Here is a 115,343-nt window from a genome sequence, read left to right as displayed (position 1 = left end):
CTGCCGCAGTTTGCGCGCGAGTATTTGTAAAATATAAGTTACCGGCTTCGGCCACATCATCTGTGTCCAGACCTGTAATTGAAGTAAATTGAGCATTGAGCTGTGCTTGAAGCTTTCCGTAAGCATCAACAATTGAATCGGTTGGTGCAAGAACTGAATTTGTCCCAACAGTGTAACCAGTAAGAGGAGTGCCCATAACATTAGAAGCTGGCACACGCCCACTTGCATCTAGTCTTAATAATTCATTGGCTCCATTTGCCGTATTGATAGCAAGGCCAACATCATTCGTATTTGCCGTAAGTGTAATATCACTTGAACTTGTTAGACCTTTAAAGACTAAGTCTGTTCCTGTCTTTGTTTTATAAAGAGAAGTTCCTCCAGCACTAGATGCAGTATTCACTTCACCAGCACCCGAGATAGCAGCGGCCAAACAACCAGCTCCATCAATACAAATATCATTCGTGGCCGTTACATTGATATTTCCATCTACTGTTAGTTTCTGAGTGGCCGTTGTTCCGATACCAACATTACCTGTAGCATCAGCAGTCACAATCTCTTGCCAATCTTTAAAGTCTCCAGTGTTATCACTGTGACGAATAAAGGCACGTGGGTCCTCAGTGTTATTTGCTTTAATGTGAAGTTGAGCAACAGCACCACTTGCAACACCGCTTTGCATATTAAGTGTCGCCCCACTCTCTCCAGGAGTTGGAGAACCAGTTGTTGAAGTATTGGCACGATATAAACCAGCAGGAAGAGCATTGCTATCAAGAGAGTTTGAGGCCGGTAGACTCAATCCAATATTATTGGCCGAAACAATTCCACTCACCTCTAATTCTGTTGTTGGAGAATTAGTCCCAATCCCCACACTACCTTGGAAGTAGTTCTTATAAGCTGCTCCAACTTGGTAAAGTCCAAAACGATTGGTCACAGTTCCACCTGCTCCACTATCGTTACCAATATGAAGATCATAAGCATTTGTCACTGTACCTGAACGATTATAATTTGTGACCTTGATCCCATATGCATCAGTTGTAACCGGGTTTGCTGTACCATCAAAGCTATGATGTCCGTAAGCAACGTTAGATGCTGTTTGCACAGCTAAAGTTCCATTATCTCCGCTTACACCTGCGTTTCTTAGGGCCTGAGTCAATTGTCCTACTTGCATACCTGAAGAAGTCACTCCGGAATCAATTTGAGTCGTATTAATAACATAAGATCCACGAGAAGAGTAAGCTCCATTCGTATCAATCGAATGAACAGTCTGAGAATAAAGTCCCGACTCATCGACATTTGCGTTATTTGTCAGTGTATCTGTTACATGTAACTTCGTGCGTGGAGAAGCTGTTCCAATCCCCACCATACCTGTTGAATAATAAATATCACTTGCCGACGTTGTCCATTGTGTTGAGTTAGCAGCAATTGAAGTTGCTTGAGAATTAAGTTGTGCTTGCACTTTTCCAAAGGCCTCTAACACAGTATCAGTCGCTGCAACTGTTGAAGCTGCTCCAGTAGAGAAGCCTGTTAGTGCAACATCAATGGCAGGATTATAATTAATAATTGAATCTGCTAACTTATCACCTGCTCCAACTTGAGCAATCTTGCCATTTGTCGTTCCCACGTCAACCGCAAGAGTTCCAGTTGATGTAATCGTTCCACCTGTCAGACCTGTTCCACCAGTAACAGAAGTTACTGCAGCTGCAATGGAAGTAGCATGAGCATCAAGTTGTCCCTGGATTTTTCCAAAGGCCTGCAAAATTGTATCAGTAGCAACAACGCTTGAAGCGGCTCCCGTTGTGTAACCAGTTAAGGCAACATCAAGGGCCGGATTATAGTTAATAATTGAATCAGCTAATTTATCCCCAGCTCCAACTTGAGCAATCTTGCCATTCGTTGTCCCCACATCAACTGCAAGAGTTCCCGAAGAAGTGATCGTTCCACCTGTAAGGCCTGCTCCACCAGTTACTGACGTCACAGTTCCAGCATTTCCAGTTGGCCAAGAAGTTCGACAGTCGGCCCCAATACAAAGCCCTGTCCCTTTAACATAACCTGCTACATCTAATTTTTGAGTTGGTACTAAAACACCAACCCCTACTCGTCCAGCATTAGTTACAGCAAGACTTTCAATATCTGTTCCATCAATATCACTTACAATTCTAAAGCTATGATAGCTATTTGAAACACCTTCAGAAGCAATGAGAAGACCTGCCATATTTGCATAATCTGTAATAGCGGCAACATCAGCATCAGTCGCACCAAAGCGCATTGTGTTGACGTCGTTTGCTCCTCCAGTGATATGTAGCGGTCCTGTTGGAGAATTTGTTCCGATCCCAACATGCCCAGTATTAAAATAAATGTCGAGTCCTGAATCTGTCCATTGAGAAGATGTAATAGCACCTGTTTGAGCTGTTACATAGTTTTTTACTGAATCAACAGAAGGTGCAATTGTTGTCTGCACGCCACTCATATCGTTAATGACTTTTGCATCAGCAATTGCCGTTGCCGTTGTATCAACATAAGTTTTAACAACATTTTCAGTTGCAATAGCAGAAGTCGTTCCGAGAGGGCCAGCACTATTAACAGTTAGACCAACATCACTTGGAGTTGCCCCAGTCTTATCAATCTTAGACCACGCAATTGCTGCACTCGTATTGATATCAGCATCAACAATTAAATTATCTTGAATATCATTTGCTGTTGTTGAAGGTGGTGTTGTATTACCACTCTTCACACGTCCCTGCGCATCCACAACAACAGAATAGTAAGTTGTATTATCAGTCACAAGACTTGGTAATCCTATGACACCCGCATTATTAACAAGAGTTGAATCAACAGCTACTGCTGCGGTTTGATCCACGCATTCAAATTCATTTGATGCATTTACAGAAACAACCTGTCCAGTCGAACAAGCGCCAGTAAAATCAACGCTATCAGGAGTGATCGCATCATTTGCAATAGTCTCGGCAAGGGCCGCGTGGTTGGCATAAACCGCAATTGGAGTTGCTAAGATATTTTGAAAGTCATAGACAACTGGATTTCCCACATCAGTTATATCTGTTACTTGAATAACGAGAGTCTCAGAAGCTGGAATAGCATCAATCACTGCTGCAATACCTGCAAAGTCTAGCTCGACAGTGTAGATTCCATTTGAAAGTGGAACAGCATTGATTGTCTCAGTTCCCCTACTTACTCCAGTAGAGCCGGAATAATAAAGATCAAATTTAAGATCAGGAGTTCCTGTAACCGGTGTGCCATTTGTTTGCACAAGGCGGCCAGAGTAGCCTAGCTTAGTCGTCGACGCAAATATTCCAGTGCTTAAGAATAGACTTAAGCATAGAGCTAAAATAAATGTTAATTTTCGACTAACGTACAACTAACTTCCTCTGTTAATACAGTGGCATATCGACATTTTAGTCCAATTGATTAAATGAAAGAAATTTAATGACTTAGAGAGGAAGAATTTGCGTAAGCTTAAGAAAGCCGCCAATAATTTGAGTTACTTATTGATGTGTTAAAGTATAGAGACCTTGTTTATTTGAGGTAATCCCTTGCTCATTGCTTAGCTGACCTGAATTAGAAGTATTTGGAGTGGCCTGAAAGTGTCCATAACCAACAAAGCCACCGTAAGTTGTGCGAACTCCAGAAATAACAGAAGTTGCTCCCGTCCCCGTAAAGGCAGCAATGGCAAAATCTTTAACAACTACATTTTGCACCTGGCATGAAACGATTCCTAGATTGCGATCTTCGATAACTGTTGCAATAAAGTTATCCCCTATAACAAAATCTGTAATTCCTATTAATTGATCAATCTGTTGGGTTGCAGGATCTAGTCCTGATACATCAACATCTGTCGCAATTGATGAAAAACCTGAAACGTTATAATCATGATAAATCTGATCACATGTCCAGTTAAGGCCAGCTGCTCCAGGATTTGTGCCTTTAAAATTAATCTGATGATAGAAGTAATTTGATTTCCCAAAGTCAGCGGACTGAGTGTAATTCGAGACAGAGTTAAACGTTGTCTGCGCGTAGACCTTTGGAAAGGTCACCATTAAGTCTGGCGGAGTTGAGTCAATATGATAAGTAAACTCGGCCACTTCAGTTGAGCTTGTCGTACTCATCGATTCAGCAAAGTATGATAGGCCATACTCTCCATCCACTGTACCGACAGCAATAGGCCCAGAGTAAATTGTTGGAGATGAGACAGGATCACAAAATCCCCCACCTGATTGTAAACAATATGAAATCCTAGAGTTCTCACTACAAGTGATTGTTACATTAATTGTAGATGAATACATCCCTTCAGCACGATCAACAGAACATGTCACAGGAGTAATCACTGGATCATTTGAGCTTCCGCTTCCACTTGGAGTTGTTGTTGATGATGAATTTGAGTCATCCGAATTTTCAGTTGTTGTCGTCGATGAGCCACTCTTAACACCAAGGTCATCATTTGATATTGAAGCAACGGAATTAGAAGTCGTTGATCCATCACCAGAACCACTATCAGAAGAGAAATTATTTGTCCCAGAGCTATCGCCACCAGGGCCGCCAGCATCTCCACCACTACCAGAAGGGCCAGCATATGAGCCACCAGCAGAAATACTTCCACGGCCACTACCACCACCTAAATTTCCTTCGTAACTTGAGCCATCTAATTGCTGAGCTTCATAGGCAGGGTCTCTCACAACCTTTCCGCCTACATTCACACGTGATTCTTCATTCTTTCTTTTTCGTGTAGGAAATTGTCGACTGATCTCTTCTTCAAATGAAGAAGGTCTACGCTTAGGTCGCCCAAATTCATCGACCTCTTGCCCTTCGATTCTCTCTTGTGCATCAAGAGACTCAGAAAGCATTTTATCTTCTGGAGAAGTTGATGATTCAGGAGCGAGGAAGCTAAAATAAGAAACAACTGCAGCTAAAGCTCCAGCACCAAATATATTTCTTAAAAGTGAGCGAAATTCTGAACTCAAAGTAACACCTTCCCCTACTCTTCTTATCGGTTAATTTTAATATATCTTTAAAAATATCAATAATTGAGTAGGAAAAGGCGCCAATATTAGTAAATAACCAAAATTATTTGCCAAGTATTCGTGTCAGAGCTAAACCAGCTCCGAGTTCGTTAAATGCAGATACTGATAATGCTTTTCATATTGAGTAACAGCATCAGCAACAATTTGTTCTTTTGAATAACCATAGATATCGTACTCTTGTCCCCCACTTAGTAGGAAAACTTCTGCACGATAATACTTCTCTTGGTTACCAGGTAAGAAATCAGGAACTTCAAAGGACCTTAGATAAACCTCATACTTAAAGTCCTCAACTCCTTCCTTTTCAATAACAAGAGAGATTGCATCATCTTTACCATAGCGAATAACCGCTTCTAGTCCATTCTTGATAAACTCTTGCTGTAATTCTTTGAGTCCAGGCTCAACGACATCGGCCAGAAACTCCTCTGCAACTTTGTGCTTAGGATGACTTAAGAGAGCGTTTAAGTGCTCCTTCCAAGTCATACTCGCCTTCTCGTATTGAACAGAGCTTGTATGATTTAGAACCTGATTACGTAAGAGATAATCACTACGTAAGGACTTTATTAAACAATAAACTGCAATTAACAATAAGAAGATCATCGGAAATGCCGAGGCAATCGTCATTGTTTGCAGGGCCTCAAGACCCCCAGAGTGTAGAAGTACAGCTGCGACAACACCTTCTGTTACGGCCCAGAAAACTCTTTGCCAAACAGGCGGCTCTTGCTTCCCACCAGAGGCAAGAGTATCAATAACGAGTGATCCTGAGTCAGATGAACTTACAAAGAAAGTAATAACTAGGATGACTCCTAAGATTGAAAGTGCACTTGAGAATGGAAAGAACTCAAAGAAGCGAAATAGCGCAACAGGAACATTACCTGTAACAGCTGCAACAAATTCCCCCGTTGTATCTTTAAGTGCAATTGAGATCGCAGAGTTTCCAAATACAGTCATCCAAAGGAATGTGAAACCTGCAGGAACAAACAGGACTCCAATCATAAATTCACGAATGGTACGCCCTCTTGAAATACGAGCAATAAACATCCCTACAAATGGTGACCATGAAATCCACCAACCCCAGTATAGTAGTGTCCAACCACCGATCCACTCTTCTTTCTTCTCATAAGCATAAAGATTGAAAGTTTTGTAGATAATGTCTGAAAGGTACGATCCAGTATTTTGAACATATTGTTGAAATAAGTGGACAGTATCTCCTAAGACCATGACTGCAACGAGAAGTAAAACAGCAACTGCAAGATTAATATTTGATAGCTTCTTAATACCACCATCTAATCCCAGAACAACAGAGACTGTTGCCATTGCCGTAATGATTGCAATGAGTCCCACTTGAATCGTTTCTGATTGTGGAATACCGATTAGGTAATGAAGTCCTGCATTTACCTGAGCAACCCCAAAACCTAAAGATGTCGCAACACCAAACATTGTTCCAATTACGGCAAAGGTATCGACGATGTCACCAAGAGGGCCATGAACTTTCTCTCCTAAGATTGGATAGAAGGCCGATCTTGGAAGAAGTGGTAGACCTTTTCGATAACAGAAATAAGCAAGGCAGACGGCCAAAAGAGCATAGGCTCCCCAGGCATGTAGGCCCCAGTGAAAGAAGGTAATTTTCATTGCCTCCCGAGCACTCTCGATAGTCTGCGGGTCCCCTACAGGAGGAGAATTGAAGTGCATGATTGGCTCAGCAACTCCAAAGAAAAGTAGACCAATTCCCATCCCTGCAGAAAAGAGCATGGCAAACCAAGATAAGTTTGTATAGCTAGGCTCTGAGTGATCTGGGCCAAGTTTGATATCACCAAGGCGACTTACCATTAGCCAAAGTGATGTGAATAAAATGATTCCCATTGCTAAAACATAGACCCAACTGGCCTTAGCAATTAACCAAGCTTGTATCCCCTTAAAGAACTGACTTAAATGTCCTGGCCAAAAAGAGCCAACTGCAGTGATTAAGAGAATAAAGAAAGCTGAGGTAAAGAAAACATTTTTGTTGATTGTTGATTCGACGACTTCCGTCGATTTCGATTCTTTATTGATAACAAACTCCCCTTTAATTGGACCCGTACCGGGACCAACACAAAATAACGTATAAAAACCAATGCATTCTTATCGACATCTTGGCCAAGAATTTTAAAGTTAAATTTCTTTGATTTAACTTAACAAATTAATTACTCACACCAATCATGAATCCCACCGTTATAGCTTCTGTTACAACAACGAGGTAAATATGGAAATTACGAAGATAATGACAAAGAAGCCTATTACTATCACAGAAGATAAGACAGTAAAAGACGCTGCGAAGTTAATGTGTGATAAGCGAATTAGTGCGCTACCTGTTCTAAACAAAGATGGTGATGTCGTTGGGATCATTACGGAGTCTGATTTTGTTGGTAAAGAAGTCGAAGTCCCCCACGCTATGGCAAAGCTTAAGCAGGCTTTTGGGCATAACTTAAACTTCACTCAACTTGAAAAGACATACGAGCTTATTAAAGAAGTAAGAGTTGGTGAAGTCATGACAAGAAACGTGAAGTCCCTAACAGAAGAGACTGACCTTGAAGGCTATATACAATTTATGATTGAAAAGCATATTAAGCGAGTACCTGTGATCAAAGATAATAAGCTTGTTGGTATCGTCACTCGAAAAGATATCATTAAGTCATTTCTCTAGACTCAATTTATAGCGATATGGTAAGGTGCTTTCATGTCTCATATTAAGCAAAAGATTTCACTTTTACCGCTATTATTATTTGTCGTTATCTACTTAGGCTCTGGGATCTATTTCCAGATGAAAGGTGTTAAACACGCCTTCTATCAAGTGCCGGCACCGATTGCAATTCTACCAGCAATCCTCCTTGCCTTCTTTATTACAAAAGATACTTTCAATAATAATGTTTCTAAATTTGTAAAAGGAATTGGGCATCCTGATATCATTACCATGTGTCTCATCTATCTTCTTGCTGGAGCATTTTCAACGATTGCAACAGAAACAGGTGGAGTTGATGCTATCGTTAACCTAGGCCTATCAATCATTCCAAACTCCCTCATTCTTCCGGGAGTCTTTGTTATCTCTGCCCTTGTTTCGACGGCCATGGGAACATCAATGGGAACAATCGGTGCGATCGGCCCAATCGCTCTTTCAATGGCAACCAAAACAGATATCAACCTAGGAATCCTAGCAGGGGCCGTGATGTCTGGGGCGATGTTTGGTGATAACCTATCTGTAATCTCTGATACGACCATTGCGGCCACAAGAACACAGGGTTGTAATATGCGAGATAAATTTCAAGAGAACTTTAAAATTGCATCATTTGCGGCCCTGATAGCTATTGTTGTTTACTTCTTTCTTATTTCAGCTCCCAATGTAGCAGTTGAAAAACCAACAAATTTATTTTTAGGTCTACCATACTTCTTCATTCTCTTACTTGCTATCTTAGGAGTGAATGTCTTTGTTGTCTTATCAGGAGGAATTATCCTTGCTGGTATCGTTGCGCTATTTAATGGATTTGATTTCTCGACAATTATAGGGCTGACTTACCGAGGCTTCAGTAATATGCAAGAGATCTTCCTACTCTCCCTTTTAATCGGTGGGCTTAGTGAGTTCATTAGATCAGAAGGTGGACTAGACTATATCTCTCATAAGATTCAAAGACTGATTTCTAAGCTTGCACACTTAAATAAGAATGCTGCTGACCAAATTGGTATTGGACTCTTATCTGCTCTCACAAATATGTGTGTCGCAAATAATACGGTTTCTATTATTATCGTTGGCCCTATTGCAAAGAAGCTTGCTGTGCAGGGAAATATCTCACCTAAGAGAAGTGCTTCTCTCATTGATATTTTTAGCTGTGTAGTTCAAGGCCTACTTCCTTATGGCGCCCAAGCATTGCTTCTGGGTGTGACCTTTAAGATCTCTCCTTGGGAAGTTGTCACAAACTCTTACTACTGTATGATTCTACCGTTTATCGCCCTAGGCTTCATCTTTACAAGACGTTAGACCGTATAATTATTGCGATTTCACCTATTTCCATTGAGATGAGCAGGGATTTTTGTCATAAAGACTCATGCAAAATTCCTTCATTAAGTATTTATTATTTATTTCATTATCAATTCAAGTATATGCACTTAGTGAATATGCCGCTAGTTTTGAGACAGTAAATAGCGCGAAATGTAGCACAAAGGTTCCAAGTAATTGGCAAATCACTCAATATGCAAGGCCTTATCTCAATACAAAAATTGATGAAGCCTATTCACTACTTGTTAAGACTTACGTCTATAATGGTTTAAAAGACAAAGCAGATTTTAAAACTAAAATAGCAGCGGCCAATAAATGTCAGACAAAATCTTGTAAGCTTAAAGAGTTATTTGAAAGTGATGAACTCGTCGAGAAATCAATCTTCTTACTTTTTAAGTACGGCCTTAATACTTCTCCTTATGCAAACAAGGATGCGGCCTTACTTGATTTAGAACAAATGGATGCCATTATCAAAGGTGTAAATCTTCTTCCAACTCACCTTCCAAAGTTATGGGTTAGTAAAAGACTGGTTCGCCATATTAAGAAAGATATCGGTTACGGCCATCGTGGAATGATCTTTGCGAATGCTTCAATTGAACTTTACGCTCCTTGGGATCGCGAGCTTGATGAAGATGGTAAGGCCTACAGCCTCTTTCATGAACTTGGACATAACCTCGCCTACTTCTATAACTTAAACTACTCATCTTTTTGGTGGGATATGTCTGGATGGATCGATCACCCAATGGGCTGGCGCTATAACCGCGATGAAATGGTTTCAAAATACGGGCAAACAAATCCAAGCGAAGATGCAGCAGAAAGTATTGCGGCCTACCGTTTAAACCCGACTCATTTAAAGAAAGTGTCACCAAAGAAGTACGCCTTTATTCGTGACTATATCTTCTTAGGGCAAGAGTATCTAAATGGATCAAGCTGTTCTAATACGCCAGTTAAAAGCTACTTAGAGAAGCTTATTTCAAGCGCTCGTAAAACGTGCAAGAGTAACGATTGTCTTATCACTAATATCAAAACTAAGATAAAAGATGACAATCGCTACCCATTATTTCTAAAGGCGAAGGATGACTTCTTTAAAACTTTCCTAACCAGGTAATTGTCCTCGGTTAAGAGAGATATGAAGATGAAGAACTTCGTTATTGTAACGATTATCCGACTCGTCTGATAAGCGCACAATATCTGAAATTGAATCAATCTGATTTTTGATAAGAGAAAGATATCTTGGGGAGATTCTTCGAATCATCATCTTATTGACGAGATTTTGAAACTTAAAGTTTCGGCCAAACTCCATATCCCAATCGTCAAACTTACCGTAGGCCTTCTTAATCGCCTCACTCTCCTCTTTTGGAAACCTAAACTCAGTTGATCTTGCATAGATCAATCCATCTTGTTCAAAGGCTATCTCGGCCTTGATAAGATCGTTAACAACACTCTTTTTAATGGCATAAGTTTTAAGTTCGCTAATCTTTAAAGCACTTCTTGAAAGAGTCAAAATAAGAAAGAGAAAGTAATGAGACTTCGTTTGAGCAAGTGTATTAATCTGCATGACAGAGAGGTAGCGTTGTCCTTGATTGGCCTTTGCAGCGACTTCTATGACCTTCTCATCACTCTGATTATCCTCTTTAAATAAGTAATCAAAAGAAGAGAATTGATTGCGACAAAAGCTTAAAATAAGAATATTGGCATCCTTCGTCTTAAGACACTTAGCAATTTGATTAACGATGGCAGAAGAAGGAAAAGCATCCCCTTTTTCAATCTTAACGAAATATTGATAATTGCAGTCCAAACCTTTCTTTGCCAGTACTTCATAGAATGATTTCGCACTCTTATAACCGTTTGCCTTTCTAATCTTAACCAAATCTTGACCAAAGTGATCCATAAATCTCCTGACAGGCGACTATCGCCTAATAGAATACTTTTCAATGAATTATCGGAATTATAGAACTCATTCATTAATAAAATTTGGAGATAATAATAAATGAAAAAGCTAATTGCTCTGCTACTAATTTGCCTTACGACTTATGCTGGAAACGGTGTTGAGCGCGGAAGAGTAATCTTAACGGGACAATTTAAAATTCAAAAAGAGATTAGAAATTATCTTTCAAAAGAGTTAACGAAGTGTTCTCTAGGACTTTCTCAAGAGAGATTTGATATCAGAAATATCGCAATTTCTGAGGATCGAGTTGATCAAGGGATCACTGACTACTACTACAAAATTGAACTTACCCACTTAGATAATATTGGAAATAATCTAAATGACATCAAGATTGAAATTGAAGATGCTGATTATAGTAACTGGCGCCGTTACGAAGAGAAGCTATCGATTCAATTGCTATCTGATGTGAAAGGAAATTGTAATCTTTAATTAATAATACACTTACTAACAACGGAGAAAAAAATGAAATTTATTCTAGTAGCACTTATGACTCTTTCGGCATCAGCTTCAATCATCAACTCAACTTTTGAAGCACGTCACAATGACAAAATCGTTGACGCTATCATCAACGAGTGTAACGTAATGAAAGACCTTACTCTTGTTTCAACAGAGAAAGTAAAAGTTGTTGTTGACCAAGGGATCGTAGACTACAAATTCGTATCAACTTTCACAGGAAAGCAAAGATACGATCAAAATATGTTTGATCACTATGAAATTACAGTAGAATCTTGGCTATTTGATGGTTATGACCACACAACTCAAGAAGCTAACTGGTACAATGTAGAATCAGTAAATTGTGAAATGACTGCAGAAATGCAATAAAAAGAAAAAAAAGAAAGGCCTCATTAGAGGCCTTTTTTTATTTTACGCTTTCAAAAGCTTTTAAAATATCTTTTCTTGTAATGATTCCAACTAGCTTATCCCCGTCACATACAGGAATTCTCTTAAGTTGTTTTTTCATCATAAGCTCAACAACAGCAGTTAGAGAGTAATCTGAAGTAACAGTCGTTACATTCTTTGTCATAATCTCAGATAGTGGCTTACTCTTTGCTTTCTTGTAAATATCTTCAACATCACCAAGATTATAATCCATTCCAAATAGTCTCTTGATAGAAGCTAGTGCATGTGGAATCTCAACTTCTCTACCGATAAAGTCAGATTGAGTTACAATTCCAACAAGCTTATCACTGCTATCTAAAATTGGCATAACACTCACACCTAGATCAAGCATCGATTTTGCAGCATCTGCAACAGTTTGAGTATCGCGACAAGTTGTTACATCTTTAGTCATAAATTCAGTTACTTTCATATAAACCTCAATTTTCTATTAATCCCGTCTATTTTAACTTAAACTTGGCCCCTTAGCTATCATTATGAACATGTGCCTAAAACCGACTATAACGATAAAGTACTTAAATCCAATATATATTATGCATCATTTTTGGCCGTTACTTAATTTGACACAAAATTAAGGCCAAATTAAAGTATAGTAATGCTAATTGTTTATATAGTCATCTCGATTGGCGTCTCTTTTCTTTGCTCCATAATGGAAGCTGTCCTGCTCTCCATAACTCCGAGCTTTATTTTGGCCTCCCAGCGCCAAAATCGTAGCTATGCAACGGCACTGAAAAAGTATGCTTCAAATAAAGACGAGTCCATTTCTGCAATCCTTACCCTAAATACATTTGCTCACACCCTTGGTGCTGCTGGTGTTGGGTCTGAGTCCATCCAAATGTTTAAGGACATGGGAATCAGTGGTGCTAATTTAGAGTACTACCTATCAGCTGTTTCCATCATTTTAACTTTGGCAATCCTCTACTTATCAGAAATCATTCCGAAGTCTCTTGGGCATCATTATTGGAAGAGCTTAACTCCTTCCCTATTAAAGATTCTTCCTCCATTGATCTTTATTTTAAAGCCAATCCTCTTTATATCAATGACATTGATGAGGTTATTAAAGACAGAGGCCGAACATAAGATGAGCCGAGAAGAAGTTGAATCAATGATTGAATTAGGTGTTCAAACAAAGGCCCTAGCAAAAGATGAGGGGGAATTCTTAAAAGAGTCTCTCTTGGCATCTCGAAAAGTCATTGAAGAAGTCATGACTCCTGCACGCAAGGTCTTTATGGTACATATCGAGGATACAATTGCCTCTGTCTATGACCTAAAAGCTCCAGTAACACGCATCCCATGTTATGGAGAGAGTGTTAATGAAATTAACGGCTATATCCATAAAGAAGATATTGCAAAATCAATTATTGAAAACAATAAAGACAAAAAGCTTTATGAATTAGATATCATAAGGCCTATTGCTATTGTCAATCGCCAAACCCCACTTCGAAATCTCTTTAAGCGCTTTATTCGAGAAAAGGAACATATCGCCATGGTGAGTGATGACTACGGAACAATTCTAGGAGTGATTACACTTGAAGATATTGTTGAGACATTCTTTGGAATTGAAATTATGGATGAGTTTGATGAAGTTGAAGATCTACAAAGTCAGGCCAAGGATGAGATCTTAGCTGAAGAAAAAAAAAGAGAGCACCTGTAGCACTCTCTTATTAGTTTTTTAATCTTTAAATGTTAATGGCATTTGAAGGTATCTCACGCCATTATCTTGTGGCGCTGGCATATGCCCTCCACGAATATTTACCTGAATACTTGGTAGCAGAAGCTTTGGTGCAGCAAGTGTCTTATCGCGACTTGTGCGAAATTGTACATACTCTTCACGACTCGTATCTGCTCTAAGATGTACATTACTCTTCTTATTCTCACCAATAGTACTCTTGTACTTTAGCTCTCTACCGCCTGGCTGATAGTCATGACCAGTGTAAACATTTGTCTCGTCTGGTAACGTATAAAGCTTCTTTGTAATTGAGTCATAAAGTGCGTTTGCATCTCCACCAGGAAAATCACATCTCCCCGTACCATAATCAGGCATAAAGAGAGCGTCCCCTGTAAAGACATTATTACCAATGATAAATGAAGAACACGCTGGAGTATGCCCAGGAGTGAAGATCGTTTTTACTTCAATTGTTCCGGCCACGAGTGGTTCATCTTCATTTAAAAAAGCATCGAAGTCTTCAAGCTTAATCTCTTTTAAAATATTAAACTTTGCACCAAAAACTTCTTGAACAATTTTAATATTCTCGTTGATCGCAACTTTTACACCAGGAAAGAAGTCCTTAAGTTTTAAGGCCCCTGTTAGGTGGTCAGCGTGTGCGTGAGTTTCTAAAATATAGTGAGGCTTAAGTCCCGCTTCTTTTACAAAGATAGCAACTTTTTCAACTGACTCTGTCGTGATTGTTGATGATGCTTGATCATAATCAAGAACTGGGTCGATAATCACAGCATCCTTTGTCACGTCATCATAGACAACATAAGTTAGTGTGTAAGTTTGCTCATCAAAGAATGTTTTTATATTTAAATTATCCATAATTTCCTCCTATCATAGAGTAAATAAATTTATGAGAAAAGACATTGACCCCCATCAATGTTTAAGAAAAATTAATCCCCTATACTGATTTCAGGAGGAAATATATATGGCATATCTATTAGCACTTATCGCGGGAACAACTCTTGGGCTCTTAGGCGGAGGCGGTTCAATCCTAGTCGTTCCAATCTTAGTTTATATTGTCAAAATCGATCCAAAGATTGCCATTACCATGAGTTTAGCAATTGTCGGCCTAACAGGCTTTATGGGGACACTAAGACATCACAAGAATGGAAATGTTATGGTGAAATTAGCATTTCAATTTGGTGCCATGACAATGCTTTCAACTTATCTTGGAACTTACCTGGCCTCTTTCATTAGTGGACAGGTTCAACTCTATATCTTTGCAGGAATCATGCTCTTGGCCTCGGTTTCGATGCTAAAAAATGGTAAGAATATCAAGGTTAAATCGTCATCAAATCTAACGATTTTTGGGGCTGCGAGTGTTGTCGGGATTGTCACTGGTCTTATTGGAGTTGGTGGCGGATTCCTCATTGTACCAGCACTGGTAAACTTCTTTCATGTCCCAATGAAGAAGGCGATTGGAACTTCCCTGCTAATTATAGCGATTAACTCTCTGATTGGTTTTGTGGGAAATATTATCAACTCACCTAACCTAGAACTTGATTATCAATTTATTGCTATCTTTACAGCTCTGGCCATTGTTGGTTCACAATTTGGTTCGGCCCTGACTCATAAGCTACCACAAGAAAAACTTAAAAAGATTTTTGGTTACTTCTTAATTGTGATGGGAATTTTTATGATTGTTAGAGAAACACTACTCTAATTTCTTCTTTAATTTCTTCAAATACTTTTTCATAAGAACACCGTATAATTTTACCACGACCTCTGGCTTTGCATTAAAGCCAAAGGTCTCTTTAATCATACGACGATCAAAGTCCACCACATACGTAAAGAGAGTTCCATTCTCACCTTCTTTAAACATGCGATTACTTCTTAAGAAATATGGATTTGATCTTACTGTTTCAAATAAAGCCTGATAAGGAGCATTTAATTCAATCAGTTCAGTTGTCGTAATAAAGTGCTTACGAATACCAATCCATGCATCTTCTCTAAAAGTGCTCCCGATTTCAAAAGTACGAGAGTTCGTTGCCATATCATTAACTTCACTACGCCAATGATGATCATTCATTGGGTCGGCCACAAATTCAAAAACTTCTTCAATTGGTGCATCGATTTCGATACTGCCAGTGACTTGGACAGTCTCAATTGCAAAAGTAATATTTGAAATAAGTAGCGTAATTAGAAGTAAAAGATTTTTCATATAAAAATGATGGCAATCTTAATTTGATCTGGCAAGTTTACGTCCAAAATATAAAGTCAATTGGATGATCAAAACACTCAAGAATGCACTCGTTCCAAGTGCTCCACCATAGCCTTTTAGATATGGGACGAGGTATTGAAAGAAAAGAGCAAAGAAAACTGCACCGATGACAATGGTATAATTATGCATCTTTGTAGGACAACTCATTCCCACAAAAGTTGAGCCAAAGAATATCACGGCCATCATTTCATAATTGGGCACTGTAAAATATAAGATCGCATAAGCAACTAAAGTTAAAAGACCGGAAGCTCTAATGGCCCCTATCTTCTTAAAGCGTGATAGGTGAAAAGTTGAAAGTGCACCGATGAGTGAAACTCCAATTGCAGTAATCATATGATACTCCCCTTGATAAAGAAGAATAAGGCAACACTAACAAAGGCAATCGTTCCAAGCTTTCCGCCAAAGCCTTGAAAGATTCTTAATGTATAGAAATATAGAATTGCACCAATAAGAGAGATTCCTAAAATCTCCCAGTAATTTGAGACCAACTCACTAGAGCACATGCCTGCAAAGCTTCCACTATAGACTGCTGCTTGCAGAGTCATTCTCATTGGAATGAGACCAGCGATTAGGCCAACAGTTGCGGAGGCAATGACTGGAGACCAGCTGAATTGTGAATGTAAGATGAAACAAAAAAGGCATCCTAAAAAGAATGCCCCAAATTTGTATAAAAATTGTATTCTCATGCCCCTCTATCTTAGAGCAATGAACTTAGTTTTCCAACACGTAATGGAAAACAAGTGGCGCAACAATCGTTGCATCGGACTCAATAATGAACCTTGGAGTTCTTGAAGATAGTTTCCCCCAAGTGATCTTTTCATTTGGAACAGCTCCTGAATAAGAACCGTAACTTGTTGTCGAGTCAGAGATTTGGCAGAAGTATGACCATAGAGGAACATCGTCTTCCATATCTTGGTTAAGCATTGGAACAACACAAATTGGAAAATCTCCGGCAATACCACCACCAATTTGAAAAAAGCCGATACCACCATCACCACAATTTTCTGGGTACCACTTTGCAAGAAACATCATGTACTCAATTCCGTTTTTGACAAGTGAAGGCTCAAGCTCTCCAGTTAAGCAGTATGAAGCAAAGATATTTGCTGTTGTTGAATCTTCCCAACCTGGAACGATAATAGGAAGGTTCTTTTCACAAGCGGCCATAACCCAAGAGTTTGCCACATCTGTTTCAAATTCTTTTGCAAAGTCTTCACGACGAAGAATACGATAAAGAAATTCGTGAGGAAAGAGTCTCTCCCCTGCTTTGGCAGCATTTGACCACTCTTCAAAGAGATACTTTTGAAGTTTTCTAAAGGCAGTCTCCTCTGGAATACAAGTATCAGTCACACGGTTAAAGCCTTGCTCAAGAAGCTCTTCTTCTTGCTCTGGACTGAGGTCTCTATAATTTGGAATTCGCTTATAGTGGTTATATGCGATGAGATTCATAATATCTTCTTCAAGGTTTGCACCTGTACAAGAAAGAATCTGAACCTTATCCTGACGAATCATTTCAGCAAGTGAAACCCCAAGCTCTGCCGTACTCATGGCACCAGCAAGAGTGATCATCATCTTCTTCCCACTATTTAAATGGTCGACATAGGCCTTCGATGCATCAACAAGTGAAGCGGCATTAAAGTGTCGATAATTGCGACTAAAGAATTGGGCCATTGTACTCATAATAAATCTCCTGACATAGCCAAAATAGAACGAGACTTATTACACCACAATGTAGATCCAAGTCTACATAAATTAGTCAAAAATATTATAATTTGAAGAGTACATGAGCCCGATCACACTAGTGTCTGAAGGACCATCTTGATTCTGGTAATAAAGACCAAAAATAGGGCTGGCCTTTCGGTTAGTTAGCTTAAACCCCATGGATGCCTCGTAGGTACGAGTGATATTTTCAGGTAAGTCTTGCGCCACTCTATTTTCGACTTCACGGTACTGGAGGCCAAATAGAAATGAGTATGTCGTTCCCTTATAGAATTTAGACATCGTATATTCAGGAGTACTCAATCCAAATTTAAGCCATATATCATCTGAAAAGTTATTTCGATTTTGCTCTTGGTTCGGATCAAAAGAAATAATATCTTTAGAAATATCATAGAATATTTCAAATGAAGGCGACCAACTATCTGTAGATAAATAACTGTAGCCAATATTTAATCCCGTATTACTCTTATAACTCGGTTTACTTACAACTCTATTAAATACGGCCGGATCTGCATCAACACGAGAAAAGCTCTCCTGAGTACTTGATGAAGAATACTTGATCCCAGGAAAGAGAACCGAAGCACTCAAAAAGTGCTTCCTTTCGATATAAGATGCACTTAAAAGAGTATTAATAATAATATACTTTGTTCGATCATTTACTGTTTCAAGATATTCGCTACCAGCAATATTCCCATAGAAAGTAGCAAATGTTTTTGAAGATTGAATATCAAGACTACCAGAAAAACCGACGGCGAATTTATCATTTAGCTTCTTTGCTGCGCTAATTCCAAGCACCGTCTCTTCGGCCTGAATATCTGCACTTCCTTTAAATTCATTCGTACTAAAATTGATCGTTCCATTATTTGTTCCACTATAGGTAACAAAATTCGTGAATGTTATGCCAAAGAAGTCCCCTGCAAAACCTGTGAAATAAGGAATGAACTGACTCTCAAAATCGCTACCAGCTGTTCCCTCAACATCAATATCTTGCCTCGAGTACATAAGGCCAAAGTAGATCTTGATTTCATCACGCTTTAGATAGGCCGTGGCAGATGGAAACACCAAGGCAGCACCAATATCACCTGGACGAGATGTCGTATTTCCCAAAAAGCCTGACTCATGGCCAATAGGCAATGCAAATAAACTTAGTGAAAATAGAACTAGGGTTACGATTCGAAATAAAGACATACAGAAAATTAAATCACCCTAAGTAAATAAAGTCTATTCCTATAAAAAAATGAACTTAATTGTTGATATTAACTAATGTTTGATGTATCAAACCATAGTTTCGACAAACAATCATAATTTTAACAAAGGATAAGAATATGTTAAAAAGATCTATCTTACTGATTTCATTAGGTTTAGGCTTAAATACTTCTGCTGCAACAACAGCGCAGTCAGTGATCGAAGGTTACACGAACCTTGTTTACAAGACTTATACAGAGTCTCTTGATAAGGCGATCACTCTTCAAGAAGACGTTGAATTCTTCATCTCCAACCCAGGTGTTATGACACTTGAGATGGCAAGAGAATCTTGGAGACAAGCAAGAGCTCCTTATGGACAATCAGAAGTTTTCAGATTCTACAATGGGCCAATTGATAGTGACGAAGGTCCAGAGGGACTTCTAAACGCATGGCCACTTGATGAAGCCTATATCGACTATGTTGAAGGTGCACCAAACGCAGGTATCGTAAATAACGTTGCTGATTACCCAGTTATCAACAAAGAAGTTCTTTCTTCACTTAATGAACTTAATGGTGAAAAGAATATCTCTACTGGTTACCACGCGATTGAATTCCTACTTTGGGGACAAGATCTTTCAGTTGATGGTGCAGGAGACAGACCTCACACTGATTACGTTATCGGTCTAGGGCAAAACGCTGAGAGACGTGCAGTTTACCTTTCAACAGCAACTGATCTTCTTATCGATCACTTAACTGAGCTTGTTGATGCTTGGGCACCTAATAAGGAAAATTACAGAGCAGCTTTTGAAGCAAAAGACCAAAAAGAAGCGCTTAATAATATTCTTTCAGGAATGATCTATATGTCAGGAGATGAGCTTTCGGGTGAAAGAATGTTTGTTGCTTGGGAAACTCAAGGACAAGAAGATGAGCACTCATGCTTTTCTGATATGACTCACATGGATATTCAGTGGAACTTCTGGGGTGTTGCAAATATTTTAAAAGCAACAGGAATCCTAGGTCTGACAGATAACACAGTTCTTACGACAACAATCGACAACAGAGTTGCAAAGATTAACAAAATGCTTGCAGGCCTTCCTGTACCATTTGATCAAGCAATTCTTGATGAGAATGCAAGGCCAGAAATTCTAGCTTCAATCGAAGAGATGGAACAACTTGCAATCGAGCTTGTTGAAGTTTCTAAAGAATTAGAGACACCTGTACAATGGTAAGAGCTCTTGTTCTCACATTAATTTCAGTATTAAGTTTTAATACATATTCCAGTGAAAAGTTCCCGGCCGGTGCCGGGACTACACTGGACTTTTCCGTAAATGCCTTCTCACACCCGATGAGTGGAACACGTGGCATGCTTAGACGACAGTTCCAAGTTGGAAATAGCTTCTTTAAAGGAGCATGGGTAACATCCCCTTCTTCCACTCCCCTAAGAGATGGATTAGGGCCAATTTTTAATGCGACTTCTTGTACCGCTTGCCACCTACTAGATGGACGCGGACGTGGCCTTCCTGATAGTGACGGCAAAACTGATATCTCCCTACTCTTTCGCCTTAAGAAGGTAGCTGAAAATGGAGAGACTTCACCACACCCAACTTATGGCGATCAATTTCAACCTCATAGTATTGAGGGTGTCCAGGGAGAAGGAGAAGTCTTCGTAAAGTTTGAAACAATTAAGGGAAGCTTTGCCGATGGTGAAGTTTACGAGCTAAAGAAACCAAACTATATCTTTAGAAAACTAGCGTTAGGAAACTTAGGAGACAATACGATTGTCTCACCACGAGTTGGTCCACAAATGATTGGACTCGGACTTCTTGAAAATATTAATGAAGAAGATATTCTTGCAGGAGAAGATCCTGAAGATTTAAATAACGACGGTATTTCAGGCCGTGCAAATTATATCTACTCAGTTATTGAACAAAGACAAACTCTTGGACGCTTTGGTTGGAAAGCTTCTCGTCCAAACCTCTTAGAACAAAATGCTGCCGCATTCAATGGTGATCTAGGAATCACAAGTCCCCTCTTTCCTACAGAAGAATGCACTCTCGTTCAAATTGATTGTTTAGAGAAACAAACGCAGGAAGATATCTCAAGAGAGCTTTTAGATAAGGTAACGCTATACACGCAGTTAATCTCTGTTCCTGCTAGAAGAGACATTAATGATCTGAGTGTTAAGAATGGAAAGAAACTATTTCATCAAATAAGCTGCCAAGCTTGTCATAGGCCAGATTTTACGACAGGTTCAAACTCAAAATATCAGGTCTTAAATAATCAAAAGATTTATCCATATACGGACATGCTCCTACATGACATGGGAGATGAGCTGGCCGATGATACACGCTCTTATGAATTTGAAGGAAAGGCCACAACAAGAGAATGGCGAACACCTCCCCTTTGGGGACTAGGGCTTGTAAAGAGCGTAAATGGCCACACTCGCTTTCTACATGATGGACGTGCACGAAACCTGCAAGAAGCAATCCTATGGCACGGCGGAGAGGCACAAAAGTCCAAGGATGAATTTATTAAGTTAACAAAGAAAGATCGAGACGATCTCATTAAATTTCTTAGGAGCCTATAATGAAGAATTTAATTCTATTAGTAACACTTCTAACTAATCCAGTAAGTGCCCAAATTTGGCCACTACCAACTGGAACAACATATTTCGTTAAGGGAACAGGATACGACTGTGGCGAATTCATCAGACGCTACAAAGTTGAATACACAACAACACCAAAGGTATTCTCTGAGAAAGGAATTAAATTCGATCTCTTAACAGCAGATAGTGACTTAAATGTCTTTTCAATTGAATCCTCTTGGAACACAGAATCTGGTCAAACGTGTCACTTTGGTCTCTTTTTTAATCGTGCAAGAGAGACGAGAACACTTGATCTTGACTATACAAAATCACAAACAAATGGATCACCAGAAGCATGTTTAGAAAATGAAGAGCTATTAAAGAGCAAGCTTCAATCTTCTGCATATGAAGCTTCAAAAAGAGGTATTCGTTATATTGCAGTTGATATCCTAAATGAAGAAAATGAGGTTTGCGATGGTAATCGCGTCAGATTAATTTTTGATCGTCGAGCTCAGTAATATATGTAGTGGCACGCAAGTGCCACTATTCTACTTTAAGTGGAATGGTAAAAACGAAGCGAGTTAAGGACGAACTTTCATCGAGATAGAACTCACCACCATGCTTTTCAATATTATTCTTAGAAATACTTAGGCCAAGTCCTGTTCCTCTATTCTTCTTCTTTGTTGTAAAGAAGGGCTCCATAATCTTGCCACGAATATCTTCAGGAATCCCTCTTCCTGTATCAGTAATAGAAATTTCCACGTAGTCCTGATCATACTTTTTGATAGGAACGGCCTTTAAGTTAATCTTCCTCTCTCCTTTAACATTGATAAGCTCATCAAATGAGTTATTGATTAGATTAAGAAGAACTTGAGCGACTTGAACAATTGAGCCATGAATAATAATTGATTCATCGACATTTATATTGAATTCAATATCATTCTCTTTAAATTTTTCATAACATAGAAATGTCACATCTTCTACGGCCTCAATCAAGTGGAAGTTTGCAAACTTTGACTTATCTCCATCTTTCGCAAGATGTTTTAAACCTTTAATAATTTTCGAAATTCTAAATGTCGTACTTGAAATACGGCCAGCATTCTTGATGATATTATCAGAGCTGGTACGCTGAGAAATTCGATTGGCACTCAAGTCGATAATTGTTAATGGATTATTAATCTCGTGTGCAATACCGCTGGCCATCTCACCAATTGACGCTAAACGAGCAGAGTTAATGATTTGTGACTGCTGCTGCACTAGCTGTACCGTGCGATCATGGACATTACGTTCTAGTTTCTCATTCACTTTAATGAGAGAGTCCTTATAGCTACGCTGCTTCTCAAAGAAGTATAGTAAGATAAAGAAGAAAATACACAAGCAAACAAAGCATGCAAAAACGACTAAAAGTTCCGACTTGTACTCATGATAAAACTGAAAGAAGCTAGAAGAATAACTTATGACCTTAGATCTTTCTGGTAGCTTATTGATATCAATATCATATCTCTTTAGTTGATCTAGATCGAAAACGAGGTCATTAATCGATTCAATAATTAGTGGGATCTCTGATATTTTCTTTTTTCCAGAAAGAAACTCATCTGCCATGCGAGCAATCTCTCTTCCATAGATCGTACCATCAGAAACATTTCCACCGACGATTCCCTTATTTAAAAAGACCTTATTAAAACCATAGATTGGTTGCGCTGAAACTTTACTAAGATTCTTAATATTTTCATCTAACTCAAAATACTTTCCATCTCGATCTCTTGCATAAACTCCAAAGAGAACGATTGAGTCATCTTCAAAGTGCTTGGCCATTTCATAGACTTCTTCCATATTGTAATTTTCAATATAGATTACTTTCTGCTTAAGCTTCATCTTCTCAAATGAAGTTTCAAATTGCTTTTTAAGGTAGCGGCCAGTTGGAGTAAATTGTGTGTTTATCACATAAATCTTTTTGGCCGTAGGGTTGATATCAAGGGCGCCCTTAACAGTGGGAATAACATCAAAAGTTTCAACAACTCCCGTGAAGTTCTTCTCTGTTCGATAGAGATCACGTTTAAACTTATCGTAGCCATTTACACCGCTAAAGATGATAGGAGCATCATTGAAGATTTCTCTTCGATACTTGATTGCAAAGTCGAAGGCATAATCATCAGTTGTTACAATTAAATCAATTTTATGAGAGCTAAATTTTGTCGCATAGAGTTTCGCTAGGATTTCATCATATTCACGCCCAAAGAATCTCTTAGAGTCCATATACTCTGTATAGAACTTCATTGAATAATTACTGCGACGATGCACGTGAAAACGAAAGGAGCTATCAAGTTCTTCAGTCCAAACATTCCCCTTCTCATAAGAGTGCAACATAAGAATTTCAAACGCATCTGATGCTTGAACAAGGGAGCTTAAAAAGAAAAATAAAAATGCAATGGACCGGCCGATGACCTTTAAACTAATCATTATAAATAAATATCACTTATTACTTAGAATGTAATTATTTATTTACGCAGTAGGTAGTTGAATGACAAAGCGAGTATTCGGACATGACTTATCGACAAAGATGCGGCCCTTGTGGTGCTCAATAATATTCTTACAGATACTTAGACCAAGGCCAGTACCTCTTTGATCAACCTTAGTTGTAAAGAATGGCTCCATGATTTTTTCAAAGATCTCTTCAGAGATCCCCTTACCAGAATCCGTAACAGAAATCTCAACGATATCCTTGTCTTTCTTTCCTTCAAGCTTAATCCAGCGTTCTGTGTCACCTTGTACTAATTCATCAAAGGAATTATTTAGGAGATTTAAAACGACCTGAGAGATCTGAACAGGGGCACCGTGAACTTTTAAATTCTCATCAACATCAATTTTGAAGTGAATTTCATTCTCTTTAAACTTCGCCTTACAAATTGAAATAACATCTTCAATAGCGGCCTTAATATTAACAAGCTCGCTTGAAAGGCTAGCGTCTTCCTTGGCCAGCTGTTTAAGCCCCTTAATGATTTTAGAGATACGATCAACTGTAAGTTTGATCTTTTGTGCAGACTTAAGAACGACTTCATTATCGGCCATTTGAACAATTCGATAAGCACTCAAATCAATAATAGTCAGAGGGTTATTAATTTCGTGAGCAATACCACTGGCCATCTCACCTATTGAAGCAAGCTTGGCCGAGTTAATCAATTTCGACTGCTGCTCAATTAACTGTCTTGTTCTCTTTTCGACTCGGTCCTCAAGCTGTTCGTTAATTCGAAGAACGGCCTTCTTGTGCTTCTTTTGTTGTTCAAAATGATAAGCAAGAACCACCAGACTAATAAATAGGCACGCAAATGAAAAAAGAATAAACCAAAATTCAAAGGTATATTCTTCATAAAAACGAAGGAGCTTATTATTGCGATTAATAATCTGAGAACTAACGGGTAGCTTGTGGAAGTCTAGGCCATACTTAACAATTTTTGAGTAATCAAAAATTATCGGAGCATCCACATTTTCAACAATTGGAATAGAATTGATATCCTCACCCGCAATGACTTTATTTGCAATAAGGGCAGCTTCCTTTCCGTATAGCTCACCACTAGTGAAGTAGCCACCAGTCAATCCATATGGAAGATAGTATTTTAAGAAGCCGTAAATAGGAACATTCGAGTACTTTGCTAACTCGCTAAGATTCTTCTCAAAGTCTAGGAAGTTTCCATCACGGTCGCGAGAGAAACCACCATAAAGAGCAAAGGAGCCCTTCTCTAAATTTTCGACTTTTTTATAAAGATCGCTTGCACTGATATCTTCGAGGTATTCAACCTTGTCTTCTAATTTTAATTCAGCAATCGACTTTTGGAATTCTTTCTTTAGGTACTGTCCAGTTGGAGTATGAATAGTATTGATAATATAAAACTTTTTGGCCTTAGAGTGTAAGTCTTTAGAAAGCTCAAGCATTTCTTTGATCTTGAAGCTTTCAACGAGTCCCGTAAAGTTATTCTCATTACGATATTTCTGCTTAAACTCGTTATTATAACCGTTAACTCCAGTGAAAATAATCTGACTATTCTGAAATAGCTTTTCACGATACTTCATCGCAAAGGCAAAAGCGTTATCATCAGAAGTGATAATTAATTTGATATTTCTGTCAGAGTATTTAATCGAAAATAGATTATATAATTTCTCACCATAATCTCGGCCAAAGAAACGCTTAGAATCCATATACTCTGTATAAACATCTAAGTGATTCTTATCACTATGAAGATTCTTCTTAATCGATTGATCAATAAGGTCCGTCCAAATACTATCGCGCGAGTAAGAATGAAGGATAAGAACTTCATATTTATCTAGTGCGATACTTGGAAGCGCCATGACAAAAAGAGTGAATGTGATGAATAATACTCTGGCCCATTTCACTATTTATAATTATCATTTTATCGCTAAAAAGTATTGATAAAATTTATCGATTTAGCAAAAAATCTTCATAATAGCTTGAAATTACTCTAGGGCAGCACGTTAAATCTTACCTCAACTTCATCGTGAACAGTTGCAATCCAAATTGATGGATCTGGGATCTCCAGCTTCTTAAGAGACAGAACAGACTTTCCAGCTAAAGAGGCTTCTCCCTCAGCGCTCACAACTTTTTCGATAAAGAGAACAATTGAGTGCTTCTTATTTCTTACCTCAATACTTCCCTTATTTAACTCGCCGAGTCTTACAGGGCCAGGTATGCGAACAATAAGCTTAGGATATTTTTCTGTCTCAAGAGATTGTTCATACATCTTATCATTACGCGCATCATTATCTGTATCCAATTGCTTGGGATTAATAACGATTGAAATATCTTTGTAATTACCTTTTGCGTCTTTGGAATAAGTTATCTGCGCATCTTTAACGGCCCCTTTAAAATCCGTAGTTATGATACCCGCCTTAGTGGAAGACATATTAAAGAAGATATGATTCTTTGCTTCAAGTGCTTTTTCATAACTATCGTATTTAAGAATTAGCTTTGATTCAGCAAAGAGACTAGTTTGAAGGATTAGTAAAATTGTAAGTAGCTTAAAAAATTTCATCGATACCTCAAGAAAAAATAATTCTAAAGAGACCCTTCATAGGAGTATGAATATTTCCAATAATTCCAATAAAGTTATCTCTTCTTTTTTGACTGTGATTTAAAAACTTCGCAATGATCTCAACTAACCACGAGCGACGAATGAGCCACTGAAACCCAAGATTAAGAAAAGTTTTTTCACGAAAACTTTTCGATTTCTTCTCTGTGTAAATCAATAGAGACTGATTATAATCAAAACATGTGTTAGCGATATTAATACTTTCAAAGAGCATTCGTGCAGTAAGTAGTGCATTAAAGATACCTTCACCTGTAATGGGATCAACGAAGCCAGCGGCATCTCCAATGAGGGCAACATTATTTCCAATAACATCTTTAACATTATGTTCAATAGGATAGCTGGTATGTATTTTTGAATCCTCTGTTAACTCAACACCAAGTTCATTTTTGATTTGGCCAAGATAGTGTTCAAATGTACTTCTCGCATTTCCGTACTTTCTAATCTCTTGGGCCCCACACACGAGGGAGAGATTTAACTCTGTGGACGAAATCGGATCGACACCGATATAGCTTCCTTTATCAAAAATAAACATCTGGCCTTTTCGTGGAGGTGTTTTCTTCGTTTCAAGCCAAGCATGTAAAGCAATGCGTTTTTTTGAATTTGGCAGCTGAAGATTTAGTTCTCGTGCAACAAGAGAGTTTCTTCCATCTGCACCAACTAAGAGTCTTGAGTAAAAGACATCTTGATCAGAAGTTTCAATTCGCCAATAAGTGCCTAAGTACTCCATGCTGACCACGCTCTTGCCTAGAAGAACCTGAGCGCCACTTTCATGTGCAAGATTAATCAAACGCTTATCTAAAACCTGACGATTAACACTGACTCCAAAATTCTTCTGACCATGACTATTTGGAAAAGTTGTATTTACCCTACTTCTCTTTGGAGTGTGAATAATCATTCCATCCAAAGGAAGGAAGTCCTTATAGACAGACTTTAAGTCAAGTTCATCTAATAGCTTTACTCCCTGTGGGCAAAGGTACTCACCGCACACCTTGCGGCCAACTTCCTTGTTTCTTTCTAAGATTAAAACCTTAGAATTATTCTTGGCCATAAGATGACCAAAGAGTGCCCCCGCGGGACCACCGCCAACAATTAGTACATCATAGATATTCATTTCCAATCCTCCATCACCTCTTTTAAAGAGGAGCTACCTAAGTAAAGAGTTGGTAAAACAAAGAGATCAAAAATCATCCCACAGAGTAAAATGAAGGATAAATTCACACCAAACTCCCTAATTGGTAGAAAGTCATAAATTCCAAATAGTAAGAATGCGATAATGAGTGTCAGTGAGCTTGTCAGTATTGGTTTCACGATCGTTTCAACATACGACAAAAAGTCACCTCTTTTTTCATCAAAGAAATGTAATAAGTGAAAGGTGCTATCAACAACAATTCCAAGCCCCACACTATAAGTCATCACTGTTGCAATATTTAGAGACATCCCTGTAAGGTTAAGAAAACCAAGAGACAACCCCAGAGGCATAGTGTTTACAATAATGAAAATCATAAATAGCTTTAGCTGCCTTAAGGAAATAACAGCAATGGCCGCCATGATAAACAAGCTTAAAAGAAAGCTTTTTGAAAGAGTATGAACCATCGCTTTTTGCGAAATCATTAAATTATAATAAAGGCCATCGAGTACATAAGTTTTCTCTCCAAGAATATTTCTTACTTTTTTCAAGAGAGCTTCATATTGATCAACATTCAAAGGAGTCCCTAAAAGAGTAATCTTATAGAATGAATCAATTGGATAAGCTTCTCGAATACCCTCTGCGGCCTTTGAGTAGAGAGTCGCATAGGCAAATTGATTGTCAGGAAGAGAAGAGCGCATACTATAAGCTTGATTGATCTTTCTCACCACATGGTTTCGAGACATTACACTCACCCCAGCAAGAGTCCCCAACTCATCTTCAATATTACTTATCTTTTTTAAATCTTCGTAGCTTAACTCTCCCATTCCAATTTCGAGCAATGGTACTCCACCTGCGATTGGAGAGATTTCATTAAAGCTTCTTGCAATGGCCGTCTCTTTAGGAAAGTACTTCGTCGCATCTGTAATGATATTGATATTCATCGATCCCCATATCCCAATAAATAGAGAGATACTGCAAATAAGAAATAGACTTGCTCCAGACAAGCTACGTTCTGGATACGTTGACAATTTCACACGAGACGCTTCTTCAAGTTTTAAGATTTTCTCTATACTTATTAACCAGAGCATTGAGGCGAATGAAGATAGAAGAATCATAAGACTACTGAGTAGTCCAAAAACTCGAATCACATAGATCTCACTCACGTATAGTGACAAGAAACCGATGAAAGTTGTCACAAGCATAAGAGAAATTGGCTTAATTTTTTTCTTAAGGGCAAGTGATAAGCTTCCCTCTTCTCTCGCTGTAAAATAGATATGCTGACCAAGAGAGAGCACGATTACAAAGGTCATGAGCGGAACAATTGATGTCACCATATTCATCGTTCCAAAATAGAACTTAATTACAGACAGAGAAAAAAGAGCACTAAAAAGACATGGAATAAAAAGCAAGAGCGTCGCTAAGAAATTTCTTATAAACGCCAACAAGAGAATAAATGAAAAGATAAAGAGAATTGGAAATAGCTTTTCTTGCACCAGCGCTGATGACTGATCAAGATGATAATTTGTGTACTCATGGCCGGCACAAAAGAAGCTTTGATTTTCTTCAACTTTTCTAATCACATCTTTAAGCTGACTTTTCTTTCCATTATTAAATATCAGAAAGCCTAGTCGATTAGACGAGATAAGATCAGCATTAGCAGCTGCCCCTTTAATAAGCTCATTATCTAGAATTGTGCGCTCTTTTACGAGATCATGAGGATAAACAAAGTAGCACTCATCATCACATAGCTGCGCCAATTCATTCCCAAACTTCTCAAGCTTTAAATATGCCTCTTCGCTAGGGGCTTCATTTATGTAAACAACAAGAGAGTCAACTTCCGGGTAGTCCTGCTGAAATGCTCTGAATTGATCCATACCCTCATCAGTTAAAAAAATCGACTCAGGATTTTTTTGTTTGATATCCTTGGTATAAAAAAGCATTCCAGCAAAGACGCCGACAAAGGAAATAATAAATAGAGATCTTAGGATCGCTTTTATTATGACCTCCACTCTAGAAGAATACTTTGGGCCATAAAGCCAGGGCCAAATGCTAGCATGTAACCACGCTGTCCATTTTCGATAACCCTTTCTCTCGTAACCTTGTCAAAGATATGAAGAATTGTCGCAGATGACATATTTCCACAATTTTCAAGAACCCATTTAGACTCTGAAATATCTTTGTTGTAATCACCAATATAGTCTTCAACCATTTGAATGATTTTCTTTCCACCTGGGTGAAACATATAATTATCGATATCTTCGATCTTTAGGCCATTACGCTCTAGGAATGGGAGAAAGATATTTTCAAAATTACCCTCAATTGCACTTGGTACATCTTTATCAAGAACAATCTTGAGGCCAGAGTTAATTAACTCAAATCCCATCAGGTACTCACCATGAGAGAAGTTATACATATCGGTATCAATTATATGGGCCCCTTTTCCCTCACCACCTTTTAAAACAGCACAAGCAAAGCCATCAGAAAAGATTGCAGTTGAAACAAGGTTGGCCGCATCCAGGTCATTTAATTGAAATGTGATACTTGGGATTTCCATTGTCAGCACAAGGGCCGTTTTATCTGGATTGGCCTTTAAGAATTCATCAGCATAAATCAGTGCAGAGGTTCCTCCCGCACATCCCATTTCTGTAACAGGCAGACGAACAACGTCCTTTCTTAAACCAAATTCATTGACTAGATATGCATCAACAGATGGAATCATAAATCCTGTACAGCTTGTTGTGATAATATAATCCACTTCACTCGGATCAATATTCGATCTTTCAAAAGTTCGTTTCAATAACCTCTTACCGTACTCAACCATTTTGGCCTTATAGATATTATTCTTCTCTTCAAAGCTGATGTTAGAGAAGACAGTCTCGAGGTCAACAACTGCACTACGTTGATCAATTTTGGAGCCCTTAAATATTTTCAGGGCCTTACGTCTTGTGGTTTCATCAACATCTTTTAGCCATAGGCGCTGTGCTGCTTCAACAATCTCTTCAGTCTTGTACGTGTAATCTGGTTTATAAGTTTCCATGTGAACAATACGTGTCATTTGTTCCTCCTTTCCTAGAGAAAGAATCGTTCAAAATCCTAAATTTTGTAACTGGACGAAAGTCCTAATTCCAAATAAAATGTGTATTATCAGATAGATACAACTCTTATAAGACTAAGGTCCTAGAACTATGCTTAATAAACGTGAACGCCTAATTTCTGGAATACTCTTCCTTCTAATATCCATTTTTCTCATTTTTGATATCTACGAAGACCTCAGCGAAGGCTCGACTTATGAGCATGTTATCGAGGAAGGTATTGTTATGCTCATAGGACTTATCGGAACTACAGTTCTATGGTTCAAGTGGCTATTTACGAAAAAAGAAAACTTAAGAATTAATTCAGATGTTACAAAGCTAAAGTTTGATCTAGAAAACTATAAACAAAAAACCCGTGAATTATCTCGAGGACTTTCAGAGAAAATAAATGATCAGCTAAATGAATGGTCACTAACAAAGTCAGAAAAGGATATCGCCCTACTTCTTCTAAAAGGGCTGGCCATAAAAGAAATAGCTGAAATTAGGTCAACTGCTGAAAAAACAATTAAACAACATTGCTCTAATATCTACAGTAAATCAAACCTAAGTGGACGCAGTGAACTTTCGGCATTCTTTTTAGAGGATATTTTAGTCATCGATGAGGTATAATAGCTTGAATTAGAAACAAAGAGACAATTTTTAATGAAGCTAGAAAGTTTTAAACAAGAACTAACAAAAACAAATAAGATCACAATTATTGGGCCAATGGCCTTAAGCCTCCCTTATATAATTGACTCTCCTATTATCTATGTTGATGGTGGGCTCAACCATAGGCCAAGTGATGATCATCCCTACCTCTCTGTTGGCGATGATGACTCTAATCAAACAAATGATGGCCTTGATATCATTTTAGATGAAAATAAGGACTTCTCCGACCTCACCTTTGCTTTAACACTGGTGCCAGATAATATCACTGAGATTAACTTATTTGGCTTCTTGGGTGGAAGACTCGATCATCAAATGATTACTCTCGGCTCAATTCATCATTTTTTAAAAGAAAGAAAATTACAAACGACATGCAATTTTGAAAGAAAGGTTCTTGCAAGCTCTGGTGGTGACTTCTCTTTTACTCACAATGGTACATTTTCACTTTTAAGCCTTGAGAAACAAGAGCTTAAAATTAGCGGCTCATGTGACTTTCCTCTTAATACGCAAAAGAAAGTAAAAACTCTTAGCTGCCTGACCCTTTCAAATAAGGCTTCAGGTGAAGTACATATTAATTCTGAGCTACCTGTATTTATCTACTTACTAGATTCAGAAACACTAGGCCCTCAAGCCTAGTGTTCCAAAAATTTTAATGTGATGATTTATCCTTTTCATCCGCAAATAATTTTACAAAATTTTCTGTAGCGTCTGAGACTTCAATCTTATGAGACTTCTTCTCTGCACTCTTAGGTAATGCTAAGTAGAGAATACCATCTTGAATTTGGGCCTGAACTTCATTTCGATTGATGAAATGAGGCACTGTTAGACTACGTGAGATACGTCGAGTCTCCCCGCCTCCATCTTCAAATAGAGTTTTGCGTTCGGCCTCAATAGTGACAAGCCCATCATCGACTTGAATATTTAGGTCTTCCTTCTTAACACCAGGCATATCAATACTTAGCAGATAAGCATTATCAGTTTCCTTCATTTCACCAAAGGCATTACTGCTTCCACTTCCTCTGCCCTGCCAAATGTCTTCAAGGCCGGTAATAATATCCCTAAACTCATTATCAAAATTTGCGGAACCAAAAAAGTCTGAATTAAATGCTGAACTTTTTCGGGGAACAATTGAACGTCTAATCATGGGAAACTCCTTTAACTTACGTGTGTGTTGTAGAGAGTACATAACGACGCCAATAGATAAACATCGTCACCTATCTCTTGTTATTAAGATAACGCCATCTTATCATTGTGAATGAGTCGGATAAACTTAAGATATTTTTAAATGCTTCAAATAAGAACTAAAAGATCTCATGACAAAGAGATGTATTGGTGCCTGAGTATAGCAGTAAATATACCAAGGAAGTGATGGCCGAAAATTATTAATTGATACTAGAGTAAATTTTCCATTAGCGACACTTCTAAACTCCAGCCAACCAGTATCTTCAGATGCACTTAAAACTCCTCCAACAATATGAAACTTCGCCCTTCTTAAATTCGACTTATTTTCGATATACCTAAGAATCAGTAGTGGTGTTTTAAATCCAAAAATATTGAAAGTAATAGTTCCCTCTTCTTCATGAACATGAATAATAAATCGAATAAAGCGTGGAAGCCACTTCATATACGTACTCGCAAGCTCTTTCATTTCAAGATGGTTGGGGTTATCAAGGCGTTGAATGGAGCGAACAGTTTTCTCTTCTCTGCGCCTTGCTCTCCGAGGAGCTCTTTTAGTTTTTCTTAAATTAATCAAATTTAACATTTCATCATATGATCGAATTTTGATTAGGTCTCTAATATCATCTTCGATATCAACTTTTGGAAGATGACATTTTAAGCTATCGACTAAAGGAGAAACTAACTCTATTTGTGACTCACCAAAAATAGTCACCCACCACTTTGATAATTTTAAATAATTAATTGGCACAGGAATCATGGGACAAAACTTTCTAAAGCGACGAGAAGTCTTTCTTATCAATTGCTCGTAAGTAACATCCTCGCCGTTAACAATATTAATAATACGATGAAAGAAGTTTTCGTTACCAATCAAATGCGACAGAACTCGCAATAAGTCGTCGATATAGACCAGCTGAGTGCGACTCTTTGTCCACTTAGGTAAAATCATTGCTGGTAAGTTAATAACGAGATTCTTTAAGATCTCAAAAGAAGAGCCCCCGTCTCCTACAATCATACCAGCTCGTAAAATTGTATAAGCAATGCCTGATGACTTAAAGACTTCCTCTACTTCAAGTCGACTTTTTAGGTGTTCACTACTTTCACCTGTCGGAACAAGTCCTCCAAGGTAGATAATATGTTTTACACCATTATGCTGACATGCTTTTGCAAAGTTATCGGCCAAAAGAAGATCTGTATCGCGGAAGTTTCCTTGAAATAATCGTGATGATGGTAGCATTGAATGGACAAGATAAATTGCAATATCAATATCTTTTAAGGCCTCTTTAGTGCTGTGATAAGAAAAGAGGTCTGTTTTTGAAAACTCAATATTCTCATCTGAATAGGACTCACTACGCCCCAGGGCCCTAACTTGATGTTGGCCTTTGATCTTTTGAATGAGGTTGCGACCAATAAAACCATTGGCACCAGCAATTGCTACTTTCATAATAGATAACTTTAATTACTTCTTTCGACGAACGTAGAGAGTTTTTTTGACTCTTGCCACTTGCTTTCCGCCTTTGTCATAAATATAAGTTTCAAAAACAGGATGAACTCTTCTTTCTTCACTGGCCTGCTTTTTTATTCTCTCGACTTCTTCCAGGCTAATTTCAAATTCGGCCTTAACAACACCTTTCCCAGGACTCAAAAAGTCGATCTCTGCAGTCTTGTCCCAAATGATATGATCTTTTCCAAGATGAAAACTTAGTAATAACATATAGAATGGGTCACACATTGAGTATAAGCTGCCCCCAAAGTGAACTCCAACATAATTAGTATTAAGAAATGTTTGTTTCATTTGCACACAGATCTTTGTGCGTTCATCATTGATAGATAAGACCTTAATTCCTGCACCCAGGTAAGGTGGCCAAAACTTAAGTAATTTAATGGCCTTTTCTGGTGGTATTCTTTGCCAAAAGCTCATGGCGAAACCTTTAAGATTCAAATGATTAATAAAGTATTTATTATATCATTGGAAATTTCAAAGTCACGCGAGAGCCACGATTTGGCATATTTTCGATAAATAGAGCAGCACCATGCTTTTTAAGAAAAGAGTGAACGAGCTTTAATCCAATGCCAGTTCCTTTCTCTCCCTTTGTCCCCTGCTTTACATGGAATGTCTGTCCACTTTGAATTCCATCAATAACAATATCAGGAACCCCTTCTCCTTCATCACAAATTTGAATTGCATAGCCATCTGAGACAGCGCCCTTGACAACAATTTTCTTTCCTTCAGGAGAGAATTTAATAGCATTTGAAATAATATTACGAACACAAGTTTCAATCATATTACTATCGTGATTGAAGATATAATCCTCTAAATCAACTTCAATTTCGAGATCCTTGGTTTGAGCTAACTCATAGGCAAACTCAACAGCACTCGTTATCGTATCCTTTATATTGAGCTCTTTTGGAGTATAACCAAGGCTTTCATTACTCGTTAGTGCCCAAGCAAGAAGATCCTTTAAGAGCGAATCTGTTTTCTTCGCCGATTTAATAATGCGGTCTTGGTAAAGTTTAATTCGCTCCACTGACAGCTCTTCATTCCTTTTTGAAACAAGAGACGCTGACGAGAGAATAACTTGTAATGGACTCTTTAAGTCGTGAGCAATCGTTGAAATAACATCGTCTTTTGTTTTATTAAGTTCTTCTAGACGGCGGTTAGAAATATAAAATAGTCTCCATGCTCTGTTAAACATTGATCTAAAGGCAAATAGAACAATATTTAGCGATAAGAGAATAAAGATTTTATAGAAGTGTTTCTTTAGATCAACTGACTCGTTAAGAATAGGAATAATCATAAAGAGAGCAAAAAGAAGTGCACAGTTAACGATAATGCCATTTAGTCTTCCAGGTAGCATGACATAGAATGAAGTGGTCATGATCATAATACCAGCAAGTAGTGTCGTACTAGTTCCCATAATCATAAATGTCATTAGCGCAACAATGACTACGGAAACGAGCTTAATAAAGAATAAGTGTGTTTCAATTTTGTCACTATAATCACTCTTTCTAAAAGCAACGAAGAAGCCAAGCCCATAAGCAACAAGTAGAGATCTAAAGAAAGTCAGAATATTTGGTGATCCAAAAGTATAGGCACGTTGATAGTCAGCAAGTATTCCAGCAAATAAGAGCAGGATACAGCAGACTAAATACGACAAGAGTGTATATGTTCGATCCTTTGGCCAAGACGTTTGAAGATAATTTCTCTCTTCAGTACGCGACTTAAACTCCCCAAAGGAATTGATTAGGGCTTCCAATAGTTAATCCTTTAAATTTTAAATACGTAAACAATTAGTCTTTACTATATTTATCCAAGAGATTCGAGAAAAAAAATTGTGATGTGAAAATTTACAATCTCATAAGGCTTGTAAAAACAAGCACTTAAAAACTAAAACAAGTGATTATTATGTTTTAGCTTTGGACGGCCTAGGGAAATCTTTCAATTTACCATAGTGGCCCATGTGAGCGTGATATTTATAAATATGAACAAAATCACCCCTCTACTTATTACTTTATTTGCCTTAAACACCTCAGCAAGCGACATCAAGTCCAGACTGCTAGACTTTCATCAGATTCAAGAAGAGTTAGAATGTAGTCGTGAATACAAATTCGTTGCTTCAGCATTTAAAGTAAAGAAGAGAGAGTCCATTAGCTGTAGCGATGTTGATTGGGCCGAAAATGCCCTAAGCAAGGTTGCAAATCTAAAGCCTGATGCACCAATGGTTAACTTGGAATTACTTGCTAGGGATAATGGAGCGTCATTTGATATTGGAGAAACAGTACGTATCCCTCTTCATTTAACATTTACCAATCAATGGGGACAAGTCTTTAACTCATATACAATTGGAACTGATGCAATCCTCTACCATGAGTACTCTCATGCCATATTTGGAAAGAGAATTGGGACACAATTCTATCCGAAGCTTAAGGCCTTAGCAGAAAGGCTATCGCGTTTTAAAATTAGCCGCCAAAAAGCATACGCTGAAGGAAACCCAAGAAATGTGGTTGAATACTATACAAAGCAAATCGAGTCCATTGAGGCGAGAATAAAGACTCATAATGAGCTTGAAAAATACCATCTTTCATCTTCATATAACGAACTCTTTGCTGATCTCATGGCCGTTCTTGTGACAAATAACCGCAATGCCATCTTTAATGCTCTCTACTATGACGAGATGACAGACGACGCCTATCAGCTAATTAAGCTCAGGTCATTTGAGGATCAAAATACAAAGTATGATAATCGCGGACTCTATGAAGAACATGGTGAGCTGGCCCTAGTTCGCCAATATATTGGAGAAGAAATTCTTCCTAAAATTTTCAAAAAGGAAAACGAAGAAGAACTTAAGAAAGAATTAATAAAAATCGTCCTAGAATCAATTGAATCTCAAATGGATAAGAGGATTAGAAAGGCCGCTTTTAAAACATCTCCTATGCACAGCAACACTGCTCTGATTGAGGAGATTAAGCAACGATATCTTAGCAAAACTGATTCTGTTGACTGAGTAGAAGATAAAACCTAAAATTAATCGAAAGCGACTGAGTCAACTAGAGGTGAATCATAAGCGTCGATTTATTCAAATACTTTTATCCAAATTCCGTAAATGATGAGAACGAACTTCAAGCTATTGATAAGCGCTACGAGGCTCGCTTAATCGTTTTCACCTTAATTTCCATAATATTTATTTTCTTACTGATGATTGGTGTCTTTTCCTATAATGTTGGAATTACGAGCCAATACAATATGCCCTTTCTGATCTTTATCCCAACGGCATCATACACTCTCTTCTTTTATAAGAGATACGATAACCCACTTCTGTTTAAGATTCTAATCCTTAGCATGAGCTATATTATTATCAACTTAAGGGCCTTTGAGCTTCAATCTCATGCTGGCTCACTAGTCCCATGGATGCTCGTGATCTTTGCCCTGATCTCATATACCGTTTCGTTTCGAGTCGGTTTTGGAGGAATACTTCTAAACTCTATTGCCATAATTTATAACTCGTATATGGGAGATAGCTTTTCAGGAATTCTCGATAAAGAGCTCCAAGTTATTGTTAACCAAGGGATTCCCATTTTTCTTTTTTCTTTAGTGGTCTATTACAAACATGTCGTTGACCGCGAAAAGTCTAAGGAGCTTAAACGATTTCAAAAACGTGATGCCATTTCAAAAATGATTATCACCTTATCTCATGAGATAAATAACCCTCTTACGGTTTCAAAATTGTGCCTAAGTAGATTAAAGAGAAATTATGATAACGATACATTAAATCGCTGTGAAAAGAATCTCGATCGTATCTCCAAGATCACTCACTTTATTAAAGATATTCAAGACTTTAAAGAGGTGGACTACGGAACAAATAGTAAGATGTACGACCTTTACGAGGCCATAAAAAGCCACGAAAGGTCAATCGATGACATCCTTTAATAACCTCAATTCTCAAGAATCGAAGTCAGATATACTAAATCATAATATGAGGCCAAGAATAGGTCAGTCGATAAATTAGACATTCTACAAGTGGGGTATTCCCCCACTTATAGATGAGGTGTAACTAGGCTACTTTAATTTTAGGATTTAGCGTGAATTTACAATTCATTGAATTTGTAACCAGGCATTTGTGTTGAGTCTCTTCTAATAATTTTAGATAATCCTCAACATTCTCCTTACCATGAACAACAAGATTTGGTTGAATCTCTACCGTTGTAAAAGTGAGCTTTCCATCCTTTCTTTCTAGCTTAGCATCTGCTTTAACATCAAGTGTTTCCCAATCCATTTTTCTTGCTTGGGCCAATGCCTTGAAGCTAAGTAGGTAGCAACTTGAAATACTTGCTGAGAATAGGTCTTCTGGAGACCACTCTCCTTCTGGCCCTTTAAATTCAGGAGGTGCCGTCGCTTCCAAATTCTGTTTTCCTTTAGAAGAAATTTTCATTCTTCCATCATTTCTTTCGCCGTGGGTGTTGGTACTGTAGATACTCATATATACTCCAATGTTCTCGTTATTTTGCTATCTTAAGGGTTTTTGTAGTCCAGCTGCTTTAAAGAAATCCTTATTTTTGTTTAATAACTAAAACAAGGCCATAATCTTTAAAGCTTGAAAGAACACAAAACAGATTCAACTTGCAATTCATGTAAAACCTAAGCTACATCATCTTTTTTTTGCTCCAATTCTTCTAAGATTGCCCTTAGGAGATAAAAAGATGATTAAAGACAGTCTTGTTCAAAAATATAATGTACCAGTACCTCGCTACACTAGCTTTCCAGCTGTTCCCTATTGGACGGGGGCACCATCACAAGAGATGTGGTTTGAGCACCTTAAAGAAGGCCATAGTAAGTCCCAAGGTGTAGAGCTTTATATCCATGTTCCTTTTTGTGAAAAGCTTTGTTACTACTGCGGTTGTCACCGAGTTATTTCAAAAAATAAAAATCGTGGTGTTGAATATGTTGATTTCTTACTAAGAGAGTGGGAACTCTACCGAGAGCAAATGGGAGATATTAAAATCTCATCAATTCACCTTGGAGGTGGAACTCCTAATTTTTTAAACGAAGAGGCCTTTTCAACACTATTAGATAAGCTAAAGGAATCAATTGACTCTAAAGATTTTAAAGGTTCAATTGAAATTGATCCTCGTACTTGTTCAAAGTCACAATTAGACCTTTATAAGAAATTGGGATTTAGTCGTCTCTCAATGGGAATTCAAGATTTTGATCCCACAGTTCAAGAAGCAATCGGCCGCGTACAGCCTTTCGATAAGGTAAAAGAGCTTGTGGACTACTGTCGAGAAATAGGAATAGATGATATCAATTTTGATTTAATCTATGGGCTACCTTTTCAAACACTAGAGTCTGTTGAAGAAACAATAGAAAAGGTCATCTCACTTAAACCACTACAAATTGCTTTCTACAGCTATGCTCACCTTCCATCTAAAATAAAAAATCAGAAGCTGATTCCTGAAGAAGCTCTACCAGAAGGAGCAAAAAAAAGAGCATTATACGAACACGGCAAGAGCTTACTTGAAAAGCATTCATATAAAGAAATTGGCCTCGATCACTTTGCCAAGTCAAATTCACAACTCTACCAAGCAAAACAAGAAGGTAAACTGAGACGAAACTTTATGGGGCACACTCATAAGAGCTCTCCGATTATTATCGGTCTAGGTTGTTCTTCAATTTCATCATCTGCTAAGAGCTTTGTGCAAAATGAAAAGGATGTGAAGGCGTATTATGAATCAATCAGCAATAGGAAGCTTGCTATTACAGCTGGTCATATTCACTCTCAAGAAGATATCGCCGTTGAAGAAATCTTACAAAATTTCTTTGCGACAAATAGTGTTTCAAATAAAGCATGGCAGGGCCTAAAGAATGCTTCACTTATTAGTCATAAGATTTGCGAGCTTGAAAAAGATGGCCTTATTACAAGTAGTGATAAGATTATTGTCACAGAAGAAGGCAGGCCATTTATGAGAAATATAGCGAGTATTTTTGATCATCATTTGATGAAGGCTAAGCAAAATAGTGGCTCTCGCTCCCTATAAGAGTATTGTTCGATAGACTCTAGCTATTAGTCTATGCAGTTTGATAATTTGCATATTTTTCCAATCTAATAGATAATTTAAGTCACACAATATAGGGAGAATACATGAGTCAATTGACGCCACAACAAAAAGAAGAATTACTTGCAGAAATCACACTTCTAGAAGGGCAACTTACTGGAAATATGATGGAAGATATGGATATTCGTGGCAGAATTCACAATATTAAAATGAAACTTGATGGCGTAAAACCACCTGAAAGCTTTATCGACTGCATCGGTTGCGGTTCATAGAGAAATCTTCAACGATCAAATTCACTCTTTAGTAAAAAGATAATCTGATTAATAGCAAATCTAGATTCCCTAAGATGAGGCATCTCTATAAATCCATGCATCATCTTGGGGTATTCAAAGTAGCGATAAGGCCTACTACCTTCTTTCAAACGATTTTTTAATTCCTTCGCATCCGGATGTAAAATATCGTGAGTACCTGTAAAGATATTAATCTCAGGAAGATCATCAAGCTCTCCTCTTAATGGACTTATACGATAATCATCCCCAGGTAAATCATCTGCAAATATTTGTCCTAACTCTCTAATCCCCTTTCGATCTAAAACCATTTCATGCTCATCAAAGTCTTCAATCTCAGGGTTACTCATGGTGATATCAAGCCACGGTGAAAGGAGTATAATTGAAGAAGGAAGTGAATACTTTTCATTTCTCATTTGCTCACAAAGCGCAAGTGCAAGACAACCTCCCGCTGCATCTCCCATGACAACGATATTTTCAGCACCAACTCTTTGCGCTGTCTTCTCAAAAGATTCTCTAATCATCGAAAGAGCATCTAAGACGCTTCCATGAGGAACCAAGGGATAGTCAGGAACAATAATTTCGATATCTATATTTCGCATCAACTGTGTGAGCAAGTGGAATTGGCCAACATTCATATTATAAATAAATGCTCCGCCGTGAATATAGAAAACTGTTTTTGCACACTCCTTACCCATTGGCCTAAATTGGAAGAGGTTGCGATTTTGTATCTGCATACAGTGAATATCAAATTCATGATAGAAAGCACGAGGTATACTCGTTTCATTTGGAATGGGATCTTCTTTCTTCTTTTCAACAATCTTAGAAAAGATCTTTCTAAGTTGTAGAATTCTAAGACTTCCCTTTGAGACAAATGAGCCAAAGCTTTCTTCACCTTTGTAATGAAATTCAGTCTCAATTGGATAGCGATCTTTTTTTAGTGCTTTATTTCCCATAGAGCTAATATCGGAGCTCTTAGAACTGGGCCACAGAAAAGAAAGGCTTAATTCTTTTTAACTAAGACTTATGGCTAAGTTAAGAAAAAGCCCCTCACGCATGAGTAGAAGATGAGGGGCCCCCTAGATTTCTCTAGATTATTTATGTAACGCAGAGAGAGTTGTTGCGTTTACACAAGCATTAAGTCTTCAAAGGCAGTTAGGCCTGCTTTGGCCCCTTCTCCCATTGCGATAATAATTTGTTTATAAGGTACGATTGTTACATCTCCGGCCGCATAAATACCTTTCTGACTTGTACGACACTTATCAGTTACAACGATCTCCCCAAACTTATTCTTTTCAACAAGATCCCCAAGGAAGGCACTATTTGGCACAAGTCCGATCTGAACAAAGACACCATCAAGGTCAACTTTTTTCATCTCACCAGTTGCACGATCCTCATACTCAAGACCGATAACTTTTTCATCGTCACCGACGACCTTATCTGTTCGTGCATTTTTAACGATTGTTACATTTGGTAGAGACTCAAGCTTCTTAACAAGAACAGAGTCTGCTTTAAGTTCTGGTGCAAACTCAAAGAGTGTCACTGACTTTACGATACCAGCAAGGTCAATGGCCGCTTCAACACCAGAGTTTCCACCACCAACAACACTAATATCTTTACCTTTATAATAAGGGCCATCACAGTGTGGGCAATAAGCAACACCACGACCGATATACTCTTTCTCACCGTCAACACCAAGCTCACGCCATTTTGCTCCTGTTGCAATAATGAGAGCTTTTGTTTGGACAGTTTCCCCACTATTTAAAAATAGAGTCTTAACATCACCGTTTTCAATATTTTCAACACGACGATGCTCGAGTGTTTTAATATCATACTGTGACATATGTTCATTAAGGGCCGCAGATAAGTGTGGGCCTTCTGTATATGGAATCGAGATAAAGTTTTCGATGCCCTTAGTATCTTGCATCTGACCGCCGACGCGATCAGTGATTACAGCTGTCTTAAGCCCTTTACGAGCTGTGTAGATTGCAGATGAGACACCAGCAGGACCTCCTCCAATAACGATAACATCGTATAGACCTAAGTCTTTTGCTTCGCCAGAAGACTGTCTGTCTTCTTTTCCAAAGCGTGCTTCTAGCTTTTCTAGTAAATCAACAAGTGAAGACTTTCCAGAGTGAACTAAGTCATCGCCATCAATCACACTTGGGACTCCCTGAATCTTAAGTCTAGCAATTTCATCTTGATCAAACTCTCCATCAACCATTTCGTGAGTGAAGTCGTCTTTAAAGATGGCCATGAGATTAAGTGCTTGTACGATATCAGGGCAATTCTCACATGAGAGAGAAATATATGTTTTAAGGCCTATCTCACCTTTTAAAGCTTTAATTCGATTAATAATCATCTCATCAGGAAGCTTCCCTTTAAGATCACTATTTAGGATAGCAAGAATTAGTGATGTAAATTCATGTCCACCTGGAATACCAGAAAATTTGATTCCATTCGCCTTGCCATTTACATGAATTTCAAAATGTGGGTAATCGTAATTTTGTCCGCTAGACTTTGCCACAATCTTTGGAGAAGTAGTCGCGATGCTCTCAAGCATCTCAACAAGCTCCTGTTGTTTAGCATGACTTGATTCATTGTAAACAAGCCCAATCTCACTCTCCAGTTGAGCGTAGACAGACTTTAATTGTTCAATGATTCCACTATCTAACATAATTACTCCAATAAAATTCTAGGACAGGCCCAAGCGATAAAGCCTGGGCCCAAAATATCGTTGAGGATAAATCTTAGATTTTTCCTACAAGGTCTAAACCTGGCTTAAGTGTTTCAGCACCTGGCTTCCACTTAGCTGGACATACTTCGTCTGGGTGCTCAGCAATGAATTGCGCAGCTTGAACTTTTCTCATAAGTTCATCAGCATTACGTCCGATTCCATTGTCGTGAATTTCAGCAAGTTTAATTTCACCAGCTGGATTGATTAGGAAAGTTCCTCTATAAGCAAGACCTTCTTCTTCAATATGAACACCAAACGCTCTTGTTAGTTGACCTGTTGGGTCTGCAAGCATAGGGTACTTAATTTTCTTGATTGTATCTGAAGTGTCATGCCAAGCTTTATGTGTGAAGTGAGTATCTGTTGATACAGAGTAAACCTCTACACCCATTTTTTGGAATTCTTCATACTTATCTGCCATGTCACCTAGTTCAGTAGGACATACGAATGTAAAGTCTGCTGGGTAGAAGAAAAGGATCGACCATTTACCTTCTAGATCATTAGCTGTAACTGTTTTGAATTCTTCATTGTGATAAGCTTGCACATTGAAGTCTTGTACTTTTGTGTTGATTAAAGTTTGCACTATTCATCTCCTTTAGAAGTTTTAATAAGTGATATTCTACTTATAAGATTCTTCCATCAGAGGTGATTTTAATCTAATATTTATTATCTAATGCTTGATAGATGTCACCTATGATACCGCGAGGCACCATAGGCTTGTATATGACTGTAATTAATGAAAACTTAATTCATTTAGTCGAGATGATAGATTTCCATGATATTTTCTAGAGTTTTTTCAAAGTCAATCTTGAGATCTTTAAGTTCTCCAGTGTGAACATCAAAAACCCAGCCGTAAACTTTTAGGCCTCTTTCACGATTTGCTTTTTGTACGGCAGCTGTCTTAATAGCATTAATACATTGCTCTTGAACATTTAACTCAACTAGACGCTCATAGCGCTTGTCTTCGTCTTCAATTGCATTAAGTTCTGTCTTGTGAGTACGATAAACATCGCGAATATTTCTAAGCCATGGGTTTAGAATTCCAAGGTCTTGGCTTTCCATTGCGGCCTTAACACCACCACACCCGTAGTGCCCACAAACGATAATATGATCGACTTTTAAGTGATCAACTGCGTAGTTTAGAACACTCATGACATTTAGGTCGATACTGATAACCATATTGGCGATATTTCTGTGAACGAAGATCTCACCTGGTCCGGCACCCATTACTTCTTCGGCCGTAACACGAGAGTCAGAGCATCCGATATAAAGAAAATTAGGGTTTTGTCCTGCCCCTAATTTGTCGAAGTATTTTTCGTCTTGTTTAAGCTTTGAATCAACCCATTCTTTGTTATTTTCAAAAATCTTTTTGATATCCATATAATTCACCTATGTTATTTTTTGCAAAATCATAAGTGAATAAATTGAATTTGCCAATTATAGGCCTTCGAGTAGGAATTTCACCGCAAGGCTTTGTAAAATAATCGCGGCAATGATGCTAAAAACTGGTCCTAACTTATCAGAAGCGCGTTTAGCAATGCTCATTCCCACTATTGTCGAACAAAACGCCCAAACACCAATCGAAGTAATGTATGGAGTCAGCACTTTACCCGATGCGCCAATTGTCACACCAACAGCAAATGCGTCAAGGCTTGTGGCAAATGAAACCAGGATCACTTTTAATAAGCTATGAAACTGCTTCGGCCTCTCTTCTTCATCATCATTCTTACCACTAAGCTCTTCATAGCCCTCATAGGCCATGTGAATAGCAACAGCTGTTAAGAGGCCAAACGAAATCCAATGATCAATATAATCAAATTGAGCAATAACTTTCGCGCCGGCAATTGCACCTAAGAAAGCAACCAGTGCTTCTGCTCCCCCCGATGAGAATGCAAACTTCAGAGTATCACTAAATTTATGAGGTCTGGCCCCCATTGCAACAGCAGCAGAAAAAGAGTCGGCACATAGAACTAAACCAATAACTATAACTTCAAAATAATTAATCATAAGACCTTTATAATACGTCGGCCTATTACAGGCAATTATTAAAAAACTATTCGATTTGTTAAATATTTACTATTGTCCCTATAGATGAAAATATTAATAGCACTGCTTATCTCAACCTTCTCGTTCGCAACAAATTCTTTTGTTGATGAAGTTGATACTTACTTTCAAAGTAATGAATTAACTAAAGTTCGAAATCAATCAGAGTTTCAAATCGATAAGTGTCACACTCACCTAGAGAGTCAAAATACTTTTGGTGAAACGCTACTCTATTTTATAAATGAGCTCGCAACTAAGAAATCAACATTCTTACATATTAGCTCAATATACAAGATGCCTACAAAAATGGCAGATCAAGAACAAGTCGGGCTTTTAAGTCATCCGCTATGTCCCGTAACAAAAGAATCTCTTTCAAAGACGATTAAGAATATGCCAGATGAGATGACGATTGAGTTGGCCAATCGTTTTGCTCGTGAACATAATGAGCTTAGAGAGCAAGAAGATCACGCAGAACTTCAACAACTATGGGGAAAGTTCTTTGGGTGTTTAGCATACACTGAAAGCTTAACAACAGCGGACCTCGCTGCAAGTGAGAAGCTCGCAAAGAAGTATGCTCCAAAAAATTACAAAAGACCTCAAGGGGTAAAATTCTATTACGATAAATGGCAGCCAAAAGTGAGTCGTTTGAATATTGGACTCTATCAATTCACGCCGAATTATGGTGGAAATATAAAACCTTGTGTGGATTCATGGAATCATTATTATTCAAATGAAAGTTGTCAGATAAAGAATAAAAAGAAGGATGCGTTGATTAATGCTTTTGGCTCCACTGCTCAGCATTTCAATGCTTATTGTGGAGTTCATAAAGTCATCGAAGCATTTTCAGTACAATTAAATACTTCGGAAAAAAAATTCACTCATCCGCAAAATCAAGAAGATGGAAAACTTAAGAGCGCAAGTGAAAGATGTGTCACTCCTCACTTCTATGCAGGTTGGTCATACAATCACTTTGGGCCACTACAGAACTCGACAAAGAATAATCTAAAAAAGCTTATGTCTTGTCTCTATAATTAAACACCAGTACAGCTTATAACAAGCTTACCTTTATCAAACTCAATTGACTTACGCCCTTCTACAGCTCCATCAAAAACGATAACTTCAGGAAGAATAGGTTCCACTTCAAACTTAGGCATTACTGAGTTTGCAAAAGGCTTTCCTTCTCTTAATTCAATGCGAAGGTACCCTGTTGAAATGACATAAGAGATCATATAATTAAAATGATTTCCCATCATCAGAGGAACTCCACCAGAGAGAATGCTATGCTTTACACCAGAAGCGGCACCTGAGTGGAGACGGTTTAACTGATCAATATATGAAAAAGAACAAGATACATTATTAAAAGATGATTGCTCTTTTGCATCGACAACGAGAAGAGAGCTTAAGTTATAAGTTCCTTCTTCAAGCCCTAATAGACCTAAGTATTCATGAAAAACGATCTTTAACTTTTCATGATCATTAAGTGACTCCCAACGCTGTTGATTAACATGAATTTCTAAGGTCTCAGGAAAATTCTTTGCAACAAAGCCACGCTCATTACGACAACGGTAATCACCGGCCCTCGAACAAAGTTTATAATTCACAGAGAAGACTGCTGTCTTATCAACAATTAAATCCAATAGATCAAGATTGATATCATCAAAGATACTATGCTTTGAGAAAAGAAGTGCCTGTTGCCCTTCGATTTGATCACGAAGCTTCGCTCCAATTTCAAAGAATTCAGCTGCGATATCATCACCACCATTCCCTTCTCTTCCAAGGCGTAATGCCTGATCAAGAATATTTTCGTCAATATTAAAATCTTCTGGACGATCTTTTAATATCTCTAAAACGTGAATTCTTTCTTCGATATTTTTCTTTAATAGAAAGCTCTTATTAATCTTTGTTTCTTGTAAATTAATCTCAGGCCTTGCAACCCTTAGACTTGCACGAATTTGTTTTGCCTTGTCGTTTGCTGAAGCAGAAAGCATCTGAGTTAGAAGAATCGATAAAATAATAAGTTTCATTTTCATAAGCTAAATCATATCGGCCAACTAAGAGATATTAGGCCCTTATGTAAAATATCTCCATGGTGTCCATATCTTAAGCAAACGCCAAGTCACTGATTTCACTGACTTTTATTAGAGATTTTGTGACGATAACTTTATCTGGAACTTCCTTCAAAGATGCCTCATACTTATAGCTAATGGATTATTTAGAATTACTCACAAAAATACTTGAAGAAAAGAAAGCAAAGAATAAACGCTTTTCGATGCGCTCCTTTGCTAATTACCTCGATATGGACCCAGGTCTTCTTTCTAAATACTTAAATGGTAAACGTGAAATTCCGGATGCCTTCATCGAATCAAGAGCGCAACTCTTAGGAATTACAGATGAAGAGCTTTCCAAAATTAAAAAAGAGGTAAGATCTAAAGAGGTTATAAAGTCATTTCGCCTCAAAAATCCAAAAGAAGAATATACTCGTGTCGATATGATTCACCAAGAGGTCATAAAGAATTGGCAGTATTACGCTATCCTCGAGCTAATGAAAGTTAAAGGCTTCGATCCAACAGCAAAGTGGATTGCGGGAGAGCTCCATACGACTGAAGACTATGCACAAAGCCTAATTGATGACCTTGTTGAAGCAAAGTTGTTAGAAGTTCGTGAAGATGGTGATTGGCTCGATCTTACGGAAGGAAGCTCTACTCATGCACTTAGTGATGAAGATATCAATATGGCCAATAAAGAATCTCAACGTCGTATTCTTGAACTTGCAAAGCTTGCCATTGACGAAGTCACTCCTGAGTTTCGTGAGCAATCATCAATGATGATGGCAACTAATAAGAAGAAAATTGAAGAGGCAAAGGTGCTGATTAGAGACTTCAGGCGTAAGCTTTGTGATTTTCTCGAAGATACAAATGAATATGATTCAATCTATCAATTAAGTCTTTCACTTTTTCCGCTCAGTGGAAAAAAGAAGAAATAACTCCTTAAAATTATTAAAAGCTGTAGTATTTATATGATGACAATCGAGGGTCAACACATTGGCCCCTGCTCATATTGAGCGCAGTCCTCCTTTCGATTACATTGGCAAAAAACAAAAGGAGAACAACATGAAAACTTTAATTTTAATTGCAACATTAATCCTATCGATCCAATCATTTGCTGCCGGAAAAATCAAACATGAAACTTGTAATGTTGTGATGGCAAAAGGTCCTTATTACGGAACATTTGCAAATTATGATATGCCAAAAGATTACTTTGATAAATTTAGACAAGCTTTTGAAAGAAAGGGATATAATGTTGTCGATCAAATGAGCATCGGAACTTATCATGATCATCCATATGTTCATCAAAATGCTAATGATCAAAAGGCACTAGCTTTCTTTTATCGTGCTACTTACCAAATCATCTCAGGAGACCTTAGAGGTGAAAATTCAGATGACCACTTATGCCGTATGAATGTGGAGCTTTATAAAAATAATTATAGAGTGATCTCTAAGGAAGTAACAACAAGTACAGAAGTAAGCTTATTTAAAAATCAGTACAGAAAATCAATTTGTAATAAAGTATTTAGAAACTTCAAAAAATCGATTCCAAAATGTGAGATCAAATAAGAAAGGGCCTCTAAGGCCCTCTTCTAATTAACTGTATTCTTATAATATTTGATACTACCCTTCATTCCAAAGATTAAATGACCTTGGTCGAGAATCAGTGAATCCGCAAAAACACTTTCATCCCCAAACTCGATGGAATTAATCACTTTCCCCTCATTTAGGCCAAGATAAGAAATCTTTCCCTTGCGATCAGAGAAAATAAGTTTTTCACCGTCATACTTAACTGACGAATAGTTGTAGCCAATTTTCTTCTCACGACTGGCGTACTTCCACTCTAGTTTGGAAGTAATGCTATTCCACGCATAGACTCTTCCATCAAAGTCATTAAAGACAATAAGGTCATCAAAAACAATTGGCTTTCCAATGACAGGAGAATCAATATTAATTGAGCTAATTTGTTGTCCTAGTGAATTTAAACAAACAAGCCCACCTAACTCAGACTTAACGTGAAGCTCCCCCTGAATAAAGCAGATATTATCTCTTGTAGCGACTGGTCCATACCAACTAGAAAGAGGAAGCTCTTCTTTCCATAAAAGCTTTCCTGTTTTCACATCAATTTTATAGGCGAATGGCCTTGCCTTACCAATATCTTCTTCCGGTACCCCACTTGCCACGTAAAGCGCCTGGTCTCTTACAAGAACAAAGGCATCCATATGGCCACCTTTGTATTGCCAGATTAGCTCCATCGAATTTGGATCAATTGCATAAAGGCCATCCCCACCTGCTGATTGAAAGAGATAGTCCTTTCCATCAATTTCTTTGAGAACAGGGAAGATTTCAGTGTGTCCTTTAGTTTGAAATGAACCAACAACTTTCTTAGCATTAGGATCAAATTTATAAACCCTCATATGGTGAGAAGCGTGAAGGCCTTCTCCAAAATATAAGAACCCTTTATAGTAGACCGGAGTCGGTGAAAGAAATTTCCCGAAGAAAATCTTATTCTTAATTGCTCCTGAATTTATATCAATGACAAAGAGGTTTCCTTCTTTGGAGCCAACAAATAATTCGTCGCCAACCACAACACCAGAAGCAAAAATACCTTCTTCAACACTTTGTTGCCACAAAAGACCAGCTTGCGCCTCTAGTGGAGCTTTTGAAAAGCTAGTATCTTTATTCACAAACTCCTGCACAAAAAGAGGTACAGGGCCATGCTTTAAGTATTGGTAAGCTTCCATTCCGCCATAAATAAGAACATTAAAGATCATGGCCGAAATCAAAATCTTTGGCTTTAATAAAACCTCTAATAATTTCTTAGGACCTTCGGCCTTAAGCTTTATTCCAAAAAGGCCTGCAATAAAAGTCGCAACGACTGTGATACCAGTACTTAAGAAAGCTAGTGGTAATAAAACAGTTGGTACAATTGAGTAGCTAAAGTCACTACATAAATTATTGCATGAGTTTAATTGATCCAGTATTTCCATCAACGAAAACATCTTCTCCACCTTTGAATTTTAAATGACATTGTTTAATTCCACTTACTGCAGGGATTCCCATCTCTCTGGCGACAATTGCACAGTGAGACAAGACTCCACCACGCTCGACGATGATTCCACTTGCCTTAGTAAAGACAGGTGTCCATCCTGGGTCTGTTGACTGGGCCACAACAATTGCATTTTGAGGCCAATCAATCTCCTTCCAACTTGCGGGGTTATTTACAACAACAATTTTTCCTCTAACGACTCCAGATGAAAGCCCCTCTCCCATAAGGTCATTTGTACTAGATTCTTCCTCTCCATCAATAACTGCTTTAATCTCCTGGAGAGAAGTAACTGTTGAGAAATTGAAGTTCTTAAACATATGAGCGCGCTCTTTTCTTTCTTTAATTAATTCAAGCATTGAAGATTCAAAACTTAGGATCTCTTCTTTATTTAGAAAGAAGATATCATTTTCATCTTCAAGCTGAAGTCTTCTCGCCTTTTCCAGAGCAAGGAAACGGATATGAGCATAAGGCCTTAGGATGGCCATTTTCCACTTTTCTCTAAGCTCTAATAATTGCTTGAGTATTTTCCATTCTTCTAGAATTAAAGTCTTCTTAAAAGACTTCATTGCCATAATTTCTGTCTCAACATCAATAAATGCATGAGAGTTCTTATCCTGTTCATATTTCTCAACAGGATAATCATAGAATGCATCATCTCCAATCTCAGACCATCTCTTAGCACTTAAATCAAGCTCTCCCGGTCCACGATGGCCATAACGAGCAAGAAAGAGTGATCTCGTATTAGGTTTTGCACAGGCCTTTTTAAAATATAGCCCCATATTATATGTTTCAGAGTTAATCCCAGCGCCAGACCATTTCTTAATCATCTGATCAGCTTCTTGCTCAGTATAAATACTTTTAAGAAGAGAGATTAAGGTTTGAATTGTTGTCTCTGTTAGAGAAATCAAAATATATGGCCACTCTAGAGTACGATTACTAAAGATTGCGATCTCTTTTGAAAGGCGATCATTAATCTCCTCTTCACTCCAGTCTTTATAGATTGTTGGATCATTTGGTCGCTTTGAGATTGTTGTAATCTCAAGTAGTTCTTTTGAGGCCTCGTCGATTACTTCTTGGCGATGAGTATTGATTGAAAGTCCAACCTTGAGCATACGCCACATTGTTTGTGGGGTACGAAATAAAACCTTTGGAGTAATTTTCGAAAAATGAAACTTCAGGTGCGGTCTTGGTATAGGCTCGATTGAATACGGAATTGGACCAAAGTACATCTGACCTAGTTTACTTAGGTTAATATAATTACGGCCAAAGACCTCATCCATAATGGATTCATTTCCATCAAAACCAACATAGCCTAATTTTCGGAGGGCCTTATCAAAGGCTTGATCTCTTTTAAATGACTCAGACCAAATCTGTGTCGTTAGCGTTGTCGGAGAGACAGTCCATTCAGCAAATGTTTGTCCATCCCAAACTGTATCGTCAGAGAAGACACTTGAAAGTCTTTCAAGCTCGTCATGGGCCAACTTCTTAAGATTTGTAATCGATGCCTTGGCAGTAATTGGTCTTGCCTGTAATAGATAAACCTTTCCGGCCTTATCAATTGCCCATTCGATATCAAAATCATCTTGGTACTTATCTTCAACGAGATTAGCAAACGCAACAATCTCTTTTACTTGTTCTTCAGTGATATGCTCACTTTCAAAATTCTCTTCACTTAGAATGATCGGAGTACGCTTTCCAGAAACGAGGTCTTCACCTACTCCATCAATATACTCTAGCATCCAAGTTTCGAACTTACCTCTTGGGTCCTTTGAAAAGTAAACACCTGAATATGAAGGGTCAATCATACGCTGAACAACGACATTCATTGGAACTTCTTTATCTGAACCAAGAAAGTGTTTACGATAGGCCTTAGACGACTCTTTATGAATTGAATTAAAACAATTTTCAATTGCATGCTCTAAGTCTGTATCATTGCTTACATATAAGAAGGTCGAATTTTGACCTGCGAAACTATTTTCTTTTGAGTCTTCACCAGTTGCTGAACTTCTTACAGCGAGAGAATATTCTCCATCGCGTGCAAATTTAAAAATTTCTGCTAACTCGTCTTTCGTCGGTAGTGCATCAAGAATAATTCCATCAGGGACAACAATTCCCATCTGGGCCATCATCGCCAGCATATAGGCCTTGCCACCAACTTCTTTCTTCTCTTCAGGGAGATCCTTAAAATAATACAACATAAATGCCTTCCTCTTCTTGATAAATTTATATCGTTTACGAGACAGTCATTACATGACAATCGTCACCTTTTGTCACATTAAATGCCGAATATCAGGAAATTAGCGTCTTGATTGTATCAATTGACTCTTTTGGCCAATATGATTCCTGTGTCACAATTGCGTTAGTATTAACTCTCTCAAACTTAACTTCGTCGTTAACTAAGCTTGGAATCAAATGAGTTAATAACTCTTTTACATTTGAAACATTCTTATTGATTACATTTGTGATCTCTTCTAGAGAGCAGGCTTCGTCTTTCCAGCAATCGTAATCAGTCACAAGTGCCACTGTTGCATAAGCAATCCCAGCTTCTTTTGCAAGGTAGCTTTCAGGAACATTAGTCATCCCAATAACACTAGCACCAAAGCTGCGATAAAGTTCAGACTCTGCTCGTGATGAATACTGTGGGCCTTCAATGCAAATATAACTTCCACCAAAGTGAAACCTTGTTTCGATTTTATCAGCTACTAATCTAATTCGTTCAATAAGAGCTTTTTCAACTGGCTCCGCCACAGAAACGTGCCCTACGATTCCATTTTCAAAGAAAGATCTCTTACGTAGTCCCTTTGTCCAATCAATAAACTGATCCGGAAGAAAGAAGTCACCAGGCGCAACTTCTTCTTTTAAAGATCCCACTGCAGAAATAGAAATAATATGAGTCACTCCAAGAGACTTTAGAGCAAAAATATTGGCGCGGTAATTGATATCTGAAGGACTAATATGATGGCCCTTCCCGTGGCGAGTAATAAAGAAAAATTCGCTACCATTGATCTTTAAATGATCAATGTTACTACTTGGATCTCCATAAGGAGTCTCTATCTTTAATGAGTCGACTCTCTCCATAAGATCAAGATCGTAAACCCCGCTTCCACCAATTACACCTATTTTCATATTACCTACTTATAAAATACTGCTAAGAATTGATTGTACTCACGCCCATTCTTAGTACGTGAGTTAATTGTTTCTATCTTCACATTAAGATTTGCCTTGTCTGCCCAAGAAGCAATTTCTTCATTAGAGAAACCAAAGTGTTTCACTCCCATTCCCTTTGGATCAGGATGAAAGCTTCCATCTTCAGACTCAAGATCAACGATGGCCATCTTTCCACCCTCATTTAACATGCCAGCAAGCTTCAGCGTCATTTGTTCAGGAGAATCAAGATGATGAAAAGTCATCGAACTTATAATCAAATCAAATTTTTCATTGAGCTCTTGATTTTCTAAATCAGTATTGACCGATTTAATATGATCGTAGTCAGCTGTTTTCTTATTGAAAACTTCAAGCATACCTGTGGATGTATCCACTCCTGTGATACTTTTAGCATCATCGATAAACTCAAGGCCAAAAAGACCTGTTCCACATCCAAAATCAAGAAGATCGACTTTACGAGAAAGATTAAGACGTTCTCTGGTTTTTTCTGCAAGCGTTTGCATTAGGGAAATCTTATCTTCAGAGTCCCAAGTATTGGCCGCATGATTAAAATGTGACATATTTTTTCTCCATAAATGACTAATTTCTAAACGTTATAATATCTAATCAAAAAACATGTTAAAAGTCATATTTTTTCCCCCTATTCTTCTTCAGAAAATACTAAGAAAAAAGCTATAAATGACCGATAATAAAGGTATGAGAACAAGGCTTCTTTTGCTATTTACAGGTATTATTATTGCAATAAATACTTTTGCGCAAAGTGCCTCAGTCATCGAATCCCACCAAGAATATGAAATAGCGGCCTGCCAAGATATAGAATCAAATAACCAAAATGATGAATACTATATTGGTTGTGAAAATGGACGAATCAATTACTTTGAAGATTTCTCAGTTCTGTCAAAGTCAGCAAGTGCTATTGAAAGAAATATTTACGAAGACAATCTTCTAAGTGAGCTAAGAGAATTCACAATAAGAGAACTTAGAAAGAACAAAGCATACTTTGATAAAATAAAAGAATGTCTCATTTCAAATAATCCAAATTGTAACGAGATCAAAGAGTCCATACTTAATACAGTAAGAACAGAATCTCCAAAACTTAGGGCCACAATGTCTATGATGGTCCCTCCCCCAAACTTCCAGAGGATGAAACCAATCCTCTATAGCACATCAATAAAGCATAAGTTTCAGAATAAAGAACTTAAGCCATTAACTAAAGATGAAAGGGTAAAAATTGAAGAGGAAGCAAAGGCAATAAAGTATCACTTTAAACAAGCTTGGTTTGAGGATAACTTTGGCAAAAACAAATGTATCGAAAAGTTATCACCTACTTCTTTTCGCTTTCTTCCTTCTAAAGGACGTTATTCATGTGAGTCATTTCACCAGCGAACACGAGATAAAGCGGTTGCTCTCAACATGGCCAACTACCGTAAAGAACTAAAGAAAGAGTATAATAATAAATTAGCAAGTAATCCGATTCTAGCACATATTGATCTTAGAGGAACCGAGAGCGATAAAGAAATCCTTAGCGAAGTCGCAACAGTCATTTCTAATTTGGCCAAACAAACAAGTCTTTCAATTGATAGACTTTCACATTTAAAAAAAGAAGATGAAGCATCTCTAATTCGAAATGATAATATTTTAAATTCGTTTATTAAAGACAGAGGAGTATCAAGGGTTCTTTGTGATGTCTCTCAGAACCTAAAAGATCAAGAAGAGTTTAATGAGATAAAAACTGACCTCGCCCTAGCAGGGGCAGCACTTATAGGTGGTGGAGTATGCGCCTTCACTGCAGGGATCGGGTGTATAATAGGAGTCGGTGTTGCAGCTGAGACGATTGGAATTAGTATTGCTCAGAACCGATATGAAGAAGCTGCTCTAGCATTCAACTCTGGTCTTACAACAGCTCAAATATATGAGGATCGAAAATTTGAACGAGATTTCACACTCCTGCTTGCTCCACTTTCTGTAACAGGAGAATTTATCGGAAGTGGTGTCAAGTTCACTTCTAAAGCAATACGCTACTCCCCTTCTGGAACAAGTGTTGACTACGATCTAAAGGGGATAAGAAAAAGAGATCAGTATCGTCAATCAACATTCATAAATCCGAACGAAAAAATTGGAAGTAAGGCCGAGTTTATTTCGAAGTATGAAGACTTCGTCCTCACTGGCCCAGAATTAAATAGTCGATGGATTCAAAATGCAAGGGCCACGAATGCATCTCTTTACTTAGATATTGAAAACTCTGCTCTAAAAAGATTAAACGATACAATTGGAGACAAGAGTCTTGTGACATCACTAACAAATGCCCACAAGACAATTATCGCTACGAGAATCAATGAGTTATTAAAGAAGTATCCAAATATAGATATTGAAGTCTATTCAGACTTCAAATCAACGCGCTTTGCCTTTGTTCCAAAAGACATATCAAGTGAAACCAAGGCCCAATTATCAAAAGAGCTCAATAGTGTTTACCAAGAAGCAAATAGCGAATTTGCCGATATGATTAAAACAATGGAGGGAATCCCAACAACTGAAAATATTCGAGGTTGGTTTCAAGCAGGAATTGGAGAGACGGCAGACGAGGCAGGACAGGCATCAAAGAGGAGTCGTTCGGTAGATCGTTCGGGTCAAATTGCAAACTTTCAAAAAGTAAAATTTACGATCGAAGAAGAAGTTAAAAGCATCAAGAAGTATACAGAAAGATTGAATCAGAACCACCCTCTTGCAAAGGTAGGGCTTATTGAGAAAACAAAAGATAAAAAATCTTTTGTGCCTACGCTCGAAGTCTTTGAGGTGGCGAGAAAAGTCTCAGGTCCACCTTCTGCTCAGGGAGAAGCCCTGGCCAATGAATTGAATCGTCGCTTTGGAAGTAAATTATCAATTCAAGATGGGCAAGAATTAATGAGCTATATTAAAAATCTTGACTCCCTAACACCTGGGCTCTGGATTAAAGAGCGTGTTAATGCAAATTTAAACGATGCAAGTTTAGGGGGAATGTCAGGAGATATCACAGGAATGGGAGCAAGAAATATTCGCCAAGTTGCATTTGATATTCTTCATACTGATAAAGACTCACCTTCTGATATCGTCAAGGCCACAAGAGCTGGCGAAGAGAAAGTGACAAAAACCTTTGACCAAATTAAAACGAGATTTAATCAAATTGTAAAAGATGTTTTAGATGAGCGACAAATTGAATACTCTAATGCTTGTAGTGGTGATGACTGTGTCATGATTCCATCAAAGGAATTAACGGCCAAAGATCAGATTGCACTTGTTAGTAAATTCGCATCTCAAGAAAACCCTTCACAGTACAGATTAAGTATTATACCAGCAGGAGTTAAACAGAGTGATCGAACAAACTTGGCCGTCCATGGAGAGCTCGTGGAAAAGCACCTAAGGAAGATTCTGACAGGTGTTGGTGATGGAAAAATCAACCACTCAAAACTTAAGAACTTAACAATCGCGACGAAAATGCCTACACAAATCAAGCAAGGAAAAGTTGACCTTATTATAGGAGTTAAAGAAGAGCTACAATTCACACCTCGTGAGCAAGTACTAATTCAGAAGGCCCTAAAGGAGTCGATTGAAAAAGTGAATAATGAACTAGGAACTGAAGCGGCCGAAAAGAGCAGTAACTATAGTGCTGGGACTATGGCATGGATCTAAGTTACTTTAACAAGTCTCTTTTTAAATCAGAATCAACTGGGTACTCACCAATCCATGGGGCATGGGCCAATCCATAGAGTTTTTTATCATCCTTACGTTCAAGAATGATCTTATCATTCTTTTTTATGACAACTTGATCTCCATTAAGCTTATAGATGGAAATGATATCTCCCTCTTTAACATCGACACTACTTTCAACAAATGCCTTCAATTGATTTTCAATATCATCATAGTGCTTTAAAGATTCCTGCCACCCTTTTTGTGAAAGTTTCTTTTCGATATCTCGAAGATATCTAATCTTAAGTAATTCAACATCATCACTAGAGTTTTTAAAGTAAGAGACTTCATAAACATCCCATATAAAATATGACAAGGTCCCCTTTCCAATCAGGCGCAATTCACTATTTGCAGCGCTAGCGTAGAAAGTAAGAAGTCCTAATAATATAACATTTCTCATTAGTTTAATCATAGTTCACCACCTTGGCCCTTTTTAAAAACTTAAGAGCAATAAAAGTAAAATCAAGCTCAAATTCTTTATCTGCAAAATTCAAGCTAGTCTCATTTGCATGATGATTATTTTGATATAGCTCACCCATCATTAAAAAATCAATTAAGAGAGTATTTTTGGAGTGGTCATCCAGATTATGATTTCGATAGCCATATTTATGGCCACACCAGTTTACAATCGCTCCGTGAATTGGCCCTAAAAAACTGTGAATAGGAACTAATAGAAGATACCAATATGAGTCCGTGAATAATAAATACATGAGCGTATAAAGCACGACAAAGAGCAATCTGACGAATACGGAATCAGCGAAAGCAACAACACTAGGATATTTCTCTTCTTGTGTTTCTACGCTCATGTACTCCCTATAAGTATGAAACATCATAGAGATAATATTTTTACTAACAACTGGAGAATGAGGGTCTCCAATGTCATCTGAATGTTTATGATGATTTAAATGCAATGCTCGATAATGTTGAGGACGCAAGAAACTAGGCCCTTGTGCAATAATAGTAAGAACCAAGAAAAACTTGTCCCAAGCAGGTGTTAGCTTACAAAGTCCATGAGATATATAACGATGTAAGTAAAAGGACTGACAAAATAATGACAAGTACCAATGGATAAATAAAAAGCATATTGCAAAAATCATTTTAATCTCCGTGTTTGACTACTTCTTTTCAAATAAGAAGTGTCCAACAAACCATTCCTCACCCTTGTCATGGCCAAACAACTCGGCACAAGATGCAAAAAATATCTTCCAACGATGAAACCAAATATTGGCCTGGTCTTCACCATAGGTAGCGGCCATAACTTTCATGATTTCAGGACGTTTCTTCTCCATATTTTGAAACCACTGTTCTGAAGTCTCTTGATAATTGGCACCATTAACCTTCCATTTTTCTACTAGTTTGAAACTATCTTGCACCTTCTCAAATAGGTCAAAACTAGGCATTACTCCCCCAGTAAAGAAATATCGCCCCATCCAATTGTCTTCTCCCTGAGTTTCAAAGAAATACGAGGCATCTTTATGGCAAAAGATATGTATAAATAGTTTTCCATTGTCTTTTAACCATGAAGAGACTTTAGAGAATAAAGAATTATAGTTGCGCATATGTTCAAACATTTCGATCGAAACAATTCGATCAAACTTACGGTCAATACTAAACTCATTGATATCGCATGTTTTAATCTCAAGGTTGTTTAAGGAGCGCTCTTTAATGCGATCTTCAATAAACTCTCTTTGCCCATTGGAGTTTGATATGGCAATGATTTTTGAATTTGGAAACTTCTTCGCAAGATAGAGGCTTAGTGAACCCCAACCACAACCTAATTCAAGTATATCCATACCATCTTCAATCTTGGCCCTTTCGCAATACTTTTCAAGCATTGCACTTTCCGCTTCATCAAGAGTCTTAATCCCATCATCAAAAAGAGCACTTGAATACTTTAGGTTAGCTCCTAAAACCAACTTAAAAAACTCCGGTGGAAGTTCATAGTGTTGCTCATTTGCTTTATCGACATCTTCTGCAATGAGAGACTTATTGAATTCTTTGATGATTCCATTCTTATGGAACTCGAGATTTTCATTAATTTCATCCTTACGTTGTTTAATTAATTTTCTTATCCCCATTCTAATTAATGGATCAGGAATAAAACCTCTTTCAGCAGCACTCATTAATATAGACATCATATCCTCCTAAGATCTGTATAACGGTTTTCCAAAGACTAAATGAGAAACACCAATGGCCCTTTCACTAAAGCCTCCAATGCAATACGAAAAATAGAAATTCCAAAGTCGTTTAAATTGTTCGTCTTCACCAAGTTTTGGAATCTTATGTGTTTCGTGATTGAATCGATTCTGCCACTCTTCTAGAGTGCGAACATAGTCCTGAGCGAAGTCGACTTGAGAATATAGGCGCATATCTGAAACTTTCTTAGCGGCACCTAAGACAGCATGAATCGAAGGAATAAAACTTCCAGGAAAAATAAACTTCTTAATAAAGTCTAACTCTTTTACAGCTCGATCATATTCTTGATCATTAATCGTAATTATTTGTAAAAGAGCAAGGCCGTCTTCTTTGAGGACGTCAGAGATTTTCTTAATATACGTATTTAAGAATTTTTCACCAACGGCTTCAATCATCTCAATTGATACGACACGATCAAACTGTCCTTCTAGCAGACGATAGTCTTTCTTCAAAAGAGTAATCTTATCCTCAAGGCCCGCTGCCTTAATTCTTCTGCTAGCTTCTTCATATTGATTTTCTGAAATGGTCGTCGTTGTAACATGACAGTCATAGGCCTGAGCGAGATGGATAGCAAGAGCTCCCCAACCAGTACCGATTTCGAGAATATGATCACCTGCCCTAATATTTAATCGTTCACCGATAAGTTTGAGCTTATATTGTTGGGCCTCTTCTAAAGTAGAGTTTTCATTTGCAAATATTGCACTCGAATACATCATAGAATCATCTAAGAAGTGCTTAAATAATTCATCAGGTAAATCGTAATGGGCCTCAATATTCTTCTTAGAGCCAGTGAGTGTATTTCGACTTTGCCAATACTCTAGGAATCTCGCTGGTTTTAAAAGGTTTACAAATCCAGAGTCCATCTCACTAAGAAGGCCTTTATTGATAGCAAATACTCTCATAACATTACTTAAATTTGGAGTATCCCATTTCTTTAGGATATAAGACTCTGCAGCACCAATGGAGCCCTTGATAAAAATATCTGTAAAGAAGCTCTGGTCATGAATAATCATTTCAGCACTAATGCGTTTAGGGCCACGGCCAAGTGTATGCTTCTTACGGCCAACATAAATCGTTAGCCGAACATTTTCTAACAGGTCCAATTTCTTTAGAATTGCATCACGAAGAGTTCGAAGGAGAACACCTGGTGCATCATCTTTATTTAACAATTGAGACTTTTCAATAGTTTTGATATCTGGTTTCATTATTACTCCTTTAAATTCGCTTGTGAGAATAAATTCCTACGGCTATTTGGGTTTGGATGATCATAGAAAGGCACACCTTTAATCCATAAGAGGAATGCTTGAAAGTAAATACCAAAGACAACCTTCAGAGTCATCAAAGGGAATTTAATTAAGACTCTGTTCAGCGCACCTTCAGTGGCCTCGACCTTCTTTAAGTTCATATTTGCAAAGAAGACCTTCTCTCCTTTATCAAATGTTTCCATATTTATTTTTAATAAATTATTAGGCTTAGAGAATTTCCAATCATATGCCAAGGACATTGGAAAGAAGGGTGACACATGAAATTCCTTTTCAAATTGTGCCTTTATTTCATCTTTGGAAGACTTCGTTGCATCAACAACGTAGCAAAACCTCTCGCCCCAAGGTGTATTTTCAATCTCGGCCATAACAGCGTCGATCTCACCTTCCTTATTAAAGCAGTAGTAGAAAGTAACGGGGTTAAAGCAGTGACCAAAGTATCTAAGACTTGTCAGCATTCTAACGGCCCCTTCACTCTTGCGCCCAAGGTGCTTTTCAACAGTCTTTAAAACTTCATCTTTAAGACTCTTAGTCTTATCACCGTGGTAATCACTTCTTTTAAAGTATGCTATATTTCGTTTCATATAAGACCAGAAACGAGAAAGTGAAAAAAACTCATCCACCTCATCTAAGTCAAGATAAACGAGAAAGAGCTTGTACTTAAAGAAGTGTACTTTAGGACGAGAGCGAGAATGAATGACTACTCCTTCATAAAGGCACGATTTCATAACTTCTCCAATTCCTCGACAACTCTCAAGGCACTAAAGACACCATCTTCATGAAAACCGTTACGCCAATAAGCTCCACAGTAGTGAGTACGATTGTGTCCACTAATTTCATGCCACCTTGCTTGGGCGTTCATCCCATCTAAAGTAAATAGAGGGTGCATATAATTCATTTTTTTAAGGATTGTATCTTCCTTTATAGGGCGATATGGATTTAATGTGACATTGAAATTCTTATGAAAGTTGATCCCTTGGAGGATATTCATATTATAAGTGACAGTTGAGCCAACAGACTCCTCTACTGGTAGCTGATAATTCCATGCTGCGACAGCAAGCTCTCTTTTAGGTAAGAAGCTATCATCTGTGTGAAGATAAGTAGGATTGGCAACATAGGGAATCGCAGAAAGTAATTCGACTTCTTTACTTGTTGGACTCTCTAATAGCTTTAAGGCCGTATCTGAATGTGTTGCAATAATAACTTGATCAAAGTTCTCTCGGCCCTCTTTTGTTTCAATTATAACTTGTTCTCTTTCACGAGAGATATATTTAACAGGAGATTTCAACCTTATTGAGTTCTTAAAGTGTGGCACCATTTTCTTAATATATGAATTTGATCCACCTTCAATCACATACCACTGTGGCCGATCATCAACTTCTAAGAAGCCATGATTTTCAAAAAAACGTAAAACGAATTTGGCAGGAAATCGCCAAACGTCAACTGGATCAGTCGACCAAACTGCCGCCATCATTGGTACGATATAATAATCAATAACACTCTTCTTAACTCCCCTTGTTTCAAAGAAATGAGAAAGAGAAATATCACCAGAGTCATTACTTAAAAAGTCCTTCGCTTTTTTGTTAAAGTCCATAATTCCATTAATCATGGAGTAAAACCAAGGTCTAAAGAGATTTCTTCTTTGAGCAAATAGAGTATTTAACGTAGTGCCATTGTATTCAAGACCTGTCTTATCACAATGAACACTAAAACTCATTAAAGTAGGCTTATACGCAACACCTAGTTCTTCCATAAGACTTAAGAAATGAGGATAAGTCTTTTTATTAAAGACAATAAAGCCAGTATCAATTCTAAACTCTTGCTCTTCGTACTCGATTTCATGAGTATGAGTGTGGCCACCAAGATAGTCATTGGCCTCAAAAAGCGTAATATCATGCTTCTTCGAAAGCTTATAGGCACATGTCAGGCCGGAAATACCAGAACCAATGATTGCAATTCTCATTACTGCCCCTTTAGCCTATTCTTAATATACTTAATTAAGGAACCAAGTATTGGAATATGCTGGTAAATGAACTCCCCCATATCAAAATAATCACGATGGTAGCTTACGAGGCCAGCTTCATTAAATTTAATAACAGAGTTCCCATGTAAGATAACAGGTTTCCCAGAGTTCAGATTAGGCGTAATAAGAATCATCTTCCAAACAGCAACATGATGATTTCCATTTGAAATAATTTCGGAAAATTCAAAACGAATATCTTCAACTCCTTGATAAATTCCTCGATAATAGTCTTTAACCGCATCAAGTCCTTTATGCTCACCGATGGGATCAATGAAGAGCGCTTTCTTGTCATAGAAGTCATTTAAGATTTCAATATTATCAGCTCGAAGCTCGTTAAAGACCTTTTCAATTTGTTGCGCTTGTTGATTTTGATTATCTACGCCTGCCGCCTTTAGCTTTTTCACACTGACTCCTCCAATTAAACATATTATTAAAACAAGTTTCATGGCCCTTTTTGGAAACCATAAGAGAAAACGATTTGTTCTCTTTTGATACTCTCGGTAAACTTCTCCTTTAGACTTCAACGATGACTCCTCTGCGGGAGGAACTCCTGTAACAGAAGTAATAAGATAAAGCATGATGATATATGGTATAAAACCAATGAAAGTAATAGGTCGTGCCATATCAAGGCCATAAACTCCGTATGATAACCAAATTAATGTTTCAAAGAAGTAATTCGGATGACGTGAGTACTTCCATAATCCAATATCACAAACTTTACCTTTATTATCCTTAGAAGAAATAAACCTTTTAAGTTGGCCATCAGCAGTCATTTCCCCTAATAGTGCAATGATGAATATGGAAAGACCTAAGAAGTTAAAGGCTGTTAAGCTTCCCACTTCAAGAAGAAATAGAGGTAGCGACAAGACAACTGTGAGAATGGCCTCGCCAACAAAGAGTCCATAAAGGTAAACACCATACATAACCTTCCACTTCTTCTTTAAATTTAAATAACGACTATCCTCTCCAGTCTTTCTAATCCTTTGAAATAAATGTGTACTTAAGCGCAGTGACCAGAATGAATAAAGGAGGCCTAGTATAATGAACTGAGATGACTCAAGTAAACGAGGCTCAGACAAGAGCAAAGTAGCTATCACGATGAGAAAGCTTGAGCTCCAGTAAAAGTCCAAGTATGAGAATATTTTAATATTCAAAGAAATGAACCACCCTATAGAAAAATAGAGAATAACTAAGAATAGTATGAGCACGATTACATCAAACACGGTCAGTCCTTTATTTGTCTTATGCCTATGGATACGAGCATATTTAAATAAAAGATCACCCTCGAAGAAGAAAACTCTATTTTTCTCCTAATATTAAACACTTAGATTTTTTATTCTTAGTTAGTGATCCAAATCGATGTGATTAACGTATTAAGTAATATGAAGGCATTTAGTGCAACAAATGACTTACTAAATAACACGTGCATAAATTATGCTAAAATAATTCCTATTATAGGGAGAGCAGCTAAGGTGCAACTAAGCCTATCAGACATTGAATATTTGCTAATGCAAATAGCGAAGAATAAATCGCGAGATGCTTTCAAGAAGCTATTTGACTTCTATTATCCAAAAGTAATTGGATATGGCCTAAAAGGTGGCCTAAATAAAGAACAGTCTGCAGATATGGCCCAAGAAGTGATGCTTAAAATCTGGAGAAATGCTCATCAGTATAATAACGATAAAGGAAATATTAACACTTGGATTTATGCAATTGTGAGAAATCAAAAGTACGATCTATTAAGGAAACAGGGCCGAGACCCATTAAGTATCATTAGTTCTAATGATATTTTTGATGACGAATACCTTCAACAAGAAGATGAAAATTATAATAGTGAAGAAATTTATCACTTGGCCTATACGAGAGAAATGATAAATAAGTTATCACTCGAACAGCAGGAAGTCCTTAATGGCGTCTACCAAGAAGGACTAACGCAAAAAGAATTTGCACAACAAGAAAAGATCCCGCTAGGAACCGTAAAGTCACGTATTCGCCTGGCCATTAAAAACTTAAAGATTATATTGGAGGAAAAGTGAAGAAGCTTTATCATCCAGACATTGAATTAATAAAAAAATATGAATCTGGTGAACTTGAAGCAGGACTTGGACTTCTTGTGAAAACTCACCTTAATAATTGTGAAGCTTGTCGTGTGCGGGCCGAGTCAGAGCTAGAGAGACAAGCAAGTGACTTCTTTCACTCTATTGACACAACGCAAACTTCTCTAGATGAGAGTGATGATATTTTCAACTCCATTTTTGAAAAAGTTGAAGGCGCTCAACCGAAGGTAGAAAGGAATAATATCAACGGGCCGGCAACCTTAAAGTTTCATGATAAAACCTTTCTTCTACCAGACACTCTTTCATTTGTTTCTGATAAGGACATTAGCTGGAAAGAATTTGGTGAAAATAGTGCTGTTGCTCAGGTGACATCTGGTAAGGCCGGTGGGCTCTTCTTTATCTACCTAGGTCCAGGGGAAACCATTCCCAAACACGGTCACCATGGCAGAGAATATAGTTATGTTCTCGATGGGTATTACAGCAGTGATGGCCATAGACTCGACACTGGAGACTTTTCAACTTTTGAGGAATCAGACACTCATGAACCATCAACAACAAGTGAAGATGGATGCTTAGTTATCTCCTGGGTTGAAAATCGCTTGAATTTCCTTCATGGAATCTTTGCCCCTTTAAATCGACTTCTATGGTGGTACTTAAAACGTTCATGATTGAACTAAATAAAACAGGTTAAACTAATTTTATTTTGTATTTTTTATGGATTAGCGGATAAATATTTAGTAAAATAATCTCCGATGAATACGGAAGAGAAAAAAGATTTAACACATAAGAACGAGCAGGTTCGTACTGTGGTAACCCACAAGTGTATACTTAAGGCCACGGACTTATTTTTGCAACAAAACCCAGCAAGCAAGCTAACGACAAATAAGATTGCCCGCGTTGCTGGTGTCAGTATAGGTAGTGTATATAATCACTTTAAGAATAAAGATGAGATTCTTATTGAATTAATCAATAATCAACTTGATGAAGACCTTATTACCTATGGGAACTTCTTTAATGATGAGTCCAAAAGAGAGACTATTGAAGAAGAGTTTCACAAATTCTTAAAAGTTGTCTTAGATAATTACCGCAGAAATATTGAGCTTAGAAGGTTGATCATTTTTTACAAGAGACACCCATCTGTTGAAAAAAAGTTCGTTTACGTCAATCGAGCAACCCAGACTTTGATTGAAGACCACTTCTATCAAAGCTCTGAAATCAAATCTGAACTTCCCATTGATATTATCGTGAGTTCACTACGTGGGGTAATCCGCTACTACTTAGAATTCTGCCCTGAGAAGTTTGGAAGTTTTGAGCTTGATAGAGAGCTTGATATATTGATTAGCTCATATATCAAAAACTCTCACCTGATTGATAGACACGACTAAATTGATGTTTCAATTCGCCTGATGATTGCAGCGTGATTCAAGATCACAACCCCATCGCCATTCGTATCTCGAATAATTTCGGAAACGTCCTGGTCTAGCTGGCCTGATATCTTAGAAAGAATACTAGGCATTTTCATCTTATTTAGCATATCGATTTTAACGATACTATCAATATCATCAACTAAGAGAGCGTAATTCTCTCCCCTTTCATCGGCCTCAAGAATAATAACCTTCTTGACCGTGCTTGGTTTTTCTTCTGCCTCTTCTTTTATGCCATACATACGACGAGCATCAATGATCGTTATTAATTGATCACGTAAGTTATAGACACCAATGACATGAGAAGGTGCTCCAGGTGTTTTAAGGATATCGTTAGGACGTTCTATAATTTCTCGTACCTCACCAACGGCCAATCCAAAGTGATAACCAAAATCAAACGTCACAAATGATTCGAGTCTCATTTCGACTTTATTCTTGGCCTCTTCTTCATGTGATGCCTGATAAATTTCAGCATGACTTCTTGTGATCTCTTTAATTTCCCCATTATTTAAAATCTCTTTATGATCAATCAAAAATGTCATCCCATTGTCACTCGTTTCAATTCCTCCAAGGAACATACTAGACCTCTTTGAGGAAAAGACAGGAACTGGCATAACGCCATCATCATCGTAGAATGTGATTGCATTGAGAGAGTCCACGACTAGTCCGAAGAATTCATTATCAATCTTAATAATAAGAATCTTCTGATCCTTGAGTTGATTACTTTCTGTCTGAAGTCCTAAGATACGAGAAAAGCTTAAAACAGGAATCGTAGTTCCCCTTAAATTAACAAGCCCTAAGCAAAGTTTTGAAGCAAATGCAGAATGCTCAATATTTTGCATATTTATAATTTCATTGATTGATGTAATTTCCATCGCCAACGGAGTTCCACTAACTTGAAAAGAGATACACTTCTTATGCTGACTTTGAATTTTTAAGCGACTATCTACCCCTTGCCTAAAAGAGTCGTAACTTCCAAGCCTAGCAAGATTTCTTATTTTTATAATTAGAGAAGGTTCTAGAATTTGATATATTTTTCTTCCCTCATCTCTTTTAATCGCTCCTTTTACAACCTGAGCACTATCTTCACTATCACTTATATCAAATAGACTAACTTCAGAATCTTCAACTCTTAAAATCTCGCCTGTAGAATCAAATGAAACGCCAATGCTAATGCCATCAACATTTACAATTGCAACTTTAGAGGAAGATTTATTAACCTCTTCATCCTCACTAAGATTCAGAAGCTTTGATAAACATAAGATTGGAATAATCATTCCCCTCAAGTTAAAGATTCCATCAAGGTAATTCGGAGCAAGAGGCATTGAAAAGAGAGAGTTAGGGTAATTCACTACCTCTTGAACCGAATTAATATCAAGTACGAATTCATTTCCACTCAATGAAAATGAAGCGTAAATATTAGAATTAGTTTTTAAAACTTCAACTTCTTTTAATTCATTCATTTTTTTTGTTCCGATTTATCATTAATGCGAATCATCTTTATTTCTAAAGTGTCACAATCAATAATAATTTTAGTTGCTAATTCTTCACCATCTAAAATCTTACGTATTGTTAATTTCTTTTCTTGTAAAATCTCTAAGGCCTTCGCCTTATTCAGTTTTCCAATATGGTCAACATTTCGTTGTTTTAACTGCGCCATCATATTGCCGCCACCAGCGAGATAAATTTCAAAATCATCTTGCAAGCGAGACTCTAGATTAAGCTTTGTTAAGAGATATGGAATAGCATCCACCACATATTTTCCGGGCTGAGCTTCGGGGGACTTTCCTTCCCCTGCTGGAAGAAAGCAATGAGCAAGACCACAGCGTTTATTTACTCTGTCGATAATAGCGATCCCTAAGCAAGAGCCAAGTGTAGCCTGAAGAACAGCGCCTTTTTTGCCGAACTTTATTTCACCAATTCGCACATGAATATACTCGCGGTCTCTACTATTCATACCCTACTTCTTCTTATAGATTTGAGGACTCACATACTCAAAATCATTGGACAGGCCATTTAAGCTCTCAGACTCTCCAAGGATTAAGATTGCCCCAGACTTCATTGCCCTCGAAATATTACTAATCACTCTCATTTGATCATCTTGTTTAAAATAAATTAAAACATTTCGCAGAAACACAATATCAAAATTTGAGATATTACTCTTTGGAAGTGAAAAAAGATTATGGGCCATAAAGCTTACATTCTTTCTTACCTCGGGCAGGATTTCAGCTTCCTCTCCTACTGGTTTAAAATATGCTTGGTATAGACTTGTAAAACGCTCTTTAAAATTATTTATATTGCGTCCACTATACTTGGCATCTTGAGCATAAGTTAAAACCTTTGTGGAAATATCTGTTCCTATGATTTCATACCTCAGTATGCCGTTATTCTTCTTGTGCTCTTCACAAGACATTGCAATCGAATAGGCCTCTTCTCCAGTAGAAGAAGCGGCCGACCAAATTTTTATAGGTGCGCTACTTTTCCAATTAAGTAAAAACTCATCTTGAAAGAAATTCCAAACCTTCTGTGTTCGAAAGAAAGTTGTTTCATTGGTTGTTATAATATTGATGAATTCTTGCTTCTCATTGCTATCAGTTTGCAAATAATTAATATAATCATCATAGCTCTCTAACTCCAATGCTTTCAATCGCTGACGAATTCTGCCTTGTAACATGCTTTTTTTAGATGGAGCAATAGTAATGCCTGTATGTACATGAACAAGACTAATGATCTTCTCAAGTTGATTACTATTAAGCTCCATAAGGTAAATCATTTCCGACACCTGGCCTTAGTCTTCAATTAGGTCACTAAGTTTCTTAGCGCCTTCAGCAAGACTACGAGTTGCCATTGCAATCGACTCAGAAGCGGCCGCAGAGTTTTCTGTTTCAGAAGCCACCTGCTGAACTGCCTCACTAACCTCTTTAGCTGCAAGTAATTGTTCTTGAGTAGCACTTGAGATTTCTGCAATTGAATGATTTGTATTATTAACACCTTCAACAATTTTAGTGAAGGCCTCACCGGCCATTTTTGAAATCTGACTTCCTTCTGAAATCTTTTTAACCGAATCATTAATTAACTTAGAGATTTCCTTCGTTGCTTGTGAAGAGCGCTCAGCAAGTTTTCTAACTTCGTCTGCAACAACTGAGAATCCTGCACCATGCTCTCCTGCTCTTGCTGCCTCAATAGCGGCATTGAACGCCAGAAGATTTGTTTGACCAGCAATCTCACGAATCACTTCAACGATCTCACTAATTTCTTCTGATGATTTTGTGATAACATCCATTGCCTCAACGGCCTCATTGATCGACTTTGCTCCTTCTTGCGCTTCCGAAGAAGTTTGCTCTGCGATTTCATTTGCCGACTTAGCATTTTGTGCAATTGAGTTAATTGATGCTGTTAACTCTTCAACAGAAGCATTCATTTCTTCAGTTGTTGCTCCTAACGAAACGGCACCTTCTGCAACGTGAGATGACTTTGTTGAAATATCTTCAGTACTATCTCTCATCTCAGTGGCCAGCTCATTAATGGCCGTCTTAATTCTTTCCTGCTCAGTGATAACATCCCAAGTAACCATTGCACCTTGATAGACATTATTTTGGTCCATCACTGGACTTACTAATAAATTTAGAATTTCATCCCCTACATGAATATTTGTTTCATGTGGAAGATTAGAAGGATCAGATAGCATTCTTCTTTGATGAGCAGGGTTCTTATGAAAAATATCAATACTACTTCCAACAATTTCTGAAACCTTTATTGGCAATAGGTTTTCAATTGACGTTAGAGTTTGTCTCGACTTTGGATTTATATAAGTAATATTGAAGTCACGATCAGATAGCATTACATTGATTGGCATATTATCAAGCATCGAAGCGTATTGAGCATTGCGATTATCTGCGACGAGCTTATCTGTGATAATATCCCAAGTAACCATGGCCCCAATGTAGTCATTACCTTCCATAACAGCAACGACATTTAATTCGAGTGTTTCGTCTCCAATTTTAATCTCCGTCTTAATTGGTAGATTCTTTGGATTAGCTAAAATCTTTTGCTGATGAATTGGATTCTCATGAAAGACATCAATTTTAGAACCGATAATCTCTGTGACAGGAATAGGTAGAAGTGACTCAATAGCTCTTAAACTTTCAAAACTCTTTGGGTTAATATACTTAATAACTAAATCAGTCCCACAGTACATTACGTTAAATGGTAACTTATCCAACATATCGTAGATTGCTCCACTTCCCTCAAATACATTTCGACAGTCAAGCTCTTGGTTTAATTTTGCCATGGTCATATAAATCTCCTACATCCTCATTGAGAAAATAATTTGTAATAAAGAAATTATATGACTCCATATTTTTTAAACTACTCAGTTTTAACGTAACGTTAGTTATTTAGAAAGCGGCTGTAATATCAACAACTTAGAACTGATGGTTATAGAAATAAGCAAGAAATTAATACCTGAGCATTTCACTTACTCATTTTTGTTTTTTTACCGGGAATAAAAAATGAACAATTTATATTTTTAAACTTCGAAATCGAAGTAATCCGATAGCTCACCTTCGCCTTCTTGAAGATCATCAATATCCTCATGAGTATCTTCACAGAGGAAGCCAATATTATAAAGAGCATCTCCGGCCATAACGACTGAAGACTTACTGATTCCTAGGATCACACCATCATGTTCCATTGTAATACGACTAATGAGTTCACCAGTAAGTTGCCTAAGCTCTCCTACAACCTCACCCTCTTTAACAATCTTTCCATGATGGGCCTTATTTATTAGGAGTCCGCCTTTTGCCGCCCTCATCCACTTCGTTTTTCGAATGATGAATTTTTCTTCTTTAAAGCTCTTTTTACTTTTAATCATGCCGTAGTGGCTAAGGATACTTTTTACGAGGTTAACTCCATACTTAGCAATCGTCTCATCTATTCTAAGGCCCTCTCCCCCCTCAAAGACGATACAAGGGCGGCCGAGATCATTAATGGCCTCTCTTAAAGAGCCATCTCTTAGGGTGCTATTAACAACAAGTGGGATACTGATATTATTGACAAGATCAAGCATTCCTTCTGTATCGAGGTCACAGCGTATTTGCGGGATATTAAATCGTCCCGGGCCACCTGAGTGTAGGTCGATAAAGACATCACCATATTTTGTAATTTGTTTGAAAATAAAATTTGCAAAGCGAGCACCAAAGCTTCCCTTGGGTTTTCCAGGAAAGCATCTGTTTAAATCCTTGCGATCAGGAAGGTAGCGCTGCTTATTAAGAAAGCCATAGATATTAACCGCAGGGATAATAATCAGTGTTCCCTTAAGAAGCTTGAGCTTTCCTTTCATTAAAAGTTGGGCCGCTCTTAATCCATTGATCTCATCTCCGTGCATACATGCTGTTACCACAACACAGGGAGAAATCTCTTTCGTTGCACGATAGATATAAATGGGAGCCTTTACTTTTTGTAGCCCATAGAAAGAAGGGAAATTGACAAACTCAACGATTGGTCTGCCAATTTCAACTTCTTCAACTTTTAATTTAAATAATTGATCCGTCAATTAGTTATCCTTGATGACTTTTGTGTAATTCTTTTCAACGTAGTCAATGATCTCAACAGCAATATTCTTATTTGTGCAGCCTTCAATTCCTTCCAGTCCAGGAGAAGAGTTTACTTCTAAGATCTTTGGTCCACTACCTGAGCGAATAATATCAACACCGGCCATATTAAGTTTCATCGCCTTTGCAGCTGCAATGGCAACCTTTCTTTCTTCTGGCGTGATCTTTACAGGAGTCCCAACACCACCTCTGTGAATATTAGAGCGGAACTCACCTTCTTTTGCTTGCCTCATCATTGTTCCAATAACCTTACCACCAACAACAAAGCAGCGAATATCAGCGCCATTTGCATCCTTGATAAATTCTTGAACAAGAAAGTTTGCCTTAAGAATTCTAAAGGCATCAATTAAGCTCTCTGCCGCTTTCTTAGTCTCGGCCAGGATAACCCCTTTCCCTTGAGATCCTTCAATAAGCTTTACAACCATCGGTGCACCACCAACGAGTTTAATTAGACTCTCTGTTTGCTGAGTATTATTTGCCATCCCCGTCTTAGGAAGAGGGAGATGTTTTTGTGATAAGATTTGAAGAGAGCGTAGCTTATCTCTTGAGCGTCCAATAGCATTGGATGAGTTTAAGCAGTAAACTCCCATCATTTCGAATTGACGAACAATGGCCATTCCATAGGCACTAACACTTGCTCCAATTCTTGGTATGACAATATCAACCTTGTCTAACTTTCTCTTGCGGTAGTAAACCATAGGAGAACCTGTGGCCACGTCCATATAGCATTTATCAGGACGAATAACTTCTACATGATGACCTCTAAGCTTTGCTTCTTCTACTAGCCTCTTTGTCGAGTAAAGATGTTTATTAGAAGATAAAATCAAAATATTCATTTGCACTCCGTAAAAATAAAAAACTAATTTTGCACACCTATAATATAATCCAGAATTCCTGAACAATGACTATAAAAGTCAATATAATTCATAAATTTTTAATTATTTTTTAGTATCTTTTTTCTTGTGAAAGAGTTGTCATATTTACAATGAGGCTTCTTAGGTTTAACCTTATCGAATGACAGAAGAAAATCAAACATGCCCAAAATGTAGTTCACCTTACGCCTATAACGATGGCCAATTATGGATTTGCCCAGAATGCTTCAACGAGTGGAGCCTAGATGCTAGCTCTGAAGAAGATAGCACTCCACAATTCGTCGATGTAAATGGTGCCCAGTTACAAAACGGCGACTCTGTAACAGTTGTCAAAGATCTGAAGGCCGGAAAAGGTACGATCAAGTCTGGAACAAAAGTTAAGAATATTCGCCTACTAGAAGAACCAGTTAATGGTCACGATATCGCCTGTAAAGTTGACGGCCATGGCTCGATGTATCTTAAGTGTTCAGTAGTAAAGAAAGCCTAGGCCAAGTCTAGTTCTTTACAACCTGCCAAAGAGAATCGATAAATAGCTGATCTTTATCAGTAAAGTGATCCTTTAATTTGAAGCCCGTGTGCTGACACGTTCGTTCTATATCCTCTTTCGTGTACTTGAATGAATATTCGAGATGAAGTGGCTCATAGGCTTCAAACTCAAAACTATGCTCTAGCTCCTTGATATACACCTCCTGCTTCTCCTTAGGAAGTAAGTAACTCTCCATCGCTCCCAACTTTGGGTTAAAGACACCAATATGCTGAAACTTCTTTTTATCGAAGTTACCACCAAGTTCTCGGTTTATTCGATCCAGTAAGTTGAGATTAAAGTCACGAGTGTAGCCACTTGAATCATTATAAGCAGCACTTAGCTTTTCCACATCTTTTTTCAGGTCAAAGCCAATTAAAAGATAATCATCACTATTTAAATACTTCCATAGCTGTCTAAGGAAATTCTCACTTTGAGTGCGATCAAAATTTCCAATATTTGATCCAAGAAAGAGAACAAGCTTTCTCCTCTTTGACTTTTCCTTTAAGAACTTAAGCCCCTGCAAGTAGTCTGCAACAATTCCATGTATCGTTAGGTCAGATTTGTGCGTGATATGCTCTTCCATCTGCTTAAGGGCCTGGGCAGAAATATCAATTGGAAAGTAATTAACTTTCTTTCCTTGCCCTAAGAAGCCATCGATGACTAGCTCACTCTTATGGCCATCACCAGCGCCAAGTTCGATGATATCAATTTCATCTTCACTGATTAAATTCGCTATTTTTGCACTCGACTCTTTTAGGATATTAAACTCTGTGCGAGTTAAATAGTAGTCGTGGTGCTGTGTGATCTTTTGAAATAAATCACTTCCACGATCATCATAGAAATACTTCGTCGATAATCTTTTTTCGGGTTTTGATAGGCCCGTTAAAACATCAATTGCAAACTCTTCTAAAAATTCTGAGTTTTGTTCTTCACTAACTTCTCTAAGTACTGACACTTCCATTATATATCCTTTGCAACTCTAATCCCCGAAAACATCCACCTCTGATGAGCACGGTAGAAGTTTCGGTATGTATTTCGGTAATGTTCATCAGGAGTCGCAAAGCAGCCTCCACGCAGAACAAACTGATTACACATAAATTTACTATTATATTCTCCCAAGGCCCCCATATATGATTCATAGGATGGGTATGGTGAGTAATGTGATGAAGTCCAACACCAAAGAGGTAATTTCTTATCCCCAAGGGCCAGTTCTAATTCGAACTCTGTTGGCAAGCGCTGCCCAGACCATTTCGCAAATGCCTGGGCCTCATATAAGCTGACATGAGTTACAGGTGCATACATATCTAGAGGCACTAAACCATGTAGAGTGAATTCGTACCACTCTCCTTCGATTAGTCGCCAATAAAGTGGAGAGCAAATTTTTTCTTCATTAATCCAGTCCCAACCGTCACTCAGCCAATACTGAAAGCTCTGGTATCCTCCGGAATTAATAAACTCTAAGTACTCACCATTTGAAATATAGCTCTCTCGAATGGCAAAGGAGTTTATATATTTTTTATGACATGGCCTCTCATTATCGTAAGCAAAGCCACTGTCACTATTACCTAGTTCATAAACTCCCTCTTTAAAGTGTCTCCACTTTAATGATCCGGCCGAGAAAGCTTCCACTCTCTTTTCAGAGTAAACAGGAGTCAGTGGAGATGAGCTTAGGATATGTTTAATATCCATTAAGAGTAATTCCTGGTGCTGTTGCTCGTGATTGAGTCCTACTTCTAAGAGAAACTCAATTCTTTCAGGCTCCATTGTTGTCTCCAACAAGGTCAACATTGCAGTATCCACGTGATTGCGATAACTCAGAACTTCTTGAACAGTGGGCCTAGATAAAAGGCCTCTCTTTTCTTGCTTCCAATGGGTCCCTACTGACTTGTAGTATGAGTTAAATAACAAACCATATTCATCATTAAACTTCTCATATCCTGGTGAGTACTTGGCAAGAATGAACTCTTCAAAGAACCAAGTCGTATGAGCGAGATGCCACTTCGGAGGGCTCACTTCGGGAGCTGATTGCACCGTAAAGTCTTCAATCTTAAGACCTACGCAGATCTTTAGACTGGCCTCTCTTACGAGTCGATACTTTTCGACGCATAGAGACTTTCGCTCAATCATATCTAATAATTTATCGCTAAATGCTTCGATAATGACTCCAAAATACTTATAAAATTTAGTTCTACAAAAAAATTACCTTTTGCGCTCTGGGATAAAAACTTAAGAATATTAAAATTTCTTAAAGAATAATTTGGCATGCTTTTGTATCTCAGGGATAATACTTATTATTTAGAAAAGAAAAGGGGAAAATATGAAACGTCTTTTATTATTAGTGATTACTACGCTTCTTTTAAGCTCAACTGTAGCAGCAAAGGAAGTTCAAGATATGTCAGATCCTCTGGCGGTTTATACTCAGGCCGGTCTTGGGGCAACCAACAAAGGGCTAAACGCAAAGATTGGTATATCTTACGATACGGGAATCAAAGACGTTGCGGCCATGAATGTTATCGAATTCAAGGGCTTCTTTGGAGAAGATCTTGGATGGGATGGTTCATCAAAGAAGACAAATCGACTTGATAGTTTTCGCTTTAGAAATTTTAGCGCAAATATAAAGTCAGGTAGAGGCTCTCAACTTGATATCAACTATAGCCTCAAAGAATCATTTCTTGCGGAAAGAACAGGTAATGCTTCTTATTCGATTCTACAAGCGCTACCAAAATTTTGGATTGTTAATCTCTATCCTCTAATTGGCGCTGGCGTTGAGTTTGGAAAAAATACTGTTGAAGATGATAGCTCTATTGATAGTGGCTTCTCTATTATTGGTGTTAATAGTGTAGTTGGTTTCTACGGAAAATTTACAATTACAGAAAAGATCTGGCTTAACTACAACCCAATCTGGGCAGCGGCCCTAGCAGGTTCTGATCTCTACGAGTCATCAGCATACGGTGGAAAGGATAATATTCTTCTTCACGAATTCGTAGCAAGCTACCAGTTTACTCCACGCTTTAATCTTCGCTACTTTGCGAATTGGAGTAACCTAGTAGACATTGCTGACGGTGACCACAGAATCGAATTTAACTATCAATTCTAATTAATCACTTTATCTTTTAAGGGGCGGCGATTCCAAATGTCGCTGACCCTCCTAAGAAGATCTCTGAGAATTTAATTCCTCGATCATATAGTAGCGGTGTTTCAGTTGAGCCCCAGAAAGTATCAGGATAATTTCCAATCTCACCACCTTCACCATAACCAAAGCAATACATATAACCTGTGACATTTTCGATTCCACAAGTGTGCCACATCCCAGAAACAAGCTTGTTCCATGAACGTCCTGCTATGATTGCCGGCTCAGCTCTATTTGAATAATCTCCCTGTCCAAGAGCTCCGTTATTCCCGCTTCCCCAACAATAACCATCACCACTGGCCTGAAGTGCACAAGAGTGAGATTCTCCAACAGATAATGATGTCCAAACTGCTCCACCAACAACTTCAACAGGTACGGAAGAGCTTGTAAAAGATGCATCATTTCCTAACTGCCCTCGGTTATCATATCCCCAGCAGTAAACTTTATTATCCGTTGCTAACCCACAAGCGAAATGATCACCTGTTCCGATATCAGTAAAGGTAAGTCCACCGTTAACTGCTGTTGGTGTTGTCGTAAGGGTTGTCGTGTTTCCAGTGGCCACTCCATTCCCTATCCCACCGTAACGATTCGTTCCCCAACAATAAGCAGCACCATCAGTACGAATTCCACAAACGTGATAATAACCAACAGAAATTTTACTCCAACTATGACCACCTACAATTAAATTTGGGTCATGAAAGGACGCTGTTGTATCACCACTTCCTATTTGCCCGTAGTTATTTCGTCCCCAACAGTAACCAACATTAGAAGTTGTTACCCCACAAACAGAGTCATAATTAGCACTAAGAGATGCCCATTTGTGACCACCTGTAACGATTGTTGATGGGTGTGAATAGTTGGCCGTATCAGCGGCTCCATTTCCAAGTTCACCATATTGGTCTCGTCCCATACAATAAGCATCGTCGGAATCATCAATACCACAATGAAGCATATACCCGGCTGCCATAGACTTCCAAGTTTTTGCCAAAGGAACTTTCTTAGGCATAAAAAGCCCAGCATTCCCCATTCCTGTTCCGGCCTGTCCCCAGTTCCAATATTGTCCCCAGCAATATCCATCACCACCTGTTGTAACACCACAACTTAAATAGTCAGAAGCTGAAGCGGATGCCCAATTATGGCCACCAATAACAAGAGTTGGTGTCAGGCGATCTTGAATATCACCGTCTCCGATCTCTCCTTCTTCACCCTCACCCCAACAGTACATTTGATTTAAATTATCGATACCACATGAGTGTCTTCCCCTCACCGAAACATCAACCCAGTCTTGAGAACCAGTTACTTGTACAGGGACATTAGAAGTCGTTCCAAGCCCATCACCTAAGTTTCCTCCACCACTCCAATCAGTACCCCAACACCAGATCTTATTTGATGTCGTCAACCCACAAGCGTGAAACCAATGAACTTCAATTTTATCAAATGTTAGACCACCACTGACAGGACTAGGAGAATACGTATCAGCACTTAGCCCATCCCCTAAAACATGGTTAGACCCCATTCCCCAACAGTATCCAACTCCCGCGACAGTAACTGCACATGTAGAATATTCACCAACAGCAACATTTTTCCACTTCGTTCCTGAACTTATATGCTCAGGTGCCGTAATAACTGTTGTGTTATCTCCCATTCCGATTTGACCATAATTATTTCTTCCCCAACAATAAAGGTCATCAAGGGAGTTAATAGCGCAAACATGATAATTACGAGCTGAAATCATCTTCCACTTCATTCCTCCCGGAACAAGCTTTGGAACAAATGAATCAGTTGCTGTCCCATCACCAAATCGATAATAACTATTATCTCCCCAACAGTAGAGGTCATCACTGCCATCAATTCCGCATGTTAGACGATAACCAGTTGAGACATCCTTCCAAGTTTTCTCACCATCAACGATATGAGGAATATACTTAGGTTCATCAACTCCATAACCAATCTCACCATACCAACCTTCACCCCAGCAGTAGAGTTTTGACTCAGTTGTAATTCCACAAGAGTGTTGATCTCCACCAACTATTTTTGACCAAGTTAAATTCCCGACGACCTTATTCAGATCATTTGGATAAAGAGATTGAAACTTTTGTGGATCATAAACATCAATAGGCGCACCAACATCCCAAGAACCAAAGTAATAGAGGTTACCAGCACTATAGCCAGTGGCCATCCCCTGCACACGGTGCTCAGAAGAAACTACCGTTCCATCTGTGATATAGATATTTGCAAAATAATACCCATCAGCTGATGCATTAATTGTCATATCAATTGTACAAGTTTCACCAGGATTTAAAGTGGTTCCAGTACAAGTATCATTTGTCATTTGAAAATTTCCTGAACTTCCATAGATAAGCGGTGCTTGTAAAAGACCAGTTGTTACACCACCAGAATTCGATAAAGTAATCGACTGCGTCTCTCCTGGTCCAGCTCCACCTGGTTGATATAAAAGAGAGAACTCTGTTGAGCCTAATGTTAATGCACTAGATGCTACATTTAAAGTTGTATACGTATCCGAAACGACAACACTTGTGTTTCCCGCTACATCGATGGCGCGAATTTCAATTCGATAATCTTCCGCTCCATCTAAAGACAGACCACTTACTGAGTCTCCCTTTGTAAAAGAAGTCCAATCCTGCTCAATAGAGGAATCAGAGTCCTTAACGACTCTTACCTGGTAGCCAGCAAGAGCTAGGTTATCAGTTGAGTCCGTTGTCCATGTAATGGTAGGAGTTGTTGATAAGCTTGCAGGAACTGTTCCCAAAGTAAGGGCCGACACAGCAGTTGGATCTGTTGTATCGAGAGTAATGTTTTTTGTTACAGTCTGAGATGAAATAGCATTAGAGCTATCGGCTCCAAAAATATATACAACCTTTAGTCCATCTCCACCAGAGAGTGCAAATGACGAAGGAAAGCCAGTAACCCAATTTCCTCCTCCACATGAGCCAGCGCTCGTATCTGCCGGAGGTGTTGTTTGCGTTTCACTAATACAGTACTGAGTTAGATCATCACCACCAGTTTTTGCAATATCAATGCTATTAATATTAGAATGAGTTGTTGATCCAGAACTGCTATCACTTAAGATAACTTCCAAGGCCGCAACATCAAAGCCGAAATTAAATTCAACTTCAGATTCCTTCAAACAACTAGTCATTAAAAATATAACCGACAATAATAGAATGTTTTTCATTTCCCTCACCTTATAAAACAACATAATTTATATCGGTAAATACTTTTCACTTATTTAAACAAAATTTTACTATGGTTAAAAAAAATTTATAAAAATCGATCATTTACATCAGTTATCTTTTTATTGACTGCAGAAATAGCTCTATATGACAGAGTTTAATCTTCAATTAAAATGGTTTAACTCAAATTAATAAATATAAGAGAGAATCAATGAAACAAAATTTATTAAAACTAACTTGCCTTTTCTTTTTATCATTTAATTATTTACATGCAGATTCAATAAACTTTGAGGAATCAAAGAGGAATTCTAAGCATCAATACCTGAGACTTTCATATCAGTCCGTAAATAGTGAGAACCTTGAAACAATCTATGAACAGATCTTAGTTGATTCTTATAGCTACACTGAAGAAGATGCGATGGCCGAGAAGACCAGACGTGAAAATGGTCATATTAAGGACTGGGCCAGTTTAAAGAAGAAGAACTTTAGACTCTATGTCGAGATTGAACTTATCGATATTAACAAATTTATGAAGATTCTAAACTTATCTGATGAGCAAATAAAGGCCCTATTTGGCGTTGTTAAGGCAAAGGAGCAAGTAGCTCAAGCACCAAAGAACACGAAGCCTTTAAGCTTTTCTGTTTTCTATATGACTTCTCTTGGTGAGTTTAACCAAAAAAGCGCACCAGGCTCAGTCGAGTTTAAACAAAACTCTTCTGTTTCTCTAGGTCTAACGACAAATTATCAAATTAATACAAAGTATGGCGCCCAAGCAAGTCTTTACTACTCTCAACTTAACACGGCCTCAGCAAATAAGTACCTTGATAATGTTTCCGTAGATCCGGAGATTGGATTTAACTTATATGGAACTTATAAATTTGCTGATTATGGACTTGAAGCCTATGGTGGACTTGATTTTGAACGTTTTAATACTTTCAACTTCGATGGCCTAACAGATGCTGACCAAGTGACATTTGATAAGAATCAAATCTTTTTCTTAACTGTAGGAATTCAAAAGAATTTTAAGTTATATCGTAGAAACTTCTTAGCAAAGTTTAGCTACTCTCACTCAGTGTTTTCAAACCGTGATATTGGTTATGCAAATACAAGTGATAAGCAAGAGTTTACTGGTGGTAAGGCCATGGCCTATGTCATGGGTGATATCACAAAGAAGATCTTTGCTCACGTCATCTTTAAAATGCACTTTATGGATGGCCCAACCGACTTAACAGTAAATCGACTAGGCCTTGGGTTTGGTTATAAGTTTTAACGATATGTAATATCCTTAGCGTCAAAGTCACTTTGACTATGGCGCTCAAGGATTTGTTGATCTTCATCTCCCCAAGCACGATTCACTAATCTCCCCCTTAAAACAGCTGGCCTCTTAATTAATTCATCTGCCCAACGGATTATATTCTTATACTCATGTACTGACAGGAACTCTGCTGCATCATAGAGCTTGCCTTTTACAAGTGCTCCGTACCATGGAAAGATTGCCATATCTGCAATTGAATATTCATCTCCCGCTATATACTTATGACTTGCTAATTGTTTATCGAGTACATCAAGTTGTCTCTTTGTCTCCATCGCAAAGCGGTCTATTGGGTATTCAAATTTCTCCGGCGCATATGCATAGAAGTGACCAAAGCCTCCGCCTAAATATGGAGCGCTTCCCATTTGCCAAAAGAGCCAGTTAAATACTTCTGCTCTCTTAGCTGGGTCCTTTGGTAAGAAGTGACCAAATTTTTCTGCCAAGTGGACAAGAATTGAAGCCGACTCAAAAACACGAATTGGATTACCATTATTCTTATCAAGTAAAGCAGGTATCTTAGAGTTTGGATTGATAGCAACAAAATCTGAACCAAATTGGTCTGCTTCACCAATATTAATTAAATAAGCATCATACTCTGCTTCTTTAATTCCAAGCTCTAAAAGCTCTTCAAACATAATCGTAACCTTAACTCCATTTGGAGTTCCTAACGAATATAATTGAAATGGATGATCCCCTTGAGGGAGTTTCTTTTCAAAGCGGGCCCCAGCTGTTGGGCGATTAATGTTTGCAAACTCTCCCCCATTTCCTTCTTTAAATGTCCACACTTTTGGTGGTGTATATTTTTGATCCATATTTTTCTCCTTGTAATGCATAAAGTATAACAACCATTAGAGGTAAAAAAAATCTAAACTTGACGAAGATCAAACTTACTAAATAGAGATTATGGTAGGATATTTGTATGAAAAAAATAATCATCGCCCTACTATTTACATCAAGTTTATTTGCCTCAGAGAAAGAAGCCGTTCAAGCAATACAGAAGACTGCAATGGCACTAAAGAAAGAGCTACAATCAGCAATGAAAGTATCTCCCGTTAACGCTGTGTCAGTTTGCAACACAAAGGCCCTACCGATCACTAAGAAGTATCATGAAGATGGTATTGAAGTTGGTCGCGTGAGTCTAAAGAATCGTAACCCAAATAATACCGTAAAGGGCTGGATGAATGACGCAATCATGAGTTATGAATCAGGAAAGAATAAGAAGAAATATTCTGTTGTAAGAATTGATTCTGATAAGAATGGTATTATCATGCCTATCAAAACAATGCCTCTTTGTCTTAACTGTCATGGAGATAACCTAAAACCGGAAGTACAAAATAAAATCACTCAGCTTTATCCAAGTGATAAGGCCACAGGCTATAAGAGTGGTGATATTCGAGGATACTTTTGGGCAACTTTTAAAACAGAAAAGTAGAAATATAAGAAGTTTACTTCTTTGCTAAGTTCTTTATTTTAGGGTGAAGTGTAAATTCACACTTCATCGACTTTGTTACCAGACAATTATCTTTGGCCTTGTAGAGAAGATCCAAGTAGGGATCAACATCCGACTCACAACAAATCTCCAGAAAAACGTGGATATCACATTTAGTGAACTCATAGCCCTTGGCAACTTTCTCGAGATGAGCATCTGCCTTGACTTCAATATTTCTAAAATCAAGTTTTTTAAAAGAAGCAAATGATTTGAATGTTAAGATATAACAACTTGAAATACTCGCACTAAAGAGATCCTCAGGACTCCATTCTGTTTCGACTCCATTAAACTCAGGCGGAGGAGTAATCGTAATACTTTGCTTCTTATCTGCCGTAAGACTTAACTCAATACTTTCAGAATTACCTTTAGTAATCGTTGTATACGTCCCCATAACTACTCCTAATTAAACATGTGCTTGAGCTGCATTTTCTGTATGACTTCTAATTTTTCTAAGGGCCACAATCATATCTGAATAAGTAAGCGCACCCAAAGCATCATACTCACCACTTGAAACACGATCTAAGTGCTTCTTTCTTATTTGCTCGGCCTGATCTCTTAATTCCTTAGACTTTCGTTCTGCAACACTATAGTCCACTCGGTCCAGTGATATTTGATTTGATACTGAATCATAGAAGGCCTTAACATTAACAAATAAGGCATCAAAATCTTTCTTTGCTTCATCACGAATTAGCTTAGAGATATCACCGCGAGCACTGTAAGCAATAAGCCTTTCAATATAGTCCGCAATACTCTCCAGTTCATCTACTTCTTTAATCATCGATTGAGCACGACGGGATTCATCTTCACTCAAAGGATTAACCATAAGCTTTACAATGAAGATCGTAACTTCTTTTTGAATATTATCAGTAATCCTCTCGTAGTCCTTGGCCTTTAGAGAAATTCGTTCTTGATCCTTAAAATTTTGTTTTATGTAAATCTCTTCAGCAAGAGCGTAAAGTCTTGAAACGATATCTTTCATTTTATTAACTTCGGCCTGTGCCTGAGCAAGTGCTGCAGCTGTCACCATTTGACTTGGATCTCCAAGCATCACAAGATGATGCTGCTCTTTTTCTCCCGTCGCAGGTGTGATCTTAGTGACAAAGTTTGCTAGCTGAGTAAGGAATGGAATAAAGATGATCGTTGCCGCAACATTGAAGATCGTATGTCCAGTTGCAATATGAACTGCAACATTAACAAAGTCACCTTCTGCGTTCACAGCGTTGGCAGCTCCGGGAACAAGATAATCGATAAACTCAACATAGAATGGAAAGAATAAGAAGATAATAAGGACACCCAGAAGATTGAAGATAGCGTGAGCACGTGCGGCCCTCTTGGCCGTTATATTTGCCCCAACGCTAGCGAGAAGGGCCGTAATCGTTGTTCCAATATTCTCACCTAATACGAGTGCTGCTGCCGTATGAAATTGAATCACTCCAGAACTAGCAAGAGCAATGGTAATCCCTAGCATGGCCGAAGAAGATTGAATAACGACAGTCAAAATACAACCAACGATGATACACGCAAAATATGCGCCGTAATTTTGTTCAGAAAAGTATGAAATCATACTTAAGAATTCAGGCATCGTTCTTAGAGGCTTAAATGCATTAGACATAATACTTAGGCCAAAGAAGATCATCCCGACTGAAAACAAGATACGCCCAATTTGACGATAGCGGTTAGTTTTAGCAAATAAGAGAGGAAAAATACCTAGGCCAATAAAGAGTAGCCCATACTTCCCTACCTTAATTGAAATAATCCAACCAGTTACGGTTGTTCCAATATTTGCACCTAGAATGACACCAATTGCTTGGCTTAAGTTCATAAGGCCAGCATTAACAAAGCCTACCGTCATAACAGATGTTACAGATGAGCTTTGAACAAAGACAGTGACAAGAGTTCCAACGACAATGGCAGAGAAGCGATTCGTTGTAATTTTGTTAATTGTATTTTTAACAACATCACCGGCTACAGATTGTAAGGCCTCTGACATATTCTTCATTCCATAGAAGAAAATTCCAAGTCCTCCAAAAACAGAATAAATGAGCTTAAAGACTTCCACTGCCCTTCACTTCCTTTCGCCTATGATACGACGTTATATTGATCATGATAAATTTCAACAATTGTCAAAAAGAGGATTCCAATAATTGGGCCATAGAAAATCCCTCCCATTCCAAATACTCCCATCCCTCCAATAATTGCAAGCAAGACAAAAGTTGAGTTAATTTGAATACGATTTCCAATGAATTTTGGCTTAAACCAATTTTCAACAATCAGGCCAACAAGTGCTGTAAAAATAAATAGCACCACTCCTGAAGTTGGACTACCAGTCAGAACGAGATAAAGACTTGCAGGAATTGTTACAATTGAAATCCCAACGAGTGGAACAAATGCTAGGAATATCATCAGAACTGTCCAAAGCACAACAGACTCAATACCAGCGGCCCAAAGTGCAAGTCCTCCAAGCACACCTTGAATCACCCCTCCAACTCCATTACAAACAAGAGTCACGTAATTCATTTGGTTAAATTTATCGAGAATCTTTTGTTCTTGATCAGATGGTAGTGGTGAAAGATCGAAAATATATGTTTTAAGTCTTTTTCCTTCAACAAAAATACCAAAGACCACAATCATCATTATCGCAAGATCAAAAATAAAAGTAATGATATTTCCAACGATCGAGTTAATACTTGAAATAACCGTTCCAGAGATTCCTTTTAGAGTTCCAAATACTGTTGTCTTAACTTGCTCCATATCAATATCAACACCTGTGATATCGGAAACACTTTTGATAAGAACAGCAACGGGACCATCTCCAAATAAGAAATCATTTACCTCATGGTGAGACATTGCCTTCATTATTGTTTGATAAAGACTTAAGGCTTCCTTACTAAGAGCGATTGATAAGAAGATGAGAGGAATAAGAACCAGTAGAATAATAATACAGCTTGTAACTGTGGCCGCTAAATTATCAGAAAGTTTATACTTCTCAATTAAGCGATTATTTAGTGGATTAAAAACACCTGCTAAGACAAAGCCAAAAATGATTGGAGCAATCATTTGCTTGGCCATCATCCAAACAAGGTAACAGACTAAAAGAAAGATACAACCGAAGAATACGTACGTTACGTTAAATTTATTTTGCATGTAAATATTGTATGTTTGAAATGGTTAATAAGCAATTTATAATGCCCTACTTTATAAGTGATTTACACTGCTTGAGCTCTAGAAAGAATTTTATAAACTTTGTCAGATAATATGCGCCAGGAAGAATTCCTATTACTGCCCCATAGGACATGGCCATTGCAAAGTCATTTAGGAAATAAGCAATTGCTGAAAATGTACTAATAAAGAGAATCGTTCCAAAGCATAGAAAAATAGGAATAAAGTTTACAATCATACTAAAGATAATTGCTCTAGTCGTCGTTGCAGTCAGCACCTCTTTTCCAATCTTTGCCATTGCAATATAGAAGAACCTCCCTACCTTAAAGTAGGCCAATTCAACTTCTTCACCCTTATCGAAGTTTTCAGCTATTGAAACCGATGTAACAACATTTTCTATTATTACGCCATTTTCAAATTTGATAAAATTAAAAACACGATCACTTCCACTTGGGGTTGCGACTTCGTAGCCAACAACCTTTGATCTTATATTTAAAACCATACGAGAGCCCTTAAAATGATTAGGGCATTATCGGCAATATACTGGACAACTTTACTTAGAGATTATTTGTTTGGAAGAATTTAAAAATGAAAAAGCCTCCGAAAGGAGGCCTTTATTAATTTGATTTTAGTAGCAGTAGTAATTACCCCAGTAATCACGGTAGCAGTCATAGTAGTAAGTGTACTGAAATGCATACCAGTAGTAATAGAATGCAACACCACCGAATACAACAAAGTATAAACCGTAGTCGTAGCTATAGTAACCAGAGTAGTTAGCACCTGTGTTCTTCATACCATCAACATAGTCTTGAATTAGTGACTTTGATTCTTCAAGAGTCATATTCTCTACGTCAATTGATCCAACAAGGTTAGAAAGCTCTGATGCAACTTTCTTATCTTTGATATTTGCTTGTAGGTAATTTAAAACCTCAGATGGCGTGATACCTTCTTGAGCTAGATCACCTAGTTGTTTTTCAAATGATTTTACAGTTTCATTGTAGAAATTTTGATCTTTTTGATCCCACTCTACAGATAATTTAAATTCAACTTCTTCAAAAATTGGCGCGATTTTAGCTTCAACATTTGCAAGAGCTGAGAACGAAAAGCATACAAGTGCCATAGCAGCTAATTTTCTTAACATGAACATCTCCCTATTAGTAACAGATATGGGTAACTACCCTATCTAAATATATTTTGTCAATTTAATAAAAGTTAACTTCCTTTACAAACCCATCTCATGATAGGCGTTTTGAAGATTTATGCGATCTCTCAAGGGTGACTTACAACTTCTACGACACTCCTTAAGAATTGACTTCAATAAATCTCCTCTAATATTTGAGCTACTAGTAATATTCTTGCGAACATCATAAATCAGCCCATGACTTGAGTCTTTATCAAGCTCGCGAACTTGCCACAAAACCCCAAGAACAAAATCAATATTGGCATAAGCATTAGTTTCAAAGCCAGCATTATAAACTTCATCGCGAAAGGCATCCTTTTCACGAACTCTTTTTGCATAGTCTTTTACATTATCAGCAATCGTTGCACTATCTGCGATAGAGGCAGCAAAGAAGTCGGCCATCCCTTCATTAACGGGAGAAGAGTGGCTAAGTCCTAGATGATCACTGAGAGCGACATGGGCAAACTCATGGTAGACAACTTCGGGAATAAAGCTTGTATCTAAAAAGAATTTCTTTCCCTGAAGTAGTCCGTAGAGCTTTTTCATAGCAAAGAATGATGCCTCGATAATGGCCGTTGAGCCCAGAATATTAAGCCCGCTGTCTTTTAGGGCATCTCCTGTAAGTAAGAATAGGTCACTAACAAATTTTTGAAAGCTTGCTAAACGTGACTGGTTTCTAAACTCACTAAAGATTGCGGCAGTTTGTTCAAAGTCATTCTTTAAACCTTCCTTAGGAAGATTAATCTCCTTGGCCGGACGAAACCAAATTTCATAATTCCAAGGCTTTATCCCAAACTTTTCTCTTCCCTCACCAGGCGGAATCGAAAGAGCGTTATTATACTCAGGAGATAAGTTATCATGTGCGAAATGCCCTATTGAATTAAATTGGTTTGTAATATTTAAACGTACCACAAGTTGAGGTAGCTCTTTTACGTATGAAGACTTAACAACATTTAAGAAATAATTCTTTGCCTTTGTCAGGTGATAGAAAACACTTGCTGCTCTAAGCTTTTCAACTTCATCTTTTAAAGTCTCTAAATTTATCGCTTCATTTGATTTGCCATATACAATTTTGAAACTCTGGTTTTCCAGTAATGATGCTTTTGTTAGGTCAAGCACTACTTCTTTCTTAACCAAGTCCATATCACCATCACGAGTGATAACCTGGGCCTTAAAGCTTGCCATGATTGACGATGCGAGAAGTGACAATAGAAGGAGCTTAGAAAATTGAATGATCACGCTGTGGCTCCTGTTTTGTCTCTGTTAACATCTCGATACCAACTAATGATAAAACTTTTACAAAGTAAAATGTTGTTGGAATAGCTGCAACAAAGATTGTTCCATATCGTCTAATAAATCTTTTTCTCTTTTCTGTTTTTGTAAGCTCTGGGTTCCAAACATCATCGACTAATGCTAGTGTGCTCAAATCCCCACCAGAGACCAGGCCTGTTTCAAATGCTGCGGCCAGAAGATCTTCAAAACCAACATTAGTGCCTTCAAATAAATTCATCATCTGAAGATCACCTAACTCTTTTCTTACCATTTTAGCGGCGAAACGATACTGCTCCATTGGATCCAGAATAATCTCCTCAACACTTTCATCATCAATCATAACGTTGATAATTACTTCATCCGCATTAAGACGATTAAGTAGCCTCTGAGTCATTCCACTTAGATAAATAATTTGAAATTGATTGTACTTTGCAAGCAAGGCCTCTCTACGTGACACCTTACTCTTATCACGTCGCCCTGAAATATAATTTGTCTTTTGAATATTAAGGCGCTCTGGAAATTGCCTTGTTAGAAAGTTTTGTTCTTTCAAGTACTCTGCTAATATCTGAGGTTCAAGATGATAGTCCTCTTGAACTAGTCTTTTGAGCATCCAATAGGTACGCTTATCAATTAAGTTTTTATGATAGGCCTTCTTTAGAAACTTCGTTGGTTTCTTTTCTCCTAGTTCTTTAAATAAATTCTTAGCAATAGCATTGAAGCAAAGACCTCTTTGCTGTGCCCTTTGAAAGTTTTCAAAAGTCTGCGCCTTGAAGTTTTTAACAATAGGATTAAAAGGAGAAAGATGTTTTTCTAATTTAGAGATTTCAAATGATCTTAAGGTTCTTAAAAGTAAGCGGTATTGGGTGTCATCGATTCGAGAATTACTTCGTAAGTAAACGAGAGCTTCTTTCAACTTACCTTGCGCAAATTGATTTAAATCTTCTAAAAGCTCATACTCACAAGTTCGTGATGAAAGCTCAACTTCATCTAGTAAGGCTTGCTCTTGAGAACTTAGTTCTGCCTGGGCCTTTGCGATATCTTTCTTATCAAAGTACGCACTTTCTCCCGCGAGATTTAACCCACATGCCTGAAAGCTCATATTCAATGACAGAATAAAGATAAGTAGATGATTTTTCATATGTCTATCTACCCTGAACAGGTAACAAAGAAAATAAGTGGTGAAATTTATACACTAATTATTTAGTTGTAAATTTATTTTGACGAGTTAAGATGGCAACAATGTTAAGAATTCAATAAAATCAACAGTTTACGACATATATCATGTTTTGTTCATTTTTTTCATTCTAAACAGAAAATATTCATCATTTTTCAGAAAAGGGAGGATGCATGTCGAAGGATAGAGAGAGTAACTTCGATTTTGATGAACTATTCTTTTCCAGGACCGATAAGCGAGGAGTTATCGCGTCCGGAAATTCAGTATTTCAACGAGTCAGTCAGTACGAGTGGGAGGAGATGCTTGGCAAACCCCACAAGGTGGTTAGACATCCGGAAATGCCTCGCGGGGTATTTTCATTACTTTGGGACACTATTGCCCAAGACAAGATGATCGGCGCCTATGTCAACAATCAAGCTAAAGATGGAAGCAATTATTGGGTCTTTGCCCTCGTCTCACCTATAGACGATGGCTACCTGTCTGTAAGACTAAAGCCTAGTAGTCATTTCTTTGAGATCGTGAAGGAAAAGTATATTGAGCTAGCTCAATTAGAAAAGCGTAAGAAACTTACACCGGCACAATCACAAGAAACTCTTCTAGCAATGATTAATGAGTTAGGCTTTGAGTCCTACGAGCACTTCATGATTGAGGCCCTCATGCAAGAGCTTGAATCAAGACAAGTAGCACTTGGAGAAGAGCCAATTGAAGAGCTTAACTTATTAAGAAAGGCCCTAGAATCCGGCTCATTTCTACAAGAGAAGTCAGAAGGTATATTTGAGGAATACAAGAAGACCTCACTTGTGCCTATGAACCTAGAAGTTCAAGCTGCAAGGATTGGGGAAGAAGCAGCTTCAATGGCGACGATTTCTACTCAGTACGACAATCTTGCTAAAGAGATTCAAGACGAAATTAACAAGTTCATGGTCTCTGGAAAGCTTGTTCAAGAGAAAGTGAAGGATTGCCAATTCTTTGTTTGTAATTCAATTCTTCAAAGAGAGATTTACAACTTCTTTGAAAAAGAAACAAAGCCTTCACCAATTCAAAAGGCAAATGAGATGGGTATCTTGTCAATGTTACAAGAACAGCAGATTAAGAATGCCAAGACTAGCCTCATTGAAATTCAAACGGAGTTTAGTGAATTCAAAAGAGTGTGTAACGACGTGAAGAAGTTATCAATTGGCCTAGAGATGGTAAGTATCAGTGGAAAGATCGAAGCGGCAAGACTTAACAGAAATTCAGGAGAGCTTTCGGGGCTTCTCGATCAATTAACTAACTTTAAAGACTCACTCAAGCAATCGTTAAAAGAGATAAACGATATCGGTAACGATTTAGTTCATCAGGTATTTCGCATGAATGAGTCTTTAGCAAATCAAAATAACTAAGACTGATAGCTTTCTTTAAAATCTTTAATTGATTTTGAGATAGGTATCGTTGGGCGTCCGATGAGACTTGATAATTGCTTTTGATTATCAAATAGGCCTCCTACGGACGCTCCTTTTTCAGAGTCTGCCAATAATTGTGCAAATCCTTCGGGGAGACCTCCCTGCATTAAAGCATTTTTAAAATCAGCTTCGCTTAGATTTTGAAATTGTATTTCTTTCCCAAATTCTTTACCTACAGATTCTGCAAATTCAGATAAGGTAAACGCTTCATCCCCTGCTAATTCATAAATCTTTCCTTCATGACCTGTACCAGTTAGGACCTTCGCAGCGGCAAGAGCATAGTCCACACGTGCTGCAGTTGAAAGCTTGCCATCACCAGCACAACCAATAACAGCTGAATGTTCAATAATACTAGGTAATCCCATCATGTAGTTTTCAGAATACCAACCGTTACGAAGTATCGTCGTTGATATATTAAGGTCATTTAGCAAATCCTCCGTTTCAACATGCTCTTTCGCAAGCCCAAGTGGAGATGTATCTGCATGAAGAATACTAGTGTAAATAAGATGTTTAACTGAAGATTCCTTTACAGCATCAATAACATTCTTATGTTGAGGAAGTCTTTTACCAACCTCACTTGCAGATATTAATAAAAGCTTATTAATTCCTCTTAATGCTTCTTTCAATGAATCAGGCTTTTCATAATCACCATACCTTATTTGAACACCTTTTTTTGCAAATTGATCTAGTTTTTCAGTAGACCTTGCAATGGCCACTATTTCATTGGGATTAATACCCTCATCTAAAAGTTGTTGAATAACTAATTGGCCTAGCTGACCAGATGCACCTGTTAATGCAATCATATATTTCTCCTTATTATCTAAAACTAAAGCTTCTCATTGAAATGGAAGCGTTTTGAATTCCTTCAAAATCAAAATTCAGGATGTCACTTTCATCTGAGGCCCCTATCACATATAAAAGAGGAAGATAGTGTTCAACTGAAGGTACACTCATCTTTCCAATATCCATGCTTTGAAAATCATTAATCAAATAATTAAACTCTCTATTGATAAGCTTCTCTTTGATAAGTTCATCATACTCTATGGCCCAATCAACGACAGGAGCATCCTCACTCCAGCTTATTGTTTTTAAGTTATGAACAATATTTCCACTGCCTATAATGAGCACTCCTTGATCTCTCAAAACTTTTAGCTTCTTTCCTAGATCAAAGTGATACTGTGGGGGCTTCCTCATATCCAAACTCAACTGAACAACTGGTATATTTGCTTCGGGATACATGAACTTCAGTAACGACCATGTCCCGTGATCCAATCCCCAATTTTCATGATCAAGCTTCACACTCTCACCAATCATTTCAACAATCTCGTTAGCAAGATGAGGTGATCCCGGAGCGGGGTATTGAATTTCATATAACTCTTTTGGAAAGCCGTAAAAATCATGAATCGTTTTAGGTTTATCCATTGCTGTAATCCACGTTCCCTGTGTTTCCCAATGCGCAGATATCATTAGTATTGCTCTAGGCTTTGGCAGCTCTTTTCCTATTATTCTAAGTTGATCAGTAAATTCATTACTTGCAATTGCATTCATAGGAGAGCCATGTCCTAAGAATATCACTGGAATCTTTTCTCTAGTCATGACTGCTCCGCCTACTACTTAGTAACGACTTTAAAAGTTAGTGTTACTGTATCTGAAATCATATTATCACCAAGGTTCTTAAAGAAACTTCCTGAACCATAAACCATATCAAACTCAGTACGATCAAAGGCAAGAACCCCAGAATAAATCTTTCCCTTCTTTGTCACAGGGATTGCGACAGCATTAGTCTTGCCCTTAATAGTTAGTTGTCCATAAAGTTGTCCGTTATCAATCTTATTAATCTTTAGCTTTGCTGTTGGGTACTTTTCAACATCAAAGAAATCACTACTTTTAATATGTGAGAGAAATTTTGCCTTCCACTCACCTTTTAAAGTTGTATCATCAATAGAGCTCATATCAGCGACGAAACTCCCTCTTCCATTATCTAAAGTGGCACTTTTCATTTTAATTGGCCCAGAGTGAAAATCGCCTGTGATTTTTGAACCTTTCCATACGAATGAACTTCTTGCTAAGTCAATATTATCGGCCATCGCTGTTAAAGATGTTAAAATTAGTCCTAGAATTATAAATTTAGCTTTCATTTCTTTTCTCCTGATTTGTTTTGCTATATTCGTATTATGGAGAAAAAATGAGTGTTGCAACAGATCACAATAATGCAATATAATGTTCCATATAAGGAACACTAAATGGATCTGAATTTACTTAAAATATTTGAAAAAGTTGCTGAGGCAGGAAGTCTAACTAAAGCTTCCCTAGTACTAGGTCACCCTAAATCCAAAATTAGTCGCGACCTCGTCAAGTTAGAAGATGAACTAGAACAGACTTTACTATCTCGCGGGCCAAGAGGAGTAACGTTAACAGAACAAGGCCTAGCACTACTACAGTTGATTAAATCTCCACTAGAGTCTCTTGATGCATCTCTTTTAAAAATAAAGAGCCAAAAAGATGAGATGAAAGGCTTAATTAAATTAACCGCACCAGAGGATCTTTCACAGTCACTCCTTACTAATATTGTTTGTGACTTCATGGATAAATACCCTGGTATACGAGTTGAACTTTTCTCTACAAATATCCTTATGGACTTCAAAGAGCATAAATTAGACCTTGCCCTGCGTATTGGGAAATTAAAGGATTCATCACTGATCCAAAAGAAAGTCTGTGATATTGAAGTTGGCCTAGTCGCTAGCGCACAATATTTGAAAAGCTCACCAAGAATTTCTAAATTAGCAGATCTTGAAAAACATCCGGTGGCAATCTTGACTGACCTTTATGGTAACCCTTTAAATAAGTCATGCTTTAAAGACCTCGTTCCTCAATTTGCAAGCAACTCATTCCCTATTTTAAAGGATTATGTAAAAAACAATAAGGGACCAGCAATGATCCCAAGTTTTTACTGTAAAAAAGAACTCGTTGAGAATGAGTTCATCAAGATATTACCAAGCTATAAGTATTTAGCTAGAACACTCTTCTTACTTTCTAAGCCTTCAAAACATATTCCAAAACATGTGAAGATATTTAAAGAATACCTCTATGATAATTTAAAATATATTTTAGATAACTAATCTTTGGAACGAAATGATGAAGGAATAATATCGACACCTAGTCTCTCACCTAGCTTAACAACAAATGGAATTGTAAGTGGGGCAAAAGGAAGTACAAGTAAAACACCAACTCCTAGCCCTTTAATGACCTCAACAAATTGCTTATTGGCCTCTTTCATCTCTTCTTTAGAGGCACGTCCCTGAGTGTAGCGTCCATATATGGCAAACATCTCTTTTGTTTCAGTTCCTTCCTTTTCAAGGCCATCTCGAAGAATAATTAGAGATTTCCTCAGCCTAAACATAAGACCCTTTTTCTTAGAAGCAAAATAGATAAGAATATCAAGATATAGCTTTTCAATTTTTCTTAGCATATTCATGGTGCGATTCGACCTTCTCTCAAGTGATAATAATTCATCAACTTATCTTTAAGTCTTTGAGAATAAGTCAGAAGGTGCATAATTGCTCCTGCATCGTTTCGTTCAGGTTTTGCCATCAATGTGAAAACTTTCTTTCCAAAGCCTTCAAGGTTTCTTTGAAAGTCTTGTGATAATTTTTTTAGATTCTTATCTTTTTGACTATCACTTGAAATATAGTCGAAAACCGAAAGCGTACTACTTGCAATCTCTCGCACAATCATCAGGACATCACTTTTGAGCTCTACATAGTTATTATCCATTGAAGCTTTAACACTTGTAATATCTTTAACTGAGTCGTGCATCTGAAAGATATATTCATACATGGCCATGATATTTACGATGCGATCAATTTCTTCTTCATTATTACACTTGGAAATGAACTTAGAAAAGAAGCCTAAAAGTTCGGCCTTAAGAAAGTCCATATATTCAATACGCTTCTTTGCCGCCTCATAAATACCTTTATAATTTGTTTCAATACTTAAGGTAATAAGGTTGTAGTTTTCTTGTACAAATTGAAAGGTCTTTTCGAGGTCATCCATTAAGTTTTCTTCAATCTCACTAAATTCTGATTCTTCTTTTAGGCCTAGAGCGATTCGTTCAAAATCCATTTTCCCTTCCCCAAGCATTCGATCGATTAGAGCAGTAAAAGGGTTTAAGAAAATAACAAAGATAAAACTCGTGGTGACGTTAAAGATGAGGTGAAAGTTTGCGAGCGCTATGGCCGGAATATCTGACATCAGAGGAAGGTGCTCCCTCCAAAAAATAACGATTGGAAGAAAGATTAACACTCCTCCTAAGTTAAAAAGAAAGTGAGCAAGGGCCGTCTTCTTTGCTGCAATATCCATACTAATAATAGAAATAAGGGCCGTAACGGTTGTTCCAAGATTTGAACCCATTAAAATCGGAATTGCATTATCAAGACTCATAAGCCCTTGTTGTGTGAAGATAATAGCTAAACCAGTTGTTACTGAACTTGATTGAACAATAGCGGTAATGACAGCACCAACGAGAACACCAAGAAGTGGATTATGGGCCTTTGTTAGAAACTCAATTAAGCGCGCATCCGTTTGAAGAGGAGCAAGGGCCGATGAGATTAGGTTTAAGCTAAAGAAGACGAAACCAAAATAGAAAAGTGTCTTTCCAAAGATAGCGTAGCGAGATCTCGTAAAAGAAAGGAGAAAACCAATGATGATAAAGACAGGAGCAAAGGCAGTCAGCTTAAAGGCAACTAATTGTGCCGTAACCGTTGTCCCAACATTAGCACCAAAAATTATCCCAACACTATTTTTAAAGGACATAACACCGGCATTTACCAAGCTAATTGCGATGACAGATGTTGCAGAGCTCGACTGAATGAAGGCCGTGATAATAGCTCCAATTAAGAGCCCTACGACGGGGTACATTGTTGCACTTCCGAGAAATTTTCGAAATTTTTCACCAGTAATATTTTGAACTTCTTTAGAGAAGTTCTCAAGGCCAAAGACAAAGAGTATTACACTCGATGTTGCGGCCAGAATAATTTGAAAATCCTTCATTAATAAACCTATGTCTAATATCAAAATGAATTATTGAGATAAATATAGCAGTAAAACTAGTATCATAAAATTATCATATTCTTTATTTGAATAAATCATTAGTAATTTCAACAAGTTAGAAAAACAAGCCTTAATCTTAATAAATGAATGAACTTTGTACGGCCGCATGGATTATCAACACCGCTCTTAGGCCAACTAAATGAATATTCGAGAAAAATACTGGCACTCACCTTGCATTAATATACAGAAATATTGAACGGAGCGATTTCAAATGAAGAAAATCTTTTTTCTAAGTCTACTTTTAAGTTTTAATACTCAAGCTGAGTTTAGCATAAGCGCCAATGGCTCAAATGTTGATATTAAAAAGCGCAAGTATCATACGAGACCGCTTATTCAAACTGAAGAATTCAATACATCATCTTACTGGGCAGATACCGTCAGAAGAACAACCGTTGTAAAATCAATTGTTGGTTGTCTAAGTGAGAATTGTGCCTATTTCAATGAAATGGATATGTCGGATATCTTTAAAGAGTCCGTTGCCCAATTTGGTAAAGAAGAAGGTGAAATGTATTTCACTAACGTTGTCGCGGGCCTAATCATTGGCTCTCCTGAAGTTAGAAGAGAGAATATCTATTCATCAGCAAAGCTTCTTTTAAGCTTTAATCAAAAGATGTACCTGGCCCATATACTTGGGACAATTATGAATAATCACTATGATTTTGAGCGTGATAAAGATGGCGTTGTAACAACAGAAGATATCTTTGAAGCAATTAGAAGTGGTACTAAGGCCGGTGTTTGTCGTGACATTGCCGTAACTCAGGCCAATGTCCTAAAGAAGTTAAATGTTGAAGACGTCTATGTTGTCGCTTACAACACAAGAAATGTTGGTCATGCTACAGTCGTTGTACAAGACCCTGGAAATAAAGATCGCATCATTAATTTCAACTACGGTGAAACTAGAATTAATGAGGGGCAAAGCGCGCAGAGCTTAGCACAAGATACAACCCTAGCTGACTTTGGAATTAATTATCGAATTTTTAATGCAGATGGAGAACCAGTTGACAGAGTTCCTAGTGAGGTTGGTTACTTACTAAATCAAGCAGTCGGTCTAGATATTGATATGGTCGCTCCAGGTGTCGAATTTGATAATATCGATGTTATCTCGATGAATTATGAGAATGGGGCCATAAGAGCAAAGAGTTATTATGCAGAAACTGAAAATGGCCTAACAGCATCAGGTGTTGCCGCAACTCTAAAGAATCAAGGTAACAGAATTAAATTTGACGCTGGAATTGCGCTTCAAAGAGAACAAAAAAAATTAGAACATAGAGAGTTTGTTAAAGATAGCACTAGCTTTTACTTCGGTATGGATGCACGACTGAAGTCAGGAAAAGTCGACTTAGGTATTCTAAGAAATGTCTACGCGGACATAAAGTCACACGTAAGTATTACCGTTGGAAATGGAAAGATAAAAACTAAGAACTTCAAAACAGACGGAGAATTTAGCGACAGCCAAAATATGTTCTCTTCTTCCCTATATGCTGATTCGAGCTACATGGGAGTGAATTGGAAAGGTATCGTAACTGCCCACGCTTCTATTATGAAGGCCGATGTTAGAGAAGAAGGTAAATATACGATGGCCGTAATTGGTGGAACAATTAAAAATGAAATCAAAAGACAGATTATGGATGAGTATGGAGTAGGTATTCAAAATATCATCTATATTAGGCAAGAAGGTGCGACAGCTGACTATAGTATTACGCTCTACTCAGAAGATGGACGTCACTCATTTGAAGTTGGAATGAAGGCCCCACTATATGGAAGAACAGGATTCTGGGTAAAAGGAAACCAAAAGTCTACATATATAGCTGCACAAACAAAGATATTAAAAGACAGTTTAAAGTTAGGTATTAAATATATTAAAAAAGAAGATAAAGAAGCAACTTATAAATTTGAAGGTGAATATATCTTTTAATAAATAAAATAGTCACCTACTACAGGTGACTATTATTATCGATATAATCAATGATTTCATCTAAGTGGATATAGATATTTTTCTTGATCAACTTGGCCTTATTTAAAGTTCCTTCCTTGAAGTGAAATCCTGCAAGCCCTAATTGCCTTGCGGCCTCTACTTCCTTTAAGGATTCGGAAATATACAAACTAGGATAACGTCCCGTCTCATCTAGCGCCTTATTAAAGATATAAGGCGCAGGCTTTAACTCATCATTACTCATAGGAATATAGATTTTTTCAAATACACTCCAGTCAAACTCTACTGAATCGTTCCAATGTGCCCTTACATATTCCTTTAGCGTTGCAATCTTCTGTTCATAAGTCTCACCAAAAGATTCAGGAATATTTGAGATAATGGCCACATGAATTCCCATCCCTTTTAAAGCATGGATATACTCGAGAGAGCCTTCGTAGTAGTGATAATTCCCACTCTTTTTCGTGTTGATAATAGTATCCCCTAAATCAAAGAATACCCACCTTTGCAGACTCGTATCTTCATTTAGGTTCGATGCATAGTAACCAGCACCGGCAAAAGAGATTAATGTAATAAGAATAAGTAGTACGATATTTTCTTTTTTCATACTTTATTTTAGCAAACAATTATATTAGTTTAACCTGATCAATGTCAGGGTTTTTAGTTATATTTTTCAACATCCATCGGTACTTCCATCACGAGAATCTCTGAGTCATTGAGTGACTTTAGTCCAATATTATTACCAGGATCAATCCCTAGCCCATCACGATTTGATAATGTTAATTCATTAACCCTTACCTCGCCATTTATAACAAAGAGATAGACACCATTTGATTTGATATACTTCTTATAAATTAAATTCTGCCCTTCTTCTAAGTTTGCTAATGAGAAAAAGGCATTTTGATTTATCGTCACAGAATTATCTCGGCCATCAGGGGAAACAATTAATTGAAACTCTCCTCTTCGCCCAGAGTCTTTGAAATATCTTTGAGAGTAAGAAGGCCTAATATTATGCTCTTTAGGTAGCACCCAAATTTGTAAGAAGTGTACCTCTTCTCGATCAGAATTATTATATTCACTATGAGAAATTCCCGAACCGGCAGACATCACTTGGATCTCGCCTTTCCTTATAATGAAATCATTTCCAATAGTATCCTGATGGTGAAGAGAGCCCTTTAGAGGAATAGATATGATCTCCATATTACGGTGGGGATGAGTATCAAAGCCTTCCCCTGGAGCAACGACATCGTCATTAATAACCCGAAGTGTGCCGAAGTGAATTCTTTCCGGGTCATAATAATTGGCAAAGCTGAAAGTATGATTACTCTTTAACCACCCATGTTCTGCATAACCACGCGAGTCCGCGCGGTGAAGTACATTTGTCATCTTTCCTCCTACATTTTTGATATTATAGCGGTCCTCAATATCTCAATGTAGGTAAATTAAATTAAAATTTTAGTCGGAGGATCAAGTAAGAAGTCTAAAAGCAACTCAAGCTCTTTAGCAAGATCAGGTTCAACTTTAGTCCACTTCTTCTGGCTAACTTGAATTCGATCATAAAGCTCTGTTGCCTTCTTTTTTATTTTAAAGGTTGAGCCCTCTGAAATAGACTCAACCATTCTCCACTTTAATTCATCAAGGATATAGTAATACGTTTGTGGGCCATCATCTTTTTCCAACTCTTGGTCGATGACGGTAACAAGATCCCACCAATCATTTTTACGATATCTTCTTGAACTTGAGTACATCTTAACGTAGCTCTCGGCGAAGTACCTTACCAACGTTATTCTTTGGAAGGTCATCGACAAATGCAATTTGCTTAGGAACTTTATATCCAGCTAAGTTCTTCTTTGCATAGGCCTTAATATCTTCTTCAGTTAAAGAGGTATTTGCTTTAACAACAAAGACCTTAACAACCTGTCCTGACTTTTCGCTATCAATTCCAATAGCAGCAACATCCTGAACCCCATCAAGCTCAAGAAGAACACCTTCGACCTCATTTGGATAAACATTAAATCCTGAAACAACAATCATATCTTTCTTACGATCTAATATTCTTAGAAAACCTTTTTCATCAATCGTTGCGTAATCACCAGTTTTAAGCCAACCATCTTTTGTAAAAGTCTTACTCGTCTCTTCAGGTTGATTCCAATAGCCCTTCATAACCTGAGGACCTTTTACACAAAGCTCCCCTTCTTCATTAAAGCCTAATTCATTCTCATCCCCGTCAATGATTTTAATATCAGTAGAAGGAAGAGGAAGCCCAATTGAACCAATTTCATCAGTCCCATCTGTTGGGTTACAACTAACAACTGGAGACGCTTCAGTAAGGCCATAACCCTCAATAACTCTTGTCTTCGTTACTTTCTCCCACTCTTGTTTCACAGCAGGTTTAAGGGCCATCCCACCAGCAACACTAAAGCCAATAAAGCTTAAGTCATGCTTTCTAAATTCCTCATTTGCAAGTAGAGCTTGAAGAAGAGTGTTTACAACAATCATAACTTTAGGCTTATGAGTATAGACGTCCTTGATTAATGAATTAAGATCACGCGGATTTGTGACAAGTACATTTGTCATCCCCATCTTAAAGAACCCAAAGATATTAACTGATAAAGTGAAGACGTGATAAATTGGTAGTGGAGCTAGAATATTAGCGTGTTCCGTACCTAGGCCAGCATTGATCCAAACATCCATTTGTAACATATTAGCAATAATATTTCTGTGAGTTAGAATCGCGGCCTTAGTTTTCCCAGTCGTTCCACCAGTGTATTGGAAAAGAGCAGTATCTTCTCTTTCAATCGTTGGAAAAGTTGCACTCGCCCCTCTTCCTTTTGCAATAGCTTCATTAAGTGTTAAGTAAGTTCCTTTATAAGCAGGAATCATTTTCTTTACGTGCTTAATAACAAAATTTGTAAGCTTTCTCTTTACTAAAGGAAAGAAGTCACCGATTTCAGTTGTGATAATATGCTCAATCTTACTTCCTTCAATGGCCTCTTCTAATTTTGCCACAAAGTTCGAACAGATAACAATTGCTTTTGCCCCACTATCTTCAAGAACTTTTTTAACTTCTCTTGTTGTATAAAGTGGATTTGTATTAACAACAACTAGCCCCGCCTTGAATGCTCCAAAGAGAGCGACAGGATATTGAAGAAGGTTTGGCATCTGAATCATGATGACATCACCCTTCTTAAGCTTTAGATCTTTAATAAGATAGTTAGCAAATGCATCAGACTTCTCTCTTACCTCTTGATAAGTCATACTAGCATTCATATTGATAAATGCTTTTCTCGCCGAAAATTTTTCACAAGTCTCATCAATCATTTCAACAATATTATTATATTGATCAGGGTTGATTTCTGCTGCAGCATTCTTTGGGTAATTCTCTAACCATACTTTATTCATTTATATATCCTTTTTTCTTATAGCTTTAATCTTATATTCACAATTCCCATTGTTTCAGGCTCTATGAAAACTTCGCCGCGGCTCTTGAGAAGCCCTAATACTGCGTGATTGCCAGTACTGGCCGTGCCATATATCTCTTTAATCTTGCGCTCTTTGGCGGCCTCAATTAAATGATCAATTAAAATTCCACCAAATCCCATACGATGATATTTATCAATCACAGTAACGGCGAATTCGGCCTTTGGTGAATGATCAGAGTCGCGGTAGAATCTTGTGGAGCCTACCGGAAGCTCACCCTCTTCACTTTGCTTCATAACCGTTAAGGCCACATGGTTAACATAATCAGGACAAGTAAATAACTCTAAGTCCTTTTTTGAAAGACTTTTCTTTGCCGCTAGAAAGCGACTACTCAATGTACGATGAGAGGCCATCTTAAAAGCTTCGATCAATTTTTCTTGATCTTTTTCACTTACACTTCGGATGACGTATTTCTCACCACGATGCTCAAACTGTTTAAAGAAGTCTTTATTGTATTTCACAAGGGCTTCCAATGACACATGCTCGATTTAGCGTCTTTATAAATTGTTCCTTTAGAAGATCAAATTCTTTCTCATCTCTACCACGGCCAATCCACGAGTGAACAAGCTCTCTGGCCGCACCAAATAAAATGGCATCGAGTATATGGCGATCAACAATTCTAATATTTTCAAGCTCGGCCTGTTTTGTGAGGACTTCATAAATTCTTGTGGATAGAATTTCGTACTCACTAACTAAGAGTTCACGAATTTCTTGGAAGCCAGACATTGTCGCCTTCCAAAAGAAATCACTCTCCCTCACTTCATTCTTATGCCAACCAAAGTAGATGCATACCAAATCATTTAGAGTTTGTTCTATCGACTTTGCACTACTGGCAGCGACAAAGGCCCTATTTCTAATCTTAGATGAAAGCTTTATAAAGAGAGACTTATAAATATCTTCGATGCCACCAGGGAAATGATAATAAAAAGTTCCAGTTGAAAGTCCGGTGTGTTTCTTAAGCTTAGAAACCGAAATATCTAAAATGGCCTCTTCATTTAAAAGCTCTAAGACACCTTCAAAGATGGCCTCTTTTGAATCCTGTTTCACAATCACTCCATTTGTAGACAAGTTGTCTAGACGTGTACTCTAGAATATGCCACAGCAGAACATAAGACTCAAGCTAAATGATCTAACTAGCTGAAAAATGGTTATAGAATTTTAAACAAGGAAATTACTTTAGCAACTGACACTTTACTGCAAATTTAATTTTATCAAATCCTTCAGCGCCAAACCACTCAACGTATTGGCAATAGATCGATTTGTAGAGGTCTGTGTCTTGATATTCGAGGTAGAGTTCTTCTCCAACAGGAGTGGAGAAGAACGGAACGAGAAAAATAAATGTTAGAATAACTGTAATTAGAATTCTAAACATCTATTGAACCTCCCAAATGGCCATTGCCCACTCAGGGTGGTCAATGAAAGGGTTGCGGTTCTTTTGATATTCACATGCGATATCATTTCTTCTTCTTTCGTGCTCACTTACAGGATCTTGCTTGTGCCACTTTAGAAGTAGTTTAATAAACCAAGTGCTATATGTTTGCTCACGTGAACCATTAGTCATTGGGTTATTCTTAAATCTTGGAATCTCTGCTTCATAGCGAACTGCAAAGTAAAGCATTGCTCTTGCAATATCACCTTTGAATTCATCGATTGGTTCAAAAACGCGACCACGGTAACCACTTGTTGAGCTTCTCCCAACCTTTGATCCGTTCTTAGAAGTCCATGATGCGTCACCAACTTCTCCAAAAGGATAATAGCCACGATGTCCGTTTACTTTTCCATCAGTAGGATAAACATGAAAGATATCTGTTTTCATTGGGCGTCTCTTATTAAAAAGACCTTGAGGGAATAAGTGCTCTCTATTGTAGCAGTCACCCTCTCCCTTATATTGGCCACATGTTCTGCGACCAGGTTGAAAACGATACGGATCCTTTCCATTTGGATTTTCTGAGTACATATCCATAATCGTGCGATCACCATCGTAAGTAGTATCGAGGTCAGTGCTACGATACGCCTTAAGAAGGTCATCATACGAGATACTACGATGTTCTCTTCTCAAAAGAGAAGAAAGCTCTGATTTAAACTCGTAGCCAGATGCATGCTTAGAAAGTCGTGAATAAAATTGTGTTTGATCACAAGTTGAAGCAAAGGCCGTGCTTGTGATGAAAATTAGAAAAGTTGTGATGTGTGTGATTTTCATGCAAAGAGAGTATCGACTAAAATACATGAACACAATGAAAAAATTTATTAAATCTTATAGGGTATATTAGGTATTCTTATAAACAGATAGTCTTTAGAAGAAGGTGTACCTTCTAAGAAGCTGAAATTCTTCACTTTCTTAAAAGGCACGGTGTATCAATCTTAAGATTAAGAAAGAACGCTTACTGAAACAGCACAAGGACCTTTTTGTCCTTCACCTACTTCAAATTCAACAGCGTCATTTTCACTTAGAGTGTTTCCGTTTACTGCTGAAATGTGTACGAAAAGATCTTTGCTTCCATCGTCAGGAACGATAAATCCAAAACCTTTCTCATCATTAAAAAACTTAACTTTACCTGTTTTCATACTTACTCCTTATGTTTAAGTTTCTTTAGGTCTACGTTAGAACTATATATTTTTAATTCGCCAGAGCTTAAAACGCCATTGGCCTTCCAAAATTGTTTATACTTTCTTTCCAACAAGAAATCTATTCGATCACCTCTAGTCACTAAAAAGAAACTATAGTCACCGATTCGACTTACTAATTCATCTAAAATCTTCGAAATATCCTCAATTTCACTAAAATCATAGATAAAGTATATTTGCGCCTTTGGTAGAATAAAATCATCATCCAAGACGTCTTCTAAAATAATTTCACAATTTATGAGATCTAATTTTTCAAAAAGACGATTTCCTTCGCTCTCTCTTTGTTTAAGAATCTCATAGCCGATAAATCGGGACTCTGGAAAAACAGAGTTCATCACAATACCAACTCGTCCATAGCCAGCACCAACATCCACTATCTTATCAACCTCAAAATCCTTTAAAAGATAAAGTGCATCAAAAATATCATTATAAGGTGTCTGCAAAACTTGCGGATGTAATCCAATCCAAGTTTGCGTGCCTTGAAAGTGCTGCTTTCCTTTAATGCCATCATTTTGCTTATAATAGGCCTTGTATTTCTGTAGAAGCTTTCCTTCTATTTTTGGAATACGAAAACCAAGCAGCCGATCTAAATCCTTTGCATGTTCCAGAGGATGATTATTGCTTCTCATAAATGTACGCGGATTTTTAATAAGATCTTTCAATGGTACTGAGTCTGCATTAAGCACTTCGTTCACTAAGGTATTCCCTGCAATTCTGTCGTTTCTAAATAATAAAAGATTAAAAATAGACAGAACCGAAATAAGGAAGTGAACTATAGGAAACCTAATTTGACACAAGATACTATGTCCAAAGCTCTAATACAAGCGAGATTCTTCTTACTGTATTTTATTCGCATGTTTTTTTAATTGTTTCGATCAAGCCTGGGTAATACTTTTTGATATTAGGATTGAGAAATAGGTACTTCTTCACTCCTTCCGTCCTCTGGCAAATGATATGGGCCTCAATCAGAATCTTAATATGATGTGAAAATGTGGCCTTATTCACACAATAATCGAAGCCGCCACAAGTTATCTCCTTGTGTCCATGCTCTTCCTCGTAAGCAATTAGCTGCTTAATCACACTCATGCGAATAGGATCGCCTAGTGATTTAAATATCTTATCCAATGGTATCTGTGTGCAGTCATTCATAGTTAGATAAAATTCTAACAAAGGACTTGATTTTTATCAAGGGCAGGCCTATTGTTTGATAAATATCAAACTAAAGGAGTCTCAATTGAGTACGAATTTATTCACACCTATAAAGCTTGGAAGAACTGAGCTCAAAAATAGAATTATTATGGCCCCCCTAACTCGAGCAAGAGCAGGAGAAGAACGAGTTCCAAATGATCTTATGGTTAAATACTATGAACAGCGTGCTGATGCAGGAATGATCCTCACAGAGGCAACCGCTATTACACCGTCGGCCGTTGGTTATGCCAATACTCCTGGTATTTGGTCGAAAGATCAAATCGAGGGCTGGCGAAGAATTACAGATGCAGTGCATGCCAAAGGCTCAAAGATCTACATGCAGCTATGGCACGTGGGAAGAATCTCACACTCTAGTTTTCTAAATGGGCAAAAGCCTGTTGCCCCAAGTGCGATAAGGCCAGCGGGTCATGTTTCTCTTGTTCGTCCAATTACGAACTATGAAACTCCTCGAGCACTTGAGACACAAGAAGTAAAAGCAATAGTAAAAGACTATCGTCAAGCAGCAATCAACGCAATGGAGGCAGGCTTTGATGGTGTTGAAGTTCATGCGGCCAATGGATATCTCATTGACCAGTTCTTACAAGACTCGACTAATAAGAGAGACGATATATACGGAGGCAGTATTGAAAACCGCACAAGATTCTTGCTTGAAGTTACAGACGAACTCATTGAAGTATGGGGCGCTGATCGCGTCGGCGTTCATCTTGCTCCTCGCTGCGATAGCCACGACATGGGTGACTCTGATCCCCTGGCCCTTTTTGGCCATGTGGTAGAGGAATTAAATAAGAGAAAGATTGCATTTATCTTTACTCGCGATCCGCTAGATAATGACAGTCTTTTTCCAAAGCTTAAAGAAAAGTTTGACGGCGTCCTTATTGCCAATCAAAAATTCACCAAGGCCACAGCTGAAAAAGCATTAGAAGATAAGATAGCGGATGCCATTTCATTTGGTGTTCCCTTTATTGCAAATCCTGATCTTGTTGAAAGGTTTGCAAAAGATGCTCCCTTAAATGAGCCAGTCTTTGAAACATTCTACGGCCCTGATCACGTTGGTTATACAGACTACCCAACACTAAAGGATTTACCATGACTCCAAAATTATCCCTACTCGACTTAGTCTTTGTTAATGAAGGACAGGAGCTTAAAGAAGCATTTGATCATTCAATACGTAGCGCACAAGCAGCAGAGGAATATGGATATCATCGCATATGGGTGGCCGAACATCACAATATGCCGGCCATTGCAAGTGCTGCAACATCAGTTGTGATTGGACATCTTGCCAGTCAAACAAAGTCTATTCGAATTGGTGCGGGAGGAATTATGCTTCCCAACCACTCACCTCTTGTTATCGCTGAGCAATTCGGAACATTAGAGGCACTCTATCCTGGACGTATCGACCTAGGACTTGGCCGAGCCCCAGGTACTGATCAAATGACTATTCAGGCCCTAAGAACAACGGCCCAGAGTTCAAATAACTTCCCAAAAGATATTGTCGAACTTCAGCGCTACCTTTCTAAAGAAAGTGGTAGTGATCCAATAGTGGCAACACCTGGCCTTGGCTCACAAGTTCCACTCTGGATTCTCGGTTCAAGTACGTTTGGGGCACAACTAGCTGCTCACCTTGGACTACCATATGCCTTTGCTTCTCACTTTGCACCTGATGCCATTCAAGAAGCGCTATCACTTTATCATGCAGGCTTTGAGCCATCTGCTCAACAAGAAAAGCCTTACGTCATGTTAGGTGTAAATGTCATTATTGCAGATACTGATGAAGAAGCTCAATTTCTTTCAACGAGTCAGAAACAGTCCTTTGCCAATCTTCGCCGTGGATTAAAGAAGAAATTCCAAGCTCCTATTGACGATATGGATACCTATTGGGATATGCATGAGAAGATGACGGCACAACATATGCTTCACTTCTCTTTTGTTGGCTCAAAGGAGACAGTCAAGAAAGGTCTCGATCAATTCATTGAGCGCTACAGACCTGACGAGTTGATGGTTGTGACTTCAATCTTTGATAATGAGAAAAAGATAAAATCCTTAAAATTATTGTCTGAAATATTTAAGCAGTAAGTTTAAGTCCTATAATTGAAATAAGAAGTAGCGCTAGAAAAACGGTGCGTGCAAGAGTGATTGGTTCATTAAATAGAACAATTCCTAAAATTGCAGCACCTAGCGCTCCTATCCCAACCCATACACCATAAGCTGTGCCAATAGGCAGGGACTGACTGGCCTTAGCAAGCAAGAACATACTTGCAGCAAGAGTGACAAGCGTAAAAATACTTGGAACTAGTTTTGTGAACCCTTCAGTGTACTTAAGACCGATGGCCCAACATACTTCGAGTAGTCCCGCTATAAGAAGAATAATCCAAGCAGCTGTTGTCGACATAAAATCTCCTAAGACATCAATTGAATAAACTCTGTTACCGACTCTGTACCTAGTTTATGTGCAAGATATCCTAAAACGATAGCTGTTGCTAGAGACGAAATTCTTAAGTTCTTCTCTTTAGTTAAGATATGAGAGAACTTAGAAGAGAATGTAACAAGAAAGTAGAACCATACAATTGAAAATACCCCTGCGCCTAAGCCAAAGAGAAAACGGTGTTGAACAAGATCAAAACGAGTCGAATAACCGCCGATCAAAAAGAAAGCATCAATATAGACGTGAGGATTAAGAAGCGTAAAGCTTAGCGTCGTTAAAATCACAATTCGACGAGAAAGAGCAAATTTCTTACTCTCTTGAGTTTCCTTCACACCTTTTACAGAATCAATAAGTTTCATTACTGCATAGTAAAGTAGGAAGGAAGCACCAAGAAGTCCGATCCCGACTTTAAACTCAACTGTCTTTACAAGCATCCCTGAAACACCAAGAACGGCCAATAGAATAAGGGCCATATCACAGACAGAGCAAATAGCTGCTGCTAAATAATGATTCTTCTTTTTTGTCCCAATATCAATAAGAAATAGGTTCTGTGCACCTAATGCCAGAATGAGACTTGCCTGCAATAAAAAACCTTGAGTAAAAAATTCCATAAAACCTGCTCCTGAGGCGTAATTTAATGCAAACCGTGATATAAGTTAAATTAATCTTTTTAATTAATAATTAGTAAAACTTATGAGAGTAAATAATGATTGATTACCATGCACTAAGGGCCTTACAGGCCGTCATTGAATATCAAAGCTTTGAGCTTGCCTCTAAGGCCATTGGCATCTCACAGTCAGCAGTGACTCAACGTATTCAAAACTTTGAATCTTTCCTCGGGACAAAATTACTAATTCGAAAGACACCCTACCGTGCGACAGAAAAAGGAAAGTCTTATTTAAATCTCTTACGTAAGGTGACAAGCTTAGAAAATGAGATGCTAGAAGATGACGACATCAAAAAGGCAAAGCCAACACTAAAGATCGCCATGAACCGCGACAGTCTGGATCTCTTCTTTCACGATGTCTTAACAGACAGCAAAGTCTCACAAGTATTAACACTACAAATTATTGCTGATGACCAAGACAATACACTGAAGTATTTAAAGAGTGGCCAGGTTGATATGTGTATTAGCTCTGAGAAGAAGCCACTTCCTAATCACACATCCACTCACCTTGGAGATATGGTCTACTCTCTTGTTTGTTCGAAGAAGTTCTATAAAGAATATTTTAGTGAAGGTGTGAACAAGAAAACTCTTTCAGAAGCTCCTCTTGTCGTCTTTGATAAGTACGATAAGGCCCAACACACTTATCTAAAAGAAAACTTTAAAGTCGATAAGCTGACAAAGATTAACCTTATGCCATCTGTTTCAAGCTTTAAAAAAGCGATCCTTGGAGGATATGGCTATGGACTCCTGCCGTTTATTGATATGGAAAAAGAAATGAAAAAGAGAAAATTTGTACAACTTAATCCCTCTAAGGATTTTAGCGTTTCACTTTTTCTACATCAATGGGAGTATCAAAGAGAGCATATTAAACTCTTTAATGAGAAGCTAATTAAGGCCGCACAAAAATTATAAGCATTCATCAAGTAATGCTCGCACATCAAAACGTGCTCCAAGCTTTTGTAGAACAAAGAAGACCCCACCAATCTTGCGATCGAGGAAAACGGTATGCCTTGAAGGGTTACCGACAGCTACTTCTTTCATTAGCAGAGGCGCCATCTCCATGACCTTGTCCGCAACATTTGAGCTCCCCCAGTCATAGACCCCACCCTGAAAAGGTGCTGCAATAACTTTGGCATATTCCCAAAAGAAGTCTTCATTAGTTTTCTTACTCTTTGATAGGTACTCCATCTCATAAAGATTTGAAAAGAATAGTTCGCGGTCAAGATTTGCACAGGCAATGATTAGAGTCCGATAACCTTTTAAGAAATTATCTGGTGGAGTTTTTGAGGCACCAAAGTCGATTAGGCCCCAACGATTATTTGGTAGTAGAATATAATTTCCCATATGAACATCAGTCTGTACTTTTTTGAATTGAAAAAGCTCTAAGAACATCAGTCTCATAAAGTCTCTTCCAAGTTCATCTCGATCTTCTTGAGATAAGTTCAATTGGTCGATCTCTCTTAAGCTATGACCTTCGAGATATTCCATCGTTAAAACTCGCTCATTGCTAAAGTCTGCCAATACTTCAGGAATTTTGTATTGCGGATAACCCTTAAGCATTTCACGAAACTCATTTATTGACTTGGCCTCTGCCTGGTAATCAGTTTCAAGAAAGAGCATTTCTTCAATTTCAGAATAAATTTCTTTTAAATCCACTTCCTTGGGGATGACATTCAAAAGCTTCATTAACATCTTTAATGCCTTCACATCATTCTTGATGGCCTTACGTACACCCTTGTACTGAATCTTCATGGCATAATCGATTCCATTAAAGTGTGCCAGGTGAACTTGCCCGAGGCTTGCCGCTGCTATTGGTTTCTCTTGAATATTAAGTTCTTCTAAGAACTCTTTCGGTAGCTGTTCTTTGATTTGATCCCACTCTAAATAGTAGGACTGACTCTCTAATTGTTTTAAAACTTTTTGCGCCTCAGGAGGAAGAAATGCACTCGCATAAGTTGATAGAAGTTGTCCGGCCTTCATTAAAGAGCCCTTCATCACCCCTAACTCATTTACAATGAGTTCAACATGAGGCCCAATACCGCCACTCAATTTATTTTTTAAATCTTCATTGCGTTTAGACCAAACGTCCTTTCCCATCTTGAGGGCAAGCTTTGCAACGCCGACTTGTCTTGAAATGAACTTATTTTTTATTTTATTTATTTTCTTCATTGGCCTTCTTATTCTAGCATTAACTAAAGGAGAAAGGATGAATTTTCGACTCAATAATTGCAAGCACGCTCTAATTATTGGAGCTGGCCACGGAATTGGACTTGGGATAGTGCAAATTTTACTAGAGAATTACTCAGGTATCTCTATTAAGGCAACTTATCGAAGAAAAGATCATGCCTTAGATTTATTAGATCTAAAGAAACAATTTCCAAAAAGACTTGAGGTAATAGAGCTGAATCCAACAAAAGAAGAACAGATAAATGCCTTTGCCCAAGAGCATACTGATAGCTCCTTTGATTTAATAATTAACAGCGTAGGCCTTCTTCATACTAAAAAGATCTCCCCAGAAAAAGGTTTACGTGAATTTGATCCTGATACCTTTCTTGAGCTTATAAGAGTTAATGCCATGGTCACTCCATTATTAGCAAAGTATCTCGAAAGGAACTTAAGCGACTCTCCTGGCCTCTTTGCTACAGTTTCGGCAAAAGTAGGAAGTATCGAAGATAATAAAATTGGTGGTTGGTATAGCTACCGCGCTTCAAAAGCTGCTCTTAATATGCTTATAAAAATTATTGCCATAGAATTCGAAAGAAAGAGAAAGAAGTGTCTTGTTCTTGCCATTCACCCAGGGACTACTAGAACAGAGTTGTCAGAACCATTTATTGATAGAACCTCCTATATAATTCACGAGACACATGAAACCGCTTCCAATATACTTAATATTATAAATAATAGAGAACTTAGTGAAACTGGAAAGTTTCTATCTTGGGACGGCGGAGAAATTCCATGGTAACGACGACAATTAAAGATACTGATTTTAAAAATTTTGATGAAAGAAAAAGAATAAAATTCATTAATGCTTTATCTGGTTTTAAGTCAGCGAATCTTGTAGGAACAATCAATAATGAAGGACAAACAAACCTATCGATTATTAGTTCCGTCGTTCATCTAGGCGCATCCCCTGCACTTATTGGACTCGTTATTAGACCTGATATCGCCAGAAGAGATACACTAGAGAATATTCGAGAAAATGGTTTCTTCACAATTAATCATGTTAATAAATCAATAGTCGAAAAGGCCCATCAAACGAGTGCTCGCTATCCTCAAGACCAAAGTGAGTTTGATGCCTGTGACTTAAGTGAAGAGTATAAAGACGACTTCCTTGCACCCTTTGTCTTAGAAGCAAATATAAAGATGGCCATTAAATTTGTGCGTGAAATTAAAATTGAGGAGAATGGTACTCATTTTTTAATTGGAGAAATTAAAAGTGTACACTTGCCACAAGATTGCCTCGAAGAAGATGGTCATATCAATATTCATAAGGCGGGAACAATTTGTGTATCTGGTTTAGACTCTTACTTTAGCACCGTCCCACTAGGTCGTCTAAGCTATGCAAAAGCCGATCGCCCACCAAGCTGGTTATAGACAAAAATAAAAAAATTCCTAGCTAGCATTGACACTACTTTTTTTGCTACCATTATTTTATCACGAGAGGTAAATATTTGATTTTTCGACCTCTAAAGAATCTTTTTTACTACAAACCGTATCAAGGAGACTTTATGTTTAAGAAAACTAATTTATGTGATTTTTCAAAACCTTCATTTTCAGAATTTGGCATTGAATTAGCGCCAAAGCAGTATCAGAAAATTAAAACACGACTGGATAGGCTTATGGATCGCTGTCCTATTTATAGTCACTATCAACTTAAATTCAAAAAGCATGAATCAAATTACATAGGTCAGCTCAGTATCAAGTCCTATACCAAGAACTTTCATGCAAAGAAAGTTGCACATACCCCATATCATACAATTCTACTTCTTGAAGAGGCTATTGATGAGCAATTATTAACATGGAAAAGAGAAAGATTTAGTAAAAGCTTAGCAAGTAACTTACGTGGACCACAAGTCGCGTAATTTATCCCTTGGCAAAACTCCTGGTATCTCCAGGAACCTTAACTGGTTCCTGGAACTTAGTATTTTCTATTTATCTAAACGACGAGTACGGCGGGCCTGCTTTGCCATAATCTCAAGATAGAAAGACTCGGCTTTTTCACTAACCATTAAATCAATATTCTTATTGATCTCTTTCTCGTGAATCTCTTTAGCGGCCTCTTCTGAAGAACCAATACGACAGTCAAAATCCCAAAAGTCAGCACCTTCAGGTAATTCCTTCTTGCGCTCTCTTTTAATATATTTCTTAACTTCAAATTTTATCTTATCCGCAACTCTTTCTGGAGCGCGCTTTTCGTCTACTAACTTAAACGTCTTCTTCACTTTTATCTCACTTTTTTAAACTAATAGGAGCTTTTAGCATGGAATAACTCGGAAAACACTCTATTAATGATCACTAAGTTCACTTTACTTAAATAAAGTGTGAGAATAGAATAATACTATGAAGAAAAAGACCATCGCCCTTGTGGCCCACGATAGTAGAAAGAATGACCTTATCCAATGGACTCTGGAACACAAAGATAAACTCGTCAATTACAACCTTTGTGCCACTGGAACGACAGGAAGACTCTTAGAGGAAAAGCTAGGGATCAATATTCATAAGTACTTAAGTGGACCAATTGGTGGAGACTTTCAAATTGGTAGTGCCATAGTTGAAGGTAGCGTTGATATGCTGATCTTTTTTTGGGACCCATTGGAATCCATGGCACATGATCCAGATATTAAGGCCTTATTAAGAATTGCAACACTCTATAATATTCCCATGGCCTGTAATCAAACAAGTGCTGATTACTTCATTAATTCAAGCTTAATGGACACGGAGTATGAGCGAAAGCTTTCCGTACTTAATCATTATAATCAAGCACGAAAAGATATTAATTAAAGAAGTCCATATACACCTTAAACCAAGGTGTTTCTCCAAATCTCTCGACGACCTTATCAAAGAAGACTTCTACACCTTCTTCAGTAAGCCCCATTTGATCATATGAGAGTTGCTCATAGAGATTCATAATAAGACTTGGCGAAAAGGAATCCATAAGCTTTTCAAGATAGGCCAGCCCATGCTGTGGATTTCGAGTTAAAAGATAGTCATAAATAGATAATCTTTTTATATCACAGGCCTCAGGTGAGCGTTTTTGAATACTTAGGCCATTATCAAAGTGATGCCACTGAGGCGTCCTATCATTTACTGTGCGAATACATAGAGTTACTGTTGGATTTTGTTCATGAAGCACTCGATGAGAGAACTCAAGTCCTCTTTTAATCTCACGAATATCACCCTTTACAAGAGTTTCATCAATTACACATTCAATTTGGCTTGTATAAATATCAGGAAAGAACTCTTCTTTCTTATGAACCTTAAACACTTCATGTCTTGACTCCCCTGCTACGACTTGAAAAGCACCACAGAAAGAGTGAGAGTGAATAGAAGTATCTAGAGTCTGCCAAAAATAAAGATCAACGACAAAGTGTCCATTATTAAAGATGGTAACAGGAGGCTGTCCAAATCCATTATATACATTTACTTGTTCTGGCAAAGTTTCTTGCTCTAAACTCCACTGCGCGATAAATGACTCTAGCTCTTCAAGCTCAAAATCGAATTTCGACTTTATGAGAAATTCAGTACACACTTTTGAAAAGTCTTCGGCCGTAGGTTTTAGGGCTTCAATTTCTTTTCCAATATTCAAAAGGTCTTTAATATTCATTTGTTTTCTCACTACTTTTAAATACGAGTAAAGCTACACTTTCTCGACTTTTTAAAATATTGTCCATCTCGGCTACGTCCACTATAGACTCTTAGATAATCCATTTGCTCACCTTCGACCTTAAGTACTCCTACACCTTGAGCATTAGAAGTTTGATTGCGATCCTTCATCCACTGGACGCGGTCAACATTGAAATAGAGACTTTTCCTATCGGCTCCCCAGTAGAGATTATGAACATTAAATGTCTTTTCAAATTTATTCTCATACTGTTCACTATAAGGCCTACCAATTTTATAATCCATTCCATAAAAATTGATATGCTCACAACTTTGCTGTCTTACATGAAGTTTTTCCATCTTCACTGTACCATCGCGATCACACATTCCCTCCCAAGTACCAGCAAGGTCTGGACAACTTGCCCATGTTGGCAATGTTGAAAGTGTGAGTAAACAAAGAGCTGTCAATTTTAGCTTGAGATAATTCATAAGACTTCCTTAAGTATATTTAAGTTCATTTATAGATAAGTTTAGCTGGTTTTTCTCTATAATGGAAAGTGGAGTTTATCATGCTGGCCCTACTAACTTTAACGATCATACTATTTACATCAATTACTGTTGTAAAAGTAGCAACAAAGATCTTAGTTTTAACTGGCCTAAGTGACGAAGTTGCAAGATTTCAAGCAAAGTCAGCTCTTACAGGAACAGGGTATACGACCAGTGAATCCGAGAGTCTTGTCAATCACCCACTAAGAAGACGCGTACTAAGCTTTCTTATGACAATTAGTAATGTGGGAATCATCTCCGTTATCTCAACGGCCATCTTATCATTTGTAAATATCGATACGACGGTTCAAGGTCTTAGCCGCTTCGCTATCGCAGTCTGCTTATTTTCAATTATTATTTATATAACTCAGAGTAGCTTCTTTAATAAATGGCTCAATAAAAAACTAAAAAAATATCTCAATAAACTCTCTAATGTCGAACTCGTGGACTACGCAAACTTACTTCACCTAGGTGATCGCTTTGGCATTGGCGAAGTCTATGTTTCTGATAAGCACTGGTTTGCCAATAAGAATGTTCGAGAACTCTCTCTACCAAGAGAAGGCCTTATCGTCCTGGGAGTTCAAGTTGCAAATGGTGAGTATCTAGGGCTTCCCTCAAAAGACTATGTCATCACTCCTGGAGATACGGCCATTCTTTATGGGAGAGCTGACATGTTAACTGAAATTAGCACTAGAACTGCTGATATTGGTGACAATGAGAGAAAAGAGGCCATGGAAAAATTAGTGGAAATAAAAAAAGAAGAAAAGGAGAAAGAAGAAGAAATCGTTGAAACGAGAGAGGCCAGTTAATACTCTCTAGCATCTGGCCTTTCTGAAGTTAAAATAACAAAGTACCTCAAAACAAAGATCAAGAAACCAAAACACCATAAGGCAGCTGCAAAATACAAGCTAGTGAAATAGTGTTGTGATGAAACCATAGGAATTATAGAACGTGTTAAGGCCCCTGCAATAATCAATAAATAAGAAAGCTTCGTCCATGAATCCGCTATAATTTTTCGGCCAGTATGCCCCAGAGAAACGCGAGTCATTATCCCAATGGCAACAATCGCTAGTCCTCCTGCTAGTAGCATGTGCAAGGCTGCATTTGTATGACTGATACGTATATCGAAAATTCCAATCAATCTT

The 115,343-nt window shown here is 37.8% G+C and carries 117 protein-coding genes (2 of these 117 only partly in view); 38 read left to right on the top strand and 79 right to left on the bottom strand.

Translation table 11 applies throughout. The features are described from left to right. The 3 genes from ABMA72_RS14330 to ABMA72_RS14320 all read right to left on the bottom strand — a co-directional run. Nucleotides 1-3,370: the 5' portion of a tail fiber domain-containing protein gene (locus ABMA72_RS14330; RefSeq protein ID WP_393057622.1), read on the bottom strand. Its footprint begins 2,417 nt before the window's first position; only the first 3,370 of its 5,787 coding nucleotides appear in the window; the start codon lies at nt 3,368-3,370; its stop codon lies beyond the left edge, outside the window. Between the two features lie 127 nt (nt 3,371-3,497). Then, nucleotides 3,498-4,970, bottom strand: a complete 1,473-nt coding sequence (locus ABMA72_RS14325; protein ID WP_393057620.1) for a hypothetical protein — start codon at nt 4,968-4,970, stop codon at nt 3,498-3,500. Between the two features lie 129 nt (nt 4,971-5,099). After that, entirely contained in the window at nt 5,100-7,079 is a 1,980-nt protein-coding gene (locus ABMA72_RS14320) for a BCCT family transporter (RefSeq protein ID WP_392860230.1), read from the bottom strand. Between the two features lie 190 nt (nt 7,080-7,269). Between ABMA72_RS14320 and ABMA72_RS14315 the strand changes: the two genes are divergently transcribed. The 3 genes from ABMA72_RS14315 (at nt 7,270) to ABMA72_RS14305 (ending at nt 10,162) form a co-directional block, all read left to right on the top strand. Further along, complete coding sequence (locus ABMA72_RS14315) at nt 7,270-7,710, top strand: CBS domain-containing protein (RefSeq protein WP_392859596.1); 441 nt, start codon at nt 7,270-7,272, stop codon at nt 7,708-7,710. Nucleotides 7,711-7,743: 33 nt separating this feature from the next. Next, nucleotides 7,744-9,036, top strand: coding sequence for a Na+/H+ antiporter NhaC family protein (locus tag ABMA72_RS14310; RefSeq protein WP_393057618.1), 1,293 nt, complete (start codon nt 7,744-7,746; stop codon nt 9,034-9,036). Nucleotides 9,037-9,103: 67 nt separating this feature from the next. Beyond that, a complete protein-coding gene (locus tag ABMA72_RS14305; protein ID WP_393057616.1) occupies nt 9,104-10,162 on the top strand; it encodes a hypothetical protein in 1,059 nt (352 codons plus the stop codon). On the opposite strand, the gene ABMA72_RS14300 is transcribed toward ABMA72_RS14305, so the two are convergent. Further along, nucleotides 10,151-10,945, bottom strand: a complete 795-nt coding sequence (locus tag ABMA72_RS14300) for a hypothetical protein (RefSeq protein ID WP_392859587.1) — start codon at nt 10,943-10,945, stop codon at nt 10,151-10,153. The two genes, ABMA72_RS14305 and ABMA72_RS14300, sit on opposite strands and share 12 nt — an antisense overlap. Nucleotides 10,946-11,044: 99 nt before the next feature. Here ABMA72_RS14300 and ABMA72_RS14295 point away from each other — a divergent pair, with 99 nt between their 5' ends. Both ABMA72_RS14295 and ABMA72_RS14290 read left to right on the top strand, forming a co-directional pair. Further along, nucleotides 11,045-11,431 (top strand): hypothetical protein, encoded by a 387-nt coding sequence (locus ABMA72_RS14295; RefSeq protein ID WP_392909028.1) that lies wholly within the window; start codon nt 11,045-11,047, stop codon nt 11,429-11,431. Between the two features lie 33 nt (nt 11,432-11,464). Further along, nucleotides 11,465-11,824: a hypothetical protein gene (locus tag ABMA72_RS14290; protein WP_392859582.1), complete on the top strand. Its 360-nt coding sequence runs from the start codon at nt 11,465-11,467 to the stop codon at nt 11,822-11,824. Nucleotides 11,825-11,861: 37 nt separating this feature from the next. Here the strand turns inward: ABMA72_RS14290 and ABMA72_RS14285 are convergent, their stop codons facing one another. Beyond that, nucleotides 11,862-12,311, bottom strand: coding sequence for a CBS domain-containing protein (locus tag ABMA72_RS14285; protein WP_392859579.1), 450 nt, complete (start codon nt 12,309-12,311; stop codon nt 11,862-11,864). A 183-nt stretch (nt 12,312-12,494) separates the two neighbouring features. Here ABMA72_RS14285 and ABMA72_RS14280 point away from each other — a divergent pair, with 183 nt between their 5' ends. Continuing rightward, nucleotides 12,495-13,553, top strand: a complete 1,059-nt coding sequence (locus ABMA72_RS14280) for a CNNM domain-containing protein (protein WP_393057614.1) — start codon at nt 12,495-12,497, stop codon at nt 13,551-13,553. Between the two features lie 18 nt (nt 13,554-13,571). Here ABMA72_RS14280 and ABMA72_RS14275 read toward each other — a convergent pair whose 3' ends face one another. Continuing rightward, on the bottom strand, nt 13,572-14,438 hold the full coding sequence (locus ABMA72_RS14275; protein WP_392859574.1) for an MBL fold metallo-hydrolase: 867 nt from the start codon (nt 14,436-14,438) through the stop codon (nt 13,572-13,574). Between the two features lie 106 nt (nt 14,439-14,544). Here ABMA72_RS14275 and ABMA72_RS14270 point away from each other — a divergent pair, with 106 nt between their 5' ends. Beyond that, nucleotides 14,545-15,282: a sulfite exporter TauE/SafE family protein gene (locus ABMA72_RS14270; protein WP_392859572.1), complete on the top strand. Its 738-nt coding sequence runs from the start codon at nt 14,545-14,547 to the stop codon at nt 15,280-15,282. On the opposite strand, the gene ABMA72_RS14265 is transcribed toward ABMA72_RS14270, so the two are convergent. The 5 genes from ABMA72_RS14265 to ABMA72_RS14245 all read right to left on the bottom strand — a co-directional run bounded on the left by ABMA72_RS14265 (nt 15,274) and on the right by ABMA72_RS14245 (nt 18,744). Then, entirely contained in the window at nt 15,274-15,780 is a 507-nt protein-coding gene (locus ABMA72_RS14265) for an SRPBCC family protein (protein ID WP_392859569.1), read from the bottom strand. The genes ABMA72_RS14270 and ABMA72_RS14265 overlap by 9 nt on opposite strands. Nucleotides 15,781-15,798: 18 nt before the next feature. Beyond that, nucleotides 15,799-16,173 carry a hypothetical protein gene (locus ABMA72_RS14260; RefSeq protein ID WP_392859566.1) on the bottom strand — a complete coding sequence of 125 codons (375 nt, stop codon included), beginning with the start codon at nt 16,171-16,173 and terminating at the stop codon, nt 15,799-15,801. Next, the gene (locus tag ABMA72_RS14255; protein WP_392859563.1) at nt 16,170-16,526 is read right to left on the bottom strand and encodes a hypothetical protein; all 357 of its coding nucleotides are present in this window, start codon (nt 16,524-16,526) and stop codon (nt 16,170-16,172) included. Before ABMA72_RS14255 ends, ABMA72_RS14260 begins: the two co-directional genes overlap by 4 nt. 25 nt (nt 16,527-16,551) lie before the next feature. After that, nucleotides 16,552-17,517 (bottom strand): deoxyhypusine synthase family protein, encoded by a 966-nt coding sequence (locus tag ABMA72_RS14250; RefSeq protein ID WP_392859560.1) that lies wholly within the window; start codon nt 17,515-17,517, stop codon nt 16,552-16,554. A gap of 72 nt (nt 17,518-17,589) precedes the next feature. Continuing rightward, entirely contained in the window at nt 17,590-18,744 is a 1,155-nt protein-coding gene (locus ABMA72_RS14245; RefSeq protein WP_392859557.1) for a hypothetical protein, read from the bottom strand. Nucleotides 18,745-18,881: 137 nt separating this feature from the next. Here ABMA72_RS14245 and ABMA72_RS14240 point away from each other — a divergent pair, with 137 nt between their 5' ends. From ABMA72_RS14240 to ABMA72_RS14230, 3 genes are read left to right on the top strand one after another with little or no spacing between them, the layout of a single operon-like run. Beyond that, nucleotides 18,882-19,970: an imelysin family protein gene (locus ABMA72_RS14240; RefSeq protein WP_392859555.1), complete on the top strand. Its 1,089-nt coding sequence runs from the start codon at nt 18,882-18,884 to the stop codon at nt 19,968-19,970. Further along, entirely contained in the window at nt 19,964-21,328 is a 1,365-nt protein-coding gene (locus ABMA72_RS14235) for a di-heme oxidoredictase family protein (protein WP_393057612.1), read from the top strand. The genes ABMA72_RS14240 and ABMA72_RS14235 overlap by 7 nt, the downstream gene beginning before the upstream one ends. Continuing rightward, nucleotides 21,328-21,843: a hypothetical protein gene (locus tag ABMA72_RS14230; RefSeq protein WP_392859551.1), complete on the top strand. Its 516-nt coding sequence runs from the start codon at nt 21,328-21,330 to the stop codon at nt 21,841-21,843. Before ABMA72_RS14235 ends, ABMA72_RS14230 begins: the two co-directional genes overlap by 1 nt. Before the next feature lie 25 nt (nt 21,844-21,868). On the opposite strand, the gene ABMA72_RS14225 is transcribed toward ABMA72_RS14230, so the two are convergent. The 6 genes from ABMA72_RS14225 to ABMA72_RS14200 all read right to left on the bottom strand — a co-directional run bounded on the left by ABMA72_RS14225 (nt 21,869) and on the right by ABMA72_RS14200 (nt 30,611). Then, nucleotides 21,869-23,785 (bottom strand): ABC transporter substrate binding protein, encoded by a 1,917-nt coding sequence (locus ABMA72_RS14225; RefSeq protein ID WP_392859548.1) that lies wholly within the window; start codon nt 23,783-23,785, stop codon nt 21,869-21,871. Nucleotides 23,786-23,827: 42 nt separating this feature from the next. Further along, nucleotides 23,828-25,714, bottom strand: coding sequence for an ATP-binding protein (locus ABMA72_RS14220; protein WP_393057610.1), 1,887 nt, complete (start codon nt 25,712-25,714; stop codon nt 23,828-23,830). A gap of 86 nt (nt 25,715-25,800) precedes the next feature. Further along, the gene (locus ABMA72_RS14215) at nt 25,801-26,370 is read right to left on the bottom strand and encodes a YceI family protein (RefSeq protein ID WP_392990098.1); all 570 of its coding nucleotides are present in this window, start codon (nt 26,368-26,370) and stop codon (nt 25,801-25,803) included. 7 nt (nt 26,371-26,377) lie between these two features. Next, on the bottom strand, nt 26,378-27,538 hold the full coding sequence (locus ABMA72_RS14210) for an FAD-dependent monooxygenase (RefSeq protein ID WP_393057608.1): 1,161 nt from the start codon (nt 27,536-27,538) through the stop codon (nt 26,378-26,380). Then, entirely contained in the window at nt 27,535-29,565 is a 2,031-nt protein-coding gene (locus ABMA72_RS14205; RefSeq protein WP_392990094.1) for a hypothetical protein, read from the bottom strand. Before ABMA72_RS14205 ends, ABMA72_RS14210 begins: the two co-directional genes overlap by 4 nt. Further along, nucleotides 29,553-30,611, bottom strand: coding sequence for a type III polyketide synthase (locus ABMA72_RS14200; protein ID WP_392859536.1), 1,059 nt, complete (start codon nt 30,609-30,611; stop codon nt 29,553-29,555). The genes ABMA72_RS14205 and ABMA72_RS14200 overlap by 13 nt, the downstream gene beginning before the upstream one ends. A 130-nt stretch (nt 30,612-30,741) precedes the next feature. On the opposite strand from ABMA72_RS14200, the gene ABMA72_RS14195 reads away from it, so the two are divergent. After that, a complete protein-coding gene (locus tag ABMA72_RS14195; protein WP_392859534.1) occupies nt 30,742-31,257 on the top strand; it encodes a LuxR C-terminal-related transcriptional regulator in 516 nt (171 codons plus the stop codon). A 33-nt stretch (nt 31,258-31,290) separates the two neighbouring features. Beyond that, nucleotides 31,291-31,929 (top strand): hypothetical protein, encoded by a 639-nt coding sequence (locus tag ABMA72_RS14190; protein ID WP_392990092.1) that lies wholly within the window; start codon nt 31,291-31,293, stop codon nt 31,927-31,929. A 13-nt stretch (nt 31,930-31,942) separates the two neighbouring features. Here ABMA72_RS14190 and ABMA72_RS14185 read toward each other — a convergent pair whose 3' ends face one another. From ABMA72_RS14185 to ABMA72_RS14170, 4 genes are all read right to left on the bottom strand, one after another. Then, on the bottom strand, nt 31,943-32,437 hold the full coding sequence (locus ABMA72_RS14185; protein ID WP_392859529.1) for an Hsp20/alpha crystallin family protein: 495 nt from the start codon (nt 32,435-32,437) through the stop codon (nt 31,943-31,945). A 126-nt stretch (nt 32,438-32,563) separates the two neighbouring features. Continuing rightward, nucleotides 32,564-33,913 (bottom strand): NAD(P)H-binding protein, encoded by a 1,350-nt coding sequence (locus tag ABMA72_RS14180; RefSeq protein ID WP_392859523.1) that lies wholly within the window; start codon nt 33,911-33,913, stop codon nt 32,564-32,566. A gap of 15 nt (nt 33,914-33,928) precedes the next feature. Further along, the gene (locus tag ABMA72_RS14175; RefSeq protein WP_392990091.1) at nt 33,929-34,390 is read right to left on the bottom strand and encodes a DUF4442 domain-containing protein; all 462 of its coding nucleotides are present in this window, start codon (nt 34,388-34,390) and stop codon (nt 33,929-33,931) included. 40 nt (nt 34,391-34,430) lie between these two features. Further along, nucleotides 34,431-35,726, bottom strand: a complete 1,296-nt coding sequence (locus ABMA72_RS14170) for a sensor histidine kinase (RefSeq protein ID WP_392859519.1) — start codon at nt 35,724-35,726, stop codon at nt 34,431-34,433. A gap of 225 nt (nt 35,727-35,951) precedes the next feature. On the opposite strand from ABMA72_RS14170, the gene ABMA72_RS14165 reads away from it, so the two are divergent. Both ABMA72_RS14165 and ABMA72_RS14160 read left to right on the top strand, forming a co-directional pair. Continuing rightward, a complete protein-coding gene (locus ABMA72_RS14165; RefSeq protein WP_392990087.1) occupies nt 35,952-36,974 on the top strand; it encodes a hypothetical protein in 1,023 nt (340 codons plus the stop codon). Between the two features lie 191 nt (nt 36,975-37,165). Beyond that, entirely contained in the window at nt 37,166-37,897 is a 732-nt protein-coding gene (locus tag ABMA72_RS14160) for a hypothetical protein (protein WP_392990085.1), read from the top strand. Nucleotides 37,898-38,021: 124 nt separating this feature from the next. Here ABMA72_RS14160 and ABMA72_RS14155 read toward each other — a convergent pair whose 3' ends face one another. Then, nucleotides 38,022-38,447 carry an OsmC family protein gene (locus ABMA72_RS14155; protein ID WP_392859513.1) on the bottom strand — a complete coding sequence of 142 codons (426 nt, stop codon included), beginning with the start codon at nt 38,445-38,447 and terminating at the stop codon, nt 38,022-38,024. Between the two features lie 220 nt (nt 38,448-38,667). Between ABMA72_RS14155 and hemN the strand changes: the two genes are divergently transcribed. Further along, entirely contained in the window at nt 38,668-40,002 is a 1,335-nt protein-coding gene (hemN, locus tag ABMA72_RS14150) for an oxygen-independent coproporphyrinogen III oxidase (protein ID WP_392990083.1), read from the top strand. 104 nt (nt 40,003-40,106) lie between these two features. Beyond that, nucleotides 40,107-40,292 (top strand): hypothetical protein, encoded by a 186-nt coding sequence (locus ABMA72_RS14145; protein ID WP_021268045.1) that lies wholly within the window; start codon nt 40,107-40,109, stop codon nt 40,290-40,292. An 8-nt stretch (nt 40,293-40,300) separates the two neighbouring features. Here ABMA72_RS14145 and ABMA72_RS14140 read toward each other — a convergent pair whose 3' ends face one another. The 5 genes from ABMA72_RS14140 to ABMA72_RS14120 form a co-directional block, all read right to left on the bottom strand. Continuing rightward, nucleotides 40,301-41,263: an alpha/beta hydrolase fold domain-containing protein gene (locus ABMA72_RS14140; protein ID WP_393057606.1), complete on the bottom strand. Its 963-nt coding sequence runs from the start codon at nt 41,261-41,263 to the stop codon at nt 40,301-40,303. 170 nt (nt 41,264-41,433) lie between these two features. Further along, nucleotides 41,434-42,984 carry an alkyl hydroperoxide reductase subunit F gene (ahpF, locus tag ABMA72_RS14135; protein WP_393057604.1) on the bottom strand — a complete coding sequence of 517 codons (1,551 nt, stop codon included), beginning with the start codon at nt 42,982-42,984 and terminating at the stop codon, nt 41,434-41,436. Nucleotides 42,985-43,057: 73 nt separating this feature from the next. Further along, the gene (gene ahpC, locus ABMA72_RS14130; RefSeq protein ID WP_392859499.1) at nt 43,058-43,624 is read right to left on the bottom strand and encodes an alkyl hydroperoxide reductase subunit C; all 567 of its coding nucleotides are present in this window, start codon (nt 43,622-43,624) and stop codon (nt 43,058-43,060) included. Between the two features lie 170 nt (nt 43,625-43,794). After that, on the bottom strand, nt 43,795-44,421 hold the full coding sequence (locus tag ABMA72_RS14125; protein WP_392859497.1) for a carbonic anhydrase: 627 nt from the start codon (nt 44,419-44,421) through the stop codon (nt 43,795-43,797). 57 nt (nt 44,422-44,478) lie between these two features. Then, nucleotides 44,479-45,048 (bottom strand): manganese efflux pump MntP family protein, encoded by a 570-nt coding sequence (locus ABMA72_RS14120; RefSeq protein WP_393057602.1) that lies wholly within the window; start codon nt 45,046-45,048, stop codon nt 44,479-44,481. An 84-nt stretch (nt 45,049-45,132) separates the two neighbouring features. Here ABMA72_RS14120 and ABMA72_RS14115 point away from each other — a divergent pair, with 84 nt between their 5' ends. Further along, the gene (locus ABMA72_RS14115) at nt 45,133-46,119 is read left to right on the top strand and encodes a hypothetical protein (RefSeq protein WP_393057600.1); all 987 of its coding nucleotides are present in this window, start codon (nt 45,133-45,135) and stop codon (nt 46,117-46,119) included. Here ABMA72_RS14115 and ABMA72_RS14110 read toward each other — a convergent pair. Continuing rightward, nucleotides 46,116-47,114 carry a hypothetical protein gene (locus ABMA72_RS14110; RefSeq protein ID WP_392859491.1) on the bottom strand — a complete coding sequence of 333 codons (999 nt, stop codon included), beginning with the start codon at nt 47,112-47,114 and terminating at the stop codon, nt 46,116-46,118. The two genes, ABMA72_RS14115 and ABMA72_RS14110, sit on opposite strands and share 4 nt — an antisense overlap. A 173-nt stretch (nt 47,115-47,287) precedes the next feature. Between ABMA72_RS14110 and ABMA72_RS14105 the strand changes: the two genes are divergently transcribed. Both ABMA72_RS14105 and ABMA72_RS14100 read left to right on the top strand, forming a co-directional pair. Further along, on the top strand, nt 47,288-48,067 hold the full coding sequence (locus ABMA72_RS14105) for a DUF4423 domain-containing protein (RefSeq protein WP_393057598.1): 780 nt from the start codon (nt 47,288-47,290) through the stop codon (nt 48,065-48,067). 127 nt (nt 48,068-48,194) lie between these two features. Beyond that, a complete protein-coding gene (locus ABMA72_RS14100; protein WP_393057597.1) occupies nt 48,195-48,698 on the top strand; it encodes a hypothetical protein in 504 nt (167 codons plus the stop codon). A gap of 23 nt (nt 48,699-48,721) precedes the next feature. On the opposite strand, the gene ABMA72_RS14095 is transcribed toward ABMA72_RS14100, so the two are convergent. The 4 genes from ABMA72_RS14095 to ABMA72_RS14080 all read right to left on the bottom strand — a co-directional run bounded on the left by ABMA72_RS14095 (nt 48,722) and on the right by ABMA72_RS14080 (nt 53,903). Next, the gene (locus ABMA72_RS14095; protein WP_393057595.1) at nt 48,722-50,131 is read right to left on the bottom strand and encodes a PQQ-binding-like beta-propeller repeat protein; all 1,410 of its coding nucleotides are present in this window, start codon (nt 50,129-50,131) and stop codon (nt 48,722-48,724) included. Further along, a complete protein-coding gene (locus ABMA72_RS14090; protein WP_392859481.1) occupies nt 50,085-52,376 on the bottom strand; it encodes a PEP/pyruvate-binding domain-containing protein in 2,292 nt (763 codons plus the stop codon). The genes ABMA72_RS14095 and ABMA72_RS14090 overlap by 47 nt, the downstream gene beginning before the upstream one ends. Before the next feature lie 91 nt (nt 52,377-52,467). Further along, nucleotides 52,468-53,304: an S-methyl-5'-thioadenosine phosphorylase gene (gene mtnP / locus ABMA72_RS14085; protein ID WP_392859479.1), complete on the bottom strand. Its 837-nt coding sequence runs from the start codon at nt 53,302-53,304 to the stop codon at nt 52,468-52,470. Nucleotides 53,305-53,309: 5 nt separating this feature from the next. After that, complete coding sequence (locus ABMA72_RS14080; protein WP_392859476.1) at nt 53,310-53,903, bottom strand: class I SAM-dependent DNA methyltransferase; 594 nt, start codon at nt 53,901-53,903, stop codon at nt 53,310-53,312. A 136-nt stretch (nt 53,904-54,039) separates the two neighbouring features. On the opposite strand from ABMA72_RS14080, the gene ABMA72_RS14075 reads away from it, so the two are divergent. Next, entirely contained in the window at nt 54,040-57,009 is a 2,970-nt protein-coding gene (locus ABMA72_RS14075) for a hypothetical protein (RefSeq protein WP_392859474.1), read from the top strand. A 1-nt stretch (nt 57,010) separates the two neighbouring features. Here the strand turns inward: ABMA72_RS14075 and ABMA72_RS14070 are convergent, their stop codons facing one another. The 7 genes from ABMA72_RS14070 to ABMA72_RS14040 are packed head-to-tail and all read right to left on the bottom strand — an operon-like array spanning nt 57,011 to nt 63,701. Beyond that, on the bottom strand, nt 57,011-57,478 hold the full coding sequence (locus ABMA72_RS14070) for a chalcone isomerase family protein (RefSeq protein ID WP_392859472.1): 468 nt from the start codon (nt 57,476-57,478) through the stop codon (nt 57,011-57,013). Then, complete coding sequence (locus ABMA72_RS14065) at nt 57,471-58,163, bottom strand: fatty acid desaturase (protein WP_392859469.1); 693 nt, start codon at nt 58,161-58,163, stop codon at nt 57,471-57,473. The genes ABMA72_RS14070 and ABMA72_RS14065 overlap by 8 nt, the downstream gene beginning before the upstream one ends. 18 nt (nt 58,164-58,181) lie before the next feature. Beyond that, nucleotides 58,182-59,201 (bottom strand): SAM-dependent methyltransferase, encoded by a 1,020-nt coding sequence (locus ABMA72_RS14060; protein ID WP_392859466.1) that lies wholly within the window; start codon nt 59,199-59,201, stop codon nt 58,182-58,184. A 9-nt stretch (nt 59,202-59,210) separates the two neighbouring features. Beyond that, complete coding sequence (locus ABMA72_RS14055; protein WP_393057593.1) at nt 59,211-60,467, bottom strand: class I SAM-dependent methyltransferase; 1,257 nt, start codon at nt 60,465-60,467, stop codon at nt 59,211-59,213. Nucleotides 60,468-60,469: 2 nt separating this feature from the next. Next, nucleotides 60,470-61,252, bottom strand: a complete 783-nt coding sequence (locus ABMA72_RS14050) for a DUF1365 domain-containing protein (protein ID WP_393057591.1) — start codon at nt 61,250-61,252, stop codon at nt 60,470-60,472. Continuing rightward, complete coding sequence (locus ABMA72_RS14045; protein ID WP_393057589.1) at nt 61,249-62,487, bottom strand: NAD(P)/FAD-dependent oxidoreductase; 1,239 nt, start codon at nt 62,485-62,487, stop codon at nt 61,249-61,251. The genes ABMA72_RS14050 and ABMA72_RS14045 overlap by 4 nt, the downstream gene beginning before the upstream one ends. Next, on the bottom strand, nt 62,487-63,701 hold the full coding sequence (locus ABMA72_RS14040; RefSeq protein WP_393057587.1) for a DUF1295 domain-containing protein: 1,215 nt from the start codon (nt 63,699-63,701) through the stop codon (nt 62,487-62,489). Before ABMA72_RS14040 ends, ABMA72_RS14045 begins: the two co-directional genes overlap by 1 nt. Before the next feature lie 354 nt (nt 63,702-64,055). Here ABMA72_RS14040 and ABMA72_RS14035 point away from each other — a divergent pair, with 354 nt between their 5' ends. From ABMA72_RS14035 to ABMA72_RS14025, 3 genes are all read left to right on the top strand, one after another. Further along, nucleotides 64,056-64,583 carry a sigma-70 family RNA polymerase sigma factor gene (locus tag ABMA72_RS14035; protein ID WP_393057585.1) on the top strand — a complete coding sequence of 176 codons (528 nt, stop codon included), beginning with the start codon at nt 64,056-64,058 and terminating at the stop codon, nt 64,581-64,583. After that, nucleotides 64,580-65,272: a cupin domain-containing protein gene (locus ABMA72_RS14030; RefSeq protein ID WP_393057583.1), complete on the top strand. Its 693-nt coding sequence runs from the start codon at nt 64,580-64,582 to the stop codon at nt 65,270-65,272. The genes ABMA72_RS14035 and ABMA72_RS14030 overlap by 4 nt, the downstream gene beginning before the upstream one ends. An 84-nt stretch (nt 65,273-65,356) precedes the next feature. Then, a complete protein-coding gene (locus ABMA72_RS14025) occupies nt 65,357-65,989 on the top strand; it encodes a TetR/AcrR family transcriptional regulator (RefSeq protein WP_393057581.1) in 633 nt (210 codons plus the stop codon). Here the strand turns inward: ABMA72_RS14025 and ABMA72_RS14020 are convergent. The 6 genes from ABMA72_RS14020 to rimK all read right to left on the bottom strand — a co-directional run bounded on the left by ABMA72_RS14020 (nt 65,986) and on the right by rimK (nt 72,476). Further along, on the bottom strand, nt 65,986-67,491 hold the full coding sequence (locus ABMA72_RS14020; protein WP_392859444.1) for a chemotaxis protein CheW: 1,506 nt from the start codon (nt 67,489-67,491) through the stop codon (nt 65,986-65,988). The two genes, ABMA72_RS14025 and ABMA72_RS14020, sit on opposite strands and share 4 nt — an antisense overlap. Then, nucleotides 67,488-67,985: a chemotaxis protein CheD gene (locus tag ABMA72_RS14015; protein ID WP_392859441.1), complete on the bottom strand. Its 498-nt coding sequence runs from the start codon at nt 67,983-67,985 to the stop codon at nt 67,488-67,490. The genes ABMA72_RS14020 and ABMA72_RS14015 overlap by 4 nt, the downstream gene beginning before the upstream one ends. Nucleotides 67,986-67,988: 3 nt before the next feature. Next, entirely contained in the window at nt 67,989-68,801 is an 813-nt protein-coding gene (locus tag ABMA72_RS14010) for a CheR family methyltransferase (protein ID WP_392859439.1), read from the bottom strand. 15 nt (nt 68,802-68,816) lie between these two features. Beyond that, entirely contained in the window at nt 68,817-70,325 is a 1,509-nt protein-coding gene (locus tag ABMA72_RS14005) for a methyl-accepting chemotaxis protein (RefSeq protein ID WP_392859436.1), read from the bottom strand. A gap of 231 nt (nt 70,326-70,556) precedes the next feature. After that, complete coding sequence (locus ABMA72_RS14000) at nt 70,557-71,582, bottom strand: succinylglutamate desuccinylase/aspartoacylase family protein (protein ID WP_392859433.1); 1,026 nt, start codon at nt 71,580-71,582, stop codon at nt 70,557-70,559. After that, the gene (gene rimK, locus ABMA72_RS13995; RefSeq protein ID WP_392859430.1) at nt 71,583-72,476 is read right to left on the bottom strand and encodes a 30S ribosomal protein S6--L-glutamate ligase; all 894 of its coding nucleotides are present in this window, start codon (nt 72,474-72,476) and stop codon (nt 71,583-71,585) included. Between the two features lie 178 nt (nt 72,477-72,654). Here rimK and ABMA72_RS13990 point away from each other — a divergent pair, with 178 nt between their 5' ends. Next, nucleotides 72,655-72,999 carry a zinc ribbon domain-containing protein YjdM gene (locus ABMA72_RS13990; RefSeq protein WP_392859428.1) on the top strand — a complete coding sequence of 115 codons (345 nt, stop codon included), beginning with the start codon at nt 72,655-72,657 and terminating at the stop codon, nt 72,997-72,999. A gap of 7 nt (nt 73,000-73,006) precedes the next feature. On the opposite strand, the gene egtD is transcribed toward ABMA72_RS13990, so the two are convergent. Together egtD and egtB are read right to left on the bottom strand one after the other, a co-directional pair. Beyond that, nucleotides 73,007-73,999 (bottom strand): L-histidine N(alpha)-methyltransferase, encoded by a 993-nt coding sequence (gene egtD, locus ABMA72_RS13985; protein ID WP_392859426.1) that lies wholly within the window; start codon nt 73,997-73,999, stop codon nt 73,007-73,009. Then, nucleotides 73,999-75,165 carry an ergothioneine biosynthesis protein EgtB gene (gene egtB, locus ABMA72_RS13980; protein WP_393057579.1) on the bottom strand — a complete coding sequence of 389 codons (1,167 nt, stop codon included), beginning with the start codon at nt 75,163-75,165 and terminating at the stop codon, nt 73,999-74,001. The genes egtD and egtB overlap by 1 nt, the downstream gene beginning before the upstream one ends. A 190-nt stretch (nt 75,166-75,355) precedes the next feature. Here egtB and ABMA72_RS13975 point away from each other — a divergent pair, with 190 nt between their 5' ends. Then, nucleotides 75,356-76,135 carry a hypothetical protein gene (locus ABMA72_RS13975; protein ID WP_392859420.1) on the top strand — a complete coding sequence of 260 codons (780 nt, stop codon included), beginning with the start codon at nt 75,356-75,358 and terminating at the stop codon, nt 76,133-76,135. A 16-nt stretch (nt 76,136-76,151) separates the two neighbouring features. Here ABMA72_RS13975 and ABMA72_RS13970 read toward each other — a convergent pair whose 3' ends face one another. Further along, on the bottom strand, nt 76,152-79,364 hold the full coding sequence (locus ABMA72_RS13970; protein WP_392859417.1) for a hypothetical protein: 3,213 nt from the start codon (nt 79,362-79,364) through the stop codon (nt 76,152-76,154). Nucleotides 79,365-79,573: 209 nt separating this feature from the next. On the opposite strand from ABMA72_RS13970, the gene ABMA72_RS13965 reads away from it, so the two are divergent. Further along, nucleotides 79,574-80,632 carry a hypothetical protein gene (locus ABMA72_RS13965; RefSeq protein ID WP_393057577.1) on the top strand — a complete coding sequence of 353 codons (1,059 nt, stop codon included), beginning with the start codon at nt 79,574-79,576 and terminating at the stop codon, nt 80,630-80,632. Here the strand turns inward: ABMA72_RS13965 and yghU are convergent. Beyond that, nucleotides 80,629-81,486 (bottom strand): glutathione-dependent disulfide-bond oxidoreductase, encoded by an 858-nt coding sequence (gene yghU / locus ABMA72_RS13960; protein ID WP_392859412.1) that lies wholly within the window; start codon nt 81,484-81,486, stop codon nt 80,629-80,631. The genes ABMA72_RS13965 and yghU overlap by 4 nt on opposite strands. A 107-nt stretch (nt 81,487-81,593) precedes the next feature. On the opposite strand from yghU, the gene ABMA72_RS13955 reads away from it, so the two are divergent. Beyond that, complete coding sequence (locus tag ABMA72_RS13955; RefSeq protein WP_392859409.1) at nt 81,594-82,106, top strand: DUF3365 domain-containing protein; 513 nt, start codon at nt 81,594-81,596, stop codon at nt 82,104-82,106. A gap of 13 nt (nt 82,107-82,119) precedes the next feature. Here ABMA72_RS13955 and ABMA72_RS13950 read toward each other — a convergent pair whose 3' ends face one another. From ABMA72_RS13950 to ABMA72_RS13920, 7 genes are all read right to left on the bottom strand, one after another. Continuing rightward, nucleotides 82,120-82,554, bottom strand: a complete 435-nt coding sequence (locus ABMA72_RS13950) for an OsmC family protein (RefSeq protein ID WP_393057575.1) — start codon at nt 82,552-82,554, stop codon at nt 82,120-82,122. A gap of 12 nt (nt 82,555-82,566) precedes the next feature. Then, the gene (locus ABMA72_RS13945) at nt 82,567-84,222 is read right to left on the bottom strand and encodes a Na/Pi cotransporter family protein (RefSeq protein WP_393057573.1); all 1,656 of its coding nucleotides are present in this window, start codon (nt 84,220-84,222) and stop codon (nt 82,567-82,569) included. A gap of 20 nt (nt 84,223-84,242) precedes the next feature. Further along, a complete protein-coding gene (locus tag ABMA72_RS13940) occupies nt 84,243-85,307 on the bottom strand; it encodes an AI-2E family transporter (protein ID WP_392859401.1) in 1,065 nt (354 codons plus the stop codon). A 46-nt stretch (nt 85,308-85,353) separates the two neighbouring features. Beyond that, nucleotides 85,354-85,824 carry a hypothetical protein gene (locus tag ABMA72_RS13935; protein WP_392859398.1) on the bottom strand — a complete coding sequence of 157 codons (471 nt, stop codon included), beginning with the start codon at nt 85,822-85,824 and terminating at the stop codon, nt 85,354-85,356. A 126-nt stretch (nt 85,825-85,950) separates the two neighbouring features. Further along, a complete protein-coding gene (locus tag ABMA72_RS13930) occupies nt 85,951-86,463 on the bottom strand; it encodes a hypothetical protein (RefSeq protein ID WP_392859395.1) in 513 nt (170 codons plus the stop codon). 81 nt (nt 86,464-86,544) lie between these two features. Further along, nucleotides 86,545-87,741, bottom strand: a complete 1,197-nt coding sequence (locus ABMA72_RS13925) for a hypothetical protein (RefSeq protein ID WP_393057571.1) — start codon at nt 87,739-87,741, stop codon at nt 86,545-86,547. Continuing rightward, a complete protein-coding gene (locus ABMA72_RS13920) occupies nt 87,722-88,912 on the bottom strand; it encodes a hypothetical protein (RefSeq protein WP_393057569.1) in 1,191 nt (396 codons plus the stop codon). Before ABMA72_RS13920 ends, ABMA72_RS13925 begins: the two co-directional genes overlap by 20 nt. A 209-nt stretch (nt 88,913-89,121) precedes the next feature. Here ABMA72_RS13920 and ABMA72_RS13915 point away from each other — a divergent pair, with 209 nt between their 5' ends. Continuing rightward, nucleotides 89,122-90,330, top strand: coding sequence for a PAS domain-containing protein (locus ABMA72_RS13915; protein ID WP_392859387.1), 1,209 nt, complete (start codon nt 89,122-89,124; stop codon nt 90,328-90,330). Here the strand turns inward: ABMA72_RS13915 and ABMA72_RS13910 are convergent. From ABMA72_RS13910 to ABMA72_RS13900, 3 genes are read right to left on the bottom strand one after another with little or no spacing between them, the layout of a single operon-like run. After that, a complete protein-coding gene (locus tag ABMA72_RS13910; protein WP_393057567.1) occupies nt 90,327-91,193 on the bottom strand; it encodes an SDR family oxidoreductase in 867 nt (288 codons plus the stop codon). The two genes, ABMA72_RS13915 and ABMA72_RS13910, sit on opposite strands and share 4 nt — an antisense overlap. 13 nt (nt 91,194-91,206) lie before the next feature. Then, nucleotides 91,207-91,986 (bottom strand): 4,5-DOPA dioxygenase extradiol, encoded by a 780-nt coding sequence (ygiD, locus tag ABMA72_RS13905; protein ID WP_392859382.1) that lies wholly within the window; start codon nt 91,984-91,986, stop codon nt 91,207-91,209. A 14-nt stretch (nt 91,987-92,000) separates the two neighbouring features. Then, on the bottom strand, nt 92,001-92,528 hold the full coding sequence (locus ABMA72_RS13900) for a YceI family protein (protein ID WP_392859380.1): 528 nt from the start codon (nt 92,526-92,528) through the stop codon (nt 92,001-92,003). Between the two features lie 105 nt (nt 92,529-92,633). On the opposite strand from ABMA72_RS13900, the gene ABMA72_RS13895 reads away from it, so the two are divergent. Next, on the top strand, nt 92,634-93,509 hold the full coding sequence (locus ABMA72_RS13895; RefSeq protein WP_393057565.1) for a LysR family transcriptional regulator: 876 nt from the start codon (nt 92,634-92,636) through the stop codon (nt 93,507-93,509). On the opposite strand, the gene ABMA72_RS13890 is transcribed toward ABMA72_RS13895, so the two are convergent. After that, nucleotides 93,506-93,865 (bottom strand): hypothetical protein, encoded by a 360-nt coding sequence (locus ABMA72_RS13890; RefSeq protein WP_393057563.1) that lies wholly within the window; start codon nt 93,863-93,865, stop codon nt 93,506-93,508. The genes ABMA72_RS13895 and ABMA72_RS13890 overlap by 4 nt on opposite strands. Then, entirely contained in the window at nt 93,862-95,439 is a 1,578-nt protein-coding gene (locus tag ABMA72_RS13885; RefSeq protein ID WP_393057561.1) for a Na/Pi cotransporter family protein, read from the bottom strand. Before ABMA72_RS13885 ends, ABMA72_RS13890 begins: the two co-directional genes overlap by 4 nt. A 271-nt stretch (nt 95,440-95,710) precedes the next feature. On the opposite strand from ABMA72_RS13885, the gene ABMA72_RS13880 reads away from it, so the two are divergent. Further along, a complete protein-coding gene (locus tag ABMA72_RS13880; protein WP_393057559.1) occupies nt 95,711-97,414 on the top strand; it encodes a transglutaminase-like domain-containing protein in 1,704 nt (567 codons plus the stop codon). 19 nt (nt 97,415-97,433) lie between these two features. Here the strand turns inward: ABMA72_RS13880 and ABMA72_RS13875 are convergent, their stop codons facing one another. The 11 genes from ABMA72_RS13875 to ABMA72_RS13825 form a co-directional block, all read right to left on the bottom strand. Beyond that, nucleotides 97,434-98,036 carry an HAD family hydrolase gene (locus ABMA72_RS13875; protein ID WP_393057557.1) on the bottom strand — a complete coding sequence of 201 codons (603 nt, stop codon included), beginning with the start codon at nt 98,034-98,036 and terminating at the stop codon, nt 97,434-97,436. Between the two features lie 53 nt (nt 98,037-98,089). After that, a complete protein-coding gene (locus ABMA72_RS13870; RefSeq protein ID WP_392859369.1) occupies nt 98,090-98,815 on the bottom strand; it encodes a pirin family protein in 726 nt (241 codons plus the stop codon). A gap of 56 nt (nt 98,816-98,871) precedes the next feature. Beyond that, nucleotides 98,872-99,177, bottom strand: a complete 306-nt coding sequence (locus tag ABMA72_RS13865) for a hypothetical protein (protein ID WP_392859367.1) — start codon at nt 99,175-99,177, stop codon at nt 98,872-98,874. Between the two features lies 1 nt (nt 99,178). Further along, nucleotides 99,179-100,831 (bottom strand): AMP-binding protein, encoded by a 1,653-nt coding sequence (locus ABMA72_RS13860; protein ID WP_393057555.1) that lies wholly within the window; start codon nt 100,829-100,831, stop codon nt 99,179-99,181. A 17-nt stretch (nt 100,832-100,848) separates the two neighbouring features. Then, the gene (locus ABMA72_RS13855) at nt 100,849-101,370 is read right to left on the bottom strand and encodes a GNAT family N-acetyltransferase (protein WP_393057553.1); all 522 of its coding nucleotides are present in this window, start codon (nt 101,368-101,370) and stop codon (nt 100,849-100,851) included. Continuing rightward, nucleotides 101,357-101,956 carry a TetR/AcrR family transcriptional regulator gene (locus ABMA72_RS13850; RefSeq protein WP_392859358.1) on the bottom strand — a complete coding sequence of 200 codons (600 nt, stop codon included), beginning with the start codon at nt 101,954-101,956 and terminating at the stop codon, nt 101,357-101,359. Before ABMA72_RS13850 ends, ABMA72_RS13855 begins: the two co-directional genes overlap by 14 nt. Before the next feature lie 124 nt (nt 101,957-102,080). After that, nucleotides 102,081-102,281 (bottom strand): hypothetical protein, encoded by a 201-nt coding sequence (locus tag ABMA72_RS13845; RefSeq protein WP_392859356.1) that lies wholly within the window; start codon nt 102,279-102,281, stop codon nt 102,081-102,083. Next, nucleotides 102,282-103,109, bottom strand: a complete 828-nt coding sequence (locus ABMA72_RS13840; protein WP_393057551.1) for an endonuclease — start codon at nt 103,107-103,109, stop codon at nt 102,282-102,284. It lies immediately after the preceding gene. Nucleotides 103,110-103,276: 167 nt separating this feature from the next. Next, a complete protein-coding gene (locus ABMA72_RS13835; RefSeq protein WP_103218258.1) occupies nt 103,277-103,474 on the bottom strand; it encodes a cold-shock protein in 198 nt (65 codons plus the stop codon). A 2-nt stretch (nt 103,475-103,476) separates the two neighbouring features. Beyond that, on the bottom strand, nt 103,477-104,229 hold the full coding sequence (locus ABMA72_RS13830) for a hypothetical protein (RefSeq protein WP_393057549.1): 753 nt from the start codon (nt 104,227-104,229) through the stop codon (nt 103,477-103,479). 151 nt (nt 104,230-104,380) lie between these two features. Next, entirely contained in the window at nt 104,381-104,683 is a 303-nt protein-coding gene (locus ABMA72_RS13825; RefSeq protein ID WP_103218260.1) for a helix-turn-helix transcriptional regulator, read from the bottom strand. 85 nt (nt 104,684-104,768) lie between these two features. Between ABMA72_RS13825 and ABMA72_RS13820 the strand changes: the two genes are divergently transcribed. Continuing rightward, nucleotides 104,769-105,833, top strand: coding sequence for an alkene reductase (locus ABMA72_RS13820; RefSeq protein ID WP_393057547.1), 1,065 nt, complete (start codon nt 104,769-104,771; stop codon nt 105,831-105,833). Beyond that, on the top strand, nt 105,830-106,816 hold the full coding sequence (locus ABMA72_RS13815; protein ID WP_393057545.1) for an LLM class flavin-dependent oxidoreductase: 987 nt from the start codon (nt 105,830-105,832) through the stop codon (nt 106,814-106,816). The genes ABMA72_RS13820 and ABMA72_RS13815 overlap by 4 nt, the downstream gene beginning before the upstream one ends. Here the strand turns inward: ABMA72_RS13815 and sugE are convergent. Both sugE and ABMA72_RS13805 read right to left on the bottom strand, forming a co-directional pair. Further along, nucleotides 106,806-107,132 (bottom strand): quaternary ammonium compound efflux SMR transporter SugE, encoded by a 327-nt coding sequence (gene sugE / locus ABMA72_RS13810; protein WP_392859342.1) that lies wholly within the window; start codon nt 107,130-107,132, stop codon nt 106,806-106,808. The genes ABMA72_RS13815 and sugE overlap by 11 nt on opposite strands. An 8-nt stretch (nt 107,133-107,140) precedes the next feature. Beyond that, a complete protein-coding gene (locus ABMA72_RS13805) occupies nt 107,141-107,776 on the bottom strand; it encodes a LysE/ArgO family amino acid transporter (RefSeq protein WP_392859340.1) in 636 nt (211 codons plus the stop codon). A 95-nt stretch (nt 107,777-107,871) separates the two neighbouring features. Here ABMA72_RS13805 and ABMA72_RS13800 point away from each other — a divergent pair, with 95 nt between their 5' ends. After that, nucleotides 107,872-108,744, top strand: coding sequence for an ArgP/LysG family DNA-binding transcriptional regulator (locus ABMA72_RS13800; protein WP_392859338.1), 873 nt, complete (start codon nt 107,872-107,874; stop codon nt 108,742-108,744). On the opposite strand, the gene ABMA72_RS13795 is transcribed toward ABMA72_RS13800, so the two are convergent. After that, entirely contained in the window at nt 108,739-110,001 is a 1,263-nt protein-coding gene (locus ABMA72_RS13795; protein WP_393057543.1) for an ABC1 kinase family protein, read from the bottom strand. The genes ABMA72_RS13800 and ABMA72_RS13795 overlap by 6 nt on opposite strands. Before the next feature lie 37 nt (nt 110,002-110,038). On the opposite strand from ABMA72_RS13795, the gene ABMA72_RS13790 reads away from it, so the two are divergent. The 3 genes from ABMA72_RS13790 (at nt 110,039) to ABMA72_RS13780 (ending at nt 111,914) form a co-directional block, all read left to right on the top strand. Beyond that, on the top strand, nt 110,039-110,794 hold the full coding sequence (locus tag ABMA72_RS13790) for an SDR family NAD(P)-dependent oxidoreductase (protein ID WP_393057541.1): 756 nt from the start codon (nt 110,039-110,041) through the stop codon (nt 110,792-110,794). Then, complete coding sequence (locus ABMA72_RS13785; protein ID WP_393057539.1) at nt 110,788-111,426, top strand: flavin reductase family protein; 639 nt, start codon at nt 110,788-110,790, stop codon at nt 111,424-111,426. The genes ABMA72_RS13790 and ABMA72_RS13785 overlap by 7 nt, the downstream gene beginning before the upstream one ends. A 134-nt stretch (nt 111,427-111,560) precedes the next feature. Beyond that, nucleotides 111,561-111,914, top strand: a complete 354-nt coding sequence (locus tag ABMA72_RS13780) for a hypothetical protein (RefSeq protein WP_393057537.1) — start codon at nt 111,561-111,563, stop codon at nt 111,912-111,914. A 66-nt stretch (nt 111,915-111,980) separates the two neighbouring features. On the opposite strand, the gene ABMA72_RS13775 is transcribed toward ABMA72_RS13780, so the two are convergent. Continuing rightward, on the bottom strand, nt 111,981-112,274 hold the full coding sequence (locus tag ABMA72_RS13775; protein WP_393057535.1) for a DUF6172 family protein: 294 nt from the start codon (nt 112,272-112,274) through the stop codon (nt 111,981-111,983). 118 nt (nt 112,275-112,392) lie between these two features. Between ABMA72_RS13775 and ABMA72_RS13770 the strand changes: the two genes are divergently transcribed. Continuing rightward, nucleotides 112,393-112,833 (top strand): methylglyoxal synthase, encoded by a 441-nt coding sequence (locus ABMA72_RS13770; RefSeq protein WP_392859325.1) that lies wholly within the window; start codon nt 112,393-112,395, stop codon nt 112,831-112,833. Here the strand turns inward: ABMA72_RS13770 and ABMA72_RS13765 are convergent. After that, nucleotides 112,826-113,668 (bottom strand): hypothetical protein, encoded by an 843-nt coding sequence (locus ABMA72_RS13765; protein WP_393057533.1) that lies wholly within the window; start codon nt 113,666-113,668, stop codon nt 112,826-112,828. The genes ABMA72_RS13770 and ABMA72_RS13765 overlap by 8 nt on opposite strands. Before the next feature lie 5 nt (nt 113,669-113,673). Next, the gene (locus tag ABMA72_RS13760; RefSeq protein ID WP_392859320.1) at nt 113,674-114,141 is read right to left on the bottom strand and encodes a hypothetical protein; all 468 of its coding nucleotides are present in this window, start codon (nt 114,139-114,141) and stop codon (nt 113,674-113,676) included. Nucleotides 114,142-114,221: 80 nt separating this feature from the next. On the opposite strand from ABMA72_RS13760, the gene ABMA72_RS13755 reads away from it, so the two are divergent. Then, nucleotides 114,222-115,007, top strand: coding sequence for a TrkA C-terminal domain-containing protein (locus ABMA72_RS13755; protein WP_392859317.1), 786 nt, complete (start codon nt 114,222-114,224; stop codon nt 115,005-115,007). On the opposite strand, the gene ABMA72_RS13750 is transcribed toward ABMA72_RS13755, so the two are convergent. Further along, nucleotides 115,004-115,343, bottom strand: the 3' portion of a protein-coding gene (locus ABMA72_RS13750; protein ID WP_392859314.1) for an NnrS family protein. 821 nt of this gene lie beyond the right edge of the window; only the last 340 of its 1,161 coding nucleotides appear in the window; the start codon falls outside the window, past its right edge; it ends in the stop codon at nt 115,004-115,006. The genes ABMA72_RS13755 and ABMA72_RS13750 overlap by 4 nt on opposite strands.

The organism is Halobacteriovorax sp. CON-3, assembly GCF_043196995.1.
Lineage (GTDB): Bacteria > Bdellovibrionota > Bacteriovoracia > Bacteriovoracales > Bacteriovoracaceae > Halobacteriovorax_A.
This window is presented reverse-complemented; position numbering and strand designations above follow the sequence as displayed.

Excerpts from the sequence above, each read along its gene's own strand:
- ABMA72_RS14185 (WP_392859529.1), bottom strand. The coding sequence starts at position 32,437 with ATGATTAGACGTTCAATTGTTCCCCGAAAAAGTTCAGCATTTAATTCA.
- ABMA72_RS14315 (WP_392859596.1), top strand. The coding sequence starts at position 7,270 with ATGGAAATTACGAAGATAATGACAAAGAAGCCTATTACTATCACAGAA.
- ABMA72_RS14090 (WP_392859481.1), bottom strand. The coding sequence starts at position 52,376 with ATGTTGTATTATTTTAAGGATCTCCCTGAAGAGAAGAAAGAAGTTGGT.
- ahpF (WP_393057604.1), bottom strand. The coding sequence starts at position 42,984 with ATGTTAGATAGTGGAATCATTGAACAATTAAAGTCTGTCTACGCTCAA.
- ABMA72_RS14235 (WP_393057612.1), top strand. The coding sequence starts at position 19,964 with ATGGTAAGAGCTCTTGTTCTCACATTAATTTCAGTATTAAGTTTTAAT.
- ABMA72_RS14260 (WP_392859566.1), bottom strand. The coding sequence starts at position 16,173 with ATGATTACTGCAATTGGAGTTTCACTCATCGGTGCACTTTCAACTTTT.
- ABMA72_RS13815 (WP_393057545.1), top strand. The coding sequence starts at position 105,830 with ATGACTCCAAAATTATCCCTACTCGACTTAGTCTTTGTTAATGAAGGA.
- ABMA72_RS13840 (WP_393057551.1), bottom strand. The coding sequence starts at position 103,109 with ATGAAAATCACACACATCACAACTTTTCTAATTTTCATCACAAGCACG.
- ABMA72_RS14095 (WP_393057595.1), bottom strand. The coding sequence starts at position 50,131 with ATGTTTTCGTTGATGGAAATACTGGATCAATTAAACTCATGCAATAAT.
- ABMA72_RS13770 (WP_392859325.1), top strand. The coding sequence starts at position 112,393 with ATGAAGAAAAAGACCATCGCCCTTGTGGCCCACGATAGTAGAAAGAAT.
- ABMA72_RS14165 (WP_392990087.1), top strand. The coding sequence starts at position 35,952 with ATGAACAAAATCACCCCTCTACTTATTACTTTATTTGCCTTAAACACC.
- yghU (WP_392859412.1), bottom strand. The coding sequence starts at position 81,486 with ATGGATCAAAAATATACACCACCAAAAGTGTGGACATTTAAAGAAGGA.
- ABMA72_RS13950 (WP_393057575.1), bottom strand. The coding sequence starts at position 82,554 with ATGGGGACGTATACAACGATTACTAAAGGTAATTCTGAAAGTATTGAG.
- ABMA72_RS14250 (WP_392859560.1), bottom strand. The coding sequence starts at position 17,517 with ATGAGTACAATGGCCCAATTCTTTAGTCGCAATTATCGACACTTTAAT.
- ABMA72_RS14025 (WP_393057581.1), top strand. The coding sequence starts at position 65,357 with ATGAATACGGAAGAGAAAAAAGATTTAACACATAAGAACGAGCAGGTT.
- ABMA72_RS13805 (WP_392859340.1), bottom strand. The coding sequence starts at position 107,776 with ATGGAATTTTTTACTCAAGGTTTTTTATTGCAGGCAAGTCTCATTCTG.
- ABMA72_RS14005 (WP_392859436.1), bottom strand. The coding sequence starts at position 70,325 with ATGACCATGGCAAAATTAAACCAAGAGCTTGACTGTCGAAATGTATTT.
- ABMA72_RS13890 (WP_393057563.1), bottom strand. The coding sequence starts at position 93,865 with ATGAATATGCTAAGAAAAATTGAAAAGCTATATCTTGATATTCTTATC.
- ABMA72_RS14280 (WP_393057614.1), top strand. The coding sequence starts at position 12,495 with ATGCTAATTGTTTATATAGTCATCTCGATTGGCGTCTCTTTTCTTTGC.
- ABMA72_RS14050 (WP_393057591.1), bottom strand. The coding sequence starts at position 61,252 with ATGAAATCGTGCCTTTATGAAGGAGTAGTCATTCATTCTCGCTCTCGT.
- egtB (WP_393057579.1), bottom strand. The coding sequence starts at position 75,165 with ATGATTGAGCGAAAGTCTCTATGCGTCGAAAAGTATCGACTCGTAAGA.
- ABMA72_RS14020 (WP_392859444.1), bottom strand. The coding sequence starts at position 67,491 with ATGAATGAATTAAAAGAAGTTGAAGTTTTAAAAACTAATTCTAATATT.
- ABMA72_RS14290 (WP_392859582.1), top strand. The coding sequence starts at position 11,465 with ATGAAATTTATTCTAGTAGCACTTATGACTCTTTCGGCATCAGCTTCA.
- ygiD (WP_392859382.1), bottom strand. The coding sequence starts at position 91,986 with ATGACTAGAGAAAAGATTCCAGTGATATTCTTAGGACATGGCTCTCCT.
- ABMA72_RS14080 (WP_392859476.1), bottom strand. The coding sequence starts at position 53,903 with ATGTCACATTTTAATCATGCGGCCAATACTTGGGACTCTGAAGATAAG.
- ABMA72_RS13900 (WP_392859380.1), bottom strand. The coding sequence starts at position 92,528 with ATGAAAGCTAAATTTATAATTCTAGGACTAATTTTAACATCTTTAACA.
- ABMA72_RS13915 (WP_392859387.1), top strand. The coding sequence starts at position 89,122 with ATGTCGAAGGATAGAGAGAGTAACTTCGATTTTGATGAACTATTCTTT.
- ABMA72_RS13785 (WP_393057539.1), top strand. The coding sequence starts at position 110,788 with ATGGTAACGACGACAATTAAAGATACTGATTTTAAAAATTTTGATGAA.
- ABMA72_RS14310 (WP_393057618.1), top strand. The coding sequence starts at position 7,744 with ATGTCTCATATTAAGCAAAAGATTTCACTTTTACCGCTATTATTATTT.
- ABMA72_RS14180 (WP_392859523.1), bottom strand. The coding sequence starts at position 33,913 with ATGAAAGTAGCAATTGCTGGTGCCAATGGTTTTATTGGTCGCAACCTC.
- mtnP (WP_392859479.1), bottom strand. The coding sequence starts at position 53,304 with ATGAAAATAGGTGTAATTGGTGGAAGCGGGGTTTACGATCTTGATCTT.
- ABMA72_RS13885 (WP_393057561.1), bottom strand. The coding sequence starts at position 95,439 with ATGAAGGATTTTCAAATTATTCTGGCCGCAACATCGAGTGTAATACTC.
- ABMA72_RS14105 (WP_393057598.1), top strand. The coding sequence starts at position 47,288 with ATGGATTATTTAGAATTACTCACAAAAATACTTGAAGAAAAGAAAGCA.
- ABMA72_RS14195 (WP_392859534.1), top strand. The coding sequence starts at position 30,742 with ATGCTTAATAAACGTGAACGCCTAATTTCTGGAATACTCTTCCTTCTA.
- ABMA72_RS14035 (WP_393057585.1), top strand. The coding sequence starts at position 64,056 with ATGCAAATAGCGAAGAATAAATCGCGAGATGCTTTCAAGAAGCTATTT.
- ABMA72_RS13970 (WP_392859417.1), bottom strand. The coding sequence starts at position 79,364 with ATGAAAAACATTCTATTATTGTCGGTTATATTTTTAATGACTAGTTGT.
- ABMA72_RS14305 (WP_393057616.1), top strand. The coding sequence starts at position 9,104 with ATGCAAAATTCCTTCATTAAGTATTTATTATTTATTTCATTATCAATT.
- ABMA72_RS14055 (WP_393057593.1), bottom strand. The coding sequence starts at position 60,467 with ATGAAACCAGATATCAAAACTATTGAAAAGTCTCAATTGTTAAATAAA.
- egtD (WP_392859426.1), bottom strand. The coding sequence starts at position 73,999 with ATGGAAGTGTCAGTACTTAGAGAAGTTAGTGAAGAACAAAACTCAGAA.
- ABMA72_RS13860 (WP_393057555.1), bottom strand. The coding sequence starts at position 100,831 with ATGAATAAAGTATGGTTAGAGAATTACCCAAAGAATGCTGCAGCAGAA.
- ABMA72_RS14270 (WP_392859572.1), top strand. The coding sequence starts at position 14,545 with ATGGCATATCTATTAGCACTTATCGCGGGAACAACTCTTGGGCTCTTA.
- ABMA72_RS14230 (WP_392859551.1), top strand. The coding sequence starts at position 21,328 with ATGAAGAATTTAATTCTATTAGTAACACTTCTAACTAATCCAGTAAGT.
- ABMA72_RS14285 (WP_392859579.1), bottom strand. The coding sequence starts at position 12,311 with ATGAAAGTAACTGAATTTATGACTAAAGATGTAACAACTTGTCGCGAT.
- ABMA72_RS14295 (WP_392909028.1), top strand. The coding sequence starts at position 11,045 with ATGAAAAAGCTAATTGCTCTGCTACTAATTTGCCTTACGACTTATGCT.
- ABMA72_RS13955 (WP_392859409.1), top strand. The coding sequence starts at position 81,594 with ATGAAAAAAATAATCATCGCCCTACTATTTACATCAAGTTTATTTGCC.
- ABMA72_RS14145 (WP_021268045.1), top strand. The coding sequence starts at position 40,107 with ATGAGTCAATTGACGCCACAACAAAAAGAAGAATTACTTGCAGAAATC.
- ABMA72_RS13870 (WP_392859369.1), bottom strand. The coding sequence starts at position 98,815 with ATGACAAATGTACTTCACCGCGCGGACTCGCGTGGTTATGCAGAACAT.
- ABMA72_RS13895 (WP_393057565.1), top strand. The coding sequence starts at position 92,634 with ATGGATCTGAATTTACTTAAAATATTTGAAAAAGTTGCTGAGGCAGGA.
- ABMA72_RS14065 (WP_392859469.1), bottom strand. The coding sequence starts at position 58,163 with ATGATTTTTGCAATATGCTTTTTATTTATCCATTGGTACTTGTCATTA.
- ABMA72_RS14200 (WP_392859536.1), bottom strand. The coding sequence starts at position 30,611 with ATGACACGTATTGTTCACATGGAAACTTATAAACCAGATTACACGTAC.
- ABMA72_RS13845 (WP_392859356.1), bottom strand. The coding sequence starts at position 102,281 with ATGTTTAGAATTCTAATTACAGTTATTCTAACATTTATTTTTCTCGTT.
- ABMA72_RS14045 (WP_393057589.1), bottom strand. The coding sequence starts at position 62,487 with ATGAGAATTGCAATCATTGGTTCTGGTATTTCCGGCCTGACATGTGCC.
- rimK (WP_392859430.1), bottom strand. The coding sequence starts at position 72,476 with ATGAATATTTTGATTTTATCTTCTAATAAACATCTTTACTCGACAAAG.
- ABMA72_RS13940 (WP_392859401.1), bottom strand. The coding sequence starts at position 85,307 with ATGCAAAATAAATTTAACGTAACGTACGTATTCTTCGGTTGTATCTTT.
- ABMA72_RS13880 (WP_393057559.1), top strand. The coding sequence starts at position 95,711 with ATGAAGAAAATCTTTTTTCTAAGTCTACTTTTAAGTTTTAATACTCAA.
- ABMA72_RS14140 (WP_393057606.1), bottom strand. The coding sequence starts at position 41,263 with ATGGGAAATAAAGCACTAAAAAAAGATCGCTATCCAATTGAGACTGAA.
- ABMA72_RS14120 (WP_393057602.1), bottom strand. The coding sequence starts at position 45,048 with ATGATTAATTATTTTGAAGTTATAGTTATTGGTTTAGTTCTATGTGCC.
- ABMA72_RS14010 (WP_392859439.1), bottom strand. The coding sequence starts at position 68,801 with ATGATTTACCTTATGGAGCTTAATAGTAATCAACTTGAGAAGATCATT.
- ABMA72_RS14245 (WP_392859557.1), bottom strand. The coding sequence starts at position 18,744 with ATGTCTTTATTTCGAATCGTAACCCTAGTTCTATTTTCACTAAGTTTA.
- ABMA72_RS13835 (WP_103218258.1), bottom strand. The coding sequence starts at position 103,474 with ATGAAAACAGGTAAAGTTAAGTTTTTTAATGATGAGAAAGGTTTTGGA.
- ABMA72_RS13755 (WP_392859317.1), top strand. The coding sequence starts at position 114,222 with ATGCTGGCCCTACTAACTTTAACGATCATACTATTTACATCAATTACT.
- ABMA72_RS14015 (WP_392859441.1), bottom strand. The coding sequence starts at position 67,985 with ATGAATAGTAGAGACCGCGAGTATATTCATGTGCGAATTGGTGAAATA.
- ABMA72_RS14300 (WP_392859587.1), bottom strand. The coding sequence starts at position 10,945 with ATGGATCACTTTGGTCAAGATTTGGTTAAGATTAGAAAGGCAAACGGT.
- ABMA72_RS14115 (WP_393057600.1), top strand. The coding sequence starts at position 45,133 with ATGAAAATATTAATAGCACTGCTTATCTCAACCTTCTCGTTCGCAACA.
- sugE (WP_392859342.1), bottom strand. The coding sequence starts at position 107,132 with ATGTCGACAACAGCTGCTTGGATTATTCTTCTTATAGCGGGACTACTC.
- ABMA72_RS14125 (WP_392859497.1), bottom strand. The coding sequence starts at position 44,421 with ATGGATATCAAAAAGATTTTTGAAAATAACAAAGAATGGGTTGATTCA.
- ABMA72_RS13935 (WP_392859398.1), bottom strand. The coding sequence starts at position 85,824 with ATGGTTTTAAATATAAGATCAAAGGTTGTTGGCTACGAAGTCGCAACC.
- ABMA72_RS13760 (WP_392859320.1), bottom strand. The coding sequence starts at position 114,141 with ATGAATTATCTCAAGCTAAAATTGACAGCTCTTTGTTTACTCACACTT.
- ABMA72_RS14215 (WP_392990098.1), bottom strand. The coding sequence starts at position 26,370 with ATGAAATTTTTTAAGCTACTTACAATTTTACTAATCCTTCAAACTAGT.
- ABMA72_RS13795 (WP_393057543.1), bottom strand. The coding sequence starts at position 110,001 with ATGAAGAAAATAAATAAAATAAAAAATAAGTTCATTTCAAGACAAGTC.
- ABMA72_RS14060 (WP_392859466.1), bottom strand. The coding sequence starts at position 59,201 with ATGTCTATATTAATGAGTGCTGCTGAAAGAGGTTTTATTCCTGATCCA.
- ABMA72_RS13780 (WP_393057537.1), top strand. The coding sequence starts at position 111,561 with ATGTTTAAGAAAACTAATTTATGTGATTTTTCAAAACCTTCATTTTCA.
- ABMA72_RS13975 (WP_392859420.1), top strand. The coding sequence starts at position 75,356 with ATGAAACGTCTTTTATTATTAGTGATTACTACGCTTCTTTTAAGCTCA.
- ABMA72_RS14190 (WP_392990092.1), top strand. The coding sequence starts at position 31,291 with ATGAAGCTAGAAAGTTTTAAACAAGAACTAACAAAAACAAATAAGATC.
- ABMA72_RS13865 (WP_392859367.1), bottom strand. The coding sequence starts at position 99,177 with ATGTACTCAAGTTCAAGAAGATATCGTAAAAATGATTGGTGGGATCTT.
- ABMA72_RS14100 (WP_393057597.1), top strand. The coding sequence starts at position 48,195 with ATGAAAACTTTAATTTTAATTGCAACATTAATCCTATCGATCCAATCA.
- ABMA72_RS13920 (WP_393057569.1), bottom strand. The coding sequence starts at position 88,912 with ATGAAAAATCATCTACTTATCTTTATTCTGTCATTGAATATGAGCTTT.
- ABMA72_RS13800 (WP_392859338.1), top strand. The coding sequence starts at position 107,872 with ATGATTGATTACCATGCACTAAGGGCCTTACAGGCCGTCATTGAATAT.
- ABMA72_RS14275 (WP_392859574.1), bottom strand. The coding sequence starts at position 14,438 with ATGGATAATTTAAATATAAAAACATTCTTTGATGAGCAAACTTACACA.
- ABMA72_RS13910 (WP_393057567.1), bottom strand. The coding sequence starts at position 91,193 with ATGATTGCATTAACAGGTGCATCTGGTCAGCTAGGCCAATTAGTTATT.
- ABMA72_RS14160 (WP_392990085.1), top strand. The coding sequence starts at position 37,166 with ATGATTGGTGTCTTTTCCTATAATGTTGGAATTACGAGCCAATACAAT.
- ABMA72_RS14240 (WP_392859555.1), top strand. The coding sequence starts at position 18,882 with ATGTTAAAAAGATCTATCTTACTGATTTCATTAGGTTTAGGCTTAAAT.
- ABMA72_RS13930 (WP_392859395.1), bottom strand. The coding sequence starts at position 86,463 with ATGTTAAGAAAATTAGCTGCTATGGCACTTGTATGCTTTTCGTTCTCA.
- hemN (WP_392990083.1), top strand. The coding sequence starts at position 38,668 with ATGATTAAAGACAGTCTTGTTCAAAAATATAATGTACCAGTACCTCGC.
- ABMA72_RS14175 (WP_392990091.1), bottom strand. The coding sequence starts at position 34,390 with ATGAGCTTTTGGCAAAGAATACCACCAGAAAAGGCCATTAAATTACTT.
- ABMA72_RS14265 (WP_392859569.1), bottom strand. The coding sequence starts at position 15,780 with ATGAAAAATCTTTTACTTCTAATTACGCTACTTATTTCAAATATTACT.
- ABMA72_RS13990 (WP_392859428.1), top strand. The coding sequence starts at position 72,655 with ATGACAGAAGAAAATCAAACATGCCCAAAATGTAGTTCACCTTACGCC.
- ABMA72_RS13965 (WP_393057577.1), top strand. The coding sequence starts at position 79,574 with ATGAAACAAAATTTATTAAAACTAACTTGCCTTTTCTTTTTATCATTT.
- ABMA72_RS14225 (WP_392859548.1), bottom strand. The coding sequence starts at position 23,785 with ATGATTAGTTTAAAGGTCATCGGCCGGTCCATTGCATTTTTATTTTTC.
- ABMA72_RS14075 (WP_392859474.1), top strand. The coding sequence starts at position 54,040 with ATGAGAACAAGGCTTCTTTTGCTATTTACAGGTATTATTATTGCAATA.
- ABMA72_RS14110 (WP_392859491.1), bottom strand. The coding sequence starts at position 47,114 with ATGAAAATGAAACTTATTATTTTATCGATTCTTCTAACTCAGATGCTT.
- ABMA72_RS14155 (WP_392859513.1), bottom strand. The coding sequence starts at position 38,447 with ATGAGTATCTACAGTACCAACACCCACGGCGAAAGAAATGATGGAAGA.
- ABMA72_RS13875 (WP_393057557.1), bottom strand. The coding sequence starts at position 98,036 with ATGAAAAAAGAAAATATCGTACTACTTATTCTTATTACATTAATCTCT.
- ABMA72_RS14255 (WP_392859563.1), bottom strand. The coding sequence starts at position 16,526 with ATGAGAATACAATTTTTATACAAATTTGGGGCATTCTTTTTAGGATGC.
- ABMA72_RS14210 (WP_393057608.1), bottom strand. The coding sequence starts at position 27,538 with ATGAATATCTATGATGTACTAATTGTTGGCGGTGGTCCCGCGGGGGCA.
- ABMA72_RS13790 (WP_393057541.1), top strand. The coding sequence starts at position 110,039 with ATGAATTTTCGACTCAATAATTGCAAGCACGCTCTAATTATTGGAGCT.
- ABMA72_RS13825 (WP_103218260.1), bottom strand. The coding sequence starts at position 104,683 with ATGAATGACTGCACACAGATACCATTGGATAAGATATTTAAATCACTA.
- ABMA72_RS14070 (WP_392859472.1), bottom strand. The coding sequence starts at position 57,478 with ATGATTAAACTAATGAGAAATGTTATATTATTAGGACTTCTTACTTTC.